At 59.1% G+C, this 114,388-nt stretch carries 105 protein-coding genes and 4 tRNA genes (1 of these 109 cut by a window edge); 59 read left to right on the top strand and 50 right to left on the bottom strand.

Translation table 11 applies throughout. From position 1 onward, the window contains the following. The 3 genes from katB to radA all read left to right on the top strand — a co-directional run. On the top strand, positions 1–969 hold the 3' portion of the coding sequence (katB, locus tag BK658_RS16455) for a catalase KatB (protein ID WP_123583185.1). Its footprint begins 573 nt before the window's first position; only the last 969 of its 1,542 coding nucleotides appear in the window; its start codon lies off the left edge, out of view; its stop codon occupies positions 967–969. A gap of 64 nt (positions 970–1,033) precedes the next feature. Further along, positions 1,034–1,588, top strand: a complete 555-nt coding sequence (locus BK658_RS16450) for an ankyrin repeat domain-containing protein (RefSeq protein ID WP_123583184.1) — start codon at positions 1,034–1,036, stop codon at positions 1,586–1,588. A 45-nt stretch (positions 1,589–1,633) separates the two neighbouring features. Continuing rightward, positions 1,634–3,001 carry a DNA repair protein RadA gene (gene radA / locus BK658_RS16445; RefSeq protein WP_019691594.1) on the top strand — a complete coding sequence of 456 codons (1,368 nt, stop codon included), beginning with the start codon at positions 1,634–1,636 and terminating at the stop codon, positions 2,999–3,001. Positions 3,002–3,009: 8 nt separating this feature from the next. Here radA and BK658_RS16440 read toward each other — a convergent pair whose 3' ends face one another. Continuing rightward, positions 3,010–3,390 carry a PilZ domain-containing protein gene (locus tag BK658_RS16440; protein WP_123583183.1) on the bottom strand — a complete coding sequence of 127 codons (381 nt, stop codon included), beginning with the start codon at positions 3,388–3,390 and terminating at the stop codon, positions 3,010–3,012. A 141-nt stretch (positions 3,391–3,531) separates the two neighbouring features. Here BK658_RS16440 and BK658_RS16435 point away from each other — a divergent pair, with 141 nt between their 5' ends. The 3 genes from BK658_RS16435 (at position 3,532) to yjiA (ending at position 6,963) form a co-directional block, all read left to right on the top strand. Beyond that, positions 3,532–5,598, top strand: coding sequence for a carbon starvation CstA family protein (locus BK658_RS16435; RefSeq protein WP_123583182.1), 2,067 nt, complete (start codon positions 3,532–3,534; stop codon positions 5,596–5,598). A gap of 15 nt (positions 5,599–5,613) precedes the next feature. Beyond that, positions 5,614–5,811: a YbdD/YjiX family protein gene (locus BK658_RS16430; protein WP_010448516.1), complete on the top strand. Its 198-nt coding sequence runs from the start codon at positions 5,614–5,616 to the stop codon at positions 5,809–5,811. A 180-nt stretch (positions 5,812–5,991) separates the two neighbouring features. After that, positions 5,992–6,963 (top strand): GTPase, encoded by a 972-nt coding sequence (gene yjiA / locus BK658_RS16425; RefSeq protein WP_123583181.1) that lies wholly within the window; start codon positions 5,992–5,994, stop codon positions 6,961–6,963. 130 nt (positions 6,964–7,093) lie between these two features. Here the strand turns inward: yjiA and BK658_RS16420 are convergent, their stop codons facing one another. The 5 genes from BK658_RS16420 to BK658_RS16400 all read right to left on the bottom strand — a co-directional run bounded on the left by BK658_RS16420 (position 7,094) and on the right by BK658_RS16400 (position 15,535). Next, entirely contained in the window at positions 7,094–7,822 is a 729-nt protein-coding gene (locus tag BK658_RS16420; RefSeq protein WP_123583180.1) for a GntR family transcriptional regulator, read from the bottom strand. A gap of 44 nt (positions 7,823–7,866) precedes the next feature. Next, positions 7,867–8,571: a FadR/GntR family transcriptional regulator gene (locus tag BK658_RS16415; protein WP_123583179.1), complete on the bottom strand. Its 705-nt coding sequence runs from the start codon at positions 8,569–8,571 to the stop codon at positions 7,867–7,869. Positions 8,572–8,639: 68 nt separating this feature from the next. Then, positions 8,640–9,953, bottom strand: a complete 1,314-nt coding sequence (locus BK658_RS16410; protein ID WP_123583178.1) for a C4-dicarboxylate transporter DctA — start codon at positions 9,951–9,953, stop codon at positions 8,640–8,642. 258 nt (positions 9,954–10,211) lie between these two features. Next, complete coding sequence (glyA, locus tag BK658_RS16405) at positions 10,212–11,465, bottom strand: serine hydroxymethyltransferase (protein WP_123583177.1); 1,254 nt, start codon at positions 11,463–11,465, stop codon at positions 10,212–10,214. A 221-nt stretch (positions 11,466–11,686) separates the two neighbouring features. Then, on the bottom strand, positions 11,687–15,535 hold the full coding sequence (locus BK658_RS16400) for a sensor domain-containing protein (RefSeq protein ID WP_123583176.1): 3,849 nt from the start codon (positions 15,533–15,535) through the stop codon (positions 11,687–11,689). A gap of 289 nt (positions 15,536–15,824) precedes the next feature. Here BK658_RS16400 and ettA point away from each other — a divergent pair, with 289 nt between their 5' ends. Continuing rightward, positions 15,825–17,489: an energy-dependent translational throttle protein EttA gene (ettA, locus tag BK658_RS16395; RefSeq protein WP_123583175.1), complete on the top strand. Its 1,665-nt coding sequence runs from the start codon at positions 15,825–15,827 to the stop codon at positions 17,487–17,489. A 75-nt stretch (positions 17,490–17,564) separates the two neighbouring features. Here the strand turns inward: ettA and BK658_RS16390 are convergent, their stop codons facing one another. From BK658_RS16390 to BK658_RS16375, 4 genes are all read right to left on the bottom strand, one after another. Then, complete coding sequence (locus BK658_RS16390; RefSeq protein WP_123583174.1) at positions 17,565–18,056, bottom strand: GreA/GreB family elongation factor; 492 nt, start codon at positions 18,054–18,056, stop codon at positions 17,565–17,567. A gap of 117 nt (positions 18,057–18,173) precedes the next feature. After that, on the bottom strand, positions 18,174–18,479 hold the full coding sequence (locus tag BK658_RS16385) for a chorismate mutase (RefSeq protein WP_123583173.1): 306 nt from the start codon (positions 18,477–18,479) through the stop codon (positions 18,174–18,176). Between the two features lie 70 nt (positions 18,480–18,549). After that, on the bottom strand, positions 18,550–20,403 hold the full coding sequence (locus BK658_RS16380; protein ID WP_123583172.1) for an Lnb N-terminal periplasmic domain-containing protein: 1,854 nt from the start codon (positions 20,401–20,403) through the stop codon (positions 18,550–18,552). 89 nt (positions 20,404–20,492) lie between these two features. Then, positions 20,493–20,981, bottom strand: coding sequence for a DUF3015 domain-containing protein (locus tag BK658_RS16375; protein WP_123583171.1), 489 nt, complete (start codon positions 20,979–20,981; stop codon positions 20,493–20,495). A 278-nt stretch (positions 20,982–21,259) separates the two neighbouring features. Here BK658_RS16375 and BK658_RS16370 point away from each other — a divergent pair, with 278 nt between their 5' ends. Together BK658_RS16370 and BK658_RS16365 are read left to right on the top strand one after the other, a co-directional pair. Then, positions 21,260–23,704 carry a Lon protease family protein gene (locus BK658_RS16370; RefSeq protein ID WP_123583170.1) on the top strand — a complete coding sequence of 815 codons (2,445 nt, stop codon included), beginning with the start codon at positions 21,260–21,262 and terminating at the stop codon, positions 23,702–23,704. Positions 23,705–23,988: 284 nt separating this feature from the next. Next, positions 23,989–24,330: a PA4575 family protein gene (locus tag BK658_RS16365; protein ID WP_123583169.1), complete on the top strand. Its 342-nt coding sequence runs from the start codon at positions 23,989–23,991 to the stop codon at positions 24,328–24,330. A 3-nt stretch (positions 24,331–24,333) separates the two neighbouring features. On the opposite strand, the gene BK658_RS16360 is transcribed toward BK658_RS16365, so the two are convergent. Then, positions 24,334–26,163, bottom strand: a complete 1,830-nt coding sequence (locus BK658_RS16360) for a hypothetical protein (protein WP_123583168.1) — start codon at positions 26,161–26,163, stop codon at positions 24,334–24,336. Between the two features lie 161 nt (positions 26,164–26,324). On the opposite strand from BK658_RS16360, the gene BK658_RS16355 reads away from it, so the two are divergent. The 3 genes from BK658_RS16355 to BK658_RS16345 all read left to right on the top strand — a co-directional run bounded on the left by BK658_RS16355 (position 26,325) and on the right by BK658_RS16345 (position 28,000). Next, complete coding sequence (locus BK658_RS16355; protein ID WP_019691610.1) at positions 26,325–26,813, top strand: TIGR00645 family protein; 489 nt, start codon at positions 26,325–26,327, stop codon at positions 26,811–26,813. Between the two features lie 148 nt (positions 26,814–26,961). Further along, positions 26,962–27,252 carry a DUF6482 family protein gene (locus tag BK658_RS16350; RefSeq protein ID WP_123583167.1) on the top strand — a complete coding sequence of 97 codons (291 nt, stop codon included), beginning with the start codon at positions 26,962–26,964 and terminating at the stop codon, positions 27,250–27,252. A 130-nt stretch (positions 27,253–27,382) separates the two neighbouring features. Then, positions 27,383–28,000, top strand: coding sequence for a BamJ family beta-barrel-assembly machinery protein (locus BK658_RS16345; protein ID WP_054595509.1), 618 nt, complete (start codon positions 27,383–27,385; stop codon positions 27,998–28,000). 144 nt (positions 28,001–28,144) lie between these two features. Here BK658_RS16345 and BK658_RS16340 read toward each other — a convergent pair whose 3' ends face one another. The 3 genes from BK658_RS16340 to BK658_RS16325 all read right to left on the bottom strand — a co-directional run bounded on the left by BK658_RS16340 (position 28,145) and on the right by BK658_RS16325 (position 30,101). After that, on the bottom strand, positions 28,145–28,402 hold the full coding sequence (locus BK658_RS16340) for a PA4570 family protein (protein ID WP_020723531.1): 258 nt from the start codon (positions 28,400–28,402) through the stop codon (positions 28,145–28,147). A 205-nt stretch (positions 28,403–28,607) separates the two neighbouring features. Then, positions 28,608–28,949 (bottom strand): zinc ribbon domain-containing protein YjdM, encoded by a 342-nt coding sequence (locus BK658_RS16335; protein WP_078050159.1) that lies wholly within the window; start codon positions 28,947–28,949, stop codon positions 28,608–28,610. A 183-nt stretch (positions 28,950–29,132) separates the two neighbouring features. Beyond that, positions 29,133–30,101, bottom strand: a complete 969-nt coding sequence (locus BK658_RS16325; RefSeq protein WP_054595512.1) for a polyprenyl synthetase family protein — start codon at positions 30,099–30,101, stop codon at positions 29,133–29,135. 240 nt (positions 30,102–30,341) lie between these two features. Between BK658_RS16325 and rplU the strand changes: the two genes are divergently transcribed. From rplU to BK658_RS16300, 5 genes are all read left to right on the top strand, one after another. Continuing rightward, complete coding sequence (gene rplU / locus BK658_RS16320) at positions 30,342–30,656, top strand: 50S ribosomal protein L21 (protein WP_003176051.1); 315 nt, start codon at positions 30,342–30,344, stop codon at positions 30,654–30,656. 35 nt (positions 30,657–30,691) lie between these two features. Further along, the gene (gene rpmA, locus BK658_RS16315) at positions 30,692–30,949 is read left to right on the top strand and encodes a 50S ribosomal protein L27 (protein ID WP_003176049.1); all 258 of its coding nucleotides are present in this window, start codon (positions 30,692–30,694) and stop codon (positions 30,947–30,949) included. A 195-nt stretch (positions 30,950–31,144) separates the two neighbouring features. Continuing rightward, positions 31,145–32,368 (top strand): Obg family GTPase CgtA, encoded by a 1,224-nt coding sequence (gene cgtA, locus BK658_RS16310; RefSeq protein WP_019691616.1) that lies wholly within the window; start codon positions 31,145–31,147, stop codon positions 32,366–32,368. A gap of 123 nt (positions 32,369–32,491) precedes the next feature. Beyond that, a complete protein-coding gene (gene proB, locus BK658_RS16305; RefSeq protein ID WP_123583166.1) occupies positions 32,492–33,610 on the top strand; it encodes a glutamate 5-kinase in 1,119 nt (372 codons plus the stop codon). A gap of 11 nt (positions 33,611–33,621) precedes the next feature. Beyond that, the gene (locus BK658_RS16300; RefSeq protein WP_123583165.1) at positions 33,622–34,086 is read left to right on the top strand and encodes a CreA family protein; all 465 of its coding nucleotides are present in this window, start codon (positions 33,622–33,624) and stop codon (positions 34,084–34,086) included. A gap of 182 nt (positions 34,087–34,268) precedes the next feature. Here BK658_RS16300 and rpsT read toward each other — a convergent pair whose 3' ends face one another. Then, positions 34,269–34,544 carry a 30S ribosomal protein S20 gene (gene rpsT / locus BK658_RS16295; protein ID WP_123583164.1) on the bottom strand — a complete coding sequence of 92 codons (276 nt, stop codon included), beginning with the start codon at positions 34,542–34,544 and terminating at the stop codon, positions 34,269–34,271. A 250-nt stretch (positions 34,545–34,794) separates the two neighbouring features. On the opposite strand from rpsT, the gene murJ reads away from it, so the two are divergent. From murJ to ispH, 6 genes are all read left to right on the top strand, one after another. Beyond that, positions 34,795–36,333 (top strand): murein biosynthesis integral membrane protein MurJ, encoded by a 1,539-nt coding sequence (murJ, locus tag BK658_RS16290; RefSeq protein ID WP_123583163.1) that lies wholly within the window; start codon positions 34,795–34,797, stop codon positions 36,331–36,333. Between the two features lie 129 nt (positions 36,334–36,462). Next, positions 36,463–37,401 (top strand): bifunctional riboflavin kinase/FAD synthetase, encoded by a 939-nt coding sequence (ribF, locus tag BK658_RS16285; RefSeq protein WP_123583162.1) that lies wholly within the window; start codon positions 36,463–36,465, stop codon positions 37,399–37,401. Between the two features lie 13 nt (positions 37,402–37,414). After that, positions 37,415–40,246 (top strand): isoleucine--tRNA ligase, encoded by a 2,832-nt coding sequence (gene ileS, locus BK658_RS16280; protein WP_123583161.1) that lies wholly within the window; start codon positions 37,415–37,417, stop codon positions 40,244–40,246. Further along, entirely contained in the window at positions 40,239–40,751 is a 513-nt protein-coding gene (gene lspA, locus BK658_RS16275) for a signal peptidase II (RefSeq protein ID WP_123583160.1), read from the top strand. Before ileS ends, lspA begins: the two co-directional genes overlap by 8 nt. Before the next feature lie 7 nt (positions 40,752–40,758). Beyond that, complete coding sequence (gene fkpB, locus BK658_RS16270; protein WP_185019843.1) at positions 40,759–41,196, top strand: FKBP-type peptidyl-prolyl cis-trans isomerase; 438 nt, start codon at positions 40,759–40,761, stop codon at positions 41,194–41,196. A 218-nt stretch (positions 41,197–41,414) separates the two neighbouring features. Then, on the top strand, positions 41,415–42,362 hold the full coding sequence (ispH, locus tag BK658_RS16265; protein ID WP_103319409.1) for a 4-hydroxy-3-methylbut-2-enyl diphosphate reductase: 948 nt from the start codon (positions 41,415–41,417) through the stop codon (positions 42,360–42,362). Here the strand turns inward: ispH and BK658_RS16260 are convergent. After that, entirely contained in the window at positions 42,339–42,887 is a 549-nt protein-coding gene (locus tag BK658_RS16260; protein WP_123583158.1) for a GspH/FimT family pseudopilin, read from the bottom strand. The genes ispH and BK658_RS16260 overlap by 24 nt on opposite strands. A gap of 123 nt (positions 42,888–43,010) precedes the next feature. Here BK658_RS16260 and BK658_RS16255 point away from each other — a divergent pair, with 123 nt between their 5' ends. From BK658_RS16255 to thiO, 7 genes are read left to right on the top strand one after another with little or no spacing between them, the layout of a single operon-like run. Beyond that, a complete protein-coding gene (locus tag BK658_RS16255) occupies positions 43,011–43,484 on the top strand; it encodes a GspH/FimT family pseudopilin (RefSeq protein ID WP_054595520.1) in 474 nt (157 codons plus the stop codon). After that, the gene (gene pilV / locus BK658_RS16250; RefSeq protein WP_123583157.1) at positions 43,481–43,930 is read left to right on the top strand and encodes a type IV pilus modification protein PilV; all 450 of its coding nucleotides are present in this window, start codon (positions 43,481–43,483) and stop codon (positions 43,928–43,930) included. Before BK658_RS16255 ends, pilV begins: the two co-directional genes overlap by 4 nt. Next, positions 43,927–44,637 (top strand): PilW family protein, encoded by a 711-nt coding sequence (locus BK658_RS16245; protein WP_123583156.1) that lies wholly within the window; start codon positions 43,927–43,929, stop codon positions 44,635–44,637. Before pilV ends, BK658_RS16245 begins: the two co-directional genes overlap by 4 nt. Before the next feature lie 5 nt (positions 44,638–44,642). Further along, on the top strand, positions 44,643–45,128 hold the full coding sequence (locus BK658_RS16240; RefSeq protein WP_404943183.1) for a pilus assembly PilX family protein: 486 nt from the start codon (positions 44,643–44,645) through the stop codon (positions 45,126–45,128). Further along, positions 45,115–48,276: a pilus assembly protein gene (locus tag BK658_RS16235; protein ID WP_185019840.1), complete on the top strand. Its 3,162-nt coding sequence runs from the start codon at positions 45,115–45,117 to the stop codon at positions 48,274–48,276. Before BK658_RS16240 ends, BK658_RS16235 begins: the two co-directional genes overlap by 14 nt. A gap of 15 nt (positions 48,277–48,291) precedes the next feature. After that, complete coding sequence (locus tag BK658_RS16230; protein WP_123583154.1) at positions 48,292–48,693, top strand: type IV pilin protein; 402 nt, start codon at positions 48,292–48,294, stop codon at positions 48,691–48,693. 57 nt (positions 48,694–48,750) lie between these two features. After that, a complete protein-coding gene (thiO, locus tag BK658_RS16225; RefSeq protein WP_123583153.1) occupies positions 48,751–49,851 on the top strand; it encodes a glycine oxidase ThiO in 1,101 nt (366 codons plus the stop codon). An 86-nt stretch (positions 49,852–49,937) separates the two neighbouring features. Here the strand turns inward: thiO and BK658_RS16220 are convergent, their stop codons facing one another. From BK658_RS16220 to BK658_RS16205, 4 genes are all read right to left on the bottom strand, one after another. Beyond that, positions 49,938–51,284, bottom strand: a complete 1,347-nt coding sequence (locus tag BK658_RS16220; protein ID WP_123583152.1) for a sigma-54-dependent transcriptional regulator — start codon at positions 51,282–51,284, stop codon at positions 49,938–49,940. Next, positions 51,281–52,870 (bottom strand): sensor histidine kinase, encoded by a 1,590-nt coding sequence (locus tag BK658_RS16215; RefSeq protein ID WP_123583151.1) that lies wholly within the window; start codon positions 52,868–52,870, stop codon positions 51,281–51,283. The genes BK658_RS16220 and BK658_RS16215 overlap by 4 nt, the downstream gene beginning before the upstream one ends. Next, a complete protein-coding gene (locus tag BK658_RS16210; protein ID WP_123583150.1) occupies positions 52,860–53,093 on the bottom strand; it encodes a PP0621 family protein in 234 nt (77 codons plus the stop codon). The genes BK658_RS16215 and BK658_RS16210 overlap by 11 nt, the downstream gene beginning before the upstream one ends. A gap of 124 nt (positions 53,094–53,217) precedes the next feature. Further along, complete coding sequence (locus BK658_RS16205; RefSeq protein ID WP_123583149.1) at positions 53,218–54,234, bottom strand: outer membrane protein assembly factor BamD; 1,017 nt, start codon at positions 54,232–54,234, stop codon at positions 53,218–53,220. Between the two features lie 152 nt (positions 54,235–54,386). Between BK658_RS16205 and rluD the strand changes: the two genes are divergently transcribed. From rluD to BK658_RS16165, 8 genes are all read left to right on the top strand, one after another. Continuing rightward, a complete protein-coding gene (gene rluD, locus BK658_RS16200) occupies positions 54,387–55,349 on the top strand; it encodes a 23S rRNA pseudouridine(1911/1915/1917) synthase RluD (RefSeq protein WP_123583148.1) in 963 nt (320 codons plus the stop codon). After that, entirely contained in the window at positions 55,346–56,071 is a 726-nt protein-coding gene (gene pgeF / locus BK658_RS16195; RefSeq protein ID WP_123583147.1) for a peptidoglycan editing factor PgeF, read from the top strand. Before rluD ends, pgeF begins: the two co-directional genes overlap by 4 nt. 129 nt (positions 56,072–56,200) lie before the next feature. Then, complete coding sequence (gene clpB / locus BK658_RS16190) at positions 56,201–58,765, top strand: ATP-dependent chaperone ClpB (RefSeq protein WP_123583146.1); 2,565 nt, start codon at positions 56,201–56,203, stop codon at positions 58,763–58,765. A 296-nt stretch (positions 58,766–59,061) separates the two neighbouring features. Then, positions 59,062–59,137 (top strand) — tRNA-Asn (locus tag BK658_RS16185). Between the two features lie 9 nt (positions 59,138–59,146). Then, positions 59,147–59,223 (top strand) — tRNA-Pro (locus BK658_RS16180). A 5-nt stretch (positions 59,224–59,228) separates the two neighbouring features. Beyond that, positions 59,229–59,304 (top strand) — tRNA-Lys (locus tag BK658_RS16175). A 97-nt stretch (positions 59,305–59,401) separates the two neighbouring features. Continuing rightward, positions 59,402–59,478 (top strand) — tRNA-Pro (locus BK658_RS16170). 162 nt (positions 59,479–59,640) lie between these two features. Continuing rightward, positions 59,641–61,266, top strand: a complete 1,626-nt coding sequence (locus tag BK658_RS16165; RefSeq protein WP_123583145.1) for a methyl-accepting chemotaxis protein — start codon at positions 59,641–59,643, stop codon at positions 61,264–61,266. Between the two features lie 120 nt (positions 61,267–61,386). Here BK658_RS16165 and BK658_RS16160 read toward each other — a convergent pair whose 3' ends face one another. The 3 genes from BK658_RS16160 to BK658_RS16150 form a co-directional block, all read right to left on the bottom strand. Beyond that, on the bottom strand, positions 61,387–62,685 hold the full coding sequence (locus tag BK658_RS16160; protein ID WP_123583144.1) for an NAD(P)/FAD-dependent oxidoreductase: 1,299 nt from the start codon (positions 62,683–62,685) through the stop codon (positions 61,387–61,389). Positions 62,686–62,745: 60 nt separating this feature from the next. Continuing rightward, positions 62,746–62,919 (bottom strand): DUF3094 family protein, encoded by a 174-nt coding sequence (locus BK658_RS16155; RefSeq protein ID WP_019691641.1) that lies wholly within the window; start codon positions 62,917–62,919, stop codon positions 62,746–62,748. A gap of 227 nt (positions 62,920–63,146) precedes the next feature. Beyond that, positions 63,147–63,773 carry a DUF1780 domain-containing protein gene (locus BK658_RS16150; protein WP_123423617.1) on the bottom strand — a complete coding sequence of 209 codons (627 nt, stop codon included), beginning with the start codon at positions 63,771–63,773 and terminating at the stop codon, positions 63,147–63,149. 257 nt (positions 63,774–64,030) lie between these two features. On the opposite strand from BK658_RS16150, the gene BK658_RS16145 reads away from it, so the two are divergent. Then, on the top strand, positions 64,031–65,305 hold the full coding sequence (locus tag BK658_RS16145; RefSeq protein WP_123583143.1) for an OprD family porin: 1,275 nt from the start codon (positions 64,031–64,033) through the stop codon (positions 65,303–65,305). Between the two features lie 8 nt (positions 65,306–65,313). Here the strand turns inward: BK658_RS16145 and BK658_RS16140 are convergent, their stop codons facing one another. Next, entirely contained in the window at positions 65,314–65,559 is a 246-nt protein-coding gene (locus BK658_RS16140) for a DUF2790 domain-containing protein (RefSeq protein WP_123583142.1), read from the bottom strand. A gap of 121 nt (positions 65,560–65,680) precedes the next feature. Between BK658_RS16140 and BK658_RS16135 the strand changes: the two genes are divergently transcribed. The 3 genes from BK658_RS16135 (at position 65,681) to BK658_RS16125 (ending at position 67,709) form a co-directional block, all read left to right on the top strand. Next, the gene (locus tag BK658_RS16135) at positions 65,681–66,613 is read left to right on the top strand and encodes a LysR family transcriptional regulator (RefSeq protein WP_123583141.1); all 933 of its coding nucleotides are present in this window, start codon (positions 65,681–65,683) and stop codon (positions 66,611–66,613) included. A 130-nt stretch (positions 66,614–66,743) separates the two neighbouring features. Then, entirely contained in the window at positions 66,744–67,430 is a 687-nt protein-coding gene (locus BK658_RS16130) for an energy-coupling factor ABC transporter permease (RefSeq protein ID WP_123583140.1), read from the top strand. A gap of 63 nt (positions 67,431–67,493) precedes the next feature. Beyond that, positions 67,494–67,709, top strand: a complete 216-nt coding sequence (locus BK658_RS16125) for a thioredoxin domain-containing protein (protein ID WP_123583139.1) — start codon at positions 67,494–67,496, stop codon at positions 67,707–67,709. Between the two features lie 9 nt (positions 67,710–67,718). Here the strand turns inward: BK658_RS16125 and yacG are convergent, their stop codons facing one another. Genes yacG through pilB form a run of 5 tightly spaced genes read right to left on the bottom strand, consistent with a single transcriptional unit; the run spans position 67,719 to position 72,332 of the window. Further along, positions 67,719–67,919 carry a DNA gyrase inhibitor YacG gene (gene yacG, locus BK658_RS16120; RefSeq protein WP_123583138.1) on the bottom strand — a complete coding sequence of 67 codons (201 nt, stop codon included), beginning with the start codon at positions 67,917–67,919 and terminating at the stop codon, positions 67,719–67,721. Continuing rightward, positions 67,916–68,539, bottom strand: a complete 624-nt coding sequence (gene coaE, locus BK658_RS16115; RefSeq protein WP_123583137.1) for a dephospho-CoA kinase — start codon at positions 68,537–68,539, stop codon at positions 67,916–67,918. Before coaE ends, yacG begins: the two co-directional genes overlap by 4 nt. Beyond that, on the bottom strand, positions 68,536–69,408 hold the full coding sequence (locus BK658_RS16110) for a prepilin peptidase (protein WP_123583136.1): 873 nt from the start codon (positions 69,406–69,408) through the stop codon (positions 68,536–68,538). The genes coaE and BK658_RS16110 overlap by 4 nt, the downstream gene beginning before the upstream one ends. 2 nt (positions 69,409–69,410) lie before the next feature. After that, a complete protein-coding gene (locus BK658_RS16105) occupies positions 69,411–70,628 on the bottom strand; it encodes a type II secretion system F family protein (protein WP_123583135.1) in 1,218 nt (405 codons plus the stop codon). A gap of 3 nt (positions 70,629–70,631) precedes the next feature. Next, on the bottom strand, positions 70,632–72,332 hold the full coding sequence (gene pilB, locus BK658_RS16100) for a type IV-A pilus assembly ATPase PilB (RefSeq protein ID WP_123583134.1): 1,701 nt from the start codon (positions 72,330–72,332) through the stop codon (positions 70,632–70,634). 226 nt (positions 72,333–72,558) lie between these two features. Here pilB and BK658_RS16095 point away from each other — a divergent pair, with 226 nt between their 5' ends. Beyond that, positions 72,559–72,969: a pilin gene (locus tag BK658_RS16095; RefSeq protein WP_123583133.1), complete on the top strand. Its 411-nt coding sequence runs from the start codon at positions 72,559–72,561 to the stop codon at positions 72,967–72,969. 314 nt (positions 72,970–73,283) lie between these two features. Next, the gene (locus tag BK658_RS16090; protein ID WP_123583132.1) at positions 73,284–73,640 is read left to right on the top strand and encodes a BON domain-containing protein; all 357 of its coding nucleotides are present in this window, start codon (positions 73,284–73,286) and stop codon (positions 73,638–73,640) included. A 173-nt stretch (positions 73,641–73,813) separates the two neighbouring features. Here BK658_RS16090 and BK658_RS16085 read toward each other — a convergent pair whose 3' ends face one another. The 16 genes from BK658_RS16085 to dksA all read right to left on the bottom strand — a co-directional run bounded on the left by BK658_RS16085 (position 73,814) and on the right by dksA (position 94,808). Further along, positions 73,814–74,113 carry a DUF2845 domain-containing protein gene (locus BK658_RS16085; protein WP_123583131.1) on the bottom strand — a complete coding sequence of 100 codons (300 nt, stop codon included), beginning with the start codon at positions 74,111–74,113 and terminating at the stop codon, positions 73,814–73,816. A gap of 2 nt (positions 74,114–74,115) precedes the next feature. Then, on the bottom strand, positions 74,116–77,058 hold the full coding sequence (locus BK658_RS16080) for a DUF748 domain-containing protein (RefSeq protein ID WP_185019839.1): 2,943 nt from the start codon (positions 77,056–77,058) through the stop codon (positions 74,116–74,118). Between the two features lie 106 nt (positions 77,059–77,164). Then, positions 77,165–78,181: a class I SAM-dependent rRNA methyltransferase gene (locus tag BK658_RS16075; protein ID WP_123583129.1), complete on the bottom strand. Its 1,017-nt coding sequence runs from the start codon at positions 78,179–78,181 to the stop codon at positions 77,165–77,167. A gap of 174 nt (positions 78,182–78,355) precedes the next feature. Next, complete coding sequence (locus BK658_RS16070; RefSeq protein WP_123583128.1) at positions 78,356–79,228, bottom strand: oxygenase MpaB family protein; 873 nt, start codon at positions 79,226–79,228, stop codon at positions 78,356–78,358. A 71-nt stretch (positions 79,229–79,299) separates the two neighbouring features. Next, positions 79,300–81,237, bottom strand: a complete 1,938-nt coding sequence (acs, locus tag BK658_RS16065) for an acetate--CoA ligase (protein ID WP_123583127.1) — start codon at positions 81,235–81,237, stop codon at positions 79,300–79,302. Between the two features lie 191 nt (positions 81,238–81,428). Then, positions 81,429–83,093, bottom strand: coding sequence for a glucose-6-phosphate isomerase (pgi, locus tag BK658_RS16060; protein WP_123583126.1), 1,665 nt, complete (start codon positions 83,091–83,093; stop codon positions 81,429–81,431). A 245-nt stretch (positions 83,094–83,338) separates the two neighbouring features. After that, positions 83,339–83,719 (bottom strand): aspartate 1-decarboxylase, encoded by a 381-nt coding sequence (gene panD, locus BK658_RS16055; protein WP_003228271.1) that lies wholly within the window; start codon positions 83,717–83,719, stop codon positions 83,339–83,341. 214 nt (positions 83,720–83,933) lie between these two features. Further along, on the bottom strand, positions 83,934–84,794 hold the full coding sequence (gene panC, locus BK658_RS16050) for a pantoate--beta-alanine ligase (protein ID WP_123583125.1): 861 nt from the start codon (positions 84,792–84,794) through the stop codon (positions 83,934–83,936). Beyond that, positions 84,791–85,591, bottom strand: coding sequence for a 3-methyl-2-oxobutanoate hydroxymethyltransferase (gene panB, locus BK658_RS16045; protein ID WP_123583124.1), 801 nt, complete (start codon positions 85,589–85,591; stop codon positions 84,791–84,793). Before panB ends, panC begins: the two co-directional genes overlap by 4 nt. 521 nt (positions 85,592–86,112) lie before the next feature. After that, the gene (gene folK, locus BK658_RS16040) at positions 86,113–86,598 is read right to left on the bottom strand and encodes a 2-amino-4-hydroxy-6-hydroxymethyldihydropteridine diphosphokinase (RefSeq protein ID WP_123583123.1); all 486 of its coding nucleotides are present in this window, start codon (positions 86,596–86,598) and stop codon (positions 86,113–86,115) included. Between the two features lie 4 nt (positions 86,599–86,602). Continuing rightward, positions 86,603–88,006, bottom strand: coding sequence for a polynucleotide adenylyltransferase PcnB (locus BK658_RS16035; RefSeq protein WP_123583122.1), 1,404 nt, complete (start codon positions 88,004–88,006; stop codon positions 86,603–86,605). 711 nt (positions 88,007–88,717) lie between these two features. Continuing rightward, entirely contained in the window at positions 88,718–90,154 is a 1,437-nt protein-coding gene (locus tag BK658_RS16030) for a sigma-54-dependent transcriptional regulator (RefSeq protein WP_123583121.1), read from the bottom strand. 22 nt (positions 90,155–90,176) lie between these two features. Beyond that, positions 90,177–93,131, bottom strand: a complete 2,955-nt coding sequence (locus tag BK658_RS16025; protein WP_162491270.1) for a sensor histidine kinase — start codon at positions 93,129–93,131, stop codon at positions 90,177–90,179. After that, positions 93,115–93,291: a hypothetical protein gene (locus tag BK658_RS16020; RefSeq protein WP_003176118.1), complete on the bottom strand. Its 177-nt coding sequence runs from the start codon at positions 93,289–93,291 to the stop codon at positions 93,115–93,117. The genes BK658_RS16025 and BK658_RS16020 overlap by 17 nt, the downstream gene beginning before the upstream one ends. A gap of 77 nt (positions 93,292–93,368) precedes the next feature. After that, a complete protein-coding gene (gluQRS, locus tag BK658_RS16015) occupies positions 93,369–94,265 on the bottom strand; it encodes a tRNA glutamyl-Q(34) synthetase GluQRS (RefSeq protein ID WP_123583120.1) in 897 nt (298 codons plus the stop codon). 99 nt (positions 94,266–94,364) lie between these two features. Further along, complete coding sequence (dksA, locus tag BK658_RS16010; RefSeq protein WP_123423639.1) at positions 94,365–94,808, bottom strand: RNA polymerase-binding protein DksA; 444 nt, start codon at positions 94,806–94,808, stop codon at positions 94,365–94,367. A gap of 331 nt (positions 94,809–95,139) precedes the next feature. Between dksA and BK658_RS16005 the strand changes: the two genes are divergently transcribed. Both BK658_RS16005 and sfsA read left to right on the top strand, forming a co-directional pair. Next, entirely contained in the window at positions 95,140–96,312 is a 1,173-nt protein-coding gene (locus BK658_RS16005; RefSeq protein WP_123583119.1) for a pyridoxal phosphate-dependent aminotransferase, read from the top strand. Further along, on the top strand, positions 96,312–97,025 hold the full coding sequence (gene sfsA / locus BK658_RS16000) for a DNA/RNA nuclease SfsA (protein WP_123583118.1): 714 nt from the start codon (positions 96,312–96,314) through the stop codon (positions 97,023–97,025). The genes BK658_RS16005 and sfsA overlap by 1 nt, the downstream gene beginning before the upstream one ends. 12 nt (positions 97,026–97,037) lie before the next feature. Here sfsA and BK658_RS15995 read toward each other — a convergent pair whose 3' ends face one another. After that, complete coding sequence (locus BK658_RS15995) at positions 97,038–97,355, bottom strand: Rieske (2Fe-2S) protein (RefSeq protein WP_123583117.1); 318 nt, start codon at positions 97,353–97,355, stop codon at positions 97,038–97,040. A 185-nt stretch (positions 97,356–97,540) separates the two neighbouring features. On the opposite strand from BK658_RS15995, the gene BK658_RS15990 reads away from it, so the two are divergent. The 4 genes from BK658_RS15990 to BK658_RS15975 are packed head-to-tail and all read left to right on the top strand — an operon-like array spanning position 97,541 to position 101,090. Further along, complete coding sequence (locus BK658_RS15990; protein WP_123583116.1) at positions 97,541–98,428, top strand: heme/hemin ABC transporter substrate-binding protein; 888 nt, start codon at positions 97,541–97,543, stop codon at positions 98,426–98,428. A gap of 50 nt (positions 98,429–98,478) precedes the next feature. After that, on the top strand, positions 98,479–99,462 hold the full coding sequence (locus tag BK658_RS15985; RefSeq protein ID WP_185019842.1) for a FecCD family ABC transporter permease: 984 nt from the start codon (positions 98,479–98,481) through the stop codon (positions 99,460–99,462). Further along, positions 99,462–100,229: a heme ABC transporter ATP-binding protein gene (locus tag BK658_RS15980; RefSeq protein ID WP_123583114.1), complete on the top strand. Its 768-nt coding sequence runs from the start codon at positions 99,462–99,464 to the stop codon at positions 100,227–100,229. The genes BK658_RS15985 and BK658_RS15980 overlap by 1 nt, the downstream gene beginning before the upstream one ends. 9 nt (positions 100,230–100,238) lie before the next feature. After that, positions 100,239–101,090: a ChaN family lipoprotein gene (locus BK658_RS15975; RefSeq protein ID WP_123583113.1), complete on the top strand. Its 852-nt coding sequence runs from the start codon at positions 100,239–100,241 to the stop codon at positions 101,088–101,090. Between the two features lie 255 nt (positions 101,091–101,345). Here the strand turns inward: BK658_RS15975 and BK658_RS15970 are convergent, their stop codons facing one another. From BK658_RS15970 to BK658_RS15960, 3 genes are all read right to left on the bottom strand, one after another. Beyond that, the gene (locus tag BK658_RS15970; RefSeq protein ID WP_019691679.1) at positions 101,346–101,618 is read right to left on the bottom strand and encodes a TfoX/Sxy family protein; all 273 of its coding nucleotides are present in this window, start codon (positions 101,616–101,618) and stop codon (positions 101,346–101,348) included. Between the two features lie 225 nt (positions 101,619–101,843). Continuing rightward, positions 101,844–102,188 (bottom strand): pentapeptide repeat-containing protein, encoded by a 345-nt coding sequence (locus tag BK658_RS15965; protein WP_054595571.1) that lies wholly within the window; start codon positions 102,186–102,188, stop codon positions 101,844–101,846. A 90-nt stretch (positions 102,189–102,278) separates the two neighbouring features. Then, positions 102,279–103,835 carry a bifunctional aminoglycoside phosphotransferase/ATP-binding protein gene (locus tag BK658_RS15960; protein WP_123583112.1) on the bottom strand — a complete coding sequence of 519 codons (1,557 nt, stop codon included), beginning with the start codon at positions 103,833–103,835 and terminating at the stop codon, positions 102,279–102,281. Positions 103,836–103,952: 117 nt separating this feature from the next. Between BK658_RS15960 and mrcB the strand changes: the two genes are divergently transcribed. The 3 genes from mrcB to BK658_RS15945 are packed head-to-tail and all read left to right on the top strand — an operon-like array spanning position 103,953 to position 107,387. After that, positions 103,953–106,277: a penicillin-binding protein 1B gene (mrcB, locus tag BK658_RS15955; protein WP_123583111.1), complete on the top strand. Its 2,325-nt coding sequence runs from the start codon at positions 103,953–103,955 to the stop codon at positions 106,275–106,277. A 16-nt stretch (positions 106,278–106,293) separates the two neighbouring features. After that, entirely contained in the window at positions 106,294–107,052 is a 759-nt protein-coding gene (locus BK658_RS15950; protein ID WP_123583110.1) for a tetratricopeptide repeat protein, read from the top strand. Beyond that, positions 107,052–107,387 carry a YqcC family protein gene (locus BK658_RS15945; RefSeq protein ID WP_123583109.1) on the top strand — a complete coding sequence of 112 codons (336 nt, stop codon included), beginning with the start codon at positions 107,052–107,054 and terminating at the stop codon, positions 107,385–107,387. Before BK658_RS15950 ends, BK658_RS15945 begins: the two co-directional genes overlap by 1 nt. Before the next feature lie 18 nt (positions 107,388–107,405). Here the strand turns inward: BK658_RS15945 and BK658_RS15940 are convergent, their stop codons facing one another. Next, positions 107,406–107,828 (bottom strand): DUF4124 domain-containing protein, encoded by a 423-nt coding sequence (locus BK658_RS15940; protein ID WP_123583108.1) that lies wholly within the window; start codon positions 107,826–107,828, stop codon positions 107,406–107,408. Between the two features lie 399 nt (positions 107,829–108,227). Between BK658_RS15940 and BK658_RS15935 the strand changes: the two genes are divergently transcribed. The 6 genes from BK658_RS15935 (at position 108,228) to msrQ (ending at position 114,210) form a co-directional block, all read left to right on the top strand. After that, the gene (locus BK658_RS15935) at positions 108,228–109,952 is read left to right on the top strand and encodes an acetolactate synthase 3 large subunit (RefSeq protein ID WP_123583290.1); all 1,725 of its coding nucleotides are present in this window, start codon (positions 108,228–108,230) and stop codon (positions 109,950–109,952) included. Positions 109,953–109,954: 2 nt separating this feature from the next. Further along, positions 109,955–110,446, top strand: coding sequence for an acetolactate synthase small subunit (gene ilvN / locus BK658_RS15930; RefSeq protein WP_003205610.1), 492 nt, complete (start codon positions 109,955–109,957; stop codon positions 110,444–110,446). Between the two features lie 48 nt (positions 110,447–110,494). Then, positions 110,495–111,511 carry a ketol-acid reductoisomerase gene (ilvC, locus tag BK658_RS15925; protein ID WP_095630649.1) on the top strand — a complete coding sequence of 339 codons (1,017 nt, stop codon included), beginning with the start codon at positions 110,495–110,497 and terminating at the stop codon, positions 111,509–111,511. 144 nt (positions 111,512–111,655) lie between these two features. Continuing rightward, positions 111,656–112,513: a CDP-diacylglycerol--serine O-phosphatidyltransferase gene (gene pssA / locus BK658_RS15920; RefSeq protein WP_054595577.1), complete on the top strand. Its 858-nt coding sequence runs from the start codon at positions 111,656–111,658 to the stop codon at positions 112,511–112,513. Between the two features lie 63 nt (positions 112,514–112,576). Beyond that, entirely contained in the window at positions 112,577–113,590 is a 1,014-nt protein-coding gene (msrP, locus tag BK658_RS15915) for a protein-methionine-sulfoxide reductase catalytic subunit MsrP (protein ID WP_123583107.1), read from the top strand. Further along, positions 113,590–114,210 carry a protein-methionine-sulfoxide reductase heme-binding subunit MsrQ gene (gene msrQ, locus BK658_RS15910; protein ID WP_123583106.1) on the top strand — a complete coding sequence of 207 codons (621 nt, stop codon included), beginning with the start codon at positions 113,590–113,592 and terminating at the stop codon, positions 114,208–114,210. The genes msrP and msrQ overlap by 1 nt, the downstream gene beginning before the upstream one ends. The last annotated feature ends 178 nt before the right edge of the window (positions 114,211–114,388 follow it).

Raw genomic sequence — 114,388 nt, 5'->3', positions numbered from 1 at the left:
TCCCATGTCCCGGAAGCCACTCGGACGTTGACCGAGCTGTATTCCAACTCCGGTACGCCAGCGAGTTACCGGGAAATGGACGGTAATGGAGTTCACGCCTATAAATTGGTCAATGCCAAAGGCGAAGTCAGTTATGTAAAGTTTCATTGGAAGAGTTTGCAGGGGATTAATAACCTTGACCCAGAAGCCGTTACCAAGGTTCAGGGGCAAGACTACAGTCATATGACCAATGACTTGGTGGCACATATCAATAAAGGCGACTTTCCAAAGTGGGACTTGTACATTCAGGTTCTAAAACCACAAGACTTGTACAAGTTTGACTTCGATCCATTGGACGCTACCAAGATCTGGCCGGGTATCCCTGAGCGAAAAGTTGGACAAATGGTGCTCAATCGTAATCCTGCGAATGTCTTTCAGGAAACCGAACAAGTTGCCATGGCGCCGGCCAATCTAGTGCCGGGAATTGAACCTTCGGAAGATCGTTTGTTGCAAGGTCGAGTGTTCTCTTATGCCGATACGCAACTGTATCGCCTGGGCGCCAATGCGTTGCAGTTACCGATCAATGCACCAAAAGTAACGGTGAACAACGGTAACCAGGACGGAGCGATGAACACGGGTCGCAGCAGCGGCGGTGTGAACTATCAGCCGAGTCGTCTGGAGTTACGTGAGGAACCTCAAGCGGCACGCTACAGCCAGTCGGCGCTGTCGGGTACGACCCAACAAGCGAAGATCCAGCTCGAGCAAAACTTCAAGCAGGCCGGCGATCTGTATCGTTCGTTCAGCAAGAAGGAGCGCAGCGACCTGATCGAAAGTTTTGGTGGCTCGCTGGCCACCACGGATGACGAAAGCAAGCACATCATTCTGTCCTACCTCTATAAGGCTGACCCGGAATATGGCACTGGCGTGACCAAGGTCGCCAAGGGGGACCTGAGTCGCGTCAAGGCGCTGGCGGACAAACTGGTCGACTGATCGTTATTGCCTCAACCGGTTCTCGCACGTCTCGGCACTGTGCGAGAACCCAGGAGCATGTGCCATGCGAATATATCTTTGCCTGTTTCTGGCCAGCCTGGCGTTCAGCGTTTACGCAGAGCCCGGTGCCGATCTCACCCAGGACCCTGCCGTGCTCAAGGCGCACCTGCAGGACTACTATTTCGATGCCGCTCGTCGCGGCGATGTGCCGATGCTCGAGACGTTCATCGAGGCGGGCTATTCCCTCGAGACTCGCGACAGCAAGGGCTACACCGCGTTGATCCTGGCGGCTTACCACGGTCAGTCTGCGGCGGTAGAGCGCTTGCTCGGCGCCGGGGCCAACGCCTGCGCCCAGGACCTGCGTGGCAACACGGCGCTGATGGGGGCGATCTTCAAGGGCGAAGTGCAAATAGCCCGGCGACTGTTGGCGACCGATTGCAGCCCGGATCAACGTAATGGCGCAGGCCAGACAGCGGCGATGTATGCGGGCCTGTTCAAACGGGTCGAGTTGCTCGACGCCTTGGCTGCCAAGGGTGCCGACCTGAATGCCGAAGATCCGCTGGGTAACAGCGCCGCGCGTCTGGCCGCGGGCGAAATCCGTACCCCGGTGCCGCGCTGATCGTGTCCAGCTGAGCTATCATCGCGGTTTTTTCCGGGAGTTCAGATGGCCAAGGCAAAGCGCATGTACGGCTGCACCGAGTGCGGCTCGACCTTCCCCAAGTGGGCCGGCCAATGCGGCGAATGCGGGGCCTGGAACACCCTGACCGAAACCCTGGTGGAAAGTGGCGGTGCAGCTGCCCCCAGCGGTCGCACCGGCTGGGCCGGGCAGCAGGCGCAGATCAAGACGCTGGCCGAAGTCAGTGTCGAAGAAATTCCACGTTTCTCCACCGCGTCCGGTGAGCTGGATCGGGTGCTCGGTGGCGGCCTGGTCGACGGCTCGGTGGTGCTGATCGGCGGTGATCCGGGGATCGGCAAGTCAACCATCCTTCTGCAAACCCTGTGCAACCTCGCAACCCGGATGCCGGCGCTCTACGTCACGGGCGAAGAGTCCCAGCAGCAAGTGGCCATGCGCGCCCGACGTCTGGGCTTGCCGCAAGATCAACTGCGGGTCATGACCGAAACCTGCATCGAAACCATCATCGCCACGGCACGGGTGGAAAAACCCAAGGTCATGGTGATCGACTCGATCCAGACGATTTTTACTGAACAACTGCAATCGGCGCCGGGCGGGGTGTCCCAGGTTCGCGAAAGTGCGGCGCTGCTGGTGCGTTACGCGAAACAGAGCGGCACGGCGATTTTCCTCGTCGGCCACGTGACTAAAGAAGGCGCATTGGCAGGTCCCCGAGTGCTGGAGCACATGGTCGACACGGTGCTGTATTTCGAAGGTGAGTCGGATGGACGCTTGCGTCTGTTGCGAGCAGTGAAAAACCGCTTCGGCGCGGTCAACGAGTTGGGCGTGTTCGGTATGACCGACAAGGGCCTGAAGGAAGTCTCCAACCCTTCGGCGATTTTTCTCACCCGCGCGCAGGAAGAAGTCCCGGGCAGCGTAGTGATGGCGACATGGGAAGGCACACGACCCATGTTGGTGGAAGTTCAGGCACTGGTGGACGACAGCCACCTGGCCAACCCACGCCGTGTCACCCTCGGCCTGGATCAGAATCGCCTGGCCATGCTGTTGGCAGTGCTGCACCGTCATGGCGGTATACCGACGCACGACCAGGACGTGTTCCTCAACGTGGTCGGCGGGGTCAAGGTGCTGGAAACGGCATCCGACCTGGCGTTGATGGCGGCCGTGATGTCCAGCCTGCGCAATCGGCCATTGCCTCACGATCTGCTGGTGTTCGGTGAGGTTGGCTTGTCTGGTGAAGTGCGGCCGGTGCCAAGCGGTCAGGAGCGCTTGAAGGAAGCTGCCAAGCACGGTTTCAAACGCGCCATCGTGCCCAAAGGCAATGCGCCGAAGGAAGCGCCCGCCGGGTTGCGGATTATCGCTGTGACGCGACTGGAACAGGCGTTGGACGCGCTGTTTGAATAAACCCACCTCTACACGAGTGGTGAACTGTGGATCAGTGCGCCCAGTTCCCGCTCAAGCTCGGCCTGATCGCCCGTATTGAGTTCGATCAAACGTCGCAGACTGCTGACGGACTCCAGATCGATGTACCGACAGACGAAGCCTAACTGGTGGTTATTGTCATGGGACAGTTGCACGTCCATGCGGATCTCGGTGTCACTGCTCAGGTGAATGTCGACCGAAAACATCTTCTCTTTGTCCCCAAGCCAGGGCTCGGGGCGTTCGATCAACAGGCCCTTGAGTGATAGGTCGAGCAGTTTCACCGGCCACCGATGCTCGCCTTGGCTGAGCTCGGTCTTGGCATCGAAGGCAATGCGTTTGAAGCGGCGGTGATTGGCGGGGTGCTCCCTCATGGCGCAATCCTCTGGGTGTTCGCTGACTATAGACCAGCATCCGCACAGGCTGCCACCCTACGTCGGGGTATGGTCTTTGGCGCCAGTAGCGCTAAACTCGGGGTGGCTGTCTTTTTTGTCCACTCTGGCTGGAATAAAAAAATGAAAAATAATAATAGCCTGCTGCGCCACTTACCCTGGCTGTTGCTGGCAATCATAGGCGCCTGTGCCCTGGGCGTAGTGGCTTTGCGCCGCGGCGAGGCGATCAATGCCTTGTGGATTGTGGTCGCGGCAGTGGCCATCTATCTGGTCGCTTACCGTTACTACAGTCTGTTCATTGCCAATAATGTAATGCAGCTCAATCCACTGCGAGCCACCCCCGCTGTCGTCAACAACGACGGTCTGGACTACGTGCCAACCAACAAACACATTCTTTTCGGCCACCACTTCGCGGCCATCGCGGGCGCCGGGCCACTGGTCGGCCCGGTACTGGCGGCGCAAATGGGTTACCTGCCTGGCACGCTCTGGCTGATCGCCGGCGTGGTGCTGGCCGGTGCCGTCCAGGACTTCATGGTCCTGTTCATGTCGACCCGCCGCAACGGTCGCTCCCTGGGCGACATGGTCCGTGAAGAAATGGGGCAGATTCCCGGGACCATCGCGCTGTTTGGCTGCTTCCTGATCATGATCATCATCCTCGCGGTGCTGGCGCTGATCGTGGTCAAGGCTCTGGCCGAAAGCCCGTGGGGCATTTTCACGGTGATGGCGACCATCCCGATCGCGATGTTCATGGGCGTGTATATGCGCTACATCCGCCCGGGCCGCATCGGTGAAATCTCCATCGTCGGCGTGCTGCTGTTGCTCGGCTCGATCTGGCTGGGCGGGCAGATTGCCGCTGATCCGGTCTGGGCCAAGGTCTTCTCCTTTACCGGGATCCAGATCACCTGGATGCTGATCGGCTACGGTTTCGTCGCGGCAGTATTGCCGGTCTGGCTGATCCTGGCGCCGCGTGACTACCTGTCGACCTTCCTCAAGATCGGTACCATTGTCGCCTTGGCGATCGGCATCCTGATCACCATGCCCGAGCTGAAAATGCCGGCATTGACCCAGTTCACCGACGGCACCGGTCCAGTGTGGAAAGGCGGGCTGTTCCCGTTCCTGTTCATCACCATCGCCTGCGGCGCGGTCTCGGGTTTCCATGCGCTGATTGCCTCCGGGACCACCCCGAAACTGCTGGATAACGAAAGCAACGCCCGTTACATCGGTTACGGCGGCATGCTGATGGAGTCCTTCGTGGCCATCATGGCGATGGTGGCGGCTTCGGTGATCGAACCGGGTGTCTACTTTGCGATGAACAGCCCGGCGGCGATCGTCGGTGGTGAGGTGATGCAAGTCGCGCAAACCGTCAGCAGTTGGGGTTTTGCGATCACCCCGGAAGCCCTGCAAGCGGTAGCCAGGGACATCGGTGAAACCACTGTGCTGGCCCGTGCCGGCGGTGCACCAACCCTGGCGGTCGGTATTGCGCAGATCCTGCACAACATTCTGCCGGGTGAAAACACCATGGCGTTCTGGTACCACTTCGCGATCCTGTTCGAAGCGCTGTTCATCCTGACGGCGGTCGACGCCGGCACCCGTGCCGGGCGTTTCATGCTGCAGGATTTACTCGGTTCCTTCGTTCCGGCACTTAAACGTACCGAGTCCTGGACCGCCAACCTGATCGCGACCGCCGGTTGCGTGGCAATGTGGGGCTACCTGCTGTACCAAGGCGTGATCGACCCGTTGGGTGGGATCAACACCTTGTGGCCACTGTTCGGTATCTCCAACCAGATGCTGGCCGGCATCGCGCTGATGCTCGGCACCGTTGTGCTGATCAAAATGAAACGCCAGCGCTACATCTGGGTGACCTTGCTGCCCGCCGCCTGGCTGCTGATCTGCACCACCACCGCAGGCTTCATCAAGCTGTTCGACGCTAACCCGGCGATCGGCTTCCTGTCGCTGGCGAAGAAATACAGCGATGCCCTGGCCAACGGTCAGATCCTCGCCCCGGCCAAGGACATCACGCAGATGCAGCACGTGATCTACAACGCCTATACCAACGCAACGCTGACGGCGCTGTTCCTGTTCGTGGTGTTCAGCATCCTGTTCTATGCGATCAAGGTCGGCATTTCCGCCTGGAGCAGCAAAGAACGCACGGATAAAGAATCGCCATTCCAGGCTGTTCCAGAAGCGTAATCGAGGGTTGCAAGCATGTTCAATGACCTGAGTCGCCTCGGTAAATACCTCGGTCAGGCTGCGCGCCTGATGGTCGGCATGCCCGACTACGACACCTACGTCGAGCATATGCAAACCAAACACCCGGACAAACCGGTGATGAGCTACGAGGCGTTCTTCCGGGAACGCCAGGAGGCCCGTTACGGTGGCAAGGGTGGGCCGAAGTGCTGTTGACCCGCTGACAGCGGGTTATCAGATGTGATGTGGGAGCGGGCTTTTTGTGGGAGCGAGCCTGCTCGCGATAGCGGTCCGACAGTCAGCTGCAATGTTGAATGTTCAGCCGTCATCGCGAGCAGGCTCGCTCCCACACTGACCTGCTCCCATTTTTATTTGTGTAGTTGAAGGAGATCGAGTTTGTCCTCTCCCATCCCGGTAACTGTCCTCAGCGGCTTTCTCGGCGCCGGCAAAACCACGCTGCTGCGTCACCTGCTCAAAGCCGAGCACGGTCTGAAAATCGCCGTGATCGAAAACGAATTCAGCGACGCCGGCATCGACACCCAACTCTTGGGCGATGAGCCGGTGCAAGTCATGACACTGTCCAACGGCTGTGTCTGTTGCACCATTTACACCGACCTGACCAAGGCCCTGTACCTGTTGCTGGAACGTCTGGACAGCGGCGAAATCGCCTTCGACCGCCTGGTGATCGAATGCACCGGCCTGGCCGATCCGGCACCCGTGGCGCAGACCTTCTTCATCGATGAAGAGCTGCGCGAGCGCTACATTCTCGACGGCATCATCACCTTGGTCGATGCGGCTCACGCCGAGCAGCACCTGACCCAGACCATCGCCCAGGCGCAGATCGGTTTTGCCGACCGTTTGCTGGTGAGCAAGCGCGATCTGGTCGACGAGGCGACGTTTACCGCGCTGAGCGAACGTCTGACCCGGATCAATCGTCGTGCGCCGATCCGCGTGGTCGAACATGGCAAGATCGATCTGGCCGAGTTGCTCGACGTGCGTGGTTTCAATCTCAACGCCGACCTCGGCGGTGGCGTCAGCCTGCGCCCGGTGAACAAGGCGCCGTCTATCGACCGCATCTCGAGCCTGGTGCTGCGGACCGACAAACCGCTGGATATCGACAAGCTCAGCGAGTTCATGAACGAACTGCTGGAAGACCACGGCAAGCAGTTGTTGCGCTACAAAGGGGTGCTGAACATCGTCGGCGAACCTCGGCGCATGGTGTTTCAGGGCGTACTGAAGTTGTACGGTTTTGACTGGGATACTGAGTGGGCTGAGGATGAAGGGCGGGAAAGTGTGATCGTGTTTATTGCCGATGATCTGCCGGAGGAGAAGATTCGCGAGGGGTTTGCGCGGGTGGCTGCGGAGTAAGGTCGGGCATTTTTAGCGTGTTTGAGGCCGCTATCGCGAGCAAGCTCGCTCCCACAGGGATTAGCGGTGTACACAATATGTGTATTTCAAGCCGATCCAGTGTGGGAGCGAGCCTGCTCGCGATGACGATCTAACCGGTTACGCGATCATGGGCTGATCCCGATTCAGGGCTCAGTAATTTCTGCTCCAAATGATCCAGATGCTCCGTCATCAACCCCTCGGCGGCCTTGGCATCCCCTCGCTCCACCGCCTCGACAATCGCCGCATGCTCCTGCCACGCACAATGACTGCACGACTGTTCTTCATAGCGGGCGATAGCCAGCGAAGTCAGCGGCACCAGGCTGCCAAGAAATTGTGCCAACGGTGCGTTGCCGGCGACGTGCGCCAGTTGCAGGTGGAACTCCCCTGACAGGCGAATGGCCGGCCCGCGCTGGTTTTGCTCGATACAACGGCGTTCGCGTTCGATTAATTCGCGTAACTGCGGCAGGTGCCGGGAAGTCGGTTGCTGGCAGGCCAGTCGCACCAGGGTGGTTTCAGTCAGCCTGCGGGCGTGGAGTATCTGGCGGGTTTGTTCGGCATCGGGCGCCGCGACTTGCGGGCGATGATTGGGCCGCAGGATGACCACCTGCTGATGGGACAAACGCGCCAGTACCTGGCGGATGATGCTGCGGCTGACACCGAATACCTGGCCGAGGCTTTCTTCGGTGAAGCGGCTGGCCGGGGCGATGCGTTGTTCGAGAATAGCGTCGAAAATCTGCGGATAGATGTCATCGACGCAACGCTTCTTTTCGCTCTGGCGGCGCAAGGGCAGGGCGGCAGAAATCGAGAAAACGGGATTCTTCAAGGCGTAGGAACTCATGGCCTGTCTCCAGTCCGGTTGCCGATAGGGGGTTCTACAATCAGTTATTGGCCCAGACTGTCGTCCGGGATGTTCAGCTCAATGCCCATCCGTTGCCCTTCCTGAAGGATGTGCCGACGCATTTCGGCACTGGCCAGGGCGCTGTTCTTGTTACGGATCGCGCGGACCACGGCTTCGTTTTCTTCCAGTCGCTCGGCCAAATGCTCCGGTGAATTGCGCAGCACCTCGGCGCTCTGTTTGAGGGCGTTGCTGGTTTGCTGCACGACGTTCTGGAAGATCGGGTTTGAGGTCAGGGTGAACAGCTCTTCGTGGAATGCGATGTAGGCGTTCATTCCGGCTTCGCTGTCGTTGGCTTCGAGGGCTTCGCGCATGTCCATCAGCGTCAGGCGCAGTTGGCCGATTTCCTTGCTGCTGATGGACTGGGCAACCAATCCGACAATGAACGGTTCGAGGGTGTAACGCAGTTGCAACACATCCTCGAGACTGGCGCCGGCTACGCCACTGTCGTTGGCTGGCGCGTCGTTCAGGTTGGCCTCCAGCACCACCACGCCTTTGCCGGGCATGGAGCGCACCAGGCCGAGGGTCTCCAGCACGATCACCGCTTCACGCAGGCTAGGCCGGCTGATACCCAGTTGTTCAGCCAGTTCGCGTTGCCCCGGCAACATATCGCCAGAGCGCCACTGCCCGCGCGCCAACGCGGCGCGGAGCTTTGCAACCACTGAATTTACAACTGTCGATGAGGTGATCACTGTTCGCTCCATGAGAGACGGTAAAACGCTGAATTGTTGTGCCTGCCAGTGACAGGCACAAGGTTCGGTCAAAATTCTTGCTGATGCGCCGGCGGCGCTGATTTACGCGACTGGAAGGTGTAGCCCTGCTCGCCGGACAGTACCTTGTTGGCACGCTGGACATCGATGTCTTTTTCCCAGCGGGCGATGGCCACGGTGGCGACGCAGTTACCGATCAGGTTGGTCAGTGCCCGGCCAATGCCCATGAACCAGTCCACCGCCAATACCAGCACCAGGCCCACCACCGGAATCGCCGGGATCGCGGTCAGGGTCGCCGCCAGAATCACCAAGGCCGAGCCGGGAATGCCGTGGGCACCTTTGGAGGTGATCAGCGAGACCAACAGGATCGTCAGCAAATCGCTCATGGCCAGCGGTGTGCCGGTGGCGTTGGCGATAAACACGATGGCCAGGGTCAGGTAGATCGAAAAACCATCGAGGTTGAACGAGTAACCGGTGGGAATCACCAGGCCAACCGTCGAGCTGCCGATGCCCAGGTGCTCCAGTTTTCGCATGATTTGCGGGAGCACGGCGTCAGAGGAGGCGGTACCCAGGACGATCAGCAGCTCTTCGCGCAGGTACTTGAGAAATGGCAGCAGCCGCAGGCCGGAAAGGCGCATCACCAGCCCCAGGATCAATGACACGAACACCGCACACGTCAGGTAAAACAGGCCGATCAGGCTGCCCAGGTGTTGCAGGGAGTCCAGGCCATATTTGCTGGTGGTGAAGGCAATCGCACCAAACACACCAATCGGTGCCAGACGCACAATCATGCCCATGATGCGGAAGATCACATGACTGAGCTCGTTGATCAGTCGCGAGATTCCCGACGCCGCTTCACCCACCAGGTTCAGCGCGCTGCCGAACAATACCGAGAACAGCAGCACTTGCAGAATATTGTTGTCGGCAAAGGCACCGATCACCGAGGTCGGGATCAGGTCCATCAGGAACTGCGTGGTGGTGTGCATGTGCTGGCCGCGCTGGGCGATATCGCCCATGTCGGCGGTGGAAAGCTGATCCAGATGAATGTTCGCGCCGCTGCCGATGCCGGTGCTGAACGCGAACACCAGACCGATCACCAGGGCGATGGTGGTCAGCACTTCGAAGTAGATCACCGATTTGAGGCCGATGCGTCCGACCTTTTTCAGGTCTCCAGCGCCGGAAATACCGCTGACCACCACGCAGAACACGATCAGGCCGATGAGCATTTTGATCAGTTTGATGAAGCCGTCGCCGAGAGGTTTTAACTGGGCGGAGTATTCGGGAAGGGCCAGTCCGCAGATGATGCCGAGCACCAGTCCAAGGACAACTTGAAGGAAGATTGAGCGCGAGCACCATCTGAGCATGGGAGGAGTCCTGGTGAGTGTCCTGGGTGCCGTGCGCTGTGCGCATCAGATTCAGGACTTAATTATTGTGGTCTTACCGGTATGTCCAGTGCAGGCGCAGTTTAGGCGCTGTTTTCAGAGGGCTGCAAGCAGAAAATGACGAATTGGCTTTACCGGTCTTACCAGTTGTGCGGTAAGGGCCGATCTTGAGCGGTTTCGCAGGCAAAAAAAACCGGCCATCACTGGCCGGTTTCTTTTTGCTGCGGTTAAGCGGGCTGATTAAGCGCCGTATACCGGCAGCTTCTTGCAGATAGCCTTGACCTTCTCGCGAACGGCGTCGATCACCGCTTCGTTGGAAAGGTCTGCCAGGATGTCGCAGATCCAGCCGGCCAGCTCTTTGCACTCAGCCTCTTTGAAGCCGCGAGTGGTCACAGCCGGAGTACCGAAGCGCAGGCCGGAGGTGACGAACGGGGAGCGTGGATCGTTCGGTACCGAGTTCTTGTTCACGGTGATGAACGCTTTGCCCAGAGCGGCGTCGGCGTCTTTACCGGAGATTTCCTGCTTGATCAGCGACAGCAGGAACAGGTGGTTTTCGGTACCGCCGGAGACCACGTCAAAACCGCGCTCGATGAACACGCCGGCCATGGCCTGGGCGTTCTTGACCACTTGTTGCTGGTAGGTCTTGAACTCAGGCTGCAGGGCTTCCTTGAAGCAGATCGCTTTAGCGGCGATCACGTGTTCCAGCGGGCCACCCTGGGCGCCCGGGAATACCGCGGAGTTCAGTTTCTTCTCGATGTCGGCGTTGGCGCGAGCCAGGATCAGGCCGCCACGTGGACCGCGAAGGGTCTTGTGGGTCGTGGTGGTGACCACGTCAGCGAATGGAACCGGGTTCGGGTAGACGCCAGCAGCGACCAGACCGGCTACGTGAGCCATGTCGACGAACAGGTAGGCGCCAACCTTGTCAGCGATTTCACGGAAGCGCGGGAAGTCCAGGATCTGCGAGTAGGCAGAGAAACCGGCCACGATCATTTTTGGCTTGTGCTCAACAGCCAGACGCTCGACTTCGTCGTAGTCGATCAGGCCGTTGCTGTCGATACCGTACTGAACGGCGTTGTACAGCTTGCCGGAGGAGGAAACGCTGGCGCCGTGGGTCAGGTGACCGCCGTGGGCCAGGCTCATGCCCAGGATGGTGTCGCCCGCTTGCAGCAGGGCTAGGTAAACGGCGCTGTTGGCTTGCGAGCCGGCGTGTGGCTGAACGTTGGCGTAATCGGCGCCGAACAGTTGCTTGGCACGGTCGATGGCCAGTTGCTCAACCACGTCGACGTACTCGCAACCGCCGTAGTAGCGCTTGCCTGGGTAGCCTTCGGCGTACTTGTTGGTCAGAACCGAGCCTTGAGCTTCCATCACCGCTGGGCTGGTGTAGTTTTCCGAAGCGATCAGCTCGATGTGTTCTTCCTGGCGCTGAGCTTCTTGCTCCATGGCGGCAAAAAGGTCGGCGTCGTACTTGGCAATAGTCAAATCACGGCTGAACATGGCGGTCCTCAAGGATCGGGGGCAGAAAAGGAAAGCATTCTAACCCAATGGGTTTTGTCTGGCATATGAAAGGACATCATGTCGCAGACAAGTGGTGTTCATGACGGGATATGCGGTGATTGTGCAGGCCTCATCGCGAGCAGGCTCGCTCCCACATTTGAAATGCGTTCCCTGTGGGAGCGAGCCTGCTCGCGATGGCGTCATACGCTGCACCGCAAATCTTAGTCGAACATGAACAACGCATCATTGCTGAACTGCGCCTCGAAACGCGCCGCCGGCATCGGGCGGCCAAACAGATAACCCTGCACTTCGTCGCAGCCGTGTTCACGCAGGAAGTCGAGCTGTTCGTGAGTTTCGACGCCCTCGGCGATCACCGCCAGGTTCAGGCTGTGGGCCATGGCAATGATCGCCCGGGCAATCTGCGCGTCCTGTTCGCCGGACGGCAGGCCGTCGACGAAGGTCCGGTCGATTTTCAGTACATCGATCGGGAATTGCTTCAAGTAGTTCAGCGATGAATAACCGGTGCCGAAGTCGTCGACCGCGATGCTCAGGCCCAGGTTTTTCAGTCCGGCGAGAATCTGCATGGCTTCGCTGACTTCACGCATCAGGATACTTTCGGTCAGTTCCAGCTCCAGGCAGGCCGGTGACAGGCCCGTGTCCTTGAGGATGGTGGCGATGCGCGTGCCAAGCTGGCCGTCGGAGAATTGCCGTGCGGAGATGTTCACCGAGACTTTCGGGACGCGGACCTTGCTCTGGTGCCAGCTCTTGAGCTGACGGCAGGCCTCGCTGATCACCCAGTCACCGACATCCACCACCAGCCCAAGCTCTTCGAGCACTGGAATGAAGTCTCCCGGCGGTACCAGTCCGCGGCGTGGATGCCGCCAGCGCAGCAGGGCTTCGGCGCCGGTCAGGCGCTTACCGTCGCCGCTGAATTGCGGCTGGTAGTACAGAACGAATTCATTTTGCTCAAGGGCGTGGCGCAGGTCGCTTTCCAGTTCCAGGCGCTCCAGGGCGCTGGCGTTCATGTCCGCCTGATAGAACTGGAAATTGTTCTTGCCGCGCTCCTTGGCGTGGTACATCGCCGTGTCGGCGTTCTTCATCAACTGGCTCAGTTCGTTGCCGTCCTGCGGACTCAAGGCGATGCCGATACTGGCGGTGACAAAGAACTCGCGGCCTTCGAGGACAAACGGCTTCACCAGGCTGGCAAGGATCTGCTCGGCGACATGAATCGCCCGGTTCAGCGCGATCTCGCGGCTGGCCCGCGGTTGCAGGAGCAAGGTGAACTCATCGCCGCCCATGCGCGCCACCGTGTCGTCATCGTCGACACAAGCGAGCAGGCGGGTGGCCATTTCCTTGAGCATGCGGTCGCCGGCGGCGTGGCCGAGGGAGTCGTTGATCGGTTTGAAACGGTCGAGATCGAGGAACATCAGCACGACCCACGACTTCTGCCGCTCTGCCGATTGCAGCGCGGTGTGCAACCGGTCCTGGAACAAGGTGCGGTTGGGCAGGTGGGTCAGGGCGTCATAGTAGGCGAGGCGGTGAATCCGCTGTTCGCTGGCCTTGCGCTCGCTGATGTCACTGAAGAAGCACACGTAGCTGGCGAGGTCGCCTTCGTCATCGAGTACCGCCGTAATGCCGACCCACGCCGGGTAGTGTTCACCGTTGCGGCGCTTGAGCCAGACTTCGCCTTCCCAGGTGCTGTGCTGGTGCAGTTGTTTGAGCACATACCGCAGGTGGGCTTCCTGCTGGTCATCGACGGTCAGCATGTTCGGTAACTGATCAAGGACCTGTGCCACTTCGTAACCGCTGACACGGCTGAAGGCTTCGTTGGCCTGCACGATGTAGCCGGCCGGGTCGGTGATCAGAATCGCCGACGTCGAGTGCTCGAAAACCGTGGCTGCCATGCGCAGGTCTTTTTCGGCGCGGCGCTGCTGGCTGATATCGCGACCGACCCCGAGCACGCCTTCGAACGCGCCATGTTCATCCCAGACCAGTACCAGGCGCAGTTCGATCGGGATCTTGCGCCCGTCGGCGCGCAAGCAGTCGAACAGGAACAGCTGGGTTTGCACCTGACTGCGCAGTTGCGCCAGTTGCTCGGGTTTATCCAGAGCCTTGCTGACCCGGTCCATCAGGCTGTAGATGCCGGTCAATTGTTGCGGGTTGGCGATGGTTGATTGCCAGCCATTCTGGAAGATCCAGTCAACGTCATAGCCAAGCACGGCGTTCACCGACGGGCTGACGTAATTGAGCGAGAGTTTGCTGTCGGTGGAGAAAATCACGTCGCTGATGCTTTCAGCGAGCATCCGGTAACGCTGCTCGCTGTCGCGCAAGGACTCGCTGGCTTCGATCTGATCGGTAATGTCTTTGGCCACGCCAATGATACGGGTGACCTGGTCGTGTTTGTCCCGCGCCAGCGCCTGCTCGCGGACTTCGAAACGTCGCCAATTGCCGTCGCGATGACGGAAGCGCAACTGGCACTGCATCAGTTGGGTGTAACCGGCCTGGCGCTGTTCCTGCCGCAAGCGGTGGTAGTGATCGGCGTCTTCGGGGTGCAGCAGAATCTCCCAGAAGTACTCGCCCATCTGGTGCAGTTCGGTTTTGCTGTAACCCAGCGTCTGGCCCAGGTGGTGGTTACTGAAAATCATCCGCTGGCTGATCACGTCCTGCACGTAGAGATGATCCGGGACGGTACGCACGACATCCGACCAGAAACCTTCACGCTCCAGCAGCGACAACTCGACAATTTTACGGCTGGTGATATCGCTGATGCTGAGGATCACCGCTTTGGCGTCGTGCTGTGCTTGTGGCAAATGCAACACCAGCCACAGATGCTGGTCGCGGCCCTGGGTGTCCCTGAGCTTGATCTCCAGTTCCAGCTGTTTCTGCTGGTTGAGCACGGCATCGAGCAATTGGTTGCCGATGGCATTGCCATCCAGTGGCCCGCCTTCGATCAGCAGCTTCCAGGCTTGCTCGCTGGACTGGACGTTGAGCAGGTGCAAGGCGACCTGGTTGACCTCGGTGATGCGCAACTCTTGTAGCAACTGTCGGCGTTGTTCGGCGTTCTCCAGCCACCGCTGCAATTGCTCGCTGGTGTGCAGTTGCGCCTTGTCGAGGCAGGCTTTGAGCCCGGAGAGATCCAGTACGCAGAGCGCAACACCGGTGCCGTCGAAAATGTCCCGATAGCGCCGACGGCCGTCATGCACCTGACGCTGGCGTCGGCGCATATTCAACAATGCGATGAGCGGTAGCAGCGAGAAGGCCAAACCCAGCAGGCATTTGCCGATAAACACCGGCAGCAGTTGTTCGATCACTCGTTGCCGGTCAAACAGCCCGCGTAATTGCCAGTCGCTGTTACTCAGTGGGACGACCAGTACGCTATTTGCCAGGTCATTGGCGTTTACCGTGTCCGGTTGGTTCGAGGGCAACCCGTCGTCGCGGCTGATGATCTTTTGGTTGATGCGGTTTTCCACCACCCACAGCGGACGGATTCCTGTGTCACTCTGTTTGGTCAGCGAAGAGAAAAACGTCGGCCGCAGGCGCAAGACCCAGTAGTCGCGCGTGCTGCCACTGGCCTGGTGCAGCAACAGGTTCACCACCGAGCCGTCGTTGGCGTTGCTGAAGTAATGCACCTGCGCGTGACTGCGCCGCACCAGTTCGCTCAGGTAGTCGGCATCCTGGCTGTCGCTGGCGCTGTCACTGAGGATTTTCCCCGAGGGGCTGAGCAGCGCGAGGCTGAGTAAATCAGGCAGGGATTGCTGCAGTTTGCGCAGCAACGCCTGTTGCTGATCAACGGTCTGCGGTTTTTCGACGATCGGTAGCAGATTCAGTGCGATCTGGGCGTTGAGTGCCATGTTCAAGCTGACTTGCGCGGCCATATCGGCGGTGTAGTCGATGGTGTACTGGCGCTGGCTGTTCTGGGTTTCGCTCAGTTGGTCGAACAACTGCCAGAACAGTAATCCGATCAACAACAGGACAAGCGTCGCCAATGCACCTTTCAAGGTGCCGCGCAGGGGCGATCCGGTCGCAGGACTCAGTGCGCTCACGGACGAAGGCGGAGTGACATTGGACAAACTATGATCCTGCGGTTTGGCTGGATTGGCGCGACGTGCACTATAAGCCGGACGCCCGGAGGGCGGCTAGCATGCCTTGAGTTGTGGCAAAGTGCCAGCCCCTCTCGGCTGGACTGCCTTTCATCATTAAGGTAGCTTTGCCGGTTACGCGGGAGCGTTCCAGCTCTTAGACTCAGGCTTTTTTCGCGCGCACGTATTGATTGATAGCGATCAATCGTTGGCGGCGCGTATGGCCTGGCCCGGGCTTCGCCCGTGCTTATATTCATCAGTCACTGACCCTAGGTTCTCCATGGCTCAATACGTCTTCACCATGCATCGGCTGGGCAAAGTTGTTCCGCCGAAGCGGGAAATCCTGAAAAACATTTCGCTGTCGTTCTTCCCGGGCGCCAAGATCGGCGTGCTCGGCCTCAACGGCTCGGGTAAATCCACACTGTTGAAAATCATGGCCGGCGTCGACACCGAGTTCGACGGCGAAGCCCGTCCGATGCCGGAACTGAACATCGGCTACCTGCCGCAAGAGCCGCTGCTGGATCCGACCAAGACCGTGCGTGACGTGGTCGAGGAAGCGGTCAGCGTGATCAAGGACGCGCAAGCTCGTCTGGATCAGGTCTACGCCGAATACGCCGACCCGGATGCCGACTTCGACAAACTGGCCGCCGAACAGGCCAAGCTCGAAGCCATCCTGCAGGCGGGCGACGGTCATAACCTGGATCGCCAACTGGAAGTCGCCGCCGATGCGCTGCGTCTGCCGGCCTGGGATGCGAAGATCGAACACCTGTCCGGTGGTGAAAAGCGTCGTGTGGCCCTGTGCCGCCTGCTGCTGTCCGCACCTGACATGCTGCTGCTCGACGAACCGACCAACCACCTGGACGCCGACTCCGTAGCCTGGCTGGAGCATTTCCTCCACGACTTCCCGGGTACCGTGGTTGCGATCACGCACGACCGTTACTTCCTGGACAATGTCGCCGGCTGGATTCTGGAACTCGACCGCGGCGCCGGTATTCCTTACGAGGGCAACTATTCGGGCTGGCTTGAAGCCAAGTCCGATCGTCTGGCCGCCGAATCCAAGCAGCAGTCGGCCCATGAAAAGGCCATGAAGGAAGAGCTGGAGTGGGTGCGTAAAGGCGCCAAGGCCCGTCAGTCGAAATCCAAGGCTCGTCTGCAACGCTTCGAAGAAATGCAATCGCAGGAATTCCAGAAGCGCAGCGAAACCAACGAGATCTACATCCCGGCCGGTCCGCGCCTGGGCGACAAGGTCATCGAATTCAAGAACGTTAGCAAGGGCTATGGCGATCGCGTGTTGATCGACAACCTGTCGTTCTCCATGCCTAAAGGCGCCATCGTTGGCGTGATTGGTGGTAACGGTGCGGGTAAATCCACGCTGTTCCGCATGCTGATGGGCAAGGAACAACCGGATTCGGGCACCATCGAAGTCGGTGAAACCGTGCAACTGGCCTGCGTCGACCAGAGCCGTGAAGACCTGGACGGCAGCAAGACTGTGTTCCAGCAGGTCTCCGACGGTTCCGACCAGATCCGCATCGGCAACTACGAGATCCCGTCGCGCACTTACGTCGGCCGTTTCAACTTCAAGGGCGGCGATCAGCAGAAATTCGTCAAGGACCTGTCCGGTGGTGAGCGTGGTCGCTTGCACCTGGCCCTGACCCTGAAAGAGGGCGGCAACGTCCTGCTGCTCGACGAACCGTCCAACGACCTCGACGTTGAAACCCTGCGTTCGCTGGAAGAAGCCCTATTGGACTTCCCGGGCGCCGCCATTGTGATCTCTCACGATCGGTGGTTCCTTGACCGCGTCGCGACTCACATCCTGGCGTACGAAGACGACTCGCAAGCGGTGTTCTTCGAAGGTAACTACACCGAGTACGAAGCCGACCGCAAAAAGCGTCTTGGCGATGCCGCTTCCCAGCCACACCGGGTGCGTCACAAGAAACTGGCCTGATAGGCCGGTTATGTGAAAAACGGAGCCTTCGGGCTCCGTTTTTTTTGCGCGCCATTTCCAGGCCAGGGGTGTGATTTAAATCGGCTCGATGCGGATGATTTCGATCAACTGATCGCCGGCGGGCCGTTGCCAGAGCACTTCGTCGTTCAGCTGTGCACCGAGCAGTGCCCGTCCCAGCGGTGAGCTCCAGTTGATCAGGCCTTTGGCGGCATTGGCCTGATCTTCGCCAACCAGTTGCACGCGTCGTTCGGTGCCGAGTTCATCGGCGTACGTCACCCAACTGCCAATCTGCACTTTTTTGGTGGAAGTGGCCGGTGTCACCACTTGAGCGCTTTGCAGGCGTTGCTTGAAGTAACGCAGATCACGCTCGAGATCGGCCAGCCACTGTGGGTCAGCCTCCTCGCGGGCCGATTGTTCGCCGTGCAGGGTTTGCAACTCGGCGACTTTGGCCTGCAGCAGTGCCAGGCCTTCGGGCGTGACGTAGTTAGGCTGCGTGCTGACTTGGCGTTCCACCGGTTGGTCGGCTGGTGCAGCGGCGTTATCTTCATTGACGAAAGCGCGGCTCATGGCGGTTCTCCCTGAATGGGGTTTCGGCCATCGTCGCAGGCTTCTGGTTTCGAAGGTTGTCCGAAAACGACTTGCTGCGAGCGATAGGCCCTTGCTGCACCCGTGGAAGGGTGGTGATCAACCCGTCGTCGTGGTTGCAAGGTGGGCGTGTTCAGCCAGCTCTTGTTCGATGAACGCGGCGATCATGGCTCGATACATTTGCTCGATGACCTGTGGGTTGGCGCCGACCTCTTCAGACAGCGCCCGGACTTTGGCGATGACCTGTTCAACACGCTGCGGTGCTTTCACCGCGTCGCTGTCTTTCTTGAAGCGAGCGGCCTGCGACACATAAGCGCCGCGCTCGGCCAGCAGGCTGACGATTTGCCGATCCAGCCGGTCAATGTTGTCGCGTACTTCCTCGAGGGAACAGCAGTTGACATCCATGTCGTTTGAGTTCCTTGTATAAACATAGCTTTCAATGTGGGGAATTCACACTCCTACAGGGGAGCGGGATTCAATAGTGATACCACTTCAGTTCCAGCATGACTTCGTTTTCAGGCGAGGCAATGTGGCTGAACTCGCGCTGGGCGCTTAGGCGCAGGCCCAGGTTACGCGACAGTTCCCACTGCTGGTTCAGGCTCAGGCTACGCCGCACTTCACCGTTAGTGAAGTAATCACCTTTGGTTTCCAGGCTCAGATTGCCCAACGGGTTCTTCCACAGAACACCACTGTTGAAACCGGCGGCGGGAGCGATGAAACCGGCAAAGTCGCTGTTGTGCTCGATGCGTACGGTGCCAAGGGTGAAGCCCAGAACGTCGTCGCCCAGTTGCCAGGTGCCACCGGCGCCGCCGTTGACATGGCTGACCAGGGTTTCGTCGTCATGCTTTCCTGGGACCCGTTCCAGGCCGCCGGTGACTTGCCAGGACCAGGGTTGCAGCAGTTCGTTGCGCGGGGTCAGGGAGCGGATGGTCGCCAGGTCCAGTTGCTGCAATTGCCAGTGATTGCCTTCGTACTGGCGCAGCTTCATCTGGAGAATTTCAATCTGTGCACCGAGAGGAAAGCTTTCGGCGTTGTCGTTGAGGTCGTGATAGGCCATGCGCAGGCCGTATTCACCAAAGGCCTTGTCACCACGGGTGCCGATGCCCGCCTGCCAGGTGCGCGACTCGTGACCGTTTTCCGGCAGGCCCGGGCGTTCGATGGACAGCTCCGGTGCCGGGTTCTGATTGATCGCCCGCAACAGCTCGAAACTCCGTTGTGCACGCTGTGGGTCGCGTTCCTGGCCGTTGGCACGGTAGCGCTCAAGACGGTAGGCCGCGTCGATAATCAATGCCTGACGATCACGTGGCAGCGCCTTGAAGGTCGGCTCCTGCAAGTGTTTCTGGTCGGCGCTGACCTTCAGCACCCATTGCTGCTCATCGCCTGAGAGCGGTTTGGCGCGGCTCAACAGCTCACGCTCGCGGGACGGACGGTAATCGATTTTTTCCACCAGTCCTGCGTCTTTTACGGCTTTGACAGTGTCGGTGGGAATTGCGGTCAGCGGGAATTGTTCGGTGAGCCTGAGGCTTGGCCGCGCCACTTGCAGCAACTCCAGCAAGCGGTAGGAGCAGTTTTCATCGAAGAAGAAATAATCGAACTGAATCTGCTTGAGCTCCCAGATGTGCTCGACCATGCGCTCGGTTTCTGCCTGCGTCAGGTTCAACCGGTATTCCCACAGATCGCGGTTTTCCAGGCTGCGGTATTCCGAGAGTTTTTCCTGGTAGGGCACCAGCGCGAACAACCCCGGATAACCGCCCATCAGGCCTTTCCAGGCATACAGAATGCTGTTGTCCGAGCCTTCGATATAGGCGCCGAAATTGATCGCGTAACTGAGCAGGGCAGTGTGGTCGGTTTGCACGTCGGCCTGATCGATGCGCAACAAGGTATGACCGAACATCGATGACGGACTGTTCAGGTAGGCTGCCGGAAAGATCATCACCGCGCTGTGGGGCGATACGTCCTTGAACCATTGTTTGAACTCGCTGCAGTCCACTGTCGGCAAATCGTTCAGGTTCAGTTGGGCTTTCAACCAGCGGGTACGCGCCGGGTAAACACATTGCGCGTGCTGCTGGCCTTTGCTGGCCGGGGCATAGAGCGCTTGTACGGTGGCCGCCAGCTCTGCGTCGGGATGCTCGGCGCCATTTGTTGCCAGGAAAAACTTCTTGTCGCTGACATAGCTGCGCCAGCCGCCGAGCTTTGCGCTTTCGTAGTGGCCCAGGGAAATCCAGAACGGGTCGTTGGCCAGTTGCTGCAAGTGTTGGTTGTCGATTCGAGGCGCGGCGGACAGCGGGGCGCAGACAAACAGCGCCAGACAGGCAAGGCGTTTGAGCATGGTGGGCTACTTAATTCAAAAAAAGACCCAAAGAGGGCTAGGTCCAAAAAACAAAACCCGCTCCGGTAACAGAGCGGGTGAGGCCGAGCTTAAGCCGGGGTGGCATATTTGGCCAGGCGAGCATCGCCTTTGAGCACGGCCAGGGTATTGGTATGCACGTCTTCAGCGGTCACGTCAGCCTTGCTGAAGATCTGCTGGAAGTGCTCATGGGTGACAGAGGCAAAATACGCGCGGTCTTGCGGGGCGACGCCCAGTACCACGGCATAGGTGGTCAGCGCTTCGCCTTGACCCTTGGCCATGTCTTCGGACAGTTCATTCATCATGCCGTTCATGGCAATCCAGGATTTGCCGCCGTAGGTCAGCGCGGAGTTGGTTGCGCAACCGTTGGTGCCGGATGTCATGCCGAAAGTAGCGTTGCCGGAGGTGCCGTTGGTGGTGGATGCCAGGAAGTGTGCCGGGGTGCCACGCTGACCTTCGAACAGCATGTTGCCCCAACCGCAATCCGGGCCGCCTGGCGCCTGGGCCATGGCGTTGAGGGATGCAACGGTGAAGAGAGTACCAAGAAGAATCCGTTTCATAGCTGTGTTCTCTTTTGTTTGCGTTCCAATGGACAGGAGATCTGGCGCCGCTCTGGCGCCATTGGGCCGGTGATTAGTCCAGCCGCGCAGTTTGGAGTCTAGGCACGATCCAGGGGTTCCGTGTTTTTTCGCCAAACATTCCCGGTCATCATTGATTTAGCCCCGTCCCGTCCGGGGTTCGGCGCTTGACTATGCTTTTACCCAAGGCGCGCCTTGCCAGTCAGGCACGGGCAGCGCCAGAATGCCTTCAATTGCCCCGCCTGATGTAAGGAAGCCCGATGCCCGATCCTGTTGCTGCCAGCTTGCGTCTAGCGCCTGAAGCGCTGACCCGTCCGTTTTCCGCTGAACAGTTCAGCTTCTCTACCACCAATGAGCTGGAGCCTTTTCGCGGTGTGCTCGGCCAGGAACGTGCGGTTGAAGCCTTGCAGTTCGGTGTGGCCATGCCACGCCCCGGTTACAACGTGTTTGTCATGGGTGAGCCCGGCACTGGCCGGTTCTCTTTCGTCAAGCGCTACCTGAAAGCCGAAGGCAAACGCCTGCAGACCCCGGCGGACTGGGTCTACGTCAACAATTTCGATGAGCCGCGCGAACCACGCGCACTGGAGTTGCCGTCGGGGACGGCCGGTGCGTTCATCACCGACATCAACGGCCTGATCGACAACCTGCTGGCGACGTTTCCAGCGGTCTTCGAGCACCCGTCCTACCAGCAAAAGAAAAGCTCCATCGACCGCGCCTTCAATCAGCGCTACGACCGTGCACTGGACGTGATCGAGCGCCTGGCGTTGGAGAAAGAAGTCGCGCTGTACCGTGACAGCACCAACATCGCCTTCACCCCGATGAGTGAAGGCAAGGCGCTGGACGAGGCGGAATTCGCCCAGTTGCCGGAGGCCGTTCGCGAGCGCTTCCACGACGACATTTCCGGACTGGAGGAGCGGCTGAACGAAGAGTTGGCCAGCTTGCCGCAGTGGAAGCGCGAGTCGAGCAATCAGTTGCGCCAGCTCAACGAAGAAACCATCACCCTGGCTCTGCAGCCATTGCTTTCGCCGCTGTCGGAAAAGTACGCAGAAAATGCGGCGGTGTGCGGTTACCTGCAAGCGATGCAGGTGTATCTGCTCAAGACGGTGGTCGAGCAATTGGTCGATGACAGCAAGACCGACGCGGTCGCCCGTAAGTTGCTCGAAGAGCAATATGGCCCGAGCCTGGTGGTCGGTCATCCGCACAGTGGCGGTGCCCCCGTGGTGTTCGAACCGCACCCGACTTACGACAACCTGTTCGGCCGTATCGAGTACAGCACTGATCAGGGCGCGCTCTACACCACCTATCGGCAATTGCGTCCAGGTGCGCTGCACCGGGCCAACGGCGGCTTCCTGATTCTGGAAGCCGAAAAAATGCTCAGCGAACCCTTTGTCTGGGATGCGCTGAAGCGGGCCTTGCAGTCACGCAAACTGAAAATGGAATCGCCGCTGGGCGAGCTGGGCCGACTGGCCACGGTGACCCTGACACCGCAACATATTCCGTTGCAGGTCAAAGTCGTCATCATTGGCGCACGCCAGTTGTATTACACGCTGCAAGACCTCGATCCGGATTTCCAGGAGATGTTCCGGGTACTGGTGGATTTCGATGAAGACATCCCGATGGTCGATGAGAGCCTTGAGCAGTTCGCTCAGTTGCTCAAGACCCGGACCTCGGAAGAAGGCATGGCCCCGCTGACCGCCGATGCGGTGGCGCGTCTGGCGACCTACAGTGCGCGGCTGGCCGAGCATCAGGGCCGTTTGTCGGCGCGCATTGGCGATCTGTTCCAGTTGGTCAGCGAGGCGGACTTCATTCGTGATCTGGCCGGTGACGAGATGACCGACGCCGGGCACATCGAGCGTGCGCTCAAGGCCAAGGCCACCCGCACCGGGCGCGTGTCGGCACGGATTCTCGATGACATGCTGGCGGGGATCATCCTGATCGACACCGCAGGAGCGGCGGTCGGCAAGTGCAACGGGCTGACGGTGCTGGAGGTCGGCGACTCGGCGTTCGGCATACCGGCGCGAATCTCTGCCACGGTTTACCCCGGTGGCAGCGGCATCGTCGACATCGAGCGTGAGGTCAACCTCGGGCAGCCGATCCACTCCAAGGGCGTGATGATCCTCACCGGGTATCTGGGCAGCCGTTATGCCCAGGAATTCCCGTTGGCGATCTCGGCCAGTATCGCGCTGGAACAATCCTACGGTTACGTCGATGGCGACAGTGCCTCGCTGGGCGAGGCCTGCACGTTGATTTCGGCATTGTCGAAAACCCCGCTCAAGCAGTGCTTCGCGATTACCGGTTCGATCAACCAGTTCGGTGAAGTGCAGGCGGTGGGCGGGGTCAACGAGAAGATCGAAGGCTTCTTCCGTCTTTGCGAGGCGCGTGGTTTGACCGGCGAGCAGGGCGCGATCATTCCTCAGGCCAACGTCGCCACATTGATGCTCGATGAGCGGGTGCTGACGGCTGTGCGTGCCGGGCAGTTCCATGTCTATGCGGTGCGTCAGGCCGATGAGGCACTGAGCCTGCTGGTGGGCGAACCGGCCGGCGAGCCGGACGAAGAGGGTCAGTTCCCGGAGGGCAGCGTCAACGCGCGCGTGGTGGAGCGTTTGCGGGTGATCGCGGAAATGATCAGCGAAGATGATTTGAAAGAGGCCGAGAAGGAGCATGCGCAGGCGCAGGAAGCATTGGTTGCGGCCAAGCCTGCCTGACCCCCGAAGCTGTACACAGCCATTGTGGCGAGGGAGCAAGCTCCCTCGCCACGGGTTTGTTTTTGGCACTGGATTGCATTGTCCCGTCGTCATCGTGGTAACGCTTTATTGCCGCCCGGATGACGTCAAAAAACCAACAACGACCATTCGGCGCCTTCTAAGCTCCGTCAACTTGCTGACTCGACTTTTCTTCTATGCTCAGGTCAAGGACATCGACAGTCATCACTGGATCGAGACAGCCTTCCCGTGGAGGCTGAATGCCAGATTTACCGAGGGTCGCCGCCATGTCGCGCAACCTCTGCCTCACCCGCCAATGCCTGGGACTGGTTACCCGTATCGAATGCAGTATTCGCCCGCTTGCGGGGGACACCGGTATGTGGACCTTGTTGTTTGCCGCCGGAATGGCCGGCGAGCAACCTTCCGCCATCAAGGCCCAAGGTCCGTTTCATGGTCCTTTCGTGGCCGAATCGATACTCGATACCATCGTTGAAAGTCTGACCCTGCACGGCTATCAACTGGCCGATGACCCGCAAATCTGGTGTTTGCACTTGCAAGCCCAACTGCGGGAAATCAATGGTGGACGCTGCCGAAATCCGGGTGGTTTTCAGTTCAACCCCGAGCATTAGTGACTATTCGACAGGGTTGGGGTTTTCGGCCTTGTCGAGCTTGACCTCGAAACCGTATTCGACGGTATTGAGGTTGGTGCGCTGGTAGGTTTCCAGGCTGCTCGGCTGGCCGTAGAAATAATGCACCTCAAACATCGCCGGGCCTTCTGCGCTGGCGTCGTGGCTGACCGCAAGAATCTCCTTCAGGTAATTTCCGCTCGCGTCCTTGGCGAAGAAGCGCCAGTTCTGGGCGGGGAATACTTTCTGGTCAACCACCAGGGCGTTGCCCTTGAGCTCCAGGCCTTTGGGCAGTTTCTGGGTGTCAAGGTTGTCTTTTGCAATATTGGCCAGAAACAACGGCATCGAGCCGACAGCATACGCCGGCGTTTCGGGGAACAAGGTCAGGTCGTACGTGATGGTGGCGCGCAGCGGGTCGATTTCGAAGGCCTCGGCTGGCAATTCGATGGGCTCGCCACGTTTGCCCTTATCGTCCTGGGTGAAGAAGGTCACGGGGGTGTCGCCAGGGCTGAATGAGGAGCCGAGCAGTTCGTCGTTGAAGGTTTTCGGGTGATCGAATTCGATGCGTGCTGCACTGGCGTCCTCGACGGACTGATTGACGTGGATGTTCTTTTTCAGCTGTTCCTCATCCAGTGTGGCGCTTTTGAGCCAGGTTGCGGCCTGATCGTCGTACACGACCACGGGCAGGTTCAGGCTCTGGATGGTTTTATCCGTGGTATTGCGGTCGAAGCGGCGTACTGGCAGTTCCAGGTCCTTGCGGGTCACGGTGACGGCCGAGAAGTCGAGGACGTTGACTTCGAGGTTTTCGATGGGGCCGTTGAAGTACACCTTGGTGTAATGATGAGTCTGCTTGTGCTCGAACGCCTGTTGCTCGTCTTCGAGCTGTTTTTCGAACGCATCGCTCCAGGCGGTCTGCTTCTGCATCTCGGCCAGTTGTTTTTGATAGAACCCGATTTGTGCGGCATCTTCGTTGATCGAGCCCGAGCGTGAGAGAAGCTGCCCGGTCGTGTCCCTGGCCTGGACAATCAGCGGATTGAGCGGGGTATCGCTGACGTCTGGCGCCAGTGCCGCGCTGTTGTTGACTTCGACCTCGGTGTAGTTCTTTTCGAGAGCTCGCAGGGTGACGCTGATGTTGTCGTCAGTGCGGGTCTGACCCACATCCTTTTTCGTCAGGTCGAAGGTGAATACCTTACGCGGTGCAATGACCTCGACTTTACCTTTCAGGGTTGTCGGTTGCGGCTGGCTTTTGCTGTCGATGTTCTCGCCCTCGACAAAAGGGTAGGCCAGGGTCAGGTCATCCGGATTGGTCAGGCTGGCGCTTGAAGGGCTCAACTGAATCCCGGGATCGGTTTCCGACCATTCGGGCTGGAAAGGGACGACCTTCTTGTTGCTCAGCGTGACCGACTGCCATTCCAGCCCATGCGGGAAGGGAAACTCGGAAGGCATGTTGAAATTGAAGGGGAACACCGGCTGCAAGTCGGTCAGGTAGTCGGAGCTGGAGTCCTTGCGCAATACGAACAGGCCATTGATGTAGGTGTCGACCAGCGCCTGTGGGGTTGGATAGTGCTTGAGCAGGGCCATGGCGTCTTCGCCGTATTCGGTGGCGATCGGCTTGATGGCAAGCTTTTGCTGTGCGCGCTCGAGCAGCAGCAACGAGCCGCCTAAGTTGGCCACGGCATCCTTGAGCTGGGGATCCTGAATCGCGTCCAGCGACTTCTCGAACTGTGCGGTCTTCTCTTCGAGGCTCTGCGGGTGCTTCTCATCGCTGGGTGAGCAGCCGCCGATCAGTACCGCGAGGCAAAGGCCGACAGTCGTTAAAGGCAATCGCAAATCCATTTTCCGGTTTTCCTCTATAACGCAAATAAACGATGCGAATGCTTTGGACACTAGCAGAAAAACGCTTTGGTAGACTCGCAGGTTGCGGATTTGTCTGCGGTTTATGGGGTTTTGAGCGGCTGATATACTCGCCGCCGTTTAAAACCCTTGTGTGAGATTTAATGGAACGTTTTGTCGAAAATGCAATGTACGCCTCGCGCTGGCTGCTGGCGCCGATCTACTTCGGTTTGTCCCTGGGCCTGCTGGCCCTGGCGCTGAAATTCTTTCAGGAAGTCTTCCACGTTATTCCCAACGTGTTCTCGATGGCCGAATCCGATCTGATTCTGGTGCTGTTGTCGTTGATCGACATGGCGCTGGTGGGCGGCTTGCTGGTGATGGTGATGATTTCCGGCTACGAAAACTTCGTGTCCGAACTCGACATCGATGAAGGCAAGGAGAAGCTCAACTGGTTGGGCACGATGGACTCTTCTTCCCTGAAGATGAAAGTTGCGGCCTCGATCGTGGCCATTTCCTCGATTCACCTGTTGCGTATCTTCATGGACGCCAGGAATGTCGATCCCGAGCACCTGAAGTGGTACGTGATCATTCACATGACCTTCGTGATCTCGGCGTTTGCCATGGGTTACCTGGACAAGCTGACCAAGCACTGATCCGCTTGGGAGTGCTCCCTGTGGCGAGCGAGCTTGCTCGCCACAGCCGTTGTGAAACGGACGGGCGGCGGCGTTTGTGGCTTGTGCTTTTGTGCGCCGAGGCATATCCCTGTAAGTGTCTTGGCTCGCCATTGCGCGGGGTACGCTCATGAACCTGCAAGAGTTGAACGCCTATGCCGTCGCCGGGAAGGTCGATGAGCTGAATCTGATCTCGATGGAAGGCGGGATTTATCTGTTGGAGGCACGGATACATGGCGCCGCTCATCCGCTTGACGACACCCATGGGCAAACACTGCGTCTGCGTTCGGTGGAACATGCTCGTGAAGTTCTTCATGCCTTTCCCAAGCTGACATTCAACCTGATTCACACCTCGGTGCACGACGAGATGTGCGGTCTGGGCACTAGTGGGGAAGAGAGCCTGAAGGTGCCCATCTCCTGATAGCGCTGATAGCCCTGATCACCGCAATGGCATCTGTGCTAGTCTGCTCGCCCTTTTGGTTCCGGGCGCTCCGGGATGCGCTGTGCACGCACGGCAATGTCCCGAGCCGTCCGCACAGCGGAGCAGTGTCATGTCCGAAGTAAATCTGTCTACCGACGAAACCCGCGTCAGCTACGGTATTGGCCGTCAGTTGGGCGACCAACTGCGCGACAACCCGCCACCGGGCGTTAGCCTGGACGCGATCCTGGCCGGTCTCACCGACGCATTCGCCGGTAAGGAAAGCCGTGTTGGCCAGGAAGCAATGTCTGCCAGCTTCAAGGTTATCCGCGAAATCATGCAAGCCGAAGCTGCTGCCAAGGCTGAAGCGGCCGCTGGCGAAGGCCTGGCATTCCTGGCTGAAAACGCCAAGCGTGACGGCATCACTACTCTGGCTTCCGGCCTGCAGTTCGAAGTACTGACTCAAGGTGAAGGCGCCAAGCCAACCCGTGAAGATCAAGTGCGCACCCACTACCATGGCACACTGATCGACGGCACTGTGTTCGACAGCTCCTACGATCGTGGTCAGCCTGCAGAATTCCCGGTTGGCGGCGTGATCGCCGGCTGGACCGAAGCCCTGCAACTGATGAACGCCGGTAGCAAATGGCGCCTGTACGTGCCGAGCGAACTGGCTTACGGCGCACAAGGCGTTGGCAGCATTCCGCCGCACAGCGTTCTGGTCTTCGACGTCGAGCTGCTCGACGTTCTGTAAGCCCTGGCCTGTTGTTATGACGGGCTAATGTGGGAGCGAGCCTGCTCGCGATGGCATCACCTCGGTTTCACAGGAAAACCGAGTTGACCGCATCGTCGGAACGCCGCCCGGAGCATGCTCGCTCCCACAGTCTTTTGCGGTGTCTCATAGTTCGATCTTGTGGTGCAGATCATTCATCGGGCGCAATGCCCGGGCGTAGCAGAATAGAAACAGGTTGCGTACCAGCTCCTTGAGCACCACTGGCTCGCTGGAACTCAGGCCATTGAGGTCGAGGTCGCCCTGGTCTTGCAGCTCACTCAAGGCTTCTTCTTCCAATACCGCACACACTTCCCCGGTTTCCCGATGCAGGATCCTGAGGTACGGGTGTGGACGATCCAGCCATGCATCGATCAAATAAGTCATGATGCTCATCTCCTTTTTAATGGTTTGATGAGAATAATTCCTATTAAATTAATAGCAAGTGCCTATTGGCGGTTTCTGCTGTTTTCTGAGGGGGAATTGCTGAGGGTCAAAACGGCTGGCGTTTTGCTATTGGACGGGATTGCAGGGGGATCAGGCGAGGGTGAGGCTCCATCCCACGCAGGGCGCAGGATGGAATACGGCAGGTTCAGACTTTTCTGACGAACTCGGATTTGAGCTTCATCGGGCCGATACCGTCGATCTTGCAGTCGATGTCGTGGTCGCCATCGCACAGGCGGATGTTCTTGACCTTGGTGCCGACCTTGACCACCAGCGATGTGCCCTTGACCTTGAGGTCCTTGATCACAGTGATGGTGTCGCCATCTTGCAGGACGTTGCCGACCGAATCCTTTTTCACGGTGTCATCGGAAGCGGCTTCGGCTTCGCCATTGGCGGACCACTCGTGGGCGCATTCTGGGCAGATCAGTTGGGCGCCGTCTTCATAGGTGTATTCGGAATTGCATTTCGGGCAGGGTGGCAACGTGCTCACTAAAGCTCCTTGGATTCAGGATGGCTAAAAGCGCACATTATATAGGGTTTTAGGCGGGAGGGGGGGGCGGCGGTGACGAACCTGTGGGAGCGGGCTTGCTCGCGATGACGGCTTAACATTCAACATAAGTGTCGACTGTCAGTCCGCTATCGCGAGCAGGCTCGCTCCCACATGGGGCGCGTGTCAGTGCGTGCGGGCGACCGCAAACTCGCTCAGTTCGACCAATGCATCCCGGTATTCGCTGGCGGGCAGCATTTCGAGGCATTTGATCGCACGGGCCACGTAATCGCGGGCCAGTTGTGCGGTGTAGTCCAGCGAGCCCGAGGCTTCCACGGCAGCGCGGATGCTTTCCAGGTCTTCGATACCACCTTTCTGAATCGCCCGGCGCACCAGTGCCGCTTGCTCTGGTGTGCCTTCGCGCATGGTGTAGATCAGCGGCAGGGTCGGTTTGCCTTCGGCCAGATCATCACCGACGTTCTTGCCCAGGGTTTCTGCGTCGCCTTTGTAATCCAGCAGGTCGTCGACCAACTGGAAGGCCACTCCGAGGTGGTCGCCAAAGGTGCGCAAGGCTTCGCTCTGTTCTGGCGTAGCGCCAGCCAGGGCTGCGGCACTGTGGGTCGAAGCCTCGAAAAGCATCGCGGTTTTGCCGCGGATGACTTCCATGTAGGTTTCTTCGGTAGTGCTGGCGTCGCGCACCTTGGACAGCTGCAGGACTTCGCCTTCGGCGATGATCCGCGTGGCTTGCGAGAGAATCTTCATCACCGGCATCGAGCCCAGTTCGACCATCATCTCGAACGAGCGCGAGTACAGGAAATCCCCCACCAGCACGCTCGGGGCATTGCCCCACATGGCGTTGGCAGTCGAGCGGCCACGGCGCATGCCGGACATGTCGACCACGTCGTCATGCAGCAGGGTGGCGGTGTGCAGGAACTCGATGGTGGCGGCCAGCAGGCGCATGTCGTCGCCTTCGCGACCCAAGGCCTTGCCACACAACAACACTAATAAAGGACGCAGGCGTTTACCGCCAGCCGAGGTAATGTAATCGCCGATTTTCGATACCAGCGGCACTCGGGAAGTCAGCTGCTTCTTGATGATGCCGTCGACGGCGTTAAAATCGTCCGCCACCGCGCGGTAGAAAGCTTGGGGTTGCATCAGCGACAGTCGCTCCAGAAGGGTTGCGCGGCATGCTAGGACCCACGTCCGGGCCTGTCAAGGCGCGATGGACGGCCACTTGCAACGTGCTCGCGCCTTGCGTACAATCGCGCACCCTGAACTTCCTGGGCAGCACCTGCCTTACGCAATTGCATTTGGGTCGTTCCATCCCATGCAGCCATGCCAGCCAATACCTCTTCTTATAAAGAGCTGGGTGAGCAGGATTATCGGAGAAATACCATGTCGTACGCAGTAATCGTTACTGGTGGCAAGCAATACAAGGTCGCCCCAGGTGAATACCTGAAGATCGAGAAACTGGAAATCGCTACCGGCGAATCCGTGACTTTTGATCGCGTTCTGTTGGTCGCCAATGGCGATGACGTGAATATCGGCGCTCCAGTTGTTGCTGGCGCTACCGTTGTGGCTGAAGTGATCTCCCAAGGTCGTCACGATAAAGTCCGCATCATCAAGTTCCGTCGTCGTAAGCACCACATGAAGCGTATGGGCCACCGCCAGTGGTACACCGAGATCAAAATCACCGGTATTCAGGCTTAATTTCAGCCTAATTCCTCACTAGGAGAATTGAACTCATGGCACACAAAAAAGCTGGTGGTAGTACCCGTAACGGTCGCGACTCAGAAGCCAAACGCCTTGGCGTGAAGATGTATGGCGGCCAGAAAATCATTCCGGGCAACATCATCGTGCGTCAGCGCGGCACCCAATTCCACGCCGGTTACGGTGTTGGCATGGGTAAAGATCATACCCTCTTCGCGAAAATCGAAGGCGTGATCAAGTTTGAAGTAAAAGGCGCGTTCAACCGCCGTTACGTGAGCGTTGTCGCGGCTTAATTGCGCGATCGCTGGAAAAGCCCTGTCTTGCGACGGGGCTTTTTCGTTTGTGGGGTGAGTCTCTTGCAAAACTGTTTGTATGGGCTGCCGGCGCTGGATTGTGCGGTCGTTGATTGAGGTCGCTGCGCTCATTTTTGCAAGAGTCTTATGTCTTAGTGTTTTTCGGCTCGTCCGTATGGCGAGAGGCGTTTTGTTATGAAGTTTGTTGATGAAGTATCGATTCGAGTAAAAGCTGGCGACGGTGGCAATGGCTGCATGAGTTTCCGTCGGGAAAAATTCATCGAAAACGGCGGTCCTAACGGCGGTGATGGTGGCGATGGCGGCTCGGTCTACATGATTGCCGACGAAAACCTCAATACCCTGGTCGACTACCGTTACACCCGGCACTTCGATGCCGAGCGTGGCGCCAACGGCGGCAGTACTGACTGCACCGGTAAAAAAGGTGAAGAGCTGGTCTTGCGGGTTCCGGTCGGCACCACGGTCATTGACTCTGCTACACAAGAAGTCATTGGCGACCTGACCAAGGCTGGTCAGCGTCTGCTGGTGGCTCATGGTGGCTGGCACGGTCTGGGTAACACCCGTTTCAAATCCAGTACCAACCGCGCGCCACGCCAGACTACGCCGGGCAAGCCGGGCGAGCAGCGTGACCTCAAGCTGGAAATGAAGGTGTTGGCTGATGTGGGCCTGCTGGGCTTGCCGAACGCCGGTAAAAGTACCTTTATCCGTTCGGTCTCGGCGGCCAAGCCGAAAGTTGCCGACTATCCGTTCACCACGCTGGTGCCAAACCTGGGCGTGGTCAGCGTCGATCGCTGGAAAAGCTTCGTCATTGCCGATATTCCGGGTCTGATCGAAGGTGCTTCCGATGGTGCGGGTCTGGGGATTCGCTTCCTCAAGCACTTGTCGCGTACTCGTCTGTTGCTGCACCTCGTCGACATGGCACCGCTGGATGACACCAGTGCTCCAGACGCAGCTGAAGTCATTGTTAGCGAGCTGACCAAGTTCAGCCCTTCGCTGGCTGAGCGTGATCGCTGGCTGGTGCTGAACAAGTGCGACCAGATCCTTGAAGAGGAGCACGAAGAACGGGTCAAGGAAATCGTTGATCGTCTGGAGTGGACTGGTCCGGTCTACGTGATCTCGGCTATTGCCAAAGAAGGCACTGAGCGCCTGACGCGCGACATCATGCGTTACCTGGAGGATCGTGCCGATCGTCTGGCTAACGACCCGGTCTACAAGGAAGAGCTGGCCGATCTCGATCAGCGTATCGAAGACGAGGCTCGTGCCCAGTTGCAGGCGTTGGATGACCAGCGTGCCCTGCGCCGTAGCGGCGTGAAGTCGGTCCATGACATTGGTGACGATGACTGGGACGAAGAAGATGTGGATGACGAAGACGGTCCGGAAATCATTTACGTGCGTGACTGATTCGTTGCAGTAAACTTAAGCGCCGCTCTATCGAGCGGCGTTTTGGTATCTGGAAATCGGTAGTCACGAATAACGTTACGGGCAGCGCTGGGTCGTGCTGTCCTCAAGCTAAGGTTGAAGATGATGCGGAGCAAGGTGACAGGTGCGCAGCGTTGGGTCGTGAAGATCGGCAGCGCTTTGCTGACGGCTGACGGCAAGGGTCTGGATCGCGCAGCAATGAGCGTCTGGGTTGAGCAGATGGTCGCGCTGCATGAGGCGGGTGTCGAGCTGGTGCTGGTGTCCTCGGGGGCGGTGGCGGCAGGTATGAGTCGCCTTGGCTGGACCGCACGACCCAGTGCGATGCACGAGTTGCAAGCGGCTGCCGCCATCGGTCAGATGGGATTGGTGCAGGCCTGGGAGTCGAGCTTCGCCGAGCATGGCCGGCACACAGCGCAGATTCTCCTGACTCACGATGACTTGTCCGATCGCAAGCGTTACCTCAACGCTCGCAGTACCTTGCGTGCGCTGGTCGAACTCAAGGTCATTCCGGTGATCAACGAGAACGATACCGTGGTCACTGACGAAATCCGTTTCGGCGATAACGACACGCTGGCGGCGCTGGTGGCCAATCTGGTCGAGGCTGACCTGTTGGTGATCCTCACCGATCGTGACGGTATGTTCGACGCCGATCCGCGCAACAATCCTGATGCCAAGCTGATTTACGAAGCTCGCGCCGATGATCCGGCGCTGGACGCGGTCGCGGGCGGCACTGGCGGTGCGTTGGGTCGTGGCGGTATGCAGACCAAATTGCGTGCGGCGCGTCTGGCAGCGCGTTCGGGGGCTCACACGATCATCGTGGGTGGGCGTCTTGAGCGTGTGCTGGATCGTTTGAAGGCGGGTGAGCGTATCGGCACCTTGCTATCGCCTGAGCGCGGCCTGCTGGCAGCGCGCAAGCAGTGGCTGGCGGGGCACTTGCAGACTCGCGGCACGCTGGTGCTGGATGAAGGGGCGGTCACGGCGTTGTCTCGGGGTAATAAAAGTCTGCTGCCGGTTGGCGTCAAGCTGGTTCAGGGTAGCTTCCGTCGCGGTGAAATGGTGGTGTGCGTGGCGCCGGACGGTCGTGAGATTGCCCGTGGTTTGGCCAACTACAGTGCGCTTGAGGCGCAAAAAATCATCGGTCAATCGTCTGAGGCGATTGTCGGTTTGCTGGGTTACATGGCGGAGCCGGAGCTGGTTCACCGCGATAACCTGATTCTGGTTTAAGGAAAACGCGAATGCGCATGGCAAAAGGATTGTTGGGGTTGCTGTTGGTGATGCCGTTGCTGGCATCGGCGGAAGAAATCGGTCAGGTATCGACCGTGTTTAAATTCGTCGGGCCGAATGACCGCATCGTCGTCGAGGCTTTTGATGATCCGAAGGTCGATGGCGTGACCTGCTATCTGTCGCGAGCCAAGACGGGCGGTGTGAAGGGTGGCCTGGGGTTGGCCGAGGATCGGTCGGAAGCGTCCATCGCTTGTCGTCAGGTCGGGCCGATCAGCTTCAAGGGTGAGCTCAAGGATGGCGAAGAGGTGTTCAAGGAGCGCACGTCGCTGGTGTTCAAGACCATGCAGGTGGTGCGTTTCCTCGACAAGAAGCGCAATACCCTGGTGTACCTGGTCTACAGCGATCGCCTGATCGAGGGCAGTCCGCAGAATGCCGTGACCGCGATTCCGATTTTGCCGTGGGCGCACAATCAGTAAATTGATACAGATCTAGTGTGGGAGCGAGCCTGCTCGCGATAGCTGCTTAACATTCAATATTTATATCGACTGTTATGTTGTCATCGCGAGCAAGCTCGCTCCCACATTTTTTGGGGTGTGCTCGCCAAATCGCAGGCAATAAAAAACCGACCCTGAGGTCGGTTTTTTAACAAGCGTGTCGCTTAGGCAGCAGCAAGGCTCAGAGCCTTGACGTGGCCATTCAGGCGGCTCTTATGGCGAGCTGCTTTGTTCTTGTGGATGATGCCTTTATCGGCCATACGGTCGATAACTGGCACGGCCAGAACGTAAGCGGCTTGCGCTTTTTCAGCGTCTTTTGCGTCGATGGCTTTAACTACATTCTTGATGTAGGTACGAACCATGGAACGCAGGCTGGCGTTGTGGCTGCGACGCTTCTCAGCCTGTTTTGCACGTTTTTTGGCGGAAGGTGTGTTGGCCACCGTCGAGCTCCTCGAAAGACTTTTTAGGAAATAGCAAACAAAATAGGCCGCGAATCATGCCGATGAGTTGAAGTCTTGTCAAGGGCGGTTGAGACGTTCCGCTAAGTGGTAGGTGAGAGCACCGGGATATTTCTTTCCGGCGTGCGACCTGTAAACTCGCGAGCTTTGGCTCTGTGCTGCTGCGGCGCGGAGTATCGCATAAGTGGGCGGTTTGTTCGCCTGCTGTTTATCGACAGGCAAAAACTCTTCAATGAACCTGCTTAAATCGTTGGCCGCCGTCAGCTCTATCACGATGCTTTCCCGGGTTCTGGGGTTCGTCCGTGACACGCTCGTCGCACGCATATTCGGCGCAGGGATGGCCACAGACGCCTTCTTTATCGCCTTCAAACTGCCCAACCTGTTGCGGCGAATCTTCGCCGAAGGGGCGTTTTCCCAGGCTTTCGTGCCGATTCTGGCGGAATACAAAAGTCAGCAGGGCGAGGAGGCGACACGAACCTTCATCGCCTATGTCTCGGGCTTGCTCACGCTGGTACTGGCGCTGGTCACGATGCTCGGGATGATCGCGGCGCCTTGGGTCATCTGGGCAACGGCCCCGGGGTTTACCAACACGCCGGAAAAATTCCAGCTGACCTCCAGCCTGTTACGAGTGACCTTTCCTTATATATTGCTGATCTCGCTGTCCTCGCTGGCCGGGGCGATCCTCAATACCTGGAACCGTTTTTCGGTGCCGGCCTTTGTGCCGACCCTGCTCAACGTCAGCATGATCGTCTTCGCGCTGTTCCTGACGCCGTACTTCGATCCGCCCGTAATGGCCCTGGGCTGGGCAGTGCTGGTCGGTGGCCTGGCGCAATTGCTCTATCAACTGCCGCACCTGAAAAAAATCGGCATGTTGGTGTTGCCGCGCCTGAATCTGCGCGATACCGGTGTCTGGCGGGTGATGAAACAGATGCTGCCGGCGATTCTCGGGGTCTCGGTCAGCCAGATTTCGCTGATCATCAACACCATCTTTGCCTCGTTTCTGGTGGCGGGCTCGGTGTCCTGGATGTATTACGCCGACCGCCTGATGGAGTTGCCATCCGGCGTTCTCGGTGTGGCGCTGGGCACGATTTTGCTGCCGACGCTGGCCAAAACCTACGCCAGCAAGGATCGCCACGAATACTCGCGCATTCTCGATTGGGGCCTGCGCCTGTGCTTCGTGCTGGTGCTGCCGTGCTCGCTGGCGCTGGGGATTCTGGCGGAGCCGTTGACCGTTTCGCTGTTCCAGTACGGTCAGTTCAGCGCATTTGATGCCTCGATGACCCAGCGTGCCCTGGTTGCCTACTCCATCGGTTTGCTCGGGATTATCGTGATTAAGGTGTTGGCGCCGGGGTTCTATGCGCAACAAAACATTCGTACGCCGGTGAAAATCGCGATTTTCACGCTGGTCGTCACTCAGTTGTTCAACCTGGCCTTGATCGGCCCGTTGAAACACGCAGGGCTGGCCTTGGCCATTAGCTTGGGTGCATGCCTCAACGCCGGTCTGTTGTTCTATCAATTGCGCAAACAAAAGATGTATCAGCCACAGCCGGGCTGGGGCCTGTTCGGGCTCAAGCTGGTGGTTGCGGTGACGGTGATGTCCGCGGTTCTGCTGGGGGTGATGCATTTCATGCCGGCCTGGGGCGAAGGCCACATGCCTGCGCGCTTCCTGCGTCTGGGGGCTTTGGTCGGTGCTGGTGTGGTGGCCTATTTCGGTATGTTGGCGTTGATGGGCTTCCGTCTGCGGGACTTCAATCGCAAGGCGTTGAACTGAAGACGCGGCATCAATAATCACGGGTCGGGCGCCAGTTTTGTCGGTTCGATCACTTTGGGTTACGGTGTTGCCTGTTGTCGGCCGCCGGGTGTGGTTATAATCGACCACTTTATGAGCAAGAAGCGCGTTATGCAGCTGGTTCGAGGCCTCCACAATTTGCGCCCCCAGCATCGGGGCTGTGTCGCCACTATTGGCAACTTTGACGGTGTTCACCGTGGTCACCAGGCTATCCTGGCCAGACTGCGTGAGCGTGCGCTCGAGTTGGGTGTACCCAGCTGCGTGGTGATTTTCGAGCCGCAGCCGCGTGAGTTTTTCGCCCCGGACACGGCTCCAGCCCGTCTGGCGCGCTTGCGCGACAAGTTGCAACTGCTGGCTGCCGAGGGGGTCGACCGGGTTCTGTGCCTGGCCTTCAATCATCGTTTGAGCAAGCTCAGCGCTGCCGAGTTCGTCGACACCATTCTGGTCGATGGTCTGGGTGTGCAGCATCTGGAGGTCGGTGACGACTTCCGTTTCGGCTGTGATCGGGTAGGGGATTTCGATTTCCTGCTACAGGCCGGGGTCGTTCAGGGGTTCACCGTCGAAGCGGCGCAGACCGTTGAACTGGACGGGTTGCGTGTCAGCAGCACCCAGGTGCGTAATGCCTTGGCCGCCGCTGATTTTACCTTGGCCGAGCGCTTGCTCGGTCATCCGTTCGGGATTGCCGGGCGGGTCCTGCACGGGCAGAAGCTGGCGCGCCAACTGGGTACACCAACCGCCAACGTGCAACTCAAACGTCGTCGTGTACCGCTGACCGGGGTTTACCTGGTGAGCGTCGAAGTCGACGGCAAGACCTGGCCGGGCGTCGCCAATATTGGTGTTCGGCCAACGGTTGAAGGTGATGGCAAAGCCCACCTTGAAGTCCATATTCTAGATTTTGCCGGCGATCTGTATGACCGGCGTTTGACGGTGGTTTTCCACCATAAGCTGCGCGAAGAGCAGCGTTTCGCCTCTCTGGAGGCGCTTAAGACGGCGATCAATGCGGATGTCGCCGCCGCCCGTGCCCTAGCCGCACCTAGCGCCAATCGCTAATGAAGAGCCTTAAATGACCGACTATAAAGCCACGCTAAACCTTCCGGACACCGCCTTCCCAATGAAGGCCGGCCTGCCTCAGCGCGAACCGCAGATTCTGCAGCGCTGGGACAGCATTGGCCTGTACCAGAAGTTGCGTGAGATTGGTAAGGATCGTCCGAAGTTCGTTCTGCACGACGGTCCTCCGTACGCCAACGGCACCATTCATATCGGTCATGCGCTCAACAAGATTCTCAAGGACATGATCATCCGCTCGAAGACCCTTTCGGGTTTCGATGCGCCTTATGTTCCGGGCTGGGACTGCCACGGTCTGCCGATCGAGCACAAAGTCGAAGTGACCCACGGCAAGAACCTCACGGCGGATAAAACCCGTGAGCTGTGCCGTGCCTACGCCACCGAGCAGATCGAAGGCCAGAAGTCCGAATTCATCCGCCTGGGTGTGCTGGGTGACTTCGCCAACCCGTACAAGACCATGGATTTCAAAAACGAGGCTGGTGAAATCCGTGCCTTGGCTGAAATCGTCAAGGGTGGTTTCGTGTTCAAGGGCCTCAAGCCTGTGAACTGGTGCTTCGACTGCGGTTCGGCCCTGGCTGAAGCCGAAGTTGAATACGAGAACAAAAAGTCCTCGACCATCGACGTTGCCTTCCCGATTGCTGACGAAGCCAAACTGGCTGCCGCATTCGGCCTGCCGTCGCTGGGTAAACCGGCTTCGATCGTGATCTGGACCACCACCCCGTGGACCATCCCGGCCAACCAGGCGCTGAACGTTCACCCCGAGTTCAACTATGCCCTGGTCGATGTCGGCGACAAACTGCTGGTACTGGCTGAAGAGCTGGTCGAGTCGTGCCTGGCTCGCTACAACCTTGAAGGTTCGGTCATCGCCACTGCCACTGGTGCGGCGCTGGAACTGATCAATTTCCGTCACCCGTTCTATGATCGCCTGTCGCCGGTTTACCTGGCCGAGTATGTTGAACTGGGTGCCGGCACTGGCGTGGTTCATTCCTCGCCGGCCTACGGCGTAGACGACTTCGTGACCTGCAAGGCTTACGGCATGGTCAACGACGACATCCTCAATCCAGTGCAAAGCAACGGCGTCTACGTGCCGTCGCTGGAGTTTTTCGGCGGCCAGTTCATCTGGAAGGCCAACCCGGCCATCGTCGACAAGCTGACGGAAGTCGGTGCGCTGCTGCACACCACTGTCATCGAACACAGCTACATGCACTGCTGGCGTCACAAGACCCCGCTGATCTACCGCGCTACCGCGCAGTGGTTCATCGGCATGGACAAAGAGCCGGCGACTGGCGACACCTTGCGCAAACGCGCGATCAAAGCCATCGAAGACACCAAATTCGTACCGGCCTGGGGCCAGGCGCGCCTGCACTCGATGATCGCCAACCGTCCGGACTGGTGCATCTCCCGTCAGCGCAACTGGGGCGTGCCGATTCCGTTCTTCCTGCACAAGGAAAGCGGCGAACTGCACCCGCGTACCGTCGAGCTGATGGAAGAGGTCGCCCAGCGCGTCGAAGTCGAAGGCATCGAAGCCTGGTTCAAGATGGACGCGGCCGAGCTGCTCGGTGACGAAGCGCCGCAGTACGACAAGATCAGCGACACCCTCGACGTCTGGTTCGATTCGGGCACCACGCACTGGCACGTCCTGCGCGGTTCGCACCCGATGGGCCATGAGAACGGTCCGCGCGCCGACCTGTACCTGGAAGGTTCCGACCAACACCGCGGCTGGTTCCACTCGTCGCTGTTGACCGGTTGCGCCATCGACAACCATGCGCCGTACCGCGAACTGCTGACCCACGGTTTCACCGTCGACGAAGCCGGCCGCAAGATGTCCAAGTCGCTGGGCAACGTGATCGCGCCGCAGAAAGTCAACGACACCCTGGGCGCCGATATCATGCGCCTGTGGGTGGCTTCGACCGATTATTCGGGTGAAATGGCGGTTTCCGACCAGATCCTGCAACGCAGTGCGGACGCCTACCGGCGGATCCGTAACACCGCGCGTTTCCTGCTTTCCAACCTGACCGGTTTCAACCCGGCCACCGACATCCTGCCGGCAGAAGAAATGCTCGCGCTGGACCGTTGGGCCGTGGACCGTACCTTGCTGCTGCAACGCGAGCTGCAAGAGCACTACGCTGAATACCGTTTCTGGAACGTCTACTCCAAGGTGCACAACTTCTGTGTGCAGGAGCTGGGTGGTTTCTACCTCGACATCATCAAGGACCGCCAGTACACCACTGGCGCCAACAGCAAGGCCCGCCGTTCGGCGCAAACCGCGCTGTTCCACATCTCTGAAGCGCTGGTGCGCTGGATCGCGCCGATCCTCGCCTTCACCGCCGACGAGTTGTGGCAGTACCTGCCGGGCGAGCGCAATGAATCGGTCATGCTCAACACCTGGTATGAAGGCCTCAGCGAGTTGCCGGAAGGCTTCGAACTGGACCGCGCCTACTGGGAGCGGATCATGGCGGTCAAGGTTGCGGTCAACAAGGAAATGGAAATCCAGCGTGCGGCCAAGGCCGTGGGCGGTAACCTGCAAGCCGAAGTGACGCTGTTTGCCGAAGAAGCGCTGAGCGCCGACCTGGCCAAGCTGAGCAACGAACTGCGCTTCGTACTGATCACCTCCACCGCCAGCATTGCACCGTTCGTGCAAGCGCCGGCCGACGCGGTTGAAACCGAAGTCAGCGGTCTGAAACTCAAAGTGGTCAAGTCGAGCTTCGCCAAGTGCGCCCGTTGCTGGCACTGCCGTGAAGACGTCGGCGTGAACCCGGAGCATCCGGAAATCTGCGGTCGTTGCGTCGACAACATCAGCGGTGCTGGCGAGGTTCGTCACTATGCCTAATGCTGCTAGCCGTTTCGGACGGCTGAGCTGGCTTTGGTTGAGCGTGCTGGTTCTGGTCATTGACCAGGCCAGCAAGTTCCACTTCGAAAGCTCGCTGACCATGTACCAGCAAATCGTGGTGATCCCTGATTACTTCAGCTGGACCCTGGCGTACAACACGGGCGCTGCATTCAGCTTCCTGGCTGACAGCTCCGGCTGGCAGCGCTGGTTGTTCGCCCTGATCGCGGTCGCGGTCAGTGCCGTGCTGGTGGTCTGGCTCAAGCGTCTGGGGCGCAACGACACCTGGCTGGCGATTGCGCTGGCACTGGTGCTCGGCGGCGCGCTGGGTAACCTGTACGACCGCATTGCCCTGGGCCATGTGATCGATTTCATTCTGGTACATTGGCAGAGCCGCTGGTATTTCCCGGCGTTCAACTTTGCCGACAGTGCCATCAGCGTTGGGGCGGTGATGCTCGCGCTGGATATGTTCAAAAGCAAGAAGACCGGAGAAGCCGTTCATGACTGAACAGGTATTGGCTGAGCAACGCATCGGCCAGAACACGGAAGTCACTTTGCACTTTGCATTGCGCCTGGAGAACGGCGACACCGTCGACAGCACCTTCGACAAAGCCCCGGCGACCTTCAAGGTCGGCGACGGTAACCTGTTGCCGGGTTTCGAAGCCGCGCTGTTTGGCTTTAAGGCAGGCGACAAGCGTAATCTGACGATTGCGCCAGAAAACGCTTTTGGTCAGCCCAACCCGCAAAACGTGCAGATCATCCCGCGTTCGCAGTTCCAGGATATGGAGCTGTCCGAAGGCCTGCTGGTGATCTTCAACGATGCGGCGAATACTGAGCTGCCCGGTGTGGTCAAGGCGTTCGATGACGCTCAGGTGACCATCGATTTCAACCACCCGCTGGCCGGCAAGACATTGACCTTTGACGTGGAAATCATCAACGTCAAAGCGCTGTAACCTGTAGGAGCGAGCTTGTGTGGCGAGGGGGCTTGCCCCCGTTGGGGGGGCGAAGCGCCCCTAAAACAAGCTCCCAGGATTTTAAATGAGCCTGAGGTGACTGGTTTACGATTGCTGCGCAATCGAACGGGGGCAAGCCCCTCGCCACAGCAAGCTCGCTCCCACAATAGTTTTTCACTGTTTTCGCTATTTCTTGCGCGCAAGACACGAGGCACAGCATGCAAATCAAACTCGCCAACCCCCGTGGCTTCTGCGCCGGCGTGGACCGGGCGATCGAAATCGTCAACCGCGCCCTGGAAGTCTTCGGGCCGCCGATCTATGTGCGCCACGAAGTGGTCCACAACAAATTCGTCGTTGAAGACCTGCGCGCACGCGGAGCGATCTTCGTTGAAGAACTGGATCAGGTGCCGGACGACGTCATCGTGATTTTCAGCGCCCATGGGGTTTCCCAGGCCGTTCGCACCGAAGCCGCAGGCCGTGGCCTGAAGGTCTTCGATGCGACCTGCCCATTGGTGACCAAAGTGCACATCGAAGTGGCGCGCTACAGCCGCGACGGTCGTGAGTGCATTCTGATCGGCCACGCCGGTCACCCGGAAGTCGAAGGCACCATGGGCCAGTACGACGCCAGCAACGGTGGTGCGATCTACCTCGTCGAAGACGAAAAGGACGTTGCCGCGCTGAACGTGCGCAATCCTGAAACACTCGCCTTCGTCACTCAGACCACCTTGTCGATGGACGACACCAGCCGTGTGATCGATGCCTTGCGCACTCGTTTCCCGGCCATTGGCGGCCCACGCAAGGACGACATCTGCTACGCCACGCAAAACCGTCAGGACGCGGTCAAGCAACTGGCTGACGAATGTGACGTGGTGCTGGTGGTCGGCAGCCCGAACAGCTCCAACTCCAACCGCTTGCGCGAGCTGGCCGAGCGCATGTCCACCCCGGCGTACCTGATCGACGGTGCCGAAGACATGCAGCGCAGCTGGTTCGATGGCGTCGAGCGTATCGGCATCACCGCCGGGGCCTCGGCACCGGAAGTGCTGGTTCGTGGTGTTATCGAGCAACTGCAGGCCTGGGGGGCTACCGGCGCCGATGAACTGGCCGGTCGCGAGGAGAACATCACCTTCTCCATGCCCAAAGAGCTACGCGTTCGCTCCCTGCTCTGATTCCTCACCTCCCGCACACAAGGCCTGCTCGGCCTTGTCGCTGCGCAGGCTGACGCGGCCGCTTCTGGACAGCACCACCTGGTGGTGACTGACCGGCTCGCGGCCCGCGCAGATGTGCAACGTCCCGGCCTGAAACGCACCGCTGGGCAACTGCGGCTCTCCCAGGCTGCCGAATCTCACAAAACTCTTCACCGGCCGATTACCCACAATCGGCACCCCGGCGCTTGTCTGGCGCTCGAGCAACAGCGGGTTGCTGCTGTCCTGATGACCCTCGCCACTAATGTCCAGAATGATTCGCCAGCCTTGAGCCCAATCGTCGTTCAAGGCGTGGATGACAAGGGTCTGATTGCGCAGGATTGCCTCGGTGCGGGCATTGCGCATGCCACTGGCAAGTGTCTGCGCCGCGGTCTCACGACGCACTGATTGCGTGTACTCGCTGAGCACCGGGCTGACCTGTTGCAGAACGATCGCTGCGATTGCCAGTCCGATAAGCAGTTCGATCAGGCCGAAACCCTTCTGATGCATGACGTCTCCTTCCCTGGAGAGGGCGCTGGTTTGTGCCATGAGTGTCAAAAGACCCCGACGGTCACCGGTTGAATGTTCTAGCTTGTTACAGCTAGGTGTAGTCGTTGGCAGCGGAGGGCAGCGATGAATCATCGTACAAAAGGTTTCACGTTGGTCGAGTTGCTGGTGATCCTTGCGGTCATGGCGATTCTGCTCACCCTGGCGGTCCCGGCGTTCAACAGTTCAATACAGAACGCCAAGGCCGATACCGAAATCAGTGATCTGCAGCGAGGGCTCAATTACGCCAGGTTGGAGGCGATCGACCGGGGCATCACCACGCGCATCCGGCCAACCGCTGGCGGCAGCGTCTGGACCGGGGAGTTGACGGTGTACGACAGCACCGGCTCACCGGCAAATGTATTGCGGGTTATTCCGGCGATGAGCAGCGGCGCCACTCTGACGCTAACCTCTGGAGTGACCAGCATCGATTTCAATAATCTGGGTGGGTTGTCGGCGCCGGCCACGGCAGTGCTGTTCAATTATGTATCAGGGGCGCAGAGCCGGACGCTCAGCGTGTGTTTAAACGGACGGATTGTCTTGGGTGGAAGCTGCGGATGACAGGAGCGGGATCGCGTGCACAGGACGGCATGACACTGATCGAAGTGTTGGTTGCGCTGTTGATTCTGAGTGTCGGGTTGCTGGGGGCGGCGGCGATTCAGCTCAATGCGCTGAAGTACACCGACAGCTCGCTGATGAGCAGCCAGGCGAGCTTTATCGCCTACGACATGATGGACCGGATTCGCGCCAATTCGGGGGCCGACTACACCGTCACGCCGCCGACCTCGGGTAATTTGAATGTTACCCGGGATCAGGACCTGTATGACTTCACCACCAATATCGTCAATTTCGGCGGCCCGACCGCCACGGGCAGCATTACCCTGAACCAGCGGGTGTATACCATCACCATCACCTGGGATGACTCGCGCGCCGCTGGAGTCGCGAACTCCCAACGCAGCTTTGTCCTGAGCAGTCGCGCCACCGTCGATCCGGTGGTGACGCCATGAATCGTTCGTCGCGAGGGTTTGGCCTGATCGAACTGATGATCGCCCTGGCGATCAGCCTGATCGTGGTGCTGGGTGTGGCGCAAATTTTTATTTCGGCGAAAAGCACCTACATCAGCCAGAACACCTCTGCCGGGATGCAGGAGGATGCGCGGTTTGTCCTGAGCAAAATGATTCAGGAAATCCGCATGGTCGGCATGTTTGGTTGCCTGGGGATGATTACCGATGCGAGCTCGGCCGGCGACTTCAGTGCCAACCAGATCACCCCCATCAGTTGGGACAACACCGCACTTAAATTAACCCTGGTGACGTCGGATGTTGGCGGTAACGGCGGTGTGCCAACCTGGACCGTGGTGTCTGACTGCCGGACCAGCGCAACGGCCTACTCCGGGGCGCACACACCGACAGCCGGGCAATTGGCGTTTCCGATCCGGCGGTTGGCCTATAGCCTCAGCAATGGCCAGATCCTGATGACCTCGGGCACCGGCGGTGCATCGGCGGTACTGGTGAACAACGTCAGTGCTTTCAGCGTGACCTTCGGCATGGCCACCAGCGCCACCGATGTTGCAGCGTCGAGTTACAGCAGCAATCCGACCGACCCGACGCGAATCCGCAGTGTGCGCTTGACCCTGACCCTGGCGGACCCCAACAACCGCGTGCGCAATCAGACCTTCAACGTGGTTGCCGCTTTGCGCAACCGGTTGATGTAGGGGCGATGCCGATGATTCTTTCTCCCCTCAAGGCACACGCCCAGCGCGGCATGGCGCTGCTGATGAGCCTGGTGTTTCTGCTGTTGTTGACGCTGATCGGTATTTCTTCGATGCAGAACGCCACGCTCCAGGAAAAAATGGCCGGCAGCGTGACGCTGCGCAATCAATCCTTCCAGGGCGCAGAGGCGGCGTTACGGATCGGTGAAAGCGCCGTGCAACTGAGTGCATACACCCTGGTGGCATGCGCCAACACCACCCAATGTGCCCCGCCGGCCGAATCTTCAGTGATCACGGCCGCGGGCTTCAACGCCACCTCCGGGGTGACCTGGATCGCTGCCGGCAGCGGTTTTTATGGCGTACAGAACATCGGCACCACACAGGGCGCGGTGAATATTCCGAGCAACACCTCGGCGACGCTCTATCGGGTCACCGCCGTCGGGTTGGCGGGTACTTCGCGCAGTGTGGTGGAGAGCATCTATGCGAAATACTGAGACCCGTCGTCGGGAGCGGCGCCATTGGTTGATGCGGTTAGCCTGCGGCTGGCTGCTGGGTCTTTATCTGGCCGCTCCGGCGTATGCCTTCACGCCATCGGACTCACCACTGCTCGGCGCGTCGGCAGTCGCGCCAAACGTGCTGCTGCTGCTCGATGATTCGGGGAGCATGAACAGCATCATCTATGCCTCGGGTTTTGACCCGACCGTTTCACGAACTCCGGCCCAGCAATGTAATGCGCTTTCTGGCTTGTGTTTGAGTGGCTCGGCTATCGTCGGCGATCCGATCCTGCTGTCCAGTTTGCCCCAGTCGGGATGTTCCAGCGGTTACTACGCGTTCTACAAAAACAGCCTGACGCCGCTGTGCCTGAAGCTCCCGGACCCGGTGGGCGGCGGCAACACCCGTTATTCCGACAACTACATTTCCTACCTGGTGAGCCTGGCCAACGGCAACAATCGCGACTTCACCGACGGCTCGATACCCAATGACTACCGAATCAACGTGGCGCGCAACGTAGCCACGGCGCTGATCACCAGCAATCGCGGGCTGCGTTTCGGTCTGGCAACCTTTAATTCACCGACCACCCACGGCAACAGCGAAGGCAACAATGGCAACGGTAATGGCAGTGGTATCGGCAACAACAATGCCGGTAATGGCGGTTACATTGTCAACGCGATCAGCGATCTGACGGTAGTCAGCGGCAGCGTGACCCAGGCCCAGGCGGACGCCAACTACAACGCGCTGATCTCTTCAATCAGCGCCCTGAGCGCGATATCCAATACACCGCTGGCAGAAACCTACTATGAAATCACCCGCTATTTTCGCGGTATGACGCCGTACTACAACTCAGGGCCTGCCACCTACACCAGTCCGATCCAGTACCGCTGCCAGAAGAACTACGGGGTGGTCATCACCGATGGTCTGCCGACCTACGACCATACTTTCCCGAGCAACGATCCACTCGGTGGCACCCGGCTGCCCAACTGGGACGGGATCAACAATGACGGTAACGACCTTAACGGCGATGACGAGGGTGACACCCTGTATCTGGACGATATCGCCAAATTCGCTTTCGATATCGACATGCGCTCCACCGGCACGGATCTGGCGGGCAAAAGCTGGAGTTCAGCAGACTTCCCCAAGCAGAACCTGAACACCTACACCGTGGGTTTTACCACCGCCAATCAGATGTTGGCGGATGCCGCCCGTTACGGGCAGGGCAAGTACTATCAGGCAACCGACGGCACCAGCCTCAACACTGCGTTATCGGCAGCCTTGAGCGATATCTCCACCAAGGCCGGCTCGGGCGGCAGCGGCGTCGCCAGCAGCAACACGCTGACCAGTGGCTCCAGCTATTTCCAGACTGGCTACGACCCCAAGGACTGGCGCGGCACGATCAAGGCCTTTGGCTTCACCTCAAGCGGAGCCGTGGACACCACCTCTGTGCTGTGGACCACTGACGCGGTCATCGTTCCCGGTGCGACGGCGCCGACTTATCAGTCCTGGAACACCACGATCAACTCGGTGGTCACTCTGGCCTACGGCAATTTCTCCAGCACCCAGCAAACCAGCCTCAGCCAGAACCTGCCTACCGGTATCAGCGGCAGCGATCTGGTGGAATGGAGCAAGGGCACCAATAAAGCCGGCTTGAAGACTCGTACCGTGCTGCTTGGGGACATCATCAACTCGCCATTGACGCTGGCATCGCCCACCGACAAAACCGCTTCAGACCTGGCCGGCAGCACCAGTTACAGCACGTTTCTGACCAGCAAAGCGGCGAACATGAACACCAGCCTGGTGGTGAATGCCAACGATGGCTTCGTGAATGTCATTAACGCCGGCAGTGGTGCGCGGCGCTTCGGCTATATGCCCTCCAGCGTGCTGTCGTCGCTGCATTTCATCGCCGACCCCGCCTACATCAATGGCACCAGCCACAAGTTTCTCAACGATGGTCAGGTCGGTGTATTCGACGCCCAGCTCAACAGCGCCTGGAAAACCCTGGCCCTGGGTGGCGTGGGGGCGGGCGGCAAGACCTTTTACGCCGTGCAGCTTTTCGATGGGACGGCGGGGAACGTGACCAATGCCTTGTGGGAAATCAGTGCACCGGCCACCGCCAACACCGCAAACGTTTTCAATGATCTGGGTTATGCCTATGCGCGGCCGGAAGTGGCACGCTTGGCCGATGGTCGTTGGGCGGCCTTCATATCCAACGGTTACGGCAGCAATTCGGGCGTTGCCGCGTTGTACGTGGTGGATATTCGCGATGGTTCGCTGATCAGGAAAATCGTTATCGACAGCACTGAAACCACCAATGGCCTGTCATCGGTCAAGCTCAAGGTCGACTCGCAAAGCATTGTGCAGGCGGCCTATGGCGGCGATTTGAAAGGCCGGTTGTGGAAGTTCGACTTGAGCAGCTCGAACCCCGCCAGCTGGGGCATGGCCTTTTCCGGTAAGCCGCTATTCACTGCACCGGGCGGCGCGACGCAGCCGATCACTGCACAACCGTTGCTGGCGGACCATCCGATCAACGGCAAGGAGGTGTTTTTCGGCACCGGGAAATTCAACGAGACCGCTGACAAGCTCAGCAAGGATCTGCAAGCGTTCTATGGGGTGTGGGATGCCGATGGAGGCTCGGGGCAGATCACCGTGTCGAGCTTGCAGGCGCAGGCTGTGACCGGGGTCTTCACGGGGACTGCCGGGGGGCAGTTCATCACCACCTCACAGAACCCCGTGACCTATCCGGCACAGAACGGCTGGTACTTGCCGCTGGTATACAACAATCTCCTGACCGGTGAGCGGGTGATCAATCAGGCTGCGCTGGTGCTCGGGCGGATTGTGTTTACTACGGCCAGCATCGACACCACGGATCCTTGTTCAAGCTTTGGCAACGGCAAACTGGTCGAACTCGATGCGTTCAGCGGTAAGATGCTCAACTATGCGGTGCTCGACACCAATGGCGATGGCCTGGTCGACACGAACGACACAATCTCCAGCGGGGTGATTTTTACCGGTGGTATTCCGACGCTGAATGCGATCGTCAACAGTGCAGCCCGCAAAATCGTGAACGACTCCAGTGGCGGCATCACCACTCTGGTTGAAAAATCCGGCGGCGGCAGCCGTCGAATCATGTGGCGACAAATACAGTAAGTGAGAGTTGAGGCAATGCGCAGATCCAACCAAGGTTTTACCCTGATCGAAATCATGATCGTGATCGCGATCATCGGGATTGTGGTGACCATTTCCGCTCCGCTCCTTACCGAGTACGTAAAGAGGAGCCATCGCACCGAAATTGCCGGGCTGCTGTCCGGGCAGGCACAAAACCTTGAACGGTTCTATTCGAAAAACAATGTGTACAGCAACGCTACCGGGCTGAGTGCTGGCAATGACTACTACACCATTACCCCGACACTGACCGATCAGACCTTCTTGCTGACCGCTGTGCGCAAGGCCGGGTCAACGATGGCCAGTGACAAGTGTGGGGATTTCACCATTACCAACACCGGCGTCAGAGGCATGAACAATGCGACGACCGGGCTGACCACCAAGGATTGCTGGGGTCGCTGAGTACCTTTCCTCGGGCGCGTTTGGCGCCCTCCGTGTTTTTTATTGTTGGATCAGATGATGGCCAAGCAACAGCAAGTGGTGATTGTCGGCGGTGGGGTGATCGGCCTGCTGACTGCGTTTAATCTGGCGTCGCACGTGCAGAGCGTGATCCTGCTGGATCGCTCGAACGTGGGGCAGGAGTCTTCCTGGGCCGGTGGCGGCATCGTTTCGCCGCTGTACCCGTGGCGCTATAGCCCGGCGGTCACCGCATTGGCCCACTGGTCCCAGGATTTTTATCCACAACTGGCTGAGCGTCTGTTTGCGAGTACCGGAATCGATCCCGAGGTGCACACCACGGGCCTGTACTGGCTGGATCTGGATGATGAGGCCGAGGCGCTGGCCTGGGCAAAACGCGAAAATCGTCCGTTGAGCCCTGTGGATATCTCGGTTACTCACGATGCTGTACCAGTATTGGGGCCGGGGTTCTCGCGGGCAATCTACATGGCCGATGTCGCTAACGTGCGTAACCCGCGACTAGTGAAGTCCCTCAAGGCGGCCTTGCTGGCGCTGCCCAACGTGACTATTCATGAACAGTGCGAGGTTAGCGCGTTCATTCGTGAAGGCGATGCGGTGGTGGGTGTCGAGAGTTCAAAAGGCCCGATCCATGGCGATCAGGTGGTACTGACCGCCGGCGCCTGGAGCGGTGACTTACTGAAAACCCTGGGCCTGGATCTGCCGGTCGAGCCGGTCAAGGGGCAGATGATTCTCTACAAGTGCGCGTCTGACTTCCTGTCGAGCATGGTTCTGGCCAAGGGCCGTTATGCCATTCCGCGCCGAGACGGGCACATCCTGATCGGCAGCACGCTGGAACACCAAGGGTTTGACAAGACGCCGACCGAGTCCGCGCTGGAAAGCCTCAAGGCCTCGGCGGTCGAGCTGATTCCGGCGCTGGCCGAGGCCGAGGTGGTCGGGCATTGGGCGGGGCTGCGGCCGGGTTCGCCGGAAGGGATTCCGTATATTGGCGCAGTGCCCGGATTTGCCGGGTTATGGCTCAATTGTGGGCACTACCGCAACGGGTTGGTGCTGGCGCCGGCGTCGTGTCAGTTGTTTGCGGATGTGATGCTGGGGCGCGAACCGGTTATCGATCCGGCACCTTATGCGCCAGTGGGCCGGATTTAGGGCGAAGATCAAAAGATCGCAGCCTGCGGCAGCTCCTACAAGGAGTCCGGCGTAGGAGCTGCCGCAGGCTGCGATCTTTTAAGGCATCAATCCAGCCCCAACTTTTTCAGCCGGTAACGCATCGACCGAAACGACAGGTTCAACCGCTGGGCCGCCGCTGTGCGGTTCCAGCGGGTTTCTTCGAGCGCCTGGAGAATCAGTTTGCGTTCGACGTTCTCCAGATACTGCTCAAGATTGTCGATTTTCGTCAGGTCCGGCAATCCGGTATCGGCGCTGCAATTGCCATCAGTCAGGCGCAGGTCGCTGGCTTCGATTTGCTTGTTTTCGCAAAGGGTGTACGCGCGTTCGAGCATATTTTCCAGCTCGCGGACGTTGCCCGGAAAGCGGTAGTGCTTGAGTGCATCGAGGGCTTGCGGATGGAGATGGACGGCCGGCAAGCCGCTGCCTGCCGCGAGACGCTTGAGTACATGACTGGCCAGCAGTTCGATGTCGTCACGGCGCTCGCGTAGCGGCGGGACGCGCAACTCGATTACATTCAGCCGATAGTACAAATCCTGTCGAAAGCGCCCGGCGGCCACTTCGGCGTCCAGATCCCTGTGGGTCGCGCAGAGTATTCGCACATCGATGACGGCTTCCTGCTGTCCGCCGATGCTGCGTACCGCCTTCTCCTGAATCGCGCGCAGCAACTTGACCTGCATCGCCAGCGGCAAATCGGCCACTTCATCGAGAAACAACGTCCCGCCGTTAGCCGCCTGGAACAGTCCGGGTTTATCTTCGATGGCGCCGCTGAAACTGCCTTTGCGATGACCGAAAAACTCGCTTTCCATCAATTCGGACGGAATTGCCCCGCAGTTGACCGGTACAAACGGCTGGCTGCTGCGTGGACCTTGTTCATGAATCAGCCGTGCGACCAGTTCCTTGCCGCTGCCGGATTCGCCGCTGATGTACACCGGTGCCTGGCTGCGCGCCAGTTTGTCGATTTGCTTGCGCAGGCTGCGCATGGGTATTGAGTCGCCGAGCAGCCGGCGATCGATGGCACTGGCAGCGTCGCCCGCGACCGACAAACGCAAGGCGCTGACCACCAGCTCGCGCAGTCGGGTGAGGTCCACTGGTTTGGTCAGGAAGTCGAAGGCCCCGGCTTTCAGCGCGTTGATGGCGGTATCGAGGCTGCCATAAGCGGTGATCATCGCCACGGGCACGTATGGATGGGTTAGTTGAATGTGCTGCACCAGCTCCAGGCCGGTACCGTCGGGCAACCGCATGTCGGTCAGGCACAGGTCGAACCGTTCCTGGGCCAGCAACGACCGCGCTTCGCCGGCATTGCGCGCGCTCAGCGTGTCGAGTTTCATTCGGCCGAGGGTGATTTCCAGAAGTTCGCGAATATCCGGTTCGTCATCGACGATCAGGACTTTTTGCCGTGGGCTTGTCTTCAACTTTGTTTCCGTCCGTGAGCAAAGGTGATGCGAAAGCAGCCGCCGCCTTGGCGTGGTTTGAAGTCTAGGCGGGCCTGGTTGCTTTCGCACAGCTCACGGGACAGATAGAGACCCAGGCCAGTACCCTGGCTACTGGTGGTGAAGAACGGTTCGAACAAATGCGCTTGCTGCTCCGCTGAAACGCCGGGGCCATTGTCCAGCACATCCAGGGTTGGAAGCTGACTGTCGGGGTCGATAAACAGCGTGAGCCAGACTTCGGCCTGTTCGTGCGCAAGGGCGCTGTGGCGCCAGGCATTGCGCAGCAGGTTATCGAGCACCTGAGTCAGTTGGTCAGGGTCCATCAAGGTGGTGAAGGGGCCTGAACCGGCGTTCAGATGAATCTGTTGGCGATCCGTTGCACCTTCGCGCACCGTGCACACGAACTGCTCCAGCCACTGCTTCAAGTCGAGCCGTTGCGGTACGACTTGCTGGCGCCGTGAAAGCTGCAGGACGTTTTCTATCACTCGGTTCATGCGTTGAGAGTGGTCCTGAATAATCTGCGTCAGACGGCGGTCGGCGCCGATCAGTTCCTCAGATTCGTTCAGCAACTGCGCCGCATGGCTGATGGCACCCAATGGATTGCGGATTTCATGGGCAATGCCTGCGGTCAGCCGGCCCAGTGCTGCAAGTTTGAGTTGCTGGGCTTGTTGCGCGACCAGGGCAAGGTCTTCGAGAAATACCAGGGTCTGACGTTGTTCGTTCAGGCCCAGCGCGATGAAGCTCGGTTGCAGTTCCAGGCCGGTGCGGGCGACTTTCAGGCTTTGTGGGCGCAAGGTCGGGTTGTTGAACCAGAGTTGCAGGCGCTCGACCAGGGCTGTCGAATAATCGTCGATGAGCTGGCCGTCGAGGTGTGTCTGGCCAAACAGATTCAAGGCGCTGTGATTGGCCAACTGAACCCGGCGCTCACTGTCGAGCACCAGGATGCCGGTGCGCATGCGTTGCAGGATCAGCGCATTGAGCGCTTCCAGGCTAATCACTTCGCTGGCGCGCTGCTGGGCCAGACTCTCGCTGACCTCCAGTTGTCGGGTCAGGCCTTGCACCAGCAAGGCTGCGGCAAAGCACAGGGCACCCAGGGTGCCGGCTTGCAAATAGTGATTGGCGCCAGTCGGGTGGCTGCCGCTCAGGGAGAAAGTCAGGGAAATGATGCCGATGGCGGCGACGGCCGCGAGCAGCAGGCCGATGCGCCGGCGCAGTAGCGTATTGCCGATCGCCACTGACACGATCAGCAGATTGCCGATGGCGCTGGGGACGCCACCTGCGGCATAGAACAGCACTGACAACAGCAGGATATCAACCAGCGTGAGGCCGAAGATCTGTGCGGGTTGTCTGGGGTTCCCCGCAAATACCACCAGCAGGATATTCAGAATCAGGTACAACCAACTGCCGTTGCGCAGCAGGTCGTCATTGGTGAATTCCAGCAACTGGTTGTCCATGTTGCTGGAGATCAACAGCACCAGAAGGAGGCCGATGCTTAAACGGTAGAGATGATAGAGGCGCAGCAGTCGCTGGGCCTGTTTGTCGCCGGGACTCGAGATCTCAGCGATCACGTGAACTCGGGCCTTGCTCGAGGTGAGCCTGGCTGCAATACCACTGTTGTTGAAGGCTCAGCGCGCGGTCGCGTGGCAGGTGTACACCGCAATGGGCGCAGCGAACCATGGGCGGTGCATCGAGTTCGCTGGGCGTATGGGAGGTTTCGGCTGGGCGCTTGAACTTGCGCCAGAACCATACTGCTGCAGCAATCAGGGCAATCCAGAACAGTAAACGAAGCATGATGAGCCGCTTTGCAATGAATAATCCGGCAGTTTAGCCAAGGACTGGAGAAGCGCACAGCGCAATAAAACGCGGCCATAAAAAAGGGAGACTCGAAAGTCTCCCTTTTTGGCGCCTCTGGGTGTCAGTCGAACACACCGAAGGTCAGGCGGCTGAACCACGAGCGGTCGCTGCTGTTGCCTTCGGCCTCGTGCGGCTGTTCTTCAACCGCATCGCCTTCTTTAGGCTTGAGCTCGGCAGGGATCGCGTCCTTGGCATCCTGGAACTGCTTCATCACGTCCTGGTTGGCGCGGGTTTCGCCCGGCGGCAGCGGTGGACGGGATTCGATCAGACCCAGAGTGGCCTTGCTCATCCACGAACGGTTGTCGGCTTCGGCAACGCGCGGTACGAACTGACCGTCGACCAGGGTCGGATGGTTCGGGTAGTTGAGCTTCAGGGTTTCGAGGCTGGTGTTGGCCAGTTCGTCCAGGTGCAGGCGCTGGTAGGACTCGACCATCACCGCCAGGCCGTCACCGACCGAAGGGGTTTCCTGGAAGTTTTCCACTACATAACGACCACGGTTGGCCGCTGCAACGTACGCCTGACGGGTCAGGTAGTAGTCGGCTACGTGAATCTCGTAGGACGCCAGCAGGTTGCGCAGATAAATCATGCGTTGCTTGGCGTCTGGCGCGTAGCGGCTGTTCGGGTAACGGCTGGTGAGCTGGGCGAACTCGTTGTAGGAGTCACGTGCGGCGCCCGGGTCACGCTTGGTCATGTCCAGCGGCAGGAAGCGCGCCAGCAGACCGACGTCCTGATCAAAGGAGGTCAGGCCCTTGAGGTAGTACGCGTAATCGACGTTCGGGTGCTGCGGGTGCAGGCGGATAAAACGCTCGGCGGCAGACTTGGCAGCCTCCGGCTCGGCGTTCTTGTAGTTCGCATAAATCAGTTCGAGTTGAGCCTGATCAGCGTAGCGGCCGAACGGATAACGCGATTCCAGAGCCTTCAACTTGGCGGTGGCGCTGGTATAGCTATTGTTATCCAGATCGTGCTGAGCCTGCTGGTACAGCTCGACCTCGCTCAGGTTTTCGTCGACGACTTCCTTCGATGAGCAAGCAGCGGTCAATGCGAGGATGGCGATCAGCAGCAGGTGTTTCACTTGCATGGCGGCTTGCGTCCCTATGACGGCCGCTGTCTTGGGCGGGGCCGTCCTGTTATGATGAGTGCCCCGTTGAAAAGCCTCGGGGCAAAAGACGCCGTATTTAACCACAAGCGCGCAGCCGAAACCAAAGGCTGTAGCCGACGCCTAGTCTGAGCATGTCCGATAAAATTGAACTTCGCGCAGAGGTGCCGTCCGAACTGGGCGGCCAACGCCTCGATCAAGTCGCCGCACAATTATTCGCTGAGCACTCGCGCTCGCGCCTTTCCGCCTGGATCAAAGACGGCCGCCTGACTGTGGATGGAGCGGTTATCCGCCCGCGAGACATCGTCCATGGTGGCGCCATCCTTGAGCTGACTGCCGAGCAGGAAGCTCAAGGAGAATGGGTTGCTCAGAACATCGCCCTGGACATCGTCTATGAAGATGACGACATCCTGGTGATCAACAAGCCTGCGGGCCTGGTGGTGCATCCTGCCGCCGGTCATGCCGACGGTACCTTGCTCAACGCCTTGCTGCACCACGTGCCGGACATCATCAATGTGCCGCGCGCCGGTATCGTGCACCGTCTGGACAAGGACACCACCGGTCTGATGGTGGTGGCCAAGACCATTCAGGCGCAGACGCAACTGGTCACTCAGTTGCAGAGCCGCAGCGTCAGCCGGATCTACGAATGCATCGTGATCGGCGTGGTCACTGCCGGCGGCAAGATCAACGCGCCGATCGGTCGTCACGGCCAGCAACGTCAGCGCATGGCGGTGATGGAAGGTGGCAAGCAGGCGGTCAGTCATTACCGCGTGCTCGAGCGTTTCCGCTCCCACACTCACGTACGGGTCAAGCTGGAAACCGGTCGTACGCACCAGATTCGCGTGCACATGGCGCACATCAACTTCCCGTTGGTCGGAGATCCTGCCTACGGCGGTCGCTTCCGTATTCCGCCGGCAGCCAGTGTGACCATGGTTGAATCGCTGAAACATTTCCCGCGTCAGGCGCTGCATGCGCGTTTCCTGGAACTGGATCATCCGACCACCGGTAAGCGCATGAGCTGGGAGTCGCCACTGCCGGACGATTTCGTCTGGTTGCTGTCGCTGCTCAAGCAAGACCGTGAGGCGTTCATCGGATGATTGACTGGCTGATTCCTGACTGGCCTGTGCCTGCCGGGGTGAAAGCCTGCGTCACCACCCGGGCGGGCGGCGTCAGCCTGGCGCCGTTCGACAGCCTCAATCTGGGCGATCACGTCGACGACAACCCTGAAGCGGTTTCCGAGAACCGCCGCCGTCTCACCGATCATTTCTCTATTCAGCCGGCCTGGTTGCAACAGGTTCACGGGATTACCGTGGCCTATGCCGACCCGACCGCAGTGGCGACGGCCGATGCCAGCTGGACGGCCACACCGGGCATTGCCTGTACGGCAATGACGGCAGACTGCCTGCCAGCGTTGTTCTGTGACCGCGCCGGCACGCGTGTTGCTGCTGCTCACGCCGGTTGGCGCGGTCTGGCGGCGGGCGTGCTGGAGGCAACCGTCGAAAGCCTGGCCGTAGAACCTGCCGAGGTGCTCGTCTGGCTCGGCCCGGCCATCGGTCCGAAAGCTTTCGAAGTCGGCCCGGAAGTTCGCGAAGCCTTTGTCCGGCAGCTCCCGGAAACCGATCAGGCCTTCGTCCCGAGCCATAACGCCGGCAAGTTCATGGCCGACATCTATACGCTGGCGCGTCTGCGTCTGGCAGCCTGCGGTGTTACTGCTGTTTACGGTGGTGGCTTCTGCACCGTGACCGATCCACGCTTCTTTTCTTACCGCCGCAGTCCGCGCACCGGTCGGTTTGCCTCGCTGGTTTGGCTGGAACGCTAGACTTATCTGATCTGCGTCAATCAAACGCTGCTTGAATCTTCCAGAATTGACCGCATCTAGTTCGGTATCTGGCAGGTTTCTCTATTTAGGTGTGTCCATCGCTCCGGCCTGCTCAAAGGAAGGTGACCAATGCGTATAGACCGTTTAACCAGCAAATTACAGTTAGCCTTGTCCGATGCCCAATCCCTGGCTGTCGGCCTCGATCATCCGGCTATTGAACCTGCGCACTTGATGCAAGCGCTGCTTGAACAGCAGGGCGGCTCGATCAAGCCGTTGCTGATGCAAGTAGGTTTTGACATCAACAGCCTGCGCAAAGAGTTGAGCAAAGAGCTCGACCATCTGCCAAAAATCCAGAATCCCACCGGCGACGTGAACATGTCGCAGGACCTCGCGCGTCTGCTCAACCAGGCGGATCGCCTGGCTCAGCAGAAGGGGGACCAGTTCATCTCCAGCGAGCTGGTGCTGCTCGCCGCCATGGACGAGAACAGCAAGCTCGGCAAGTTGCTGCTCGGTCAGGGCGTCAGCAAGAAAGCCCTGGAAAACGCGATCAACAACCTGCGCGGCGGCGAAGCGGTGAATGACGCCAACGCCGAGGAGTCGCGTCAGGCGCTGGACAAATACACCATTGACCTGACCAAGCGTGCCGAAGAAGGCAAGCTTGACCCAGTGATCGGCCGAGACGACGAGATTCGCCGGACCATCCAGGTTCTGCAGCGCCGCACCAAAAACAACCCGGTGCTGATCGGCGAACCTGGCGTGGGTAAAACCGCCATCGCCGAAGGCCTGGCCCAGCGCATCATCAACGGCGAAGTGCCGGATGGCCTGAAAGGCAAGCGCCTGCTGTCGCTGGACATGGGCGCGCTGATTGCCGGTGCCAAGTACCGTGGCGAGTTTGAAGAACGCCTGAAATCCCTGCTTAACGAACTGTCGAAGCAGGAAGGCCAGATCATCCTGTTCATCGACGAACTGCACACCATGGTCGGCGCCGGTAAAGCCGAGGGTTCGATGGACGCCGGTAACATGCTCAAGCCGGCCCTGGCCCGTGGCGAGCTGCATTGCGTCGGCGCGACCACGCTCAACGAGTATCGCCAATATATCGAGAAGGACGCGGCCCTTGAGCGGCGCTTCCAGAAGGTACTGGTGGACGAGCCGAGCGAAGAGGACACCATCGCGATCCTGCGTGGCCTGAAAGAGCGCTACGAGGTTCACCACAAGGTGGCGATCACCGACGGCGCGATCATTGCGGCGGCCAAGTTGAGCCATCGCTACATTACCGACCGTCAGTTGCCGGACAAGGCCATCGACCTGATCGACGAAGCGGCCAGCCGCATTCGCATGGAGATCGACTCCAAGCCGGAAGTGCTGGATCGTCTGGAGCGGCGCTTGATTCAACTGAAGGTTGAATCCCAGGCGCTGAAGAAAGAAAGCGACGAAGCGGCGAAGAAGCGTCTTGAAAAGCTCCAGGAAGAAATCGTTCGTCACGAGCGCGAGTACTCGGACCTCGAAGAAATCTGGAATTCGGAAAAAGCCGAAGTGCAGGGTTCTGCGCAGATCCAGCAGAAAATCGAACAGTCCCGTCAGGAGCTGGAAGCTGCCCGCCGCAAAGGCGATCTCAACCGCATGGCCGAGTTGCAGTATGGGGTGATCCCGGACCTGGAGCGCAGCCTGCAAATGGTCGACCAGCACGGCAAGAGCGAAAACCAGTTGCTGCGCAGCAAGGTGACTGAAGAAGAGATCGCCGAAGTCGTGTCGAAATGGACCGGCATTCCGGTGTCGAAAATGCTCGAAGGCGAGCGTGACAAGCTGCTGAAGATGGAAAGCCTGTTGCACCAACGCGTGATCGGCCAGAACGAAGCCGTGGTCGCGGTGGCCAACGCCGTGCGCCGTTCGCGTGCCGGGTTGTCCGACCCGAATCGCCCAAGCGGCTCGTTCATGTTTCTCGGCCCGACCGGTGTCGGTAAAACCGAGTTGTGCAAAGCCTTGGCCGAATTCCTCTTTGATACCGAAGAGGCGATGGTGCGGATCGACATGTCCGAGTTCATGGAAAAACATTCCGTGGCGCGGCTGATCGGTGCGCCACCAGGCTACGTGGGCTACGAGGAGGGCGGTTACCTGACCGAGGCGGTGCGTCGCAAGCCGTATTCGGTGATCCTGCTGGACGAGGTCGAGAAGGCCCACCCGGACGTGTTCAACGTGTTGCTGCAAGTGCTGGAGGATGGCCGTCTGACCGACAGTCACGGACGCACCGTGGATTTCCGCAATACAGTGATCGTCATGACCTCCAACCTGGGCTCGGTGCAGATCCAGGAACTGGTCGCTGATCGTGAAGCGCAACGTGCGGCGGTGATGGATGCGGTGTCGACGCACTTCCGTCCGGAGTTCATCAACCGGATCGACGAAGTGGTGATCTTCGAGCCGTTGGCACGGGATCAGATTGCCGGCATTACCGAGATCCAGTTGGGTCGCCTGCGTAGCCGTCTGGCCGAGCGTGAGCTGAAACTGACGCTGAGCAGCGAGGCGCTGGACAAGTTGATTGCGGTGGGTTACGACCCGGTTTATGGCGCACGGCCGCTCAAACGAGCGATCCAGCGCTGGATCGAAAACCCGCTGGCACAGCTGATTCTGGCCGGCAGCTTCCTGCCGGGCACCACTGTGACGGCCACCGTTGCGAACGACGAAATCGTTTTCAACTGACCGTTCGCTGCACGGTAATGGAGGAGGCCCCGCATCGCGGGGCCTTTTTTTTCTTAGGGTGTTGAACTGTAAGGAAAAGGCTTGTAAAGTGCGCCCCGCAGTAAGTCACCCCAGCGGTTTCTTCTCCCCAAGGAGAAATCTGAAATAAGTTGCAAATCATTGTCTTGAAAGCAATTTAGGGGGTTGACAGAGGTGTTTAAGATTGTAGAATAGCGCGCCTCAGACACACGAACGCAGCGATGCGAACGGGTCGAAGAGGTGAAGCAAGCTTCACAGTTGTAATTGAAATATGTAGTTCCGTGATAGCTCAGTCGGTAGAGCAAATGACTGTTAATCATTGGGTCCCAGGTTCGAGTCCTGGTCACGGAGCCAATTTCAAACCGGGGTATAGCGCAGTCCGGTAGCGCGCCTGCTTTGGGAGCAGGATGTCAGGAGTTCGAATCCCCTTACCCCGACCATTTTTGGGTCGTTAGCTCAGTTGGTAGAGCAGTTGGCTTTTAACCAATTGGTCGTAGGTTCGAATCCCACACGACCCACCATTTTTGAAACCAGTTAGCGCTGGAATCGAATCTTAAGATCAGAGGCCAAAAGCGCTGATCGAAGAAGGCGCTCTTTTAAAGGGTGCCTTTTTTTTACCGGGGTATAGCGCAGTCCGGTAGCGCGCCTGCTTTGGGAGCAGGATGTCAGGAGTTCGAATCCCCTTACCCCGACCATATTAAAAATCCTCGTATCGAAAGATACGGGGATTTTTTTTGTCTGTTGAAAAAGCCCCATTGCCTTCAAGTCATCGTACAACCTGCCGATAACGAGCTGACGGGGGACTGCGGCAGTAACGTCCCTTTACTCAAGCCACAACAAGAAAAAGGGCGCTCGTTATGTTGCTTCGTCAGTTGAATATTGCCCCTCGCGCAGCATTGGGATTTGCCCTTATTGCCGTGCTGGTCGCCTTGCTTGGCGTGTTCGCACTGGGACAGATGTCGAGCATTCGCGACAGTGAAGTCGCGGTCGAGAACCAATGGCTGCCGAGCATTCGTGGCGGCGACGAGATCCGCGAGATCATGTTGCGCATCCGTACCATTTCCCTGCGCATGGCCCTGGACCCGGATCTGAAGAACATTGCGCAGTACCGCAGCCAGATGGACACCCGCGACAAGGAACTGAGTGACAAGATCGCCGCCTATGACAAACTGGTCACCACTGCCGAAGGCAAAGGGTTGTATGAACAGTTCAAAAAAACCTTCGCGGCCTATCGTTCGGGTATCGCCCAATCCTTTGTCCTGGCTGAGCAAGGTCGGCGTGACGAGCTGACCAAGCTGCTGCTGGTCGACATGAAAACCGTGGTCGATGGTTCCGGCAAGCAGCTCAATGACCTGGCGGAACTGTTCGCCAAACAGGTCGCGACTGAAAGCCAGAACTCTGCAGCGCGTTACCAAACCTCGCGCCTGATTGTCAGCCTGTTCATCGGTCTGGCCGCTCTGGCGACCGTCGGACTCGCCATGTTGCTGACCCGCAGCATCGTGCGCCCTCTGAGCGAAGCCCTGAATGCAGCCGAAAACGTGGCACGAGGCGACCTGACCCAGCCCATCGAAACCCATGGCAACGACGAAGTCAGCCGTTTGCTCAAGGCGTTGGCGACGATGCAGCAGAACCTGCGGGAAACCCTGCAAGGCATCAGCGGTTCGGCCACGCAATTGGCCACGGCAGCGGATGAGTTGAACGCGGTGACCCTCGACAGTACTCAGGGTTTGCAACAGCAGAACAACGAGATCGAACAGGCGGCGACCGCCGTCAACGAAATGACCACCGCCGTGGAGGAAGTCGCGCGCAATGCGGTGTCGACTTCCGATGCGACTCGCCAGTCCAGTGAGTCGGCGCATCTGGGCCAGGAGCGGGTCAGCGAAACCGCCAGTGCCATCAGCGCCCTGGCCAACGATGTGCAGCACACCGGTGAACTGGTGCAGTCGCTGGCCAACCAATCCCAGGACATCGGCAAGGTGCTGGATGTGATTCGGGCCATCGCCGAACAAACCAATTTACTGGCCCTCAATGCGGCGATTGAAGCTGCCCGGGCGGGGGAAAGCGGTCGGGGTTTTGCGGTGGTGGCCGATGAAGTGCGGGCGCTGGCATATCGCACACAGCAGTCGACCCAGGAAATCGAGCAGATGGTGCAGGGCATGCGCAAGGGGTCGAGCCTGGCGCTCGAGTCGATGCAGGCCAGCGCCTCCCGCGCCGCCAGTACGCGGTTACTGGCCGAGCGGGCGGGCGAAGCCCTGCAAACCATCACCGCGTCGGTGCATGAAATTCACGAGCGCAATCTGGTGATCGCCAGTGCCGCCGAAGAGCAAGCGCAAGTGGCGCGGGAAGTGGATCGAAATCTGCTGAACATCCGTGATTTGTCGGTGCGTTCTGCGGCGGGTGCGAATCAGACCAGCGCTTCCAGCCATGAACTGTCGCAACTGGCCAGCGCGTTGCAGGGCATGGTGCGGCGCTTTCAGGTGTAAATTTGAGCGATGAAAAAAGGTGGGAGCGAGCCTGCTCGCGATGGCGGTAGGTCAGTCAACACTTGGGTTAACTGGCAGTCCTCTATCGCGAGCAGGCTCGCTCCCACCTTATTGGTTTTGTTAGTGCAGCTTCAGACGCGGTTCAGTCCCACGGCCAATCTTGCTGCCCAGCATCAGCATCGCCGTGCGGAATGGGCCGTACAGCGCGACTTGGTGCATACGGTACAGCGATACGTAAAACATCCGCGCCAGCCAGCCTTCCAGCATTACGCTGCCGGTCAGGTTGCCCATCAAGTTACCCACAGCCGAAAAACGCGACAGCGAGATCAGGGAACCGTAATCGGTGTACTTGTAGGCCGGCAATGGCTTGCCTTCGATGCGCAGTTTCAACGATTTGGCCAGCAGCGAGGCTTGTTGGTGTGCGGCTTGTGCACGTGGCGGTACGTTGCGATCGGTGCCCGGTTGTGGGCAGGCCGCGCAGTCACCGAAGGCGAAAATGTTTTCGTCGCGGGTGGTTTGCAGGGTCGGCAGCACTTGCAGCTGGTTGATCCGGTTGGTTTCCAGGCCGTCGATGTCCTTGAGGAAACCCGGCGCACGAATCCCGGCCGCCCAGACTTTCAGGCTGGCCTTGATCTCCTGGCCGCTGGCAGTGATCAGCGCATCGGCGGTGACTTCACTGACCGCTGCGTTGGTCAGTACCGTGACCCCGAGTTTCTCGAGGGTTTTATGCACAGGACCGCCGATCCGCTCCGGCAGGGCAGGTAACACCCGTGGACCGGCTTCGATCAGGGTGATATGCATGTTTTCCGGAAGAATCCGGTCCAGGCCGTACGCCGCCAGTTCGTGGGCCGCGTTGTGCAGTTCTGCCGCCAGTTCGACGCCGGTGGCACCTGCGCCAACAATGGCCACGCTGATCTGTTGCACCGCATCGGATTGCCCGGCGTGGGCACGCAGGTAGTGGTTGAGCAATTGCTGGTGGAAGCGCTCGGCCTGTTTGCGGGTGTCGAGGAACAGGCAGTGCTGCGCTGCACCCTGAGTGCCGAAATCGTTGGTGGTGCTGCCGACCGAAATCACCAGCGAGTCGTAACCCACCTCGCGTGCCGGCACCAGTTCCAGACCGTTTTCGTCGTAGGTGGCGGCCAGCTGGATTTTTTTCTGAGCGCGATCAAGCCCGCTCATGCGTCCCAGCTGGAACTCGAAGTGGTTCCATTTTGCCTGGGCAACATAGTTGAGTTCGTCTTCGGAAGAGTTCAAGGAACCTGCCGCCACTTCATGCAACAGCGGTTTCCAGATGTGCGTCAGGTTCGCGTCGACCAGCATCACACTGGCCGTGCCACGCTTGCCCAGAGTCTTACCCAGACGGGTAGCCAACTCCAGGCCGCCGGCGCCGCCGCCAACGATGACAATACGATGAGTCATGGGGATATCTCGCAAGGCTAAAGGAAATCGGTGCAATTACCCGAGCGAGCGCGATGCAGCTCATAGCGTCAGGTAACTGATAAGTCGGCTCAGCAGGCCCAGGCCAATCGTCACTGCCAGTACCACCACGAGGAGCATCCACGGCCGGAAAGGTCGGCGCTCGACTCGGTTCTGGGACAGTTGCAGGTACTCTTCGACATGCTGCTGGTCGTCGGGTTTCAGGCGGCTGGTCATATCGGGCCTCGTCAGGTAGACGTTGCTAAATGTGTAGAAGCTACAGTGGGGGGCAAGTTAAAAGCTGGCCCGCATTGAACGAAGCGTAGCCGCTTGCGGACAGGGGGCTCGACGCACACCGTATCGTCCAGACGAATGATTGCACTTTGTATCATTCGGGCGGTGATTGCGCCATGTTCGCGCACGGTCCTGCTGTGCTGCTGCAGCAATCAAATCCTGCAATGGACTCACAGGCTGATCCCGACGTCAAAGACGATGCTGCGTCCCAGATTGCCGCGTAGAAAGTCCGGCGCCTCGGGGTGGGCGAACAGCACGCGGGCGAAGGTCGGGCCCACCAGTGACAGCGAGCGCCAGCCTTGGCGCAGGTATTCGGTGGGAGGCGGGAAATGGCTGTTGAGGTCGAGCACTTCGCGCTTGAGGCTGGCGAAGGCGATGATGTCCAGTTCGCCCAGGTCCATGCCCCGTTCTTTGTAGTTGTGCGCTTTTTTGCGTAAGGTCGGCGCCAGTCTCAGCAAAAATTCGTTAGCTGGAATGCGCCTGGGTTTGGCTTCGCGGCGCACCAGTTGGCTCAGGGAGAAAGCACTGCGCCTGCGTTGTAGCTCGTCGCGCCACTCGTCATTGAGCCGTCGACCTTCGTCGAGCACGAAGAACACTTCGAAATTCGCCTCGCGAAACAGCACGTCCGGCGGCTCCCCGGCGGGGCTGAATTCGTCGACGCGGTAGGGAATGTTCAAGCCTTGCAGCAGGCGTTGGCAGACCCAACGCTCACGCTCCCATTTGCGGGCATTGGAAAGGAACGCGTTGGCTTGCTCGGCCGCGATGGTCAGCAGGCGCAAATAATCTGAGTCATCCATAGGCCAAGCTTAGCGTCCAAATGTGATCGCAAAGAAGACAGTTTGTCGGAGAAGAAAAAACTCTCCCGAGTCTTCGACGTTGCATGCATCCAGCGATCTTCCTCCAAAGCCCGGTTCGGGGCACTGCACAAAACGGATAGCGATCTGCGCAAAGCGGATATTGCCGCGCACCAGGCGTCCCTACCCTCGGCTGTACGGACGTTTACCGCGTTACCGATGCTCTTAAAAAAACAACCAATAACAATAAGAGAAAAGCGATGAAACAGATTCTCCCAACAACCGGTTCCGTGTTGTCCCTGGCTGTCGTCTCGGGTTTTTCCAGTGGCTTGATGGCTGCTGAAGGCGGCTTTATTGAAGACACCAGCGCCACGTTGCAGGCGCGCAATTACTACTTCAGCCGGGATTTTTCCGACATCGTCGGGGCCAGCAAGCAGTCGAAGGCCGAGGAGTGGGCCCAAGGCTTTATCCTTAACGTCAAATCCGGTTATACCCAAGGCACCGTCGGTGTCGGTGTGGATGTCATCGGGTTGCTCGGCCTCAAGCTCGACAGCAGTCCGGATCGGGTCAATACCGGGCTGTTGCCGGTACAGAGCGATGGGCGCGCGGCGGATGATTACAGCCGTTTGGCCGGTGCGTTGAAGCTGCGTTACTCCAAAACAGAATTGAAAGTCGGTGAGTTGCAACCCAACCTGCCGGTGCTGGCCTTCAGCGATATTCGTCTGCTACCGCCCAGCTATCAGGGGGCGAGCATCAGCTCCAGCGAGATTAATGGCCTGACCTTGCAGGCTGGGCATCTGAGCTCGACCAGCCTGCGCAACGAATCCGGCGAGCAAAAAATGCAGGCCATGCTCGGCCATGTGCCGCAGCGCCAGATCAGCAGTGACGGCTTCAACTTTGCGGGCGCCGATTACGCCTTCAATGACAAACGCACTTCGGTCAGCGCCTGGTACGGGCAACTGGAAGATATCTACAACCAGCGCTTCCTCGGCCTCAAGCACAGCGAGCCGTTGGGTGACTGGACCCTGGGCGCCAACCTGGGCTACTACGACTCCCGTGAGGACGGCAAAAAGTTGCTGGGCAGCATCGACAACCGGGCGTTTTTTTCCTTGCTGTCGGCCAAGCGTGGCGGCCACACGTTCTATGTCGGCTATCAGGGGATGTATGGCGACAGCGCCTTCCCGCGGGTCTTCGCTAACATCTCGCCGCTGGGCAACGAGGTGCCGACCTACGAGTTCGCCTACACCGACGAACGCTCCTGGCAGGCGCGCTACGACTACGACTTCGCCGCCCTCGGGGTGCCGGGGCTGACCAGCACTGTGCGTTACATCACCGGCAACAACGTCGACACCGGCAAGGGTTTCGAAGGCAAGGACCGCGAACGCGATCTCGATCTCGATCTCGGTTATGTGCTGCAGAGCGGCACCCTCAAAGGCCTCGGGATACGCGTGCGCAATGCCGTGGCGCGTTCCAACTACCGCAGTGATATCGACGAAAACCGCTTGATCCTCAGTTACACCTGGACGCTGCTATGAGCCAGTGATCACAGGTCGCTGGTGCAACTGCCCATGACCTGATACGTCACGCGGTGGGTTTGCCCCTGATGATCGACATAGACCATGGTCGCCGGTACCACGTCGCAGGCGGTGGCGGTGTTCGTCACTGAAACCACCTTGGCGATGTCCAGTGGCTGCGCCGGGTTGTACGCGGTGGCAGCGGCTGGTTCATTGCCGGCGGCCATGGCCGAGGTGGCGACAACGGTCAGAAACAGGCTGATCAAGGTTTTCATTTTTGCGTGCTCCGTGTGGGTTCCGATGATTGAAGTCTATGCCTTGCCCGCTACCGATAAAGGGGCAAACGCCTGATGCAGCCTTACGTGAAACGCAACAGTCAGTGCCCGAGGAGGGCCTATGGATGTGCTCAATAACTTGCGGGTGTTTGTCCGCGTGGTGGACAGCGGCAGCTTTACCGCCGCCGCCGACGCGCTCGAACTCTCGACTGCGCAAGTGTCCCGATTGGTCGCGGATCTGGAGCAGCATGTGCAGGCGCGCCTGCTGCAACGCACCACTCGGCGCTTGAGCCTGACCGAGGCCGGCGAGCGCTTTTTGCTGCGCGGTCGGCAAATACTCGAAGAGATGGAAGAGGCTACGGCCGAAGCGCGTGGCGCTCATCTCAAGCCCAGCGGTCGGTTGCGGGTTCACAGCATGCATGGCCTGGGTGTGCTGATCACGCCGCTGATCGCTCGATACACTGAGCTTTATCCTGATGTCGTGTTTGAGTTGACCCTGTCACAGCGCAATCCGGATCCGCTGGAAGGAGGCCATGACGTGGTGATTTCTATTGCTCATGAACTGGCCGACTCGCAGTTTGTCGCCCAGGTCATCGGGCAGATTTACAGCGTGCCCTGCGCCTCCCCGGACTACCTGCAACGCCAGGGTGTGCCAGACAAGCCGCTGGCACTGAACGATCATCGCTGCCTGCGCATGCTCGATCCGTTGTACAGCGATCAATGGGTGTTCCATGACGCGCAGGGTGAGCATCGCGTCAGCCCGGCGAAGACCTTTCAGTGCAATGTTGCCGAGTCGATGGTCAAGGCTTCCGAGGCGGGGATGGGGGTCAGTCTGTTGCCGTTTTTTACCGCAACACGGCCGTTGAACGACGGCACGTTGCTGCGCCTGTTGCCGGCCTATCGTCTGCGGCAACGGAATGTCTTTGCGCTGTACCCGTCGCGGCGCTTTCTCGATGCCAAGGTCCGGACTTGGGTGGATTTTCTGAAGGCCGAGTTACCGCGCCTGTTCGCCGAGCATGAGGCGGTGATGAACAATCCACGCCACTGGGCCTGAGATCGGAGGGCGCGCGCAGGGCGGTGTAGACTCAAGGCTTGTTTCGGTTCGACAAGGAGTCTGAAGTGAAGGTCTGCTCTGTAGGGTTACCGGGTTTTGTGCCGTTGTGGGCGCGGGAGTGTCTACCGCGATGATCGGTGCCGCATTGCTCTCGCCCGAAACCCTCACGGTCGGCTGGCTGATCTACGTGCCGGTGCTGATCTGGGCCGTTGCCCGAGCGCCGTGGGTCGAGTTGTTCACTGACAGGCGGCGTCAGCATTTGCTGTTCGGCACCGTGTTCGCGTTGTTCGTCCTCTGGCTGGTGCGACGGGACTTCGACACCGGTGTGTCTTATCACATTATCGGCATGACGGCGGTGACGTTATTGCTGGACTGGCCGCTGGCGATTGTCGGCGGGCTGGTGGCGCAGGTGGGGCTGGTGCTGCTCGGGCGTCAGGACCTGGCCGCAATGGGGGTCAATGGCGCGTTGCTGATTCTGTTGCCGGTGCTGGTCACCGAATGCTGCGCGATCCTGGTGGAACGGGCGCAACCGCGTAATCCCTTTGTGTATATCTTTTGCTCGGGCTTTTTGGCCGCCGGGCTTTCGGCGTTGCTCTGCCTGCTGGTGGGGCTGGGTCTGTTGTGGTTCGACGAGCGTTTTGCGATGCCGGAATGGCTGGAGGATTTTGTCGGTTACCTGTGGCTGATCATTTTCCCCGAGGCGTTTATCAACGGCATGGTGATCAGTTCGCTGGTGGTGTTCTGTCCCGAGTGGCTGGAGACCTTCAACCGCACGCGTTATTTGTCGGCGCCGTGGAAGGACGACGACAAGCCTTGACCCATATCAAATGCTCGAATCACCCGCGATTCCATGCTCTGGAAAATCCTCAGGAGCAGTGGCATGAGCGTTTACGAATGGGCAAGACAAGAATTGCGCAACAGTCTGGAGTTGGCGCAGGAGGCGGGGTTCGAGCCGGGGTTGACCCTGCGCGCCTTGCTCAGCGCGGTAGTGCAGCAGAGCAAGGGTGTACGCAGTGTCGAGGATCTGGCCGATGAGTTGCAGTTTCTGGCTGAGAATCTCGATGACAGCCAGGACTACGGGTTCATGCGGCCCTGAGGGGCGGGATCAGTGACGCGGGTCGAAGTCTTCCGAGAACAACTCGTCTTCAGCGTCGGGGCTGACCGGAATCTTGTGTTCTTCCGAGGCCCAGGCGCCCAGATCGATCAGTTTGCAGCGGTCCGAGCAAAACGGCCGGAAGGTGCTGGCTTCGCTCCATTCAACAGGGGCGCCGCAGGTTGGACATTCGACGACAGGGGGTTGGCTCATGACTGGCCTCCACGCAAAGTAAGGTAAAAGTGATGCAGGCGTTCGACCTCGCTGTGCAGCCAGGCGAGGTCGCGGTCGTTGACCACCACATCGTCGGCATGGCTGAGACGGTCCTGACGGCTGGACTGGGCCTTGAGGATCGCCTGGACCTGTTGTTCGCTGGTCTGGTCGCGCTGCAGGGTTCGTTCGATCTGTAAGTGTTCCGGTGCGTCGATCACCAGCACTCGCTGGGTCATTTTGTACTGCCCGGACTCGATCAACAGCGGCGACACCAGAATCGCATAAGGTGATTGTGCGCGTGCCAGGTGAGCAGCGATTTCCTGAGCGATCAGCGGATGCAGCAACGCTTCGAGCCAGCGGCGTTCTTCAGGGACTTCAAAGATCAGCTTGCGCAGTGCCGCACGATTCAATTGGCCGTCGGCTTGCAGCACGCCGACACCGAAGTGCTTGGCAATCTGCACCAGCGCCGGGCGACCGGGTTCGACCACCCAACGCGCGGCATGATCGGCATCCACCGCGTGCACACCCAGATCGATGAAATGCTGGGCGGCCGCGCTTTTGCCGCTGCCGATGCCACCGGTCAGGCCGAGAATCCAGGGTTTTTCCACAGGGGTATTCATTTGAAACCGACAAACTGCCAATAGAAGCCGGTTATTTGACCACCCCAGAGCAAGGCAATCCAGCCGGCAATTGCCAGATAGGGTCCGAAGGGGATCGGCGTCGAGGTGTTGGCGTCTTTCTGGCGCAGCAAAATCACTCCCCCAACAGCGCCCACCAGCGATGAAAGCAGGACCGTCAGCGGCAGAATCTGCCAACCGCCCCAGGCACCGAGCAGCGCCAGGAGCTTGAAGTCGCCGTGACCGATACCTTCCTTGCCGGTTATCAGTTTGAACAGCCAATACACCGACCACAGCAGTAGGTAACCGGCCACCGCACCCCACATCGCCGCGTGCAAAGGCACGAAAAGCTCGAAGCTGTTGACGATCAGACCCAGCCACAACAACGGCAATACCAGCACATCCGGCAGCAATTGGTGGTCGGCGTCGATCAGACACATCGTCAGTAACCCCCAACTCAAGACCAGCCCCCACGCCGCTTGCCAACCGAAGCCGAAGTGCCAGGCGACAAACGCCGACAACGCGCCGCAGGCCAGTTCGGTCAAGGGGTAGCGGGCGCTGATCGGCGCTTTGCAATTCGAGCATCGGCCGCGCAGTGCCAGGTAACTGAGCAGCGGAATGTTTTCCCAGGCGCGGATTCGATGGGCGCACTGCGGGCAGTGTGAGTGCGGCAGCATCAGGTTGTAGATCGGGCCCGGTGCTTCGGGCGGTAAACCCAGTACGTCCAGGGCTTGTTGCCGCCAGTCGCACTCAAGCATTTTCGGCAGGCGCCAGACCACCATGTTGAGAAAACTACCGATCACCAGCCCAAGCACTAGCGCAGTGACAATGAATGCCAGTGGATACCCGGCCATGAATTCATTCAAGGGCATGTTCAAATCGCTGAGCCGAGTTGGAAAATGGGCAAGTACATGGCAACCACCAGCCCGCCGACAATGACGCCGAGCACCACCATGATGAACGGTTCCAACAGGCTGGTCAGGCTGTCGACCATATTGTCGACTTCAGCTTCATAGTAGATTGCAACTTTGTCGAGCATGTCGTCCAGTGCGCCGGACTCCTCGCCAATGGCGGCCATTTGAATTGCCATGTTGGGAAAAACCCCGCTGGTGCGCATCGAGAAGTTCAATTGCATGCCGGTGGAGACATCTTGCTTGATGCGCAAGACCGCCCGTTTGAACACGATATTGCCAGTAGCGCCCGCGACCGAATCCAGGGCTTCGACCAAGGGGACACCCGCGGCGAAGGTGGTCGACAGCGTACGGGCATAACGGGCCACAGCCGATTTGTAGAGCAGTGTGCCGACTATCGGCAGTTTCAGCAGTTGGGCATCCAGCCAGTCGCGAAAGCGTTGTGAGCGCTTGAGCGCGTGGCGAAAGCCCAGAGAGCCGACGATCAAGGCGCCGAGCAACAGCCACCACCATGACTGCATGAACTCGGACAGACCGATCACCATTACGGTAAAGGCTGGGAGTTCTGCACCAAACCCGGAAAACACCGACTGAAACTGCGGGACCACTTTCACCAGCAGAATACCGGTGACGACGATTGCGACAAAGACTACGGCCAGCGGATAGGTCATGGCTTTTTTGATCTTGGCCTTGAGGCTTTCGCTTTTTTCCTTGTAGGTCGCAATCCGCTCCAGCAGCGTGTCGAGAGCGCCGGCCTGCTCGCCCGCGTCGACCAGGTTGCAGTAGAGCTCATCGAAGTACTGCGGTTTTTTACGCAGCGCGGTGGCGAAGCTGTTGCCGGCGGCGACTTCCTGTTTCACCTCGTCCACCAGCTTGCGCATGTTCGGATTGTCGAAGCCTTCGCCAATGATGTCGAACGACTGCAGCAGCGGCACACCGGCTTTCATCATGGTCGCCATCTGCCGGGTAAAGAGGGCAATGTCCAGCGCCTTGATACGGTTACCGAAACCGAATAGCGAAGCGGTTTTTTTTCGTACTTTGCCCGGGTTTATGCCTTGTTTGCGTAGCAGCGCCTTGATCAATGCCGGGTTATGACCGCTCAGTTCGCCGGTTACCTTGCTGCCTTTCCTGTCGGTGCCTTCCCAAGCGTAGACACTGACCTTGATTGCTTTGATCGCCATGACTCAATCCTTGGTGACCCGGTTGATTTCTTCAAGGCTGGTGATGCCCTGCATGGCCTTGAGCAGGCCCGAGGTGCGCAGGTCATTGAAGCCGTCCTTGCGCATCTGCGTATCGATTTCCAGAGAATTGCCTTCAGCCATGATCAGCCGTTGCAGCTCTGGGGTGTTTTTCACCACTTCATAGATACCGACTCGCCCTTTGTAGCCGTTGTTGCAGTGATCGCAACCGACGGGTTCGTAGATCGTGAAAGAGCCGATGCGTTCCCGCGGGAAGCCTTCCTTGATCAGTGTTTCGTCAGGAATCGAGAGGGGTGTTTTGCAGTGGCTGCACAGCTTGCGAGCCAGGCGCTGGGCAATGATCAGGTGCACGGCAGTAGCGATGTTGAACCCCGGGATGCCCATGTTGTGCAGTCGGGTCAGGGTTTCAGCCGCGCTGTTGGTGTGCAGGGTGGAAAGCACCAGGTGCCCGGTTTGCGCAGCCTTGATCGCGATTTCGGCGGTTTCCAGGTCGCGGATTTCGCCGACCATGATCACGTCCGGGTCCTGGCGCAGAAACGAGCGTAGCGCCTGAGCGAAATCCAGGCCTTGCCTGGGATTGACGTTGACCTGGTTGATGCCTTCCATGTTGATCTCCACCGGGTCTTCGGCGGTGGAGATGTTGATGTCGACGGTATTAAGGATATTCAACCCGGTGTACAGCGACACGGTTTTCCCCGAGCCGGTCGGCCCGGTGACCAGAATCAGCCCTTGAGGTTGCTTGAGCGCCGCCATATACAGGTCTTTCTGATCGGGCTCGTAACCCAGCGCATCGATGCCCATTTGTGCGCTCGAGGGGTCAAGAATCCGGATCACGACTTTTTCGCCCCACAACGTTGGCAGGGTGTTGACCCGGAAATCGATGGATTTGCTTTTCGACAGGCGCATCTTGAGCCGCCCGTCCTGGGGTTTTCGGCGCTCCGAAATATCCAGGCTGGCCATCACCTTGAGACGGGCAGCGATGCGGTTGGCCAGTTGAATCGGCGGTCTGGCGACTTCGCGCAGCATGCCGTCGGTCCGTACCCGCACCCGATAGATTTTTTCGTAGGGCTCGAAATGCAGGTCCGAGGAGCCGCCCTTGATCGCGTCCAGCAGCATCTTGTTGACGAAGCGCACCACCGGGGCATCGTCGGAGTCCTGGCCGGTGACAGCGTCCTGGCGCTGGTCGTCGACGGCTTCGATGTCCAGATCTCCGAGGTCGACATCGGCCATGTCTTCCAGGCCCGTGCTGTGGCTGTCGAAGAATTTGTCGATGGCGTCACTGAGCTTGTCGTCTTCGACCAGGATCGCTTCGGTGGTGAGTCCGGTGCTGAACTGGATATCGTTGATCGCCTGGTGATTGCTCGGGTCGGAAATGCCCACGAACAGTTTGTTGCCGCGCCGCCAGAGAGGCAGGGCGTGGTGCTGGCGAATCAGCTTTTCGCTGACCAGGTCTTTGGGCTGGGAGTCTTTGTCTAGACAGTTGAGGTCGAGAAAGGCGACGCCGAAATGCTCAGAGGCAACTTCCGCAACCTGGCGACTGCTCACCAGTTTGTTCTGTACCAGATAGCTGACCAGGGAAATCCGGTTGCGTTGAGCTTGCTGATACGCCTGTTGCGCGCTTTTGTCAGTGAGCAGTTCGGCCAGCACCAATTGCTTGGCCAGACCGCTGAGGGCGATGTCATTCATTCGAGTACCAGGTACAGACAGTTCAAGACTTATAGCCTAGTCAACGGATGGGACCGCACCAGCGCTCTTGAGGTGACAAAAAGTGTCAGATAGTGCGGTTCCTCGGGGTATGCACCGGACTATTGTCGATCTGGCACCCTGTAAACAGGGGGCGTAGGGCTTGGCATGTGCTGTGCTTTGACTGGTTCAGGACATGAGATTTCGCCTCATGCATGGAGCCTGTTCTATGAATAATCAAAAAGGTTTTACCCTCATCGAGCTGCTGATCGTGGTGGCAATCATCGGGATTCTGGCGACGTTCGCGTTGCCGATGTATTCCAAATATCAGGCGCGGGCCAAGGTGACGGCGGGGGTGGCGGAAATTTCGGCGCTGAAGGTGCCTTTTGAAGACGTTATCAATCAGGGCACTGACCCGACGCTGGCGCTGATCGGCGGCACGGCAACGACCAGTAACTGCACGATTACTGCATCAGGTACTGCCTCTACCGGTGTAGGCACCATTGCCTGCACGATTCTCAATGCGCCAGGGCCGGTGCTCAGTAAAACCATCACACTCACGCGGTCAGCAACGACTGGCTGGACCTGCGCGACCACCGCATTGCAGGACTACGCGCCCAAGGGTTGTACTGGCGCCTGATCTTGCATCGAAGCATCAATGCCTCGCCTCTGCGGATGCGAGGCATTTTTTTGCCCGCACTTTGGTGGCCTCACGGTCATTCGAGAAAGTCCCGGCCATTCATGGCCCTGAACCTTCGATAAAGCCGCAACTTGCATGTCAGCAACACGCGGGTCATGCATTTTGCATGATTCCGGGGGTTTTGTTTTTTTATAATGTATTGATTTATAAGGCTTTATTTTGTTTTCCGGAGTTGGCACAGCCTTCGCACTATCCCTGTTAACCCTGCTGAGAAGGCATGCAGCAGACTTTCTGGAAGAACAGGAGTGACTCGTATGAAAAAGTTCGCTATCGCTGCCGCAACTGCTACCGCTCTGACTCTGACCATGGCCAACGCTGCATTTGCGCAGACCACTCAAGCCACACAGTCGCCGATGGTGGTGGCTGCCGGTGAAATGACCAAGGCCGAGGAAGCTACTTCCGATACCTGGATCACCACTAAAGTGAAAAGCGATCTGGTTACCGAGAAGGGGATTCCTGGCACCGACATCAAAGTCGAAACCAACAAAGGTGTCGTTTCCCTATCGTCGAAAGTAGCCATTACCGCCTCCCAGAAACAAATGGCCATCGACATCACCAAAAAAATCAAAGGCGTCAAAGCTGTATCGGCGGATGGCCTGTTGGCCCAGTAAGACTCAAGGCATCTCGTCTGAACCGGGAGAAGGGAATCTAGAGAGCGCTGTAGAACCAATGTGGGAGCGAGCCTGCTCGCGATGGCAACTCTTCATTCAACCTCTATGTTGAATGTTAGTCAGCTATCGCGAGCAGGCTCGCTCCCACATTGGCACATTGGATAGTCGTAACTTCAGTTTCCGCGTTTGCTGGTGATCCGTACCAGGCGGTTACCTTCAAAGCGCAAGTATTGGTACATGCCGCTGTTCGGACCGTAGGTCCATTCCTCAACCGGGACTTCTTCCCGGCGATTGGCGCTGCGTTTGTAGCCCAACGCATCACGTGCAACCGGCTCACCACATTTGTGCAGTACTTCGCCTGTGCGATCGCCGACGCTGATCAACTGACTACCGCAGCGCAAGGTATCGGTCTGGGCTTGCACCTGGCTGGCAAAGAGTGCCAGTGCCAGGCTGATCAGCAATCGGCTATTCATGCTTACTCCGCATCCAGGTGCATGGGCGTGACGACTCGGCCATCGCTTTCGGCTTCGCCCAGGTTAGCGTCAACGAAATACACCCGGTCATCGGCGAGCTGGGCTTTGTCGACCAGGTAGTCCTTGATGGTGCTGGCGCGATCCTGACCCAGTTGGCGCAGCAGCGCGTTGTCTGAAGACCAGAACTTGATCACGCCTTCGCGCAGTTTGGCGGTGCGCTCTGCTTTGCCCAGTTGCGTCCATTCGGCCGGTGGCTGGGTTTTCAGGCGCGTGCGGTAGATGGCTTCGAGCAGCGGGCCTTTTTCGCTGTCCGGGACTTCCAGCAACGAAGCTTGTGCAGGGACCTTGTCGCCGCGACGCTGGAGCATTTTGTAGTAGTTGTACTGGTATTCACGTTCCAGTCGCTGTTCGGCAATCAAGGGGCCATCGCTCTTCTCGGCGGCGGTACCTTCGATTTCCAGGCGCAGGGCCGGACGTTCCTTGAGCGCTTTGGCCAGGGTATCGAGCGCCGACTCGGCGTTCTTGCTCAGCTCACTTGAACCGGGTGCGAACGACACGTTGCCCAGGTCCTCGGCTCCACTGCCGTTGATCAGCCCGCCAATGAGCTTGAAGGGCGCCTCGGCCGCGCGCACGATCAGGTTGCGCAGGGTCTGCCAGATGATCGGCATTATGCTGAATTGCGGGTTGTTCAAGTCGCCGGTAATCGGCAACTCGATGGAGATCTTGCCGTCGGAGTCCTTGAGCAGCGCGATGGCCAGTTTCAACGGCAAACTCACGGCATCCGGGCTGTCGACTTTTTCGCCCAGTTGCAGTTGCTCCACCACTACTTTGTTTTCGGCTTTCAACTGGCCTTTGACGATCTGGTAATGCAGGTCGAGATTGAGCCGGCCCTTGCGGATCCGGTAACCGGCAAACTTGCCGGAGTAGGGGGTCAGGGTGGTCAGTTCGACACGTTTGAAACTGGTGGCGATATCCAGCGCGGCCATCGGGTCGAACGGGGTGACGCTGCCCTTGATGGTCACCGGTGCGTAGCGGTCGACTTTGCCCTTGATGTCGACGGCGGCGGGTTTGACCTGGCGGCTGTCGATGGTGCCGATCTGGCCGTTGAGCTGTTGAATGGCGGTGGCGAAGTTCGGTGTCAGGCTGAAGTCGGCGAAGTTCGCCGAGCCGTCGTTGATGGCAATTGCGCCGATGTGGATGCCCAGTGGCTTGTCCTTGCTCGCGGCAGGTTTCGCGGCGGCGGTTTTGCTGCCGCTGTCGGCCGGTTGCGGGATCAGCAGGTCATTGATGTTGGTGGTGCGGTCATCGTTGATCATGAAGCGCACATACGGTTGTTGCAGGTTGACCTTGTCGATCGACAGGCTATCACCGTGTTGGTAATTCAGGCCTTCGACCACCACTTGCTGCCACTTGAGGAAGTCGCGGGTTTTCAAGGTGTCCAGGGTGTGCAGTTGATCGATCTGGGCGCGGCCCGTAACGCTGAACGCCAGTGGCTCGGTGCTTTTCAGGTCAACCGACAGGTCGCTGCCGAGCATCCCGGAACGCAGCTCCAGACGAATGAACGGATTGATATAGGACTGGGCGACACGCAGGTCGATGTCTTTGGTCTGGACCTTGAGTTTGGCACTGATCGGCGCAAGGTTGACCTCGCCGTCCGCGAGAATCTTGCCCTGTTTGCCCAGGCCAGTATCGACTTTGAGGGAGAACGGCGAACCATTGAGGCTATCGAAATTCTTCACGTCGACGTTCAGCGGGCCAAGCTCCAGCGCCACCGCCGGTTGAGCCTGACGGTCGGCCAGGTGCACTTGATAGTTGCGCAGCTCGACATCCTTGAGCAGCACTTGCCAAGGTTTGCTCGGCACCGCGGGATCGGGTTTTGGTGGCGGCGAGTCTGCCGCTGCCGGGGCTTTGGTTGACTCGGGTTTTGTGGCGGGTTTGGCCGGTTGGCTGGCGAAGAGTTTCTGCCAGTCGAGTTGGCCATCGGCTTCACGGGCGGCCCAGGTTTCGAGCTTCTGGCTGCGGATCTTGCCGACGATCACTTGTTGCTTGGCCAGATCGATCGTGGTCTCGCTGACGTCCAGACGTTCGAGGCGCACCAGTGGCCGGCCATCCGGGGCCTTGATAGCAAACGGTGCAACGCTCACCGAAGTGTTGCTCAGCAGCAGTTCAGTTTCCTTGGACAGGTTGAGCTTGTAATCGGTGCTCAGGTTCAGGGTTCCGTCTTCGAGCACCAGCGGCAATGCATCACGTACATAAGGCCACCAGGACTTCATCTTGCCGTCGGTGACTTTCAGTGTGCCTTCGGAACTGATGGGCACCAGGCTCATGTGGCCGGTCCAGTCGATCCGCCCACCTGCCGGGCCAGCCGCGACCAGGGTCATGGCGGCGTTGTCGTCGGGCAAGGTACTGAGGTTGTTCAGTTCCAGGTCGAGCTTGTCGTACAGGAACTCGATCGGCTCGCTCGGGCGCAGGTCCTGGAAGTGCACATATCCACCGGCCAGGTTGATGTGGTCGATGCGCAGCGGGAAGGGTTTGGCGTTCGGGTCAGCGGGCGTCGGCTCACTGGCCGGCAACTTGAACAGTTGCGTGAGGTTCAGGCTACCGTCCTTGTTGAACAGGATTTCGGTTTTCGGCTTGTCCAGCTGCACATCGACCAAGTGCAGTGCGCGCGTCCAGAGGCTATCGATTTGCAGGTTGGCGTACAGGCGCTCGAAGGCGAGCTGTTCCTTGCCCGGCTCGCCGATGTTCAGGCCCCACACGGTCAGTTCAAGACTGAAGGGATTGAGTTCGATCCGTTGAATGTGCGCAGGCACCGCCGCGTAGTTGGCCAATTGTTGATTGGCGATCCGCAAGGCGATGCCCGGTAAAATCAGAAACCCCAACAAGCTATAAAGGGCGACGGCAATCAACAAAGCGCCGATGGCGCGAATCAATCCTTTGGGCATGTTCGGCTTCAACTATCGGAATCGGGAGTGCCTTGGAGTATGGCATGCGATTCTGGTTCCAAAGCAATCACCTTGAACAGCAATTGTCTGGTTTTTTCGAAAGAGGTCAGAGTTGCAGGATCAGGGTTTTCAGCGGTGGCTGCTGATCCATCGACGGAAAGTCGCTGCCGGGTGTCAGCACTTTCCAGTCACGCACCGGGCGTCCGGCCTTTTCTGCGCAGCGCAGCACCTGCTCACGCCAGTCGTCCATGCTGACTTTTGCCAGGTTGTTGCAGCAGATCAGCACGCCATCGTCGGCGGTGGCCAGTAGCGCCGGCTTGAGCAGACTCTGATAGTCGCGCAGCAGGTCAACGGTGCCGAATGCACTCTTGGCCCAGGCTGGTGGATCAAGCAGGACCAGGTCGTATTGACGCTGTTCCAGGCGCGGATAACTGGGCAGTTTCTGCCCGCGGCGCTGGCTGATCGGCAGGCCGGCGAGTTGGCGGATGGCCGGGAAGTAATCGGACTGCACAAACTGCATGGTTGGCAACTGCGGGTTGAGCAGGCCGTTCTCGCGGCCGACGGCCAGGTTGCCTTCAGCGAAATCCAGATTGCACACCTCGCGTGCACCGCCAGCCGCCGCGGCAAGGCCGACGCCACAGGTGTAGGCGAACAGGTTCAGCACGCTTTTGCCGGCGCTGTGGTCCTTGACCCAGCCGCGGGCGTTGCGCAGGTCGAGAAACAACAGAGGGTCTTGCCCGGCGTGGCGACCGCGGACCCGGTAGTTCAGGCCCCATTCGTGGCCGATCATGTCGGCAAGCGCGGCCTCTTCGGCGCGGTAGACCGTGTCTTCGCGATCAATGCGCGAGTTACCCCGCGAGCGGTCGTTATAGACCAGCAGGGTGTTGAGGTTGAGGTGTTGATTGATGACTTCGTGCAACGCGAGCAAGTCATCGCGTTCCAGCGACTGGTGAAAGCTCTGGACCAGCAGTTGCGGGCCGTAACGGTCGATGGTCAGGCCGCCGGCACCTTCCTGGCTGCCATGAAACAGCCGATAGCAGTCGGTGCCTTGCGAGTGCAGCTCGGCGAGCAAGTCTTGGCGATGATCGAGGGCGGCGCGCAGCGCCTGATTCAAGGAAGACATGGACGCGCCTTGCTGGGGAATTTGGCGCGAGAGTTTAACAGCTTGGTGCCAAACCGAGGTGCTGCTATCGCGAGCAGGCTCGCTCCCACATTGGTTTTGTGTTGTACATAAAATATACAACCAACAAAAATCTACTGTGGGAGTGAGCCTGCTCGCGATGCTTTGAAGTTTTTTTCAAGTCAGCAGGCCCATACGACGTTTGGCCCGCTGCGCTGAACCATTGCGCACCGCCCAGCGCAGCATCGGGGCACTGCGATTGATGCTGGCGCGAATCAGTTTGCGTTGTAGCGGATTCTGGCGGACACCGAGCATGTCACTGGCCCAGTCGGGCAGCAGGTCGATGCCCGCTTGCATCATCAGCCCACCGAAGGGCCTGGCCAGAAGGCTGGGTGCCGGTGCAGCGAGGAGCAACCGCAGCACTTCGCGGCTGCGTTCATCGCAGAGCAGTTGTGGGCGAATTCGCTCAAGGTATTCGGTGACTTCTCGCTGTGAGCGCGGAACATCGCGGGCGCCCAGACGCTCGGCGACCAAGGCGATTTCGGCGTAGTAACGGTCCTGATCGGTGGGCGAAAGATTTGGATTGCGGTAGCGCAAATGCGCGGCGAGAAAATTGCTGACTTCGGCCACGTGCACCCAGGTCAACAAGTCCGGATCGCTGGCGGCATAAGGGCGCCCATCGGGCGCGGTGCCGACTACTTGCAGGTGAATGGTGCGCACTTTCTCGATCAACCATTCGGCGTCCTGACGCGAGCCGAAGGTGGTGCCGGAGATGAACTGCCCGGTGCGGCGCAGTCGACCGAGCATGTCTTCACGGAAGTTCGAGTGGTCCCAGACCCCGGCCAGCGCCAGCGGGTGCAGGGCTTGCAGCATCAAGGCGCTGATGCCGCCGATGAGCATGCTGCTGAAGTCGCCATGCACTTGCCAGCTCACCGAGTCGGGGCCGAAGAGGCCGGGATCGCCCTTGGGATTTTCCAGGTCGAGCTTGCCCAGCGAAAGGCCGGACAGGCTCATGATCTGGGTTTCGATACGGCTACGGATGAATTCCATGACGACTCGGTGGCTATGGCATTTAAAAAGTGCGCGGTCAGCGGCCGCGCCTGGGTGATTAGCTCATTGGTTCATTGATTTAAACGCTTGTCGATCAGCCCGGCGACCACACTGGGGTCGGCCAGGGTCGAGGTGTCACCGAGGCTGTCGAGCTCATTGCAAGCGATCTTGCGCAGGATGCGCCGCATGATCTTGCCCGAACGGGTTTTCGGCAAGGCCGGCGCCCATTGGATCAGATCAGGTTTGGCGAAACTGCCGATTTCCTGGCTGACGTGGGCCAGCAGTTCTTTGTGCAACGCGTCGCTGGGCTCGATGCCGTTCATCGGGGTCACAAAGGCATAAATGCCCTGGCCCTTGAGGTCGTGGGGGTAACCGACTACGGCGGCCTCGGCGATGCTGTCATGCAGCACCAGTGCGCTTTCGACCTCGGCGGTGCCGATGCGGTGTCCGGAAACGTTGATCACATCATCGATGCGCCCGGTGATCCAGTAGTCGCCCTGTTCATCGCGTCGCGCGCCGTCCCCGGTGAAGTAGTAGCCGGGATAGGGTTTGAAATAGGTGTCGACCATCCGTTGCGGGTCGCCATAGACACTGCGGATTTGCCCTGGCCAGCTTGATTTTATGGCGAGCACACCGCTGCCGGCGCCGCTGATTTCCTTGCCTTGTTCATCGAGCAATACCGGTTGCACACCGAACATCGGCCGGGTTGCGCAACCGGGTTTGATCCGTTGTGCGCTGACCAGCGGGCTGAGCATGATGCCGCCGGTTTCGGTCTGCCACCAGGTATCGACGATCGGGCAGCGCTGCTCGCCGACTGCGTTGAAATACCAGTCCCAGGCTTCCGGGTTGATCGGCTCGCCGACGCTGCCCAGCAGCCGCAGACTGCTGCGCGAGCTGTCTTTCAAGGGCTCCAGGCCTTCGCGCATCAAGGCCCGCAGGGCGGTTGGCGCAGTGTAGAAAATGTTTACCTGATGCTTGTCGATGACCTGCCAGAAGCGCGAGCTGTTCGGGTAGCTCGGCACGCCTTCGAAGATCAGCGTGGTCGCGCCGTTGGCCAGTGGCCCGTAGACGATGTAGCTGTGGCCGGTGACCCAGCCGACGTCGGCGGTGCACCAGAACACTTCGCCGTCGCGGTAGTCGAACACGTACTTGAAGGTCATCGCCGCTTGCAGCAGATAGCCGCCAGTGGTGTGCAGCACGCCTTTGGGTTTACCGGTGCTGCCGGAGGTGTAAAGGATGAACAACGGGTCTTCGGCGTCCATAGGTTCTGGCGGGCAGTTGTCGCTGACGTCGCGCAGGGCCTGGTGATACCAGAGGTCGCGGCCCTCGACCCAATTGACCTCGCGCTGAGTGTGTTCGACCACCACGACGGTGCTGACGGCGGGGCAACTGAGCAGCGCTTTGTCGACATTCTGTTTGAGCGGTACGTATTTACCGCCACGTACCCCTTCATCGGCGGTAATCACGGTGCGACAGTCCGCGTCGAGGATCCGGTCACGCAGGGAATCGGGGGAAAACCCGCCAAAGACCACCGAGTGCACGGCGCCAATGCGCGCGCAGGCGAGCATTGCGTAGGCAGCTTCAGGGATCATTGGCATATAGATGCACACCCGATCGCCTTTTTTTACGCCACGGCTTTTCAGCACGTTGGCCAAGCGGCAGACGCAGTGATGAAGTTTTTGGTAGGTGATGTGCAGCGAGTCGGCCGGGTCGTCGCCTTCCCAGATGATCGCCGTCTGCTCGCTGCGCTGGGCGAGGTGGCGGTCGATGCAGTTATAGCTGACGTTGAGCTGGCCGCCGGCAAACCATTGTGCCGCGCCGGTTTTGATATCCGAGTGTTGAACGCTTTGCCAAGGGCTCGACCAGTCGAGAAAGCGTTTGGCCTGTTCGGCCCAGAATATGTCGGGTTGCTCGATGGATTGGCGGTACAGGCGCTGGTAGTCGTCCTGACTCAGTTGCGCAGCCCGGCGGACGGCATCGGCTTTAGGGAACGTGCTGATATCGAACATGACGGTTCCTTATGCTTGTATTGCACAAGCTATAAAGATGCGCCGAGTGACTATCGGGTTCAAGTCGTACAGGAAACCAATGTGGGAGCGAGCCTGCCCGCGAAAGCGGACTTTCAGCCAACGTTTTCGTTGAATGTTAAGCCGTCATCGCGAGCAGGCTCGCTCCCACAGGTTTTGCAGAGTGTTTCAAATCACCCGCGGTGACGACCGCGGAAGTAGTTGATCAGGCCCTGGGTCGAAGCGTCTTCGGCCGGGGTTTCTTCGCTGCCGACCAGGCGGCTGTAGACGCCTTTGCCCAGCTCCTTGCCCAACTCAACGCCCCATTGGTCGAAGGCGTTGATGCCCCAGATCACGCTCTGCACGAACACCTTGTGCTCGTACATCGCGACCAGCGCGCCCAGACGACGCGGGCTGATGCGCTCGACCACCAGGGTGTTGCTCGGGCGGTTGCCCGGGATCACCTTGTGCGGCGCGAGTTTTTGCACCTGGTCTTCGGCCACGCCTTTTTCACGCAGCTCGACTTCCGCCTCGGCGCGGGTCTTGCCGAGCATCAGCGCCTGGCTTTGCGACAGGCAGTTGGCGTACAGCCACTGGTGGTGGTCGGCAACCGGGTTGAAGCTGACGATCGGCACAATGAAGTCTGCCGGAATCAGCTGGGTGCCTTGGTGCAGCAACTGGTGATAGGCGTGTTGACCGTTGCAACCGACGCCGCCCCAGATGACCGGGCCGGTATCGGTGGACACGGGTGTTCCGTCCTGACGCACGCTCTTGCCGTTGGACTCCATGTCCAGTTGCTGCAAGTGCTTGGTGATGTTGCGCAGGTAGTGGTCATACGGCAGGATCGCGTGGCTTTGCGCGCCCCAGAAGTTGCCATACCAGACACCCAGCAATGCCAGCAGCACGGGCATGTTCTGTTCGAACGGTGCGCTCTGGAAGTGCTGGTCCATGGTGTAGGCGCCGGACAGCAGTTCCTTGAAGTTCGACATGCCGATGGCCAGGGCAATCGGCAAACCGATGGCCGACCACAGCGAGTAACGCCCGCCCACCCAGTCCCACATCGGGAAGATGTTCTCTTCGCGAATACCGAAGGCCACGGCCGCTGCGTTGTTGCTCGAAACGGCGATGAAGTGGCGATACAGCTCGGCTTCGGAGCCGCCCTGAGCCAGATACCAGGCGCGAGCGGCCTGGGCATTTTTCAGGGTTTCGAGGGTGTTGAAGGACTTCGAGGAAACGATGAACAGTGTGGTTTCGGCACGAATCTTTGCCGACAACTCATGGAATTCGCTGCCGTCGATGTTCGCCAGGTAATGGCAGCGCACGCCTTTCTGGGCGTAGGACAACAGCGCTTCGGAAACCAGTTCAGGGCCGAGGAACGAACCACCGATGCCGATGTTCACCACGTCGGTGATCGGCTTCTCGGTGTAACCACGCCACAGGCCGTCGTGAATGCGTCCGACCAGCTCGGTGATCTGGTTCAGCACTTTGTGCACGTCAGGCATGACGTTGACGCCATTGACCGACAGTTTGTCGCCCACCGGGCGGCGCAGGGCCGTATGCAGCGCCGGGCGGCCTTCGGAGGCATTGACGATTTCGCCGTTGAACAACGCCTTGATCGCGTCCTGCAAGCCGACTTCGTTCGCCAGGCCCACCAGCAGTTTGCGGGTTTCGGTGTTGATCAGGTTTTTCGAGTAATCAAGAAATAGCCCGCAACTGCTCAGTGTGAACTGGGTAAAACGCTGCGGGTCAGCATTGAACGCTTCGCGCATGCTGAAATCCTGCATGGCTTGGCGGTGATCATTCAGCGCCTGCCAGGCTGGCAGAGTGGTAACGTCATGAGGAGTGCGGTAGTACGCCATCGCTGCGGGTTTCCTTTTTACTTGGACTGCCTTTAAGACACTGAAAAACCCGGAATGTCCTGCTTGATGACAGGCACCCTCCGGTCGAACTGCGAGTAAACGATTAAATAGCGCAGGGCGATTACAGTAAACCTCGCGGTGTGATCTGTCTTGGCTTTGTCTGTCCTTTGGCCGGTACTTTTTTGTACCGGCACATCAGGTAGCCAGGCAGGCGGGTTTTCAGTGTTCGGAGTACGGAGGAGGGCTCAGGCGACCTGAACCGGGATGGCATTGCTGGTATGGCTCAACTCGTTGCCGGGGGCCATGTAGAGCATGCGCGGTTTGAAATTGAGCAGTTCGGCTTCGCTGTAATGAGCGTAAGCGCAGATGATGACCCGATCACCGACCTTGGCCTTGTGTGCGGCGGCGCCGTTGACCGAGATCATGCGCGAGCCTTCTTCGCCACGGATGGCGTATGTGGTGAAGCGTTCGCCGTTGTCGACGTTGTAGATCTGGATCTGTTCGTACTCACGGATCCCGGACAGGTCCAGCCATTCGCCGTCGATGGCGCAAGAGCCTTCATAGTCGAGCACTGCGTGGGTAACTTCGGCGCGATGCAGCTTGGCCTTGAGCATGATGGCGTGCATGAGTGTTTCCCTTGGTCAGATCCGAACGGCGGGCAGTTTGCCCGAAGCTTTTGAGGCCGGCAATACGGCGTGAGAAACCGACTGCAATCTACAAAAACAACACCGATCTACTGTGGGAGCGGGCTTGCTCGCGAAGAACGATGACGCGGTATATCAGATGCACCGAGTCGCCAGCTTCGCGAGCAAGCCCGCTCCCTCAATTGTTTTGCGGTGTTCAGACTGGCGCGTCGAGGTTCAGGTGCAGGTTGTCGATCAACCGGGTCGTGCCCAGGAAAGCGGCCACCAGGATCACCAGGTCACGGTCATCCGCGGTCGCTGGGCGCAGGGTCAGCGCGTGGCGGATTTCCAGGTAATCAGGACGCAACCCGGCGGCCTGGAGCTGCTCGATCTTCCGAGCCAGGAGCACCGGATAATCGCGTTCGCCCTGTTTGATTGCTTCGGCGATGTCGCTCAGCGTGCGATACACAATTGGCGCGACGGCCCGCTGTTCTTCGCTGAGGAAACCATTGCGCGAGGACAGCGCCAGACCGTCGGTGGCTCTTACTGTGGGCTCGCCAATAATCTGGATCGGCATGTTCAGGTCATGCACCAGCGCGCGAATCACCGCCAGTTGCTGGAAGTCTTTCTGGCCGAAAATCGCCAAGTCCGGCTGGACCATGTTGAACAATTTGCTGACCACGGTCGCCACACCTTCGAAATGCCCGGGGCGGCTGGCGCCACACAGGCCTTCAGAAAGCAGTGGAACGCTGACGCGGGTCTGGCCGGCCATGCCGTCCGGATACATTTCCTCGACGGTTGGAGCGAACAGCAGGTGACAGCCGGCTTGCAGCAGTTTCTCTTGGTCGGCGGCCAAGGTCCGCGGATACTTGTCGAGGTCTTCGCCGGCGCCAAATTGCAGCGGGTTGACGAAAATGCTTGCGACCACAAAGTCCGCTCGTTGGGCGGCTTTGGTGACCAGTGCGACGTGGCCGCTGTGCAGGTTGCCCATGGTCGGTACGAAGGCGATACGTTTGCCTTCGCCGCGAGCGCGGGCTACGGCGGCACGCAGTTCGCGTACGGTCTTGACAGTATTCATGCAGAGAATCCGTGTTCGGCGCCAGGGAAGGTCGCGGCTTTGACTTCAGTGACGTAAGCGCTCAGGGCGGCGTGAATGCTGTCTTTGCCGGCCATGAAGTTCTTCACGAACTTCGGTGCGCGGCCAGTAAGGGACAGGCCGAGCATGTCGTGCAGTACCAGTACCTGACCGTCGGTGGCATTGCCGGCGCCGATGCCGATCACCGGAATATTCACCGCTTGGGTGATTTCGTGGGCCAGTTCGCTCGGTACGCATTCGAGCACCAGCATCGCCGCGCCGGCCTGCTCCAGGGCAATCGCGTCGGCGCGCATCTGCCGCGCCTCGTTTTCATTGCGGCCCTGAACTTTATAGCCACCCAGAATGTTCACCGACTGTGGTGTCAGCCCCATGTGCGCGCACACCGGGATACCGCGTTCGGCCAGCAGACGAATCGACTCGGCCAGCCACAGCGCGCCTTCGACCTTGATCATATGTGCACCGGCTTGCATCAGCAGGGCACTGTTGGCCATCGTCTGCTCGGTGGTGGCGTAAGCCATGAACGGCAGGTCAGCGAGAATCAGGGCGTCGGTGTTGCCACGCTTGACCGCCGCGACGTGGTAAGCCATTTCGGCGGTGGTCACCGGCAGGGTGCTGTCGTGTCCTTGCAATACCATGCCAAGGGAGTCGCCCACCAGTAACACTTCAACACCCGCCTCATTGCAAGCGTGGGCGAAGGTGGCGTCGTAGCAGGTCAGCATGGTGATTTTTTCACCCTTTTGCTTGAGGCTCTGCAATGTGGTCAAGGTAATAGCTGGCATGAAAAAAATCCTCGTCAGGCACCGTGGAAACTGCTGCGCTCGGCAATACTGCGTTAAAAACAGGCTCGGACTGCTCATTTACAACCCGTAAAGTCGTGTGCGACCCCAGCCGGTCCTCGCCTGTTTTTGCCTTGTCTTGCCTTCGCTCGCGACGTTTCCACGCTGCCTGAATTCAGGCGCTTGGAAAACTACTGCGAGTAACGCGCGTGATTCTTCATTTACTCAGGCGCACGGTCTTGTGTCGTGCTTGAAAAGCCTGGATTGCGCCCTGTAGTGCCGGGTTGGCGGCAGCGGGACGCCTATAGTCGTGAGGAGAACTCGGGAAGTCAATTGGATGTGTTACCGCAATGTTACGCCGTTGGTGTTACCGGCGTTACTGATGCGATTCAGCAGGTTCTTCAGGAGCAATACAAACCAATGTGGGAGCGAGCCTGCTCGCGATGGCGGACTATCAGCCAACGTTTTCGATGAATGTTCAGCCGCTATCGCGAGCAGGCTCGCTCCCACATTGGTGATTCATGTCAGCTCTGGGGGAGGCGTTCCAGCCCGACGAACGGACACGCAGCGAGCAGCTCACGCAGGTGACGGCCGTCTGCCAGTTGCAGATCGGCGGGCGCCAGTTCGGCCAATGGGTACAGCACAAAGGCTCGGGCCTGCATGTGGTAATGGGGGACTTTGAGGCGGGGCTCGTCGATCAGTCGATCGCCGAACAGCAGGATATCCAGATCCAGCGTGCGCGGGCCCCAGCGTTCATGACGCTCGCGACCCTGGTCGATTTCGATGGCTTGCAGCGCATCGAGCAGCTCGAGCGGCGTCAGCGTGCTGTCGAGCGCGGCCACCGCGTTGGTATAACGCGGCTGGCCCGGCAGCAGGGAGTCGCTTTGATAGAAGGACGAAACTCCCACCAGCGCTGTCTTGGGTAACTGTGCGAGCGCTTCGACGGCGCTGCGCAATTGTTCCGCGGGGGCGGCGAGGTTGCTGCCCATGCCAATGTAAATGCGTTCCATCGATTTACTCGCCCGATGCACTCGGTACGCCAGCGGCACGTTTGCGCTTGGCGCCACCGCTGCGGCGACGTTTACGCGGCGCACCGCTGGCACCGTCGTCCTTGCCGCTGAGGTCGCGGATCATGTCGCGGCGTTCGCTTTCGTTGGCGTCCTGATAGTCCGTCCACCATTCGCCCAGGCCATTGGTCTGTTCGCCAGCGCTTTCACGCAGTAGCAGGAAGTCGTAACCGGCGCGGAATCGAGGGTTGTCCAGCAACAGGTCGGCACGCTTGCCACTGCGGCGCGGCAGGCGCTCCTGCATGTCCCAAATCTCGCGGATCGGCATGGTGAAGCGCTTTGGAATCGCGATCCGCTGGCATTGCTCGCTGATCAGTTCGTGAGCAGCTTCCTGCATGGCCGGAATCGGCGGCATGCCACGATCCTGCAAGCGCAGTACGCGGGCCGGCAAGGCTGGCCAAAGCAGGGCAGCGAACAGGAACGCTGGCGTCACCGGCTTGTTCTGCTTGATCCGCAGGTCGGTGTTGATCAGCGCTTCGCTGATCAGGGTGTGAGTGTAGGTCGGGTTGTGTTCCAGGGCTTCGGCGCTGGCCGGGAACAGTGGGTCGAACAATTGCAGGTCGACCAGCATCTCGAAGGTGTCTGCGGCATGACCTGAAAGAAACAGCTTCAACACTTCTTCGAACAAGCGCGCCGACGGGATCTCGCGAAGCATTGGTGCCAGGTTGCGAATTGGCGCGGCACTGTGCTTCTCGATGCCGAAGTCCAGCTTGGCGGCGAAACGCACCGCACGGAGCATCCGCACCGGGTCTTCCTGGTAACGCTGGGTCGGGTCGCCGATCAGGCGGATCAGGTGATTGCGGATGTCGTGTACGCCGTTGGCGTAGTCGAGAATGCGCTCGCTGACCGGATCGTAATACAGGGCGTTGATGGTGAAGTCGCGGCGTTGCGCGTCTTCCTCCAGCGTGCCGTAGACGTTGTCGCGCAGAATGCGCCCGCTTTCGTTACGCGAGGACTGGTTGCTGTCTTCTTCCTCGTCGTTTTGCGGGTGATTGGCGCGGAACGTCGCGACTTCAATGATTTCGCGGCCAAAATGGATGTGTACCAGTTTGAAGCGGCGACCGATGATCCGCGCATTGCGAAACTCGGCGCGAACCTGTTCCGGCGTGGCGCTGGTGGCGACGTCGAAATCCTTGGGTGTGATGTTGAGCAGCATGTCGCGCACACAGCCACCGACCAGGTAAGCCTGGTAGCCGGCGCTCTGCAGGCGTTCGACGATGTTCACCGCATAACGGCTGAACTGAGCCCGTTGCAGCGAGTGTTGGCTGCTGTTGAGCACTTCAGGCGTGCTACGAATGTGTTGCGTACGACGCAAGGGAGAACGGAATGACTGGAACAGCTTCTTCAGCATGGGATGCACTGTTTGAAGGAATGTTCGGCCAAAACGAAGAATGACCGCATGATGGGCCGGGATTCTAGCATTTAGTCGGGGGATGGTGTAGGAAGCTGCGCAAGGTCTCTGTAGCAGCTGTCGAGCCAGCGAGGCCAAACGTCAGAAACCACAAGGGGAGCCGAAGCTCCCCAAGAAGTAGTTGCATGCTCTATTTTTATTTTTGGTTTCGGGCTTCTTGTTTTTGTGTAACGCCCTTGTCACGAAGGTTTCCTTCATGACCCTCCCAATCGGGAGCCAAGAGCAAACGGATTGCTTTGATCGCTGTGTTGCAATGATCTGTGTGATCCAACCAGTTCAGGCTCTGCCTTAGGGCAGTTTTTGTTGTTCTCGGCCTGGTTGCGGGGCAAGCCCCAAATACAACGCCTCTCCAAAAGAATCAGTTAGCTACGCCTCTCGCCGTCTTGTTTTTGTTATGCGTGAGTCGATTCGTCTTATTTTTATTGTCTTGTGCATTGCTTGTTATTGTTCTTGTACCAAACATATAGCAGGTGCCGTGCCAACTTTTTCGGGCCCCAGTAAAACAAGGGGGTAGGCGCCTGAGTCGCCTTTTTCAGGGCCAAAAAAACCGGGGCTTCGTTACCGTAAGCCCCGGCTTCTGTTACGAGGAAAAGCTGCGGTAACAGTTTTTTCACACGGTCATGTGTTACTCGCACACTCGACAGGTGACGTTCAGCTCTCGCTGGTCGCGCCGGTCTTGCGCCGTGGGATACCGAGGCGCTGACGACGCTCCCACAGGCATTTGCGGCTGACGCCGAGTTTGCGAGCCAATTCGGTTTCGGTCATGTGATCCTGATGTTCGAGGACGAAGTGCTGGAAGTAGTCTTCCAGTGACAGGTCTTCGGTGGGCTCGTGGCTGGTGTTGCCGGTGCTGCCCTGTTGCGGTGCCAGGCCGATGAACTCGTCATCTTCAAGGTCGCTGAGCTCAATATCGATGCCCAGCAACTCGGCAGAAATCTCCGGGCTCTCACACAGGATGACGGCACGCTCTACAGCGTTTTCCAGTTCGCGCACGTTGCCCGGCCAGGAGTAATGACGAATTGCCTGTTCTGCGTCCGGAGCGAATTTAAGGTCGGTGCGATTCACGCGCGCGCTCTGGCGGGCGAGGAAAGCATTGGCGATTTCGTTGACGTCCGCGCCACGCTCACGCAGGGCCGGCAGTTTCAGGGCGATAACGTGGAGACGGTAATACAAGTCTTCCCGGAATTGGCCGATCTTGGACAGGCTCTTCAGGTCACGGTGAGTCGCAGCGATCAGGCGTACGTCGACCTTCTGCGATTGCACCGAGCCCACGCGGCGGATTTCACCTTCTTGCAGCACGCGCAGCAGGCGCGCCTGGGCTTCAAGTGGCAGTTCGCCGATTTCATCAAGGAACAAGGTGCCGCCGTCGGCTGCTTCAACCAGGCCCGCGCGTCCGGCGCTGGCGCCGGTAAACGCGCCTTTCTCGTGGCCGAACAGCTCGGACTCGATCAGGCTTTCCGGGATGGCTGCGCAGTTCACCGAAATCATCGGCGCCTTGGCGCGTTTGGACAGGTTGTGCAGGGCGCGGGCGACCAGCTCTTTACCGGTGCCTGATTCGCCCTGAATCAATACATTGGAATCGGTGGGGGCCACTTTACGGATTTTGCCGTACAGATCCTGCATCGGTGGGCACGAGCCGATGATGCCGATTTCGCCATTGCTGTTATCGACAGCGGACTTCGCCGAGCCGGCGGCGGCCTTGCCGACCGAAGGTTCGCCCACGGAGCTTTGCGCCGATTGCCGGTCACGCAGGATGCGTGCGACGGCCTGGAGCATCTCGTCATGGTCGAAAGGCTTGGCGATGTAGTCCACCGCGCCCATCTTCATTGAGTCGACTGCCGAGCGCAGGCTGGCATAGCTCGTCATGATCAGCACCGGCTTGCCCTGGCCCAGCTTGATCAGTTCGGTGCCCGGTGCGCCAGGCAGGCGCAGGTCACTGACAATCAGGTCGAACGTGGGAATGCTGAAGCGTTCTTGTGCTTCCTGCACTGAACCGGCTTCGCTGACCTGGTACTGGTTACGTTCCAGCAGGCGGCGCAAGGCGGAGCGGATAATTGTTTCGTCTTCGACGATCAAAATGTGCGGCATTGATTCGATACTCTCGACGGTCTCAGTTCACAGCGGACGTCGCTTCGACATGACGCGGTAAGGTCACCCGGATACGGGTGCCGCGTTGGCTTTGTGTGTCAGCCGGGCTGTCGATGGTGATTTGTCCATAATGCTCTTCAACGATGGAATAGACCAGTGCAAGGCCCAGACCGGTGCCTTCGCCAGGATCCTTGGTGGTGAAGAAGGGTTCGAACAATCGGTCCATGATGCTCGACGGGATACCACTGCCCTCGTCTTCCACGATCAGATCGATCGTGTGTTCGTTGGCTTCACTTTTTACTCGAACCGCACTGCCGGCCGGAGATGCGTCGCGGGCGTTGGACAGCAGGTTGATCAACACCTGGGCGAGCCGCTGCGGATCGCCATCGACCCAATGCTCGGGATCGCACAGGTTAAAGAACTGCACTTCGAAGTTGCGGCGGTTCAGCGCCAGCAGACCAATGGCATCCTGGGCCACTTCGGCCAGACAGACGGGTTCGTCATTGTGCTGGTGGCTGCCGGCGTGGGCGAAGCTCATCAGCGATTGAACGATGCGTGACACGCGCTTGGTCTGTTCGAGGATTTGCCCACTGATTTCCTTCAGTTCGCTGTCTTCTTCACGCTCTTCGCGCAGGTTCTGCGCCAGACACGCGATGCCGGTGATCGGGTTGCCAATTTCATGGGCCACGCCAGCCGCCAGTCGACCGATACTCGCCAAACGTTCGGAGTGCACCAGTTTGTCTTCGAGCATCTGGGTTTCAGTCAGGTCTTCCACCAGCAATACCAGGCCACTGTTACCGGGTGCGAGCGGTTCGTCGATCGCCGCTTTGTGCAGGTTCAGCCAGCGCGTCTGGCCGTCCAGGGCCAGGTGCTGTTTGTGCAAATGCTCGTCCGGAAGATTGATGAAGCCTTGCAGCAGTTCTTTCCACGGCTCGCCGAGGGTGCCCAGGCGTGAACCGACCACGCGCTGCGCGGCGATCCCGGTCAACTCCTCCATGGCTTTGTTCCACATGAGGATTTCCTGATCCTTGGCCAGCGAACAAACGCCCATCGGTAGTTCTTGCAAGGTCTGGCGGTGGTAGCGGCGCAGGGCATCGAGTTCGGCGGCAAGGCCGGTGAGGCGCGAGTGATAGTCCTCGAGACGGCTTTCGATGAAGTGAATGTCTTCGGTGACATAGTTTTCACCACCGGCCTTGTACGGCAGGAAGGTTTCGACCATGTCTTGCGCAACGCTCGGGCCCATCAGGCCGGAGAGGTTGGCTTCGATTCGGTCACGCAGTCGGCGCAAGGCGTACGGGCGACGCTCGTCGAACGGCAGGTAGAGGTCGCGCAGGGCCTGTTCGACTTCCTTTTGTGCCGCCTTGGCGCCCAGCGGTTTGGCCAGTTGGGTGGCGAACTCCTGGGGTGACGCGGCGTGCAGTTCGCGGCGTTGCGGGCGGCGCACGTTGTCTACGGCGCAGGCTTCGGCGGCGCTGGCTTCTTCAGTGCTGGCGTTGGTGAACAGCGAAATCAGCGTGAACATCAGCACGTTGGCCGCAAGCGACGCGATTGCCGCCATGTGCCAACTGGTGTCGTCGAGCACGTAGATCATGTTCAGCAATGGGATATAAAAGCCCTGCAGGTTGCCGACCAGCGGCAACAGCATGGTCACCAGCCAGACCAGAATCCCCGCCAGCAACCCGGCGATGAAGCCGCGACGGTTGGCGGTTGGCCAATACAGGACGGACAGTACGCCGGGCAAAAACTGCAGGGTGGCAACGAATGCGACGATGCCCAGGTTGGCCAGGTCCTGCTCGGCGCCCAGCAGCAGATAGAAACCATAACCGGCCATGATGATCGCGACGATCAAGGCGCGGCGGGTCCATTTCAGCCAGCGGTAGATGTTGCCTTCGGCGGGCGGTTGATACAGCGGCAGTACCAGGTGGTTCAGGGCCATCCCGGACAGCGCCAGGGTGGTGACGATGATCAGGCCGCTGGCAGCTGACAAACCACCGACGTAGGCCAGCAGTGCCAGGGCCTTGCTGTTGGCGGCGATGCCGACGCCGAGGGTGAAGTATTCCGGGTTGGTCGTGGCGCCAAGTTTGAGGCCGGCCCAGAGAATCAGCGGTACGGCCAGGCTCATCAGCAGGAGGAACAACGGCAAGCCCCAGCTCGCACTGACCAGCGAGCGCGGGTTGAGGTTTTCGGTGAAGGTCATGTGGTACATGTGCGGCATCACGATCGCCGAGGCGAAGAACACCAGCAGCAGCGTGCGCCATGGGCCTTCTTGCAGCGGCGTGTGCAGGGCGGCGAGGGCGGTCTGGTTTTGCAGCAACCAGACTTCCAGCTGTTGCGGGCCGTCGAACACGCCGTACAAGGCGTAGAGACCAACGCCGCCAATGGCGATCAGCTTGATCACCGATTCAAAGGCAATCGCGAACACCAGGCCTTCGTGTTTCTCCCGGGTCGCTATATGCCGCGAGCCGAAGAAGATCGTGAACAGGGTGATCAGTGCACAAAAACTCAGGGCGACCCGATGCTGCACCGGCTCACGGGTGAGGATGCCAATCGAGTCGGCGACCGCCTGAATCTGCAATGCAAGCAACGGCAGCACGCCGATCAGCATGAAGATGGTGGTCAGCGCGCCGGCCCAGGTACTGCGGAAACGAAACGCAAACAGGTCGGCCAGAGAAGAAAGCTGATAGGTGCGGGTGATCTTCAGAATCGGGTACAGCAACACCGGCGCCAGCAGAAACGCCCCGGAGACACCTAGATAGCTGGACAGAAAGCCGTAGCCGTACTGATACGCCAAACCAACCGTGCCATAAAACGCCCACGCACTGGCGTAGACACCCAATGACAAGGTGTAGGTCAGCGGGTGGCGAATGATCGCTCGTGGGATCATTCCGCGTTCACTGATCCAGGCAACACCAAACAGCACCGCCAGGTAGGCGGCACTGATCAGGATCATCTGGGTCAGGCTAAAGCTCATCGGCATCTTTTTGGCTCTGCAGGATGAAGGTCACGACGATCAGAATCAGCCACAGCAGATACGGGCGATACCAGGCGCCAGTGGCGTCGATCCACCAGTCCATGATGGCTGGGGAGAACAGATAGATCCCCACTACCAGGAGCAGGACCAAGCGATAGATGTACATCCCGGCCTCTCTTTATTGTGTGCGTGCCCGAAAACGTGCGGCGATGGTAACGGATGGGCGCCAACCTGCAAGCTTAGTCAGCGTAATTGCGCTTCGGGCAGTGTCAGTGTGCGCGGGATTAACCTCGCATCCCAGTGCCTGATACCCCAATTCAATACTTCCCTGGGGCTGGCATCGTCGAGTTCGCTGCCGGGGTTTTGCCCCAGCGCGCGCAGGGCACGCAGCAACAACGGTGTGGCTTGATCTTCGGTCAACGGCGGCGAGCGGTAGGACTTGCCGAGCTTGTTACCGTCCGGCTGGGTAATCAGCGGCAGGTGCAGATAGCGCGGTTGCGGCAAGCCGAGCAGTTCTTGCAGGTACAACTGGCGTGGGGTGGAGTCGAGCAGGTCGGCACCGCGGACAATATCGGTGATGCCTTGCCAGGCGTCGTCGAGCACCACTGCCAGTTGATAGGCGTAGAGCCCGTCGCGCCGGCGGATTACGAAGTCGCCGACCTCACGGCCCAGGTGCTGGCGGTATTCGCCTTGCACGCGGTCGGTGAAGTGATATTCCAGTTCCGGGACGCGCAAGCGGATTGCGGTGTCTTCGCTGGCATGACCGGCGTTGCGGCACAGGCCTGGATAAATTCCGTGATAAGGCGCCAGTTTTTTCCGCGAGCAGGTGCAGGCGTAGGCCAGGCCGTGGTTGAACAGTTGATTCAACACCTGTGCGTAGGCGTCGTGACGGTCGCTCTGGCGGACCATTTCGCCGTCCCATTCGAAACCGTAGCTTTCCAGTGCCTTGAGGATCGCCGCCTGGGCGCCGGGCTCCTCCCGAGGCGGGTCGAGGTCTTCCATGCGCAACAGCCAGCGGCCGCCAACCGAGCGGGCGTCAAGGTACGAGGCCAATGCCGCGACCAGCGAGCCGAAGTGCAGGTGCCCGCTGGGGGTGGGGGCGAAGCGCCCGATGTAGGCGGGGGATTTGATGGCAGTCATGGGCGCGATGTTAATTGAAAGAACAAAACAGTCAGAAACAAAAACGGAGCGTTCGCACGCTCCGCTTTTTGTTCAGGTTGATGCCGTTCAAGCCGACGCTTACTTGCCGACTTGCTTTTCCTTGATCTCTGCAAGGGTCTTGCAGTCGACGCACATGTCAGCGGTAGGGCGTGCTTCCAGGCGTTTGACACCAATCTCGACGCCGCAAGACTCGCACCAGCCGTATTCTTCGTCTTCGATCAGTTGCAGGGTCTTGTCGATTTTCTTGATCAGCTTGCGCTCGCGGTCGCGGGCACGCAGTTCGAGGCTGAATTCTTCTTCCTGACTGGCACGGTCGGCCGGGTCGGGGAAGTTCGCCGCTTCGTCCTTCATGTGATCAACAGTGCGGTCGACTTCCTGCATCAAGTCCTGTTTCCACTTGTTCAGGATCTTGGTGAAGTGCGCGCGCATGGGCTGGCCCATGTACTCCTCGCCCTTCACTTCTTTGTAGGGTTCGAAGCCGCTGATCGACTGGTTCTGCTGTTGCTTTGCTTGGGTGGGCATGAAATGGACCGCCTCTACTCTTGTAATCCATTGCGCAGGATTGCTCCATCACCGACACCTGCCGGCCCTGCGGCTGCAAGCGGGCGAACTTACCAGATCAAATCGGAGCGCGCTACTCCCGGATGTCGAGGCTGCGGTCCGTAAGGCTTGCAAATGTTTGCAAAGCCTTGTCTGGTGGGTCTGGAGGCCTGATCAGATATTGATTTTAGTCAATCCTGAGCCTTATGTATCAGCTCTTTTACGGGTGAACTTGCGGTTGTGACCGCTTTAGGTTCTCGCTCGTTCCCGGGCTTGGGTAGAATCAATTCTTTTCCCCGTTGAAGGAAGGCTAATGGCTCAGCCCTACAGTGCGCGCAGCCGCGCTATCGAACCTTTCCATGTCATGGCATTGCTGGCGCGCGCCAATGAATTGCAAGCGGCCGGGCACGACGTGATTCACCTGGAAATCGGCGAACCGGACTTCACCACCGCCGAGCCGATCATCAGGGCCGGCCAGGCGGCGCTGACGGCGGGGAAAACCCGTTACACCGCGGCTCGCGGCATTCCAGAGCTGCGTGAAGCCATTTCGGGCTTCTATGAACAACGTTACGGGTTGAACATCGACCCACAGCGCATCCTGATCACACCGGGCGGTTCTGGCGCGTTACTGCTGGCCAGCGCCTTGCTGGTCGATCCCGGTAAACACTGGCTGCTGGCCGACCCGGGTTACCCGTGCAACCGGCATTTCCTGCGGCTGGTGGAAGGTGCGGCGCAACTGGTGCCGGTCGGCCCGGACGTGCGCTATCAGCTGACGCCAGGCCTGGTCGAGCGTTACTGGGACCACGACAGCGTTGGCGCACTGGTCGCTTCACCGGCCAACCCGACCGGGACTATCCTGACCCGCGATGAACTGGCCGGGCTGTCTGCAGCAATCAAAGAGCGCCACGGTCATCTGGTGGTGGACGAGATTTATCACGGCCTGACCTACGGCACCGACGCCGCCAGTGTGCTGGAAGTCGATGACAGCGCTTTTGTGCTGAACAGTTTCTCCAAATACTTCGGCATGACCGGCTGGCGCCTCGGTTGGCTGGTGGCCCCGGCGGCGGCTGTCGGCGAGTTGGAAAAACTCGCGCAGAACCTTTACATCAGCGCGCCGAGCATGGCCCAGTACGCGGCCCTCGCCTGCTTCGAGCCGGACACCTTGAGCATTCTCGAAGAACGCCGGGCCGAGTTCGGGCGCCGGCGTGACTTCCTGTTGCCAGCCTTGCGCGAGTTGGGTTTCGGGATCGCCGTGGAGCCGGAAGGCGCCTTCTATCTGTATGCCGACATCAGTGCCTTTGGTGGTGATGCGTTTGCCTTCTGCCGGCACTTTCTGGAAACCGAACACGTTGCCTTCACCCCGGGCCTGGATTTTGGCCGGTATCAGGCCGGTCATCACGTGCGGTTCGCCTACACCCAGAGCCTGCCGCGTTTGCAGGAGGCGGTTCAGCGGATTGCCCGTGGCCTGCGGAGCTGGCAAGGCTGATGCATTTCAATCCTCCTCTCGAAGAAGGTCGGCTGATTCGTCGCTACAAGCGTTTTCTCGCCGATATCGAAACCGTTGGCGGCGAGTTGCTGACCATTCACTGTCCCAACACCGGGTCGATGTTCAATTGCATGGTCGAAGGCGGGCAGGTCTGGTTCAGCCGTTCCAACGATCCGAAGCGCAAGTTGCCCGGTACCTGGGAAATCAGCGAGACCCCGCAAGGACGGCTGGCCTGCGTGAATACCGCGCGGGCCAATACCTTGATTGAAGAGGCGCTACGTGGCGGTTTGATCGCTGAGCTCAATGGCTTTACCGGGCTCAAGCGTGAAGTGCCGTACGGTCAGGAAAACAGCCGAATCGATTTCCGCCTCGATTACCCGAGCGGCCCGGCCTTCGTCGAAGTCAAAAGCGTCACGCTGGGCTTCGATGGCTCAGCGGTCGCGGCGTTTCCGGACGCGGTGACTCAGCGTGGTGCCAAGCACTTGCGCGAGCTGGCCTGCCTGGCGCGGGACGGTATTCGTGCGGTGCAGTTGTATTGCGTCAATCTGACCGGCATTGACTCGGTGCGCCCGGCCGAGGAGATCGATCCGGGTTATGCGGCCGCTTTGCGTGAGGCGAAAGCGGCCGGGGTTGAAGTGTTGGCGTACGGAGTGAGCCTGACCTCAAATGAAGTGCGGGTTGACCGTCGACTGGAGGTGTTGCTGAGCGCTTGAAGAGAGTCGTTCCTAAGGTTGAACCCATATTCCCGTGCTGTCTTCGCGGCACGCCAGGGCACTTAAGGACTGCCGGGCACAGGGCCCGGCCACGCATTCACCGCTTTCGATCAGAAACAGTGCGCCATGGGTGGCGCACTGGATCAGGCTGGCGCTGGGGTCGAGAAACTGGTCGGGGTGCCATTCCAGGCTGACACCGCGATGCGGGCAACGATTTTCGTACACGTAGACCTGGCCTTCACGGCGCACTGCAAACAACTTCTGGCCGTCGATCTCGAAACCACGGCTGCTGGCATCGACCAGCTCGGCGCTGGAGCAAAGAAACTTCATGACTATCCTCAAGTGCCAAAGGCTCTGGCCTCTGGCGGTGATGCGTGCGTGCTCACTGGTTAGCAAATGTGTCTGCGCTTGACGTGCAAATGCAAACAATTATCAAATGGGTGTTTCGCCCGTGGTGGCTGCGTAGCTGACGACGCCTTGATCCTGCGGGAAAACTCCATAAAGGAAACCCTGTTATGCGCCTGAGTACCAGCGCTATTGCGCTCTGTGTCGGACTTTTGGTCAATCATGGGGCTCAAGCGACCCAATTGCCGGAACGCTGGGTCAGTGCCGGCGGGGCTTTGTCGGAGTGGGTGAGTGCGTTGGGCGGCGAGTCGAAACTGGTCGGCGTCGATAGCACCAGCCAGCATCCCGAATCGCTCAAGGCCTTGCCGAGTATCGGTTATCAGCGGCAATTGTCGGCAGAGGGCATCCTGAGTTTGCGTCCGCAGATTCTTGTCGGCACCGAAGAAATGGGCCCACCGCCGGTGTTGTCGCAGATTCGCAGTGCCGGGGTGCAGGTTGAGCTGTTCTCTGCACAACCTGACTTGCCAACCCTGCAAGGCAACTTGCAGCACCTGGGTAAATTGCTCGGTAGCGAGCCGCAGGCCACGGCGTTGTTCCAGAGTTATCAACAGCAGCTTGAGCAGCAGAAAGCCTGGGTCAGCCAGGCTCAGGCCAAACAAAAAGCGCCGGGCGTGTTGCTGTTGCTGGGGCACGCTGGCGGAAAACCGCTGATTGCCGGCAAGGACACTGCAGCCGATTGGCTGTTGCAACAGGCGGGTGGGCATAACCTGGCGACCCATACCGGTTACAAGCCTTTTTCCGTTGAGTCCCTCGCGGGCCTGACGCCAGACGTGTTGGTGTTTGCCGACCGGGCGCTGACCGGTGACGCCGCGCGTGCCGCGTTGTTCAAGGAAAACCCGATTCTCGCGTCGACGCCGGCGGCCAAGGCCGGGCGGGTGTTCGAGCTGGACCCGACGCTGTTGGTTGGCGGCTTGGGACCGCGCTTGCCTTTGAGCCTGGTGAAGTTGTCCGCCGGGTTCTATCCCGCTGAATCGGCCAAGGCAACCATCGCCCCATGAGTACTCTGGTCAAACCCCGTTCGTTGTTCATTGGGCTGAGCCTACTGTGTTTGCTGGCGATCTGGCTGTCATTGGCCCTGGGCCCGGTCAGCTTGCCGCTGCTCGATACGTTGCGCGCCGCGATGCGGATGGTCGGTCTGCCGGTTCCTGCTGAAGGGCTGGAGCAGGCTGAACTGATTCTCGGGCAGATTCGTTTGCCGCGTACCTTGCTCGGTTTGGCGGTGGGCGGGGTGCTGGCGTTGTCGGGTGTGGCGATGCAGGGGTTGTTCCGCAACCCGCTGGCGGATCCGGGGTTGGTCGGCGTTTCCAGTGGTGCAGCCTTGGGCGCGGCGATTGCGATTGTCGGCGGCTCGATATTTGGCGGCTTGCCTGAGGCGGTCGGCCCTTACCTGTTATCGCTGTGTGCGTTTCTGGGTGGGCTCGGGGTGACGGCGCTGGTTTACCGTCTTGGTCGGCGTAACGGCCAGACCAACGTGGCAACCATGTTGCTGGCGGGGATTGCTCTGACGGCACTGGCCAGTTCGGCGGTGGGTTTGTTCACCTATCTGGCGGACGACGCGACCTTGCGTACGCTGACCTTCTGGAACCTGGGCAGCCTGAATGGCGCCAGCTATGCGCGGCTGTGGCCATTGTTGCTGGTGAGCACCGCGGTAGCGCTGTGGTTGCCGCGCCGGGCCAAGGCGTTGAATGCGCTATTACTCGGTGAGTCCGAGGCCAGTCATTTGGGAATCAACGTCGAAGGGCTCAAGCGTGAGCTGGTGTTCTGCACGGCGCTGGGCGTCGGCGCTGCTGTTGCGGCGGCGGGGATGATCGGTTTTGTCGGGCTGGTGGTGCCGCATCTGGTGCGACTGTTGGCGGGCCCCGATCATCGTGTGCTGTTACCGGCTTCAGTCCTGGCGGGTGCCAGCCTGTTGCTGTTTGCCGATCTGGTGGCGCGCTTGGCGCTGGCTCCGGCTGAATTGCCGATCGGCATCATTACGGCGTTTATTGGCGCACCGTTTTTTCTATATTTGCTGTTACGAGGTCGCGCCTGATGCTGCGAGTGGAAAATCTGCAGATCTGCCGCGGCAAGAAAATCGTCCTGGCAGATATCGATCTTGAGCTCAAGCCGGGCGAAGTCCTCGGAGTGCTGGGCCCCAACGGCGCAGGCAAAAGCACCTTGCTCGGCGCGTTATGTGGCGAATTGCGTCCTGATCACGGGCGTGTCTGGCTCGATCAGCGCGAGTTAAGCCAATGGGATGGCGCACAACGGGCGCAACGTCTGGCGGTATTGCCACAGACCTCGACCCTGGGTTTTGCGTTCCGCGTCGAGGAAGTGGTCGGCATGGGCCGTTTACCGCATCAAACAGGCCGGGTGCGCGATGACGAAATTGTCGCTGCGGCCTTGCAGGCCGCCGATGTCGAGCATTTGAGTGGCCGCAGTTACCTGGCTCTGTCTGGCGGTGAGCGCCAGCGTGTGCATCTGGCGCGGGTGCTGGCGCAGCTTTGGCCGGGGGAGGCCGGGCAAACCTTGCTGCTCGACGAGCCGACGTCGATGCTCGATCCGCTGCATCAGCACACCACCTTGCAGGCGATTCGTGAATTCGCTGATCGCGGTGCGGCGGTGCTGGTGATTCTGCATGACCTGAATCTGGCGGCGCGTTACTGTGACCGCATCCTGTTGCTCGAAGGTGGCCGTCCGCATGCGCTGGACACACCGCAGCAGGTGCTGCGGCCGGAACCGCTCAAAGCCGTGTTCGGACTGGATGTGTTGGTGCAGCCGCACCCGGAGCGCGGGCATCCGCTGATCATCGCCCGTTGAGGTGAACTCATGCGTGGGATATTGATTCTGGCGCTGTTGTTACTGGGTTCCTGTCAAAACATGGCACCCGCTGCCGTGGATCAACCGGCTGGGGTGATTCGCGATCTGCGTAGCGGTCAGCGTCTGAGCACGCAAGCGTTGGTCGAACGGTTGGCCGGGGCGCCACGACTGATTGTTGGCGAGCAGCATGACAATCCCGATCACCATCATGCGCAACTGTGGTTATTGCAGGCATTGGCCCAGCGCCGGGCTCAGGGAAGCGTGCTGCTGGAAATGCTGACGCCGGAGCAGCAGGCGCGTGTCGATGAAGTCCATGCGTTGGAGACCGCCCGCTGGCCTGCCGATTTGCCGGCGGCATTGGCCTGGCAATCGGGTTGGGACTGGAGCCTGTATGGGCCAATTGTGCGGTATATCCTGGCTCAGCCTTATCCGTTACTGGCGGCGAATCTGGACTCGGCTGACATTCAGCGCATTTATAAGCAAGCGCCGGCCGTGAGCGGAGTCCGGTCGAATGCGCCAACGGTCAGGAATGAGCTGCTGGCGCAAATCCGCGAGTCTCATTGCGGGTTGTTACCCGAAAGCGGGATGCCGGCCATGCTGGCGGTTCAGCAACAACGTGATCGGCAAATGGCTGAGCGATTGCTGGCAGCGCCCGCGCCGGCATTGTTGTTTGCTGGCGCTTATCATGCGCGGCTGGACATTGGCGTGCCGCTGCATGTGCAGGATCTGGGTGAGCATTCGGCGCCTGTGGTGGTGATACTGGCAGAAAAGGGGGCTGTGGTCTCGTCGGCATCGGCTGATTACGTCTGGTACACGGCCGCCCGCCCCGTGCAGGACTATTGCGCGCAAATGCGTCAGTAACAAGCAGTCAGCGAATCTCGCGAAGCGCTTTTCGACAGGCAAAAAAAGACCCGGCAAAAGCCGGGTCAAATAACCGTGATTAGCCTGATGAGGAGATAATCTGAGAGTCCGAACCAATGGTCTTTCAGAAGATCAGCTGATCTCGCGATCAGTTGCGATAATCATAACGATTCTCATTTCTAAGTCAATCGCTGTTTTCTGAATTCTTTGCTCTTTTGCCAGATACTTGTCTGGATCGCCTGTAAATGCTGGGCTTTAGACCTTGTGACGTGACGAAATGGCTTCAAGCTGTTTATTGAGTGCTTCCTTGCGATCGGCGGGGATATCGTTCCAGTGCACATCCATCAGCGCCCCCTCAATTGCATACAACAACACCTTCGAGGCGCGAAACCCGCGAGTGCGTACCGCCCGATAAGCATCTACCGCGCCCAGGCGGCGCAAGTCCGAGGCACTGTGGATGCCCACGGCATGCAGCCATTGCGCCGACGTCTTGCCAAGGTTTTTCAGGTGTTGCAGTTCATCATTCATCAAGCCTCCTTGCGACAGCCGAAGATTGCGTGGGCAAGTCTCAAAGGAGTGTAGCGGTCAGTAGGAAAAGCGTGGTTGTTTGGTCAGTTTGAACGCAAAAGCTTCTAAGGCGTTCTACCAGATAGCTCTGGAAAGAGCAGTAACGACGGCAGGAAAGGGCTTGGGAAGATCAAGCATGCAGTCCGGCGCGTAGCGTGGGCACCGGACTTCAGGTGACGGCAGGTGTTAGCGGGTGCGGTAGCGCAGACGAGTGCCGAAATTCATCGACATGAGAATTTCGTCAGCACTCAGTTCGGAGGGGAAGTAAGCACCGGAGATTTGTGCGTGCGCCAAGCTCGCGCCTTCGAGGGAAGCATCACGAAAATCAATGCCGCGCAGGTCGGCAGAGCGGAAATAGGCATCGCTGAAATCAATACCTTCGGCGTTCAGCTCGCGTAGGTCGAGGCCACGAAAGTCGCCGCCCACCATATCGATAGGCCCGGACTTGGGCCTTTCGCGATTGAAGCCTTCGATGTCGTCTTTGTGCAGCAGGGCATATAGCGGGGTGTCGAGAAGTTTCGGCTGGCTCATGGTGTCACCTGTTGGTTTTATGACGCCAGTATAGTGCCACTATTTTGCAGGCGTGAAGCCGGTTAGGGCTTCGCGCCTGAATTTAGTTTCTTACAGCCCCGGCAGACGCTGGCGAATTTGCGCGACCACGGTGTCGAGGGTCCCGCTTTCATTGGTCTGAACGCGTTTGCTGCAGAGAATCTCTGCCGGAGTCAGCGGCTCGCGGCTGGCTTGTTGAGCTGCGATAACAGCCAGATTGGCGTCAGATGGATCGTTGTTGTCTGCCTGACGCTGTGCGAGCCAGCTCTCGATCACGGCTTGTGGCGCGTTGCAATCAAGGATCAGGAATGGCGCACCGGTCGCTTCGGCGATTTTTGCCGCGCTGTCGCGTTGTTCACGCTTGAGGTAAGTCGCGTCGATGACTACCGGGAAGCCGGCGCGCAGAATCACGCCAGCGATTTCATGCAGGCGGGTATAGGTGGTGGCACTGGCGTCGGCGCTGTAGATACCGGCTTGCAGGTCGTTCGGTACGCGCTGTTCGCCGAACAGGCGCTTGCGCTCGACATCGGAACGCAGGCGAATCGCGCCCAGTGCTTCTACCAGACGCATGGCTACGTGGCTTTTACCGACGGCGGAAACACCATGGGTGATCGCCATGAAGCGCGATGGAATGGTGCTGTAACTTTCCGCCAGGTTGGCGTAGTTGCGGTACTGGCGCAGGGTGGTAGCACGCTGCACCGGATCGGCCTCGGCAGGCATGCTGAACAGGGCGACCTTGGCGCGAACCAGTGCGCGGTAGGCTTTATAGAAGTTCAGCAGCTCAAGGCCCTGATAGTCGCCGGTCAGCTCCAGGTATTGGCTTATGAAACGGCGAGCCAGGCTTTTCAGGCCACGGTCTTCAAGGTCCATCGCCAGGAAACCAGTGTCGGCATAGACGTCGGTGAAGCGGAACGGCTCGTTGAATTCGATGCAGTCGAAAATCACCACGTTGCCGTCGATCACGGTGATATTGCCCAAATGGATATCACCGTGGCATTCGCGGATGAAACCTTCGGCCTTACGTTGTACCAGCAGTGGTTTCAGGCGTTCGAAACTGCTTTCGGCCCAGGCTTGCAGGGCGTCGAGTTGCAGCAGGTCGGCTTTTTCGCTGAGGAACGGGCGGATTTGTTCGAAGTTCTGCCGCACCGGTGCCATGACGCTTTCGGGCGTGCCGGCTTCATGAGCTGCCGGAACCTTCGGGGTGCTCAGGTGGAACCGGGCGATCTGCTTGGCCATCTCGTCGATGTGCGCAGTCGTCAGTTCGCCATTGGCCTGCAGGTTGCTGAGCAACTGGCTTTGCGGGAACTGGCGCATTTTCAGCGCGTAATCGAGCACTGGACCGGTGCCGCCCAATTGCGGCGCTTCAATGCTGCCGGTGATCGGCAACACTTCAAGGTACAAATCGTTGGTCAGGCGCTGGTTCAGGCGCAGTTCTTCGGCGCAGAAATGTTCGCGCGACTCGAGGCTGGTGAAGTCGAGGAAGCCGAAATTGACCGGCTTCTTCACTTTATAAGCATAGGGGCCAGTGAGCAGCACCCAGGAGATGTGCGTCTCGATGACCTGGAATCCCTCTACAGGATGCGGGTAGAGGGCCGGGTTTTGCAGGGCAGCGATCAGGGACTGGCTCACAGGTGATCCTTCAGAGTCTGGGAAAATTCAAGGGCAACATTATGGCGGCTAGCCGGGTTAACGCAAACCTCGCCGGGCTCATGTTGATCGGGAATAAAGTGCGTATAATCCGCCGCCATGACTCGTACCCGATCCCCTCGTACCCCTAAAAAACCTCCTTCTAGCGGCCTGCGCCCCTGGTTAGGCTGGGCGCTCAAGCTCAGTCTGGTCGGCCTCGTAGTGCTGGCAGGCTTCGCGGTTTACCTCGATGCCGTGGTCCAGGAGAAGTTCTCCGGCAAGCGCTGGACCATTCCGGCCAAGGTTTATGCGCGCCCGCTCGAGCTGTTCGTCGGACAAAAGCTGAGCAAGGATGACTTTCTCACCGAGCTCGATGCCTTGGGTTATCGCCGCGAAAGTGTGGCCAATGGACCTGGCGCGGCATCGGTCAACGGCAATACCGTCGATTTGAACACCCGTGGGTTCCAGTTCTATGAGGGCCTGGAGCAGGCTCAACCGGTACGTGTGCGCTTCTCGGGCGATTACGTCGCCGAGCTGTCGTCGACCAACGGTTCAAAACTGTCGGTGGTGCGCCTCGAGCCGCTGTTGATCGGTGGCCTTTACCCGAAAAACCTCGAAGACCGCATCCTGATCAAGATCGATCAAGTGCCACCGTATTTGCTCGATACGCTGGTGGCGGTGGAAGACCGTGACTTCTATCACCACTTCGGTGTATCGCCAAAATCGATCATGCGGGCTGTTTGGGTCAACACGTCGGCTGGGCAAATGCGTCAGGGCGGTAGTACGTTGACGCAGCAACTGGTCAAGAACTTCTACCTGACCAACGAGCGCAGCCTGAGTCGTAAGCTGACCGAAGCGATGATGGCGATGCTGCTTGAGTTGCACTACAGCAAGCCGGACATTCTTGAGGCTTATCTCAATGAAGTGTTCATCGGTCAGGACGGTCAGCGCGCGGTGCACGGTTTTGGGCTGGCCAGCCAGTTCTTCTTCAGCCAGCCGCTGTCCGAACTCAAGTTGCATCAAGTCGCGTTGCTGGTCGGCATGGTCAAAGGGCCGTCCTACTACAACCCGCGTCGCTACCCGGAACGCGCGCTTGAACGACGCAATCTGGTGCTCGATTTGCTGGAGCAGCAAGGGGTCGCTACCGCCGAGCAAGTCGCCGCGGCGAAGAAGATGCCGTTGGGTGTGACCAAGCGCGGCAGCCTGGCCGACAGTTCGTTCCCGGGCTTCCTCGATCTGGTCAAGCGTCAGCTGCGCGAAGACTACCGCGACGAAGACTTGACCGAAGAAGGTCTGCGGATCTTCACCAGTTTCGACCCGATCCTGCAGATGAAAGCCGAAGCCTCGGTCAACGATACCTTCAAGCGCCTTGCCGGCCGCAAAGGTTCGGATGACGTTGAAGCGGCGATGGTCGTGACCAACCCTGAAACCGGTGAAGTCCAGGCGATGATCGGTAGTCGTCAGGCTAGCTTCGCCGGCTTCAACCGCGCGCTGGATGCCGTACGGCCAATCGGTTCCCTGATCAAGCCGGCGGTATACCTGACCGCGCTTGAAAAGCCGAGCCAGTACACCTTGACCAGTTGGCTGTCCGATGAATCCTTCTCGGTCAAAGGCGCAGATGGTCAGGTCTGGAAACCGCAGAACTATGATCGTCGCTCCCACGGTACGGTTTTCCTGTACCAGGGGTTGGCGCATTCCTACAACCTGTCGACTGCGCGTCTGGGGCTGGAAGTCGGTGTGCCGAACGTCCTGAAAACCCTTGGGCGTCTGGGCATCACTCGCGAGTTTCCGGCCTTCCCGTCGATGTTGCTGGGGGCGGGTGGCATGACGCCGATTGAAGTGGCAACCATGTACCAGACGCTGGCCAACGGCGGTTTCAATACACCGATGCGCGGGATTCGCAGCGTGCTGACTGCCGAAGGTCAGCCGCTCAAGCGTTATCCGTTCCAGATTCAGCAGCGTTTCGATCCGGCTTCCATTTACCTGATCCAGAGCGCCATGCAGCGCGTGATGCGTGAAGGTACTGGCAGCTCGGTTTACAACGTGCTGCCCAAGACGCTGACGCTGGCGGGTAAAACCGGTACCAGTAACGACTCGCGAGACAGCTGGTTCGCCGGTTTCAGCCAGGATCTGCTGGCAGTGGTCTGGCTGGGTCGCGATGACAACGGCAAGACGCCGTTCACCGGTGCTACGGGCGCGCTGCAAGTCTGGACCAGTTTCATGCGCAAGGCCGACCCGTTGCCGCTGGATATGCCGCAGCCAGATAATATCGTTCAGGCTTGGGTCGATTCGCGTACCGGGCAGGGTTCTGAAGCCAGCTGCCCAGGCGCGGTGCAGATGCCGTATATTCGCGGCAGCGAACCGCCTCCTGGCGCTGCGTGCGGTGGTTCAGGCCCCTCGCCAGGCGAATCGGTGATGGATTGGGTCAAGGGCTGGATGAATTAAGCAAAGAGGGATTCAAGTGAACAAGTGGTTTATTCCAGCGGTTACGGTGACAGCCCTGGCTTTGCTCAGCGGTTGCTCCAATGTGCAGCACGGCTCGATTCCAGTGGTCGACTCCGGTACGGCCGTGTCCAACAGTGAGCGGATCTCTGCCAATGGCGGTTTCCGTAAAAGCACCGTGAAACGTCCGGCACAAGCCCAGACTCAGGCGATCCCGCAGGGTGACACTGGCGTGGTGGTGATGATCCCGGGCGGTGGCGCGACGACGTCGACGCCAATCAGCACTCAGCCGATCAGCCCTGGCCCGATCAGCAATGGTCCGATTACGCCGGGTCCAGTTGACAGCGGACCGATGCAGTCGGCGCCAATCAATCAGGGTAACTACAGCATGCCATCGACGCCGAGCGGGATTCCTTCCGCCAGCAGCGCCGGCGGTTTGTCTGCCGACGAGCAGCTGGACGGGCCGGTGCTCGCCTTGCTGACCACCGCGCAGCAGCAACAGGCGAGCGGCGATCTCAATGGTGCGTCTTCCAGCCTTGAGCGTGCTCAACGGGTTGCTCCGCGTGAGCCGCAAGTGCTTTATCGTCTGGCGCAGGTGCGCTTGGCCCAAGGTGATGCAGCGCAAGCCGAGCAGTTCGCTCGCCGCGGTTTGACGTTTGCCAATGGGCGTCCGGATCTGCAGGCAAGCCTGTGGGAGCTGATCGCCCAGGCGCGTGAGAGGCAGGGCGACTCCGCAGGCGCGGCGCAGGCTCGTCAAAAGGCCAAGGTTTCGCTCTGATGGATGTCCGTTTTCCGAAGATTGCTGAACAGCTGCTGCTGATCGAGCGTGAGTTGCGTCTTCAGGGCTGGTGGGACGAGGTCTCGCCAAGCGCTGAGGCGCTGGCCAGTGTCGAGCCATTTTCCGTCGATACGCTGGATTTCGAGCAGTGGCTGCAATGGATCTTCCTGCCACGTATGAAGACCATCCTTGAGAACAACCTGCCGCTGCCGAATGCCTCGGGCATTCAGGAAATGGCCGAGATGGTCTTCGCTGCGCGCAGTGTCCAAGGCAAGGATCGACAACTGCAAGCCTTGCTCAAAGAGTTCGATCAGCTCATCACGGCCTCCCGCTAAGCCGGAAGCTGCCAGTGCCTACTGGCAGTTATCCTTGATCTGTTTTTGTGTTTCGGTGATGCGTTCCTGACGCTGTTGGTCTGTCAGGCGGCGCATCTCACCGTCGACTTCCTCGCGTAACCTCGGATTGTTCTGCAGTTGAGCCAGGTTCGTTCGTGCCTGTTCGCAGAACGTCTTGAGCTGGGCTTTCTGCTCTGCGACCTGCTTTTTCACTGTGCTGTCGATGGCCTGTTGATCGCCTATCGCGCTGTTGCGCGGTGGAGTGGTCGGTTTGCCAGCGGACAGGGCGGGTTTCACTACGGTGGTGGCTTCCTGTCCTTGAGGCGGCTGTGCATCGAAATGGGTAACGCCCTGGCCATCAATCCATGTGTAGATCGGACTGGCCATGCACAAAGGGCTCAGGCCAATCAGCAGACTGGCCGTGAAGATCAACGTTCGCATGCCGTTTCCTTGTCGTGGGTTGCGCAATTGAAGCTAACACACCTGCTGTTTATAGGTTTTTTCTTGCGTTCTCATGCGCTTAGTTCGAATAAAGCACATTGACGGCTTGACTTGCAGAGGGCGAAACAGAAGAATCCAAAGTCCGCTGTAGAGGGACTGCCAGAAGCAGGCCCGCTCGGCAGATCATGAGGCGCACATCCGCGCCGACCTGTTACACCCGCAACGCGTTACCTCGCGCTGGGTGGGAAAGCCCCGCAACACTTGGGACGATCCCAATACTTGCTCAGTCAGTGCTGACGTAGTCGGCGACCACCGTCGCTCATGCTCTGCCGAGAAGTAAACCTATTAAGACCCGTCCCCTTATGTGGGCGGTATTCTGGCGTTTTAGAGGTGAACAACGTGGAGCTTTTATCTGGCGGTGAGATGCTCGTCCGCTTTTTGCGTGACGAAGGCGTCAAATATATCTACGGGTACCCGGGCGGTGCTCTCCTTCATGTATACGATGCCCTGTTCAAAGAACCGGAAGTGACTCACATCCTGGTTCGTCACGAACAGGCTGCGACCCATATGGCTGACGGCTATGCCCGTGCTACCGGTAAAGCCGGTGTAGTACTGGTGACCTCCGGCCCGGGCGCAACCAACGCCATCACCGGTATTGCCACGGCCTACATGGACTCCATCCCGATGGTGATCATTTCCGGCCAGGTGCCTAGCACCATGGTAGGCACCGATGCGTTCCAGGAAACCGACATGATCGGTATCTCCCGGCCGATCGTGAAACACAGCTTCATGATCAAGCACGCGTCGGAAATCCCGGAAGTCATGAAGAAAGCGTTCTACCTGGCGCAATCCGGTCGTCCTGGTCCTGTCGTTGTCGATATCCCGAAAGACATGACCAACCCGGCCGAAAAATTCGAATACGTCTTCCCGAAAAAAGCCAAGCTGCGCTCCTACAGCCCTGCTGTTCGTGGTCACTCCGGGCAAATCCGCAAGGCAGCAGAAATGCTTCTGGCGGCCAAGCGTCCCGTGCTGTACTCGGGCGGCGGCGTGATCCTCGGCGGTGGCTCCGCGCCGCTGACCGAACTGGCGCAAATGCTCAACTTGCCAGTGACCAACACCCTGATGGGCCTGGGTGCCTACCCTGGCACCGACCGTCAGTTCATCGGCATGCTCGGCATGCACGGTAGCTACACCGCCAACCTGGCCATGCACCATGCTGACGTGATTCTCGCTGTCGGCGCGCGTTTCGATGACCGTGTGATCAACGGCCCGGCCAAGTTCTGTCCGAACGCCAAGATCATTCACATCGACATCGATCCGGCTTCGATTTCCAAGACCATCAAAGCAGACGTGCCTATCGTTGGCCCGGTTGAGAGCGTCCTGACCGAAATGGTCGCGATCCTCAAGGAAATCGGCGAGACCCCGAACAAGGAGTCCGTTGCCAGCTGGTGGAAGCAAGTTGACGAGTGGCGCGGTGATCGCGGCCTGTTCCCTTATGAAAAGGGCGACGGCAGCGTCATCAAACCGCAAACCGTGATCGAAACCCTCTGCGAAGTGACCAAGGGCGATGCCTTTGTGACCTCCGATGTGGGTCAGCACCAGATGTTCGCGGCGCAGTACTACAAGTTCAATAAGCCGAACCGCTGGATCAACTCCGGTGGCCTGGGCACCATGGGCTTCGGTTTTCCGGCGGCTATGGGCATCAAATTGAGCTTCCCGGATGCCGACGTCGCCTGCGTGACGGGCGAGGGCAGTATCCAGATGAACATTCAGGAACTGTCCACCTGCCTGCAATACGGTTTGCCGGTAAAAATCGTCATCCTGAACAACGGTGTTCTGGGTATGGTTCGCCAGTGGCAGGACATGAGTTACGGCAGCCGTCACTCGCACTCCTACATGGAATCGTTGCCTGACTTCGTCAAGCTGGCAGAGGCCTATGGTCACGTCGGCGTGCGCATCACCGACTCGAAGGATTTGAAGTCGAAGATGGAGGAAGCGTTCGCCATGAAAGATCGCTTGGTGGTGCTCGATATTTCGGTCGACACCAGCGAGCACGTCTATCCGATGCAGATCAAAGACGGCTCCATGCGCGATATGTGGCTGAGCAAGACGGAGCGTACGTAATCATGCGGCATATTATTTCCTTGCTTCTGGAAAACGAACCGGGCGCTCTGTCTCGTGTAGTCGGCCTGTTCTCGCAGCGCAACTACAACATCGAGAGCCTGACCGTGGCACCTACCGAAGACCCGACCCTGTCGCGTCTGACGCTGACCACTGTTGGCCACGATGAAATCATCGAGCAGATCACCAAGAACCTGAACAAGCTGATCGAAGTGGTCAAGCTGGTCGACCTGTCGGAAAGCGCTCACATCGAGCGCGAACTGATGCTGGTCAAGGTCAAGGCCACCGGCGCCCAGCGCGCCGAGATCAAACGCACTACCGATATTTATCGTGGACAGATCGTCGATGTCAGTGCCAGCGTGTATACCGTTCAATTGACCGGTACCAGCGATAAGCTCGACAGTTTCATTCAGTCGATCGGCACTGCCTCGATTCTGGAAACCGTACGCAGTGGCGTCACCGGGATTGCCCGTGGCGACAAAGTACTCAGCATCTAAACCAAATTAGCGAATGGCCTGAACGGCCTGGATATATAGGGGAAATTCATGAAAGTTTTCTACGATAAAGACTGTGACCTGTCGATCATCCAGGGCAAGAAAGTTGCCATCATCGGTTACGGTTCCCAGGGCCACGCTCAAGCGTGCAACCTGAAAGACTCCGGCGTTGACGTTACTGTCGGTCTGCGTAAAGGTTCGGCTACTGTTGCCAAAGCCGAAGCTCACGGCCTGAAAGTGACTGACGTTGCTTCTGCTGTTGCTGCAGCCGACCTGGTCATGATCCTGACCCCGGACGAGTTCCAGTCCGCCCTGTACAAGAACGAAGTCGAGCCGAACATCAAGAAAGGCGCCACTCTGGCCTTCTCCCACGGCTTCGCGATCCACTACAACCAGGTTGTGCCGCGCGCTGACCTCGACGTGATCATGATCGCGCCGAAGGCTCCGGGCCACACCGTGCGCTCCGAGTTCGTAAAAGGCGGCGGTATCCCTGACCTGATCGCTATCTATCAGGATGCTTCCGGCAACGCCAAAAACGTTGCACTGTCCTACGCTGCTGGCGTTGGCGGTGGTCGTACCGGCATCATCGAAACCACCTTCAAGGACGAGACCGAAACCGACTTGTTCGGCGAGCAAGCCGTTCTGTGCGGCGGTACCGTTGAACTGGTCAAAGCCGGTTTCGAAACCCTGGTTGAAGCTGGCTACGCGCCAGAAATGGCCTACTTCGAATGCCTGCACGAACTGAAACTGATCGTTGACCTCATGTACGAAGGCGGTATCGCCAACATGAACTACTCGATCTCCAACAACGCCGAGTACGGCGAGTATGTTACCGGCCCTGAGGTCATCAACGCTGAATCCCGTCAGGCCATGCGCAATGCCCTGAAACGTATTCAGGACGGCGAATACGCCAAGATGTTCATCAGCGAAGGTGCTACCGGCTATCCTTCGATGACCGCCAAGCGTCGTAACAACGCTGCGCACGGCATCGAGATCATCGGCGAGCAACTGCGCTCGATGATGCCGTGGATCGGCGCCAACAAAATCGTCGACAAAGCCAAAAACTAAGTCGCGAGTTTGTACAGAAAACGCGGCTTAGGCCGCGTTTTTTCGTTTGAGTGGTCGGTTCTGGTATAAAGCTGCATCGTTTGCGGCCGAACCGTTGTCGCAGACACCTGTCGAAACTTTCCACACCGTTGCAAGGTAATGTCCATGAGCGAACGTCCCGAAGAGCCAAACCAGGCCTCTGACGCCGAAAGCCTGCTACCCATCGATGAGCATGTCGAAGAAGGGCATGACGCTGAAGGCCGTAAAGTCCGGCATCGTGGTATCTATCTTCTGCCGAATCTGTTCACCACTGCGAACCTGTTCGCAGGGTTTTATTCCATCATCAACTCGATGAGCGCCCAGAGCGCCTTGAGTGCCGGTGATGCTGCAAGCGCGAGCAAGTACTTTGCTTTTGCGGCGATCGCGATTTTCGTCGCCATGGTCCTCGACGGCCTTGATGGTCGGGTAGCGCGCATGACCAATACCCAAAGCGCCTTCGGTGCCGAGTACGACTCGCTGTCGGACATGGTCGCCTTTGGTGTCGCGCCGGCATTGCTGGCGTTTGGCTGGGCGCTGGGGGATATGGGCAAGGTTGGCTGGATGGTTGCCTTCATCTATGTTGCGGGCGCGGCATTGCGTCTGGCGCGCTTCAATACTCAGGTCGGGACTGCGGATAAACGTTACTTCATCGGTCTGGCCAGTCCGGCCGCTGCCGGGGTAGTCGCAGGCATTGTCTGGGCATTCAGTGATTACGGGATTCAGGGCTCCAAGATGTCCTTCCTGGTTGCGCTGATGGTTGCCGCCGCCGGGATGCTGATGGTCAGCAACATCAAGTACAACAGCTTCAAAGAGCTGGACCTGAAGGGGCGTGTACCTTTCGTGGCGATCCTGGCTGTGGTGCTGGTGTTTGCGGTGGTCTTCAGCGATCCGCCACGCATTCTGCTGCTGGTTTTTCTCGCCTATGCAGCTTCTGGCCCGGTGCAGTACCTGTTGCATCTTCGTCGGCACAAAAACGCCGAGTGATGTAATTTCCCCCATACTCCGCAGTCTATTGGTGCATCTGTCCTCCAATTCTGCGGAGTTGTCATGTTATTCAAGTTTCCCAAGTCGTCCGACTGTCATGAGTCGGACGTCACGCCTGAGTCTCTCTATCTCTCTCGTCGCAGTGTGCTTGGTGGGGCGATCGCCGGTATGGCGGTCAGCGGCCTGCCACGTTGGGCCAGCGCTGACGGCGCGGCTCGGTACGCGGATGTCGAGCCGGGCAAGGCGTCTTCCTGGTTTTCCGAAAAGCTCCCTGCAACCAAATGGGGGGCGGTGACCGTCAAGGATGAGGCTGTCACGCCATTCAAGGACGCGACTCACTACAACAACTTCTATGAGTTCGGTACTGACAAGGGCGACCCCGCGCAGAACGCTGGCGCGCTGAAAACCGAGCCATGGTCTGTAGTTGTCGATGGCGAGGTGGGTAAGCCAGGGCGTTATGCGCTGGAGGACTTCATGAAGCCGTATCAGTTGGAGGAGCGCATCTATCGTCTGCGCTGTGTAGAAGCCTGGTCGATGGTGATTCCGTGGATCGGTTTTCCCATCTCGGCGTTACTCCGCCAGGTCGAGCCGACCTCCAAGGCAAAGTACATTCGTTTTGAAACCTTGCAGGACCCCAAGACCATGCCCGGGCAGCGTTCTGGTTTCGCCTTGATCGACTGGCCTTATGTAGAAGGGCTACGTCTGGATGAGGCGATGAATCCGCTGGCGATTCTTGCAGTTGGCATGTATGGCCGTGAGTTGCCCAACCAGAACGGCGCTCCGTTGCGTTTGGTGGTGCCGTGGAAATACGGGTTCAAGAGCGTCAAATCCATCGTGCGCATCAGTCTGGTCAGCGAGCAGCCGAAAACCACTTGGCAGAGCATCGCGTCCGATGAGTATGGCTTTTACGCGAACGTGAACCCGACGGTTGATCATCCGCGTTGGACTCAGGCCAGGGAGCGGCGCCTGCCGAGCGGGTTGTTCAAGCCTAATGTGCGTGACACACAGATGTTCAATGGCTATGCAGATGAAGTCGCTTCTCTCTATACGGGCCTCGATCTGCGGAAGAATTACTGATGCGTTTTCCAATGTGGCGCATCAGCGTCTTTATAGTTGCGGCGGTGTGGCCGTTACTCTGGCTGTATGAGGCCTGGAGCTTTGCTTTGGGGCCGGATCCGGGAAAGGTGCTGGTTGATCGACTGGGGTTGGGGGCGTTGGTTCTGCTATTGATCACCTTGAGCATGACGCCTATGCAGAGGCTGACAGGGTGGGCAGGCTGGATTGCTGTTGGACGACAGCTCGGTTTGTGGTGCTTTGCGTATGTTGTTCTGCATCTGAGTGCCTATCTGCTTTTCATACTCGGTCTTGATTGGTCTCAGTTGGGTGTAGAGCTAAGCAAGCGGCCGTACATTATTATCGGCAGTCTGGGATTCCTGTGTTTGCTGGCGCTGGCGGTAACGTCCAATCGTTACAGTCAGCGACGTTTGGGTGTCCGCTGGAAGAAGTTGCATCGCCTGGTCTATGTGGTCCTTGGTCTTGGGTCGCTGCATATGCTCTGGATAGTTCGGGCGGATCTAAAGGAGTGGGTGATGTATGCATCTATAGGCGCACTGCTGTTAGTGCTGCGAGCACCCTCTGTAATGCGCCGAATCTCTCGAATGATGACCGGAAAAGCACCTTCTGCAACAAAAGCGTAATTAACCCTTGACGGCAGATTCTGGAAGTCTATAATTCGCCCCACTTCCGGCGCAGTCGAAACGGAAAACTCCTTGGTAAACAAAGAGTTACGCAGTTTTCGACAGCGGTTAAGCTTCAGTTCATTGAAGCCCGAAGGAGTTGAAAGAGCGGTGTTGTTTGGCTCTTTTAACGGTTCGA

The sequence above is a fragment of the Pseudomonas brassicacearum genome, from assembly GCF_003732175.1.
Taxonomy (GTDB): Bacteria; Pseudomonadota; Gammaproteobacteria; order Pseudomonadales; family Pseudomonadaceae; genus Aquipseudomonas; species Aquipseudomonas brassicacearum_G.
Note: the sequence above shows the minus strand (reverse complement) of the source record. Positions and strands in the feature narration are given on the sequence as shown.

Bases quoted from the DNA above. Each gene is read 5' to 3' on its own strand.
- BK658_RS16450 (WP_123583184.1), top strand. From the start codon at position 1,034: ATGCGAATATATCTTTGCCTGTTTCTGGCCAGCCTGGCGTTCAGCGTT.
- radA (WP_019691594.1), top strand. From the start codon at position 1,634: ATGGCCAAGGCAAAGCGCATGTACGGCTGCACCGAGTGCGGCTCGACC.
- BK658_RS16440 (WP_123583183.1), bottom strand. From the start codon at position 3,390: ATGAGGGAGCACCCCGCCAATCACCGCCGCTTCAAACGCATTGCCTTC.
- BK658_RS16435 (WP_123583182.1), top strand. From the start codon at position 3,532: ATGAAAAATAATAATAGCCTGCTGCGCCACTTACCCTGGCTGTTGCTG.
- BK658_RS16430 (WP_010448516.1), top strand. From the start codon at position 5,614: ATGTTCAATGACCTGAGTCGCCTCGGTAAATACCTCGGTCAGGCTGCG.
- BK658_RS16420 (WP_123583180.1), bottom strand. From the start codon at position 7,822: ATGAGTTCCTACGCCTTGAAGAATCCCGTTTTCTCGATTTCTGCCGCC.
- BK658_RS16410 (WP_123583178.1), bottom strand. From the start codon at position 9,953: ATGCTCAGATGGTGCTCGCGCTCAATCTTCCTTCAAGTTGTCCTTGGA.
- glyA (WP_123583177.1), bottom strand. From the start codon at position 11,465: ATGTTCAGCCGTGATTTGACTATTGCCAAGTACGACGCCGACCTTTTT.
- ettA (WP_123583175.1), top strand. From the start codon at position 15,825: ATGGCTCAATACGTCTTCACCATGCATCGGCTGGGCAAAGTTGTTCCG.
- BK658_RS16390 (WP_123583174.1), bottom strand. From the start codon at position 18,056: ATGAGCCGCGCTTTCGTCAATGAAGATAACGCCGCTGCACCAGCCGAC.
- BK658_RS16385 (WP_123583173.1), bottom strand. From the start codon at position 18,479: ATGGATGTCAACTGCTGTTCCCTCGAGGAAGTACGCGACAACATTGAC.
- BK658_RS16380 (WP_123583172.1), bottom strand. From the start codon at position 20,403: ATGCTCAAACGCCTTGCCTGTCTGGCGCTGTTTGTCTGCGCCCCGCTG.
- BK658_RS16375 (WP_123583171.1), bottom strand. From the start codon at position 20,981: ATGAAACGGATTCTTCTTGGTACTCTCTTCACCGTTGCATCCCTCAAC.
- BK658_RS16370 (WP_123583170.1), top strand. From the start codon at position 21,260: ATGCCCGATCCTGTTGCTGCCAGCTTGCGTCTAGCGCCTGAAGCGCTG.
- BK658_RS16365 (WP_123583169.1), top strand. From the start codon at position 23,989: ATGTCGCGCAACCTCTGCCTCACCCGCCAATGCCTGGGACTGGTTACC.
- BK658_RS16360 (WP_123583168.1), bottom strand. From the start codon at position 26,163: ATGGATTTGCGATTGCCTTTAACGACTGTCGGCCTTTGCCTCGCGGTA.
- BK658_RS16355 (WP_019691610.1), top strand. From the start codon at position 26,325: ATGGAACGTTTTGTCGAAAATGCAATGTACGCCTCGCGCTGGCTGCTG.
- BK658_RS16350 (WP_123583167.1), top strand. From the start codon at position 26,962: ATGAACCTGCAAGAGTTGAACGCCTATGCCGTCGCCGGGAAGGTCGAT.
- BK658_RS16345 (WP_054595509.1), top strand. From the start codon at position 27,383: ATGTCCGAAGTAAATCTGTCTACCGACGAAACCCGCGTCAGCTACGGT.
- BK658_RS16340 (WP_020723531.1), bottom strand. From the start codon at position 28,402: ATGACTTATTTGATCGATGCATGGCTGGATCGTCCACACCCGTACCTC.
- BK658_RS16325 (WP_054595512.1), bottom strand. From the start codon at position 30,101: ATGCAACCCCAAGCTTTCTACCGCGCGGTGGCGGACGATTTTAACGCC.
- rplU (WP_003176051.1), top strand. From the start codon at position 30,342: ATGTCGTACGCAGTAATCGTTACTGGTGGCAAGCAATACAAGGTCGCC.
- rpmA (WP_003176049.1), top strand. From the start codon at position 30,692: ATGGCACACAAAAAAGCTGGTGGTAGTACCCGTAACGGTCGCGACTCA.
- cgtA (WP_019691616.1), top strand. From the start codon at position 31,145: ATGAAGTTTGTTGATGAAGTATCGATTCGAGTAAAAGCTGGCGACGGT.
- proB (WP_123583166.1), top strand. From the start codon at position 32,492: ATGCGGAGCAAGGTGACAGGTGCGCAGCGTTGGGTCGTGAAGATCGGC.
- BK658_RS16300 (WP_123583165.1), top strand. From the start codon at position 33,622: ATGCGCATGGCAAAAGGATTGTTGGGGTTGCTGTTGGTGATGCCGTTG.
- murJ (WP_123583163.1), top strand. From the start codon at position 34,795: ATGAACCTGCTTAAATCGTTGGCCGCCGTCAGCTCTATCACGATGCTT.
- ribF (WP_123583162.1), top strand. From the start codon at position 36,463: ATGCAGCTGGTTCGAGGCCTCCACAATTTGCGCCCCCAGCATCGGGGC.
- ileS (WP_123583161.1), top strand. From the start codon at position 37,415: ATGACCGACTATAAAGCCACGCTAAACCTTCCGGACACCGCCTTCCCA.
- lspA (WP_123583160.1), top strand. From the start codon at position 40,239: ATGCCTAATGCTGCTAGCCGTTTCGGACGGCTGAGCTGGCTTTGGTTG.
- ispH (WP_103319409.1), top strand. From the start codon at position 41,415: ATGCAAATCAAACTCGCCAACCCCCGTGGCTTCTGCGCCGGCGTGGAC.
- BK658_RS16260 (WP_123583158.1), bottom strand. From the start codon at position 42,887: ATGCATCAGAAGGGTTTCGGCCTGATCGAACTGCTTATCGGACTGGCA.
- BK658_RS16255 (WP_054595520.1), top strand. From the start codon at position 43,011: ATGAATCATCGTACAAAAGGTTTCACGTTGGTCGAGTTGCTGGTGATC.
- pilV (WP_123583157.1), top strand. From the start codon at position 43,481: ATGACAGGAGCGGGATCGCGTGCACAGGACGGCATGACACTGATCGAA.
- BK658_RS16245 (WP_123583156.1), top strand. From the start codon at position 43,927: ATGAATCGTTCGTCGCGAGGGTTTGGCCTGATCGAACTGATGATCGCC.
- BK658_RS16240 (WP_404943183.1), top strand. From the start codon at position 44,643: ATGCCGATGATTCTTTCTCCCCTCAAGGCACACGCCCAGCGCGGCATG.
- BK658_RS16235 (WP_185019840.1), top strand. From the start codon at position 45,115: ATGCGAAATACTGAGACCCGTCGTCGGGAGCGGCGCCATTGGTTGATG.
- BK658_RS16230 (WP_123583154.1), top strand. From the start codon at position 48,292: ATGCGCAGATCCAACCAAGGTTTTACCCTGATCGAAATCATGATCGTG.
- thiO (WP_123583153.1), top strand. From the start codon at position 48,751: ATGGCCAAGCAACAGCAAGTGGTGATTGTCGGCGGTGGGGTGATCGGC.
- BK658_RS16210 (WP_123583150.1), bottom strand. From the start codon at position 53,093: ATGCTTCGTTTACTGTTCTGGATTGCCCTGATTGCTGCAGCAGTATGG.
- BK658_RS16205 (WP_123583149.1), bottom strand. From the start codon at position 54,234: ATGCAAGTGAAACACCTGCTGCTGATCGCCATCCTCGCATTGACCGCT.
- rluD (WP_123583148.1), top strand. From the start codon at position 54,387: ATGTCCGATAAAATTGAACTTCGCGCAGAGGTGCCGTCCGAACTGGGC.
- pgeF (WP_123583147.1), top strand. From the start codon at position 55,346: ATGATTGACTGGCTGATTCCTGACTGGCCTGTGCCTGCCGGGGTGAAA.
- clpB (WP_123583146.1), top strand. From the start codon at position 56,201: ATGCGTATAGACCGTTTAACCAGCAAATTACAGTTAGCCTTGTCCGAT.
- BK658_RS16165 (WP_123583145.1), top strand. From the start codon at position 59,641: ATGTTGCTTCGTCAGTTGAATATTGCCCCTCGCGCAGCATTGGGATTT.
- BK658_RS16160 (WP_123583144.1), bottom strand. From the start codon at position 62,685: ATGACTCATCGTATTGTCATCGTTGGCGGCGGCGCCGGCGGCCTGGAG.
- BK658_RS16155 (WP_019691641.1), bottom strand. From the start codon at position 62,919: ATGACCAGCCGCCTGAAACCCGACGACCAGCAGCATGTCGAAGAGTAC.
- BK658_RS16150 (WP_123423617.1), bottom strand. From the start codon at position 63,773: ATGGATGACTCAGATTATTTGCGCCTGCTGACCATCGCGGCCGAGCAA.
- BK658_RS16145 (WP_123583143.1), top strand. From the start codon at position 64,031: ATGAAACAGATTCTCCCAACAACCGGTTCCGTGTTGTCCCTGGCTGTC.
- BK658_RS16140 (WP_123583142.1), bottom strand. From the start codon at position 65,559: ATGAAAACCTTGATCAGCCTGTTTCTGACCGTTGTCGCCACCTCGGCC.
- BK658_RS16135 (WP_123583141.1), top strand. From the start codon at position 65,681: ATGGATGTGCTCAATAACTTGCGGGTGTTTGTCCGCGTGGTGGACAGC.
- BK658_RS16130 (WP_123583140.1), top strand. From the start codon at position 66,744: ATGATCGGTGCCGCATTGCTCTCGCCCGAAACCCTCACGGTCGGCTGG.
- BK658_RS16125 (WP_123583139.1), top strand. From the start codon at position 67,494: ATGAGCGTTTACGAATGGGCAAGACAAGAATTGCGCAACAGTCTGGAG.
- yacG (WP_123583138.1), bottom strand. From the start codon at position 67,919: ATGAGCCAACCCCCTGTCGTCGAATGTCCAACCTGCGGCGCCCCTGTT.
- coaE (WP_123583137.1), bottom strand. From the start codon at position 68,539: ATGAATACCCCTGTGGAAAAACCCTGGATTCTCGGCCTGACCGGTGGC.
- BK658_RS16110 (WP_123583136.1), bottom strand. From the start codon at position 69,408: ATGCCCTTGAATGAATTCATGGCCGGGTATCCACTGGCATTCATTGTC.
- BK658_RS16105 (WP_123583135.1), bottom strand. From the start codon at position 70,628: ATGGCGATCAAAGCAATCAAGGTCAGTGTCTACGCTTGGGAAGGCACC.
- pilB (WP_123583134.1), bottom strand. From the start codon at position 72,332: ATGAATGACATCGCCCTCAGCGGTCTGGCCAAGCAATTGGTGCTGGCC.
- BK658_RS16095 (WP_123583133.1), top strand. From the start codon at position 72,559: ATGAATAATCAAAAAGGTTTTACCCTCATCGAGCTGCTGATCGTGGTG.
- BK658_RS16090 (WP_123583132.1), top strand. From the start codon at position 73,284: ATGAAAAAGTTCGCTATCGCTGCCGCAACTGCTACCGCTCTGACTCTG.
- BK658_RS16085 (WP_123583131.1), bottom strand. From the start codon at position 74,113: ATGAATAGCCGATTGCTGATCAGCCTGGCACTGGCACTCTTTGCCAGC.
- BK658_RS16080 (WP_185019839.1), bottom strand. From the start codon at position 77,058: ATGCCCAAAGGATTGATTCGCGCCATCGGCGCTTTGTTGATTGCCGTC.
- BK658_RS16075 (WP_123583129.1), bottom strand. From the start codon at position 78,181: ATGTCTTCCTTGAATCAGGCGCTGCGCGCCGCCCTCGATCATCGCCAA.
- BK658_RS16070 (WP_123583128.1), bottom strand. From the start codon at position 79,228: ATGGAATTCATCCGTAGCCGTATCGAAACCCAGATCATGAGCCTGTCC.
- acs (WP_123583127.1), bottom strand. From the start codon at position 81,237: ATGTTCGATATCAGCACGTTCCCTAAAGCCGATGCCGTCCGCCGGGCT.
- pgi (WP_123583126.1), bottom strand. From the start codon at position 83,093: ATGGCGTACTACCGCACTCCTCATGACGTTACCACTCTGCCAGCCTGG.
- panD (WP_003228271.1), bottom strand. From the start codon at position 83,719: ATGCACGCCATCATGCTCAAGGCCAAGCTGCATCGCGCCGAAGTTACC.
- panC (WP_123583125.1), bottom strand. From the start codon at position 84,794: ATGAATACTGTCAAGACCGTACGCGAACTGCGTGCCGCCGTAGCCCGC.
- panB (WP_123583124.1), bottom strand. From the start codon at position 85,591: ATGCCAGCTATTACCTTGACCACATTGCAGAGCCTCAAGCAAAAGGGT.
- folK (WP_123583123.1), bottom strand. From the start codon at position 86,598: ATGGAACGCATTTACATTGGCATGGGCAGCAACCTCGCCGCCCCCGCG.
- BK658_RS16035 (WP_123583122.1), bottom strand. From the start codon at position 88,006: ATGCTGAAGAAGCTGTTCCAGTCATTCCGTTCTCCCTTGCGTCGTACG.
- BK658_RS16030 (WP_123583121.1), bottom strand. From the start codon at position 90,154: ATGCCGCACATTTTGATCGTCGAAGACGAAACAATTATCCGCTCCGCC.
- BK658_RS16025 (WP_162491270.1), bottom strand. From the start codon at position 93,131: ATGCCGATGAGCTTTAGCCTGACCCAGATGATCCTGATCAGTGCCGCC.
- BK658_RS16020 (WP_003176118.1), bottom strand. From the start codon at position 93,291: ATGTACATCTATCGCTTGGTCCTGCTCCTGGTAGTGGGGATCTATCTG.
- gluQRS (WP_123583120.1), bottom strand. From the start codon at position 94,265: ATGACTGCCATCAAATCCCCCGCCTACATCGGGCGCTTCGCCCCCACC.
- dksA (WP_123423639.1), bottom strand. From the start codon at position 94,808: ATGCCCACCCAAGCAAAGCAACAGCAGAACCAGTCGATCAGCGGCTTC.
- BK658_RS16005 (WP_123583119.1), top strand. From the start codon at position 95,140: ATGGCTCAGCCCTACAGTGCGCGCAGCCGCGCTATCGAACCTTTCCAT.
- sfsA (WP_123583118.1), top strand. From the start codon at position 96,312: ATGCATTTCAATCCTCCTCTCGAAGAAGGTCGGCTGATTCGTCGCTAC.
- BK658_RS15995 (WP_123583117.1), bottom strand. From the start codon at position 97,355: ATGAAGTTTCTTTGCTCCAGCGCCGAGCTGGTCGATGCCAGCAGCCGT.
- BK658_RS15990 (WP_123583116.1), top strand. From the start codon at position 97,541: ATGCGCCTGAGTACCAGCGCTATTGCGCTCTGTGTCGGACTTTTGGTC.
- BK658_RS15980 (WP_123583114.1), top strand. From the start codon at position 99,462: ATGCTGCGAGTGGAAAATCTGCAGATCTGCCGCGGCAAGAAAATCGTC.
- BK658_RS15975 (WP_123583113.1), top strand. From the start codon at position 100,239: ATGCGTGGGATATTGATTCTGGCGCTGTTGTTACTGGGTTCCTGTCAA.
- BK658_RS15970 (WP_019691679.1), bottom strand. From the start codon at position 101,618: ATGAATGATGAACTGCAACACCTGAAAAACCTTGGCAAGACGTCGGCG.
- BK658_RS15965 (WP_054595571.1), bottom strand. From the start codon at position 102,188: ATGAGCCAGCCGAAACTTCTCGACACCCCGCTATATGCCCTGCTGCAC.
- mrcB (WP_123583111.1), top strand. From the start codon at position 103,953: ATGACTCGTACCCGATCCCCTCGTACCCCTAAAAAACCTCCTTCTAGC.
- BK658_RS15945 (WP_123583109.1), top strand. From the start codon at position 107,052: ATGGATGTCCGTTTTCCGAAGATTGCTGAACAGCTGCTGCTGATCGAG.
- BK658_RS15940 (WP_123583108.1), bottom strand. From the start codon at position 107,828: ATGCGAACGTTGATCTTCACGGCCAGTCTGCTGATTGGCCTGAGCCCT.
- ilvN (WP_003205610.1), top strand. From the start codon at position 109,955: ATGCGGCATATTATTTCCTTGCTTCTGGAAAACGAACCGGGCGCTCTG.
- ilvC (WP_095630649.1), top strand. From the start codon at position 110,495: ATGAAAGTTTTCTACGATAAAGACTGTGACCTGTCGATCATCCAGGGC.
- pssA (WP_054595577.1), top strand. From the start codon at position 111,656: ATGAGCGAACGTCCCGAAGAGCCAAACCAGGCCTCTGACGCCGAAAGC.
- msrP (WP_123583107.1), top strand. From the start codon at position 112,577: ATGTTATTCAAGTTTCCCAAGTCGTCCGACTGTCATGAGTCGGACGTC.
- msrQ (WP_123583106.1), top strand. From the start codon at position 113,590: ATGCGTTTTCCAATGTGGCGCATCAGCGTCTTTATAGTTGCGGCGGTG.